This window comes from Streptomyces sp. NPDC101110, from assembly GCF_044759525.1.
Classification (GTDB): domain Bacteria; phylum Actinomycetota; class Actinomycetes; order Streptomycetales; family Streptomycetaceae; genus Streptomyces.
Genome location: NZ_JBIVZM010000019.1, coordinates 1 through 113,312 on the forward strand (window position 1 = coordinate 1; position 113,312 = coordinate 113,312).

103 protein-coding genes and 1 tRNA gene (1 of these 104 running past the window's edge) are annotated in these 113,312 nt (G+C 72.0%); 38 read left to right on the forward strand and 66 right to left on the reverse strand.

Features of this window, described 5'->3' with window-relative positions:
* Positions 1-530: 530 nt before the first annotated feature.
* The gene (gene trpS, locus ACIQU3_RS33565; protein ID WP_403742059.1) at positions 531-1,559 is read left to right on the forward strand and encodes a tryptophan--tRNA ligase; all 1,029 of its coding nucleotides are present in this window, start codon (positions 531-533) and stop codon (positions 1,557-1,559) included.
* A 45-nt stretch (positions 1,560-1,604) separates the two neighbouring features.
* On the opposite strand, the gene proC is transcribed toward trpS, so the two are convergent.
* The 7 genes from proC to ACIQU3_RS33600 all read right to left on the reverse strand — a co-directional run bounded on the left by proC (position 1,605) and on the right by ACIQU3_RS33600 (position 6,610).
* Positions 1,605-2,417: a pyrroline-5-carboxylate reductase gene (proC, locus tag ACIQU3_RS33570; protein WP_403742063.1), complete on the reverse strand. Its 813-nt coding sequence runs from the start codon at positions 2,415-2,417 to the stop codon at positions 1,605-1,607.
* A 104-nt stretch (positions 2,418-2,521) separates the two neighbouring features.
* Positions 2,522-3,304 carry an ABC transporter permease gene (locus ACIQU3_RS33575; RefSeq protein ID WP_403742067.1) on the reverse strand — a complete coding sequence of 261 codons (783 nt, stop codon included), beginning with the start codon at positions 3,302-3,304 and terminating at the stop codon, positions 2,522-2,524.
* Positions 3,301-4,104 (reverse strand): ABC transporter ATP-binding protein, encoded by an 804-nt coding sequence (locus ACIQU3_RS33580; protein WP_403742070.1) that lies wholly within the window; start codon positions 4,102-4,104, stop codon positions 3,301-3,303. Before ACIQU3_RS33580 ends, ACIQU3_RS33575 begins: the two co-directional genes overlap by 4 nt.
* 33 nt (positions 4,105-4,137) lie before the next feature.
* The gene (locus ACIQU3_RS33585) at positions 4,138-4,977 is read right to left on the reverse strand and encodes a class I SAM-dependent methyltransferase (protein ID WP_403742074.1); all 840 of its coding nucleotides are present in this window, start codon (positions 4,975-4,977) and stop codon (positions 4,138-4,140) included.
* Positions 4,978-5,163: 186 nt separating this feature from the next.
* On the reverse strand, positions 5,164-5,730 hold the full coding sequence (locus tag ACIQU3_RS33590; RefSeq protein WP_403929362.1) for an EamA/RhaT family transporter: 567 nt from the start codon (positions 5,728-5,730) through the stop codon (positions 5,164-5,166).
* Between the two features lie 195 nt (positions 5,731-5,925).
* Positions 5,926-6,234: a hypothetical protein gene (locus tag ACIQU3_RS33595; protein WP_403742579.1), complete on the reverse strand. Its 309-nt coding sequence runs from the start codon at positions 6,232-6,234 to the stop codon at positions 5,926-5,928.
* A 55-nt stretch (positions 6,235-6,289) separates the two neighbouring features.
* Positions 6,290-6,610 (reverse strand): SH3 domain-containing protein, encoded by a 321-nt coding sequence (locus ACIQU3_RS33600; protein ID WP_403742080.1) that lies wholly within the window; start codon positions 6,608-6,610, stop codon positions 6,290-6,292.
* Positions 6,611-6,791: 181 nt separating this feature from the next.
* Between ACIQU3_RS33600 and ACIQU3_RS33605 the strand changes: the two genes are divergently transcribed.
* Positions 6,792-8,972: a serine/threonine-protein kinase gene (locus tag ACIQU3_RS33605; protein ID WP_403929364.1), complete on the forward strand. Its 2,181-nt coding sequence runs from the start codon at positions 6,792-6,794 to the stop codon at positions 8,970-8,972.
* A 65-nt stretch (positions 8,973-9,037) separates the two neighbouring features.
* On the opposite strand, the gene ilvD is transcribed toward ACIQU3_RS33605, so the two are convergent.
* The 4 genes from ilvD to ACIQU3_RS33625 all read right to left on the reverse strand — a co-directional run bounded on the left by ilvD (position 9,038) and on the right by ACIQU3_RS33625 (position 13,542).
* Complete coding sequence (gene ilvD, locus ACIQU3_RS33610; RefSeq protein ID WP_403742086.1) at positions 9,038-10,891, reverse strand: dihydroxy-acid dehydratase; 1,854 nt, start codon at positions 10,889-10,891, stop codon at positions 9,038-9,040.
* Between the two features lie 172 nt (positions 10,892-11,063).
* The gene (locus ACIQU3_RS33615; protein WP_403742092.1) at positions 11,064-11,693 is read right to left on the reverse strand and encodes a TetR family transcriptional regulator; all 630 of its coding nucleotides are present in this window, start codon (positions 11,691-11,693) and stop codon (positions 11,064-11,066) included.
* Positions 11,690-12,514: a sugar phosphate isomerase/epimerase gene (locus ACIQU3_RS33620; RefSeq protein ID WP_234850024.1), complete on the reverse strand. Its 825-nt coding sequence runs from the start codon at positions 12,512-12,514 to the stop codon at positions 11,690-11,692. The genes ACIQU3_RS33615 and ACIQU3_RS33620 overlap by 4 nt, the downstream gene beginning before the upstream one ends.
* A gap of 95 nt (positions 12,515-12,609) precedes the next feature.
* Complete coding sequence (locus ACIQU3_RS33625; protein ID WP_403742095.1) at positions 12,610-13,542, reverse strand: Ppx/GppA family phosphatase; 933 nt, start codon at positions 13,540-13,542, stop codon at positions 12,610-12,612.
* An 83-nt stretch (positions 13,543-13,625) separates the two neighbouring features.
* Between ACIQU3_RS33625 and ACIQU3_RS33630 the strand changes: the two genes are divergently transcribed.
* Positions 13,626-14,426: a hypothetical protein gene (locus tag ACIQU3_RS33630; RefSeq protein WP_403742098.1), complete on the forward strand. Its 801-nt coding sequence runs from the start codon at positions 13,626-13,628 to the stop codon at positions 14,424-14,426.
* Between the two features lie 8 nt (positions 14,427-14,434).
* Here the strand turns inward: ACIQU3_RS33630 and ACIQU3_RS33635 are convergent, their stop codons facing one another.
* The gene (locus ACIQU3_RS33635) at positions 14,435-16,171 is read right to left on the reverse strand and encodes a hypothetical protein (RefSeq protein ID WP_403929367.1); all 1,737 of its coding nucleotides are present in this window, start codon (positions 16,169-16,171) and stop codon (positions 14,435-14,437) included.
* Positions 16,172-16,368: 197 nt separating this feature from the next.
* On the opposite strand from ACIQU3_RS33635, the gene radA reads away from it, so the two are divergent.
* Together radA and disA are read left to right on the forward strand one after the other, a co-directional pair.
* Positions 16,369-17,778, forward strand: a complete 1,410-nt coding sequence (gene radA, locus ACIQU3_RS33640) for a DNA repair protein RadA (RefSeq protein WP_403742104.1) — start codon at positions 16,369-16,371, stop codon at positions 17,776-17,778.
* An 80-nt stretch (positions 17,779-17,858) separates the two neighbouring features.
* Positions 17,859-18,983, forward strand: a complete 1,125-nt coding sequence (gene disA / locus ACIQU3_RS33645) for a DNA integrity scanning diadenylate cyclase DisA (protein WP_403742109.1) — start codon at positions 17,859-17,861, stop codon at positions 18,981-18,983.
* A 110-nt stretch (positions 18,984-19,093) separates the two neighbouring features.
* Here disA and ACIQU3_RS33650 read toward each other — a convergent pair whose 3' ends face one another.
* Entirely contained in the window at positions 19,094-19,951 is an 858-nt protein-coding gene (locus ACIQU3_RS33650) for a hypothetical protein (RefSeq protein WP_403929370.1), read from the reverse strand.
* A 634-nt stretch (positions 19,952-20,585) separates the two neighbouring features.
* On the opposite strand from ACIQU3_RS33650, the gene ACIQU3_RS33655 reads away from it, so the two are divergent.
* The 5 genes from ACIQU3_RS33655 to cseC all read left to right on the forward strand — a co-directional run bounded on the left by ACIQU3_RS33655 (position 20,586) and on the right by cseC (position 25,248).
* The gene (locus ACIQU3_RS33655; RefSeq protein WP_403929373.1) at positions 20,586-21,530 is read left to right on the forward strand and encodes an A/G-specific adenine glycosylase; all 945 of its coding nucleotides are present in this window, start codon (positions 20,586-20,588) and stop codon (positions 21,528-21,530) included.
* A 294-nt stretch (positions 21,531-21,824) separates the two neighbouring features.
* Positions 21,825-22,364, forward strand: coding sequence for a SigE family RNA polymerase sigma factor (locus ACIQU3_RS33660; protein WP_030251439.1), 540 nt, complete (start codon positions 21,825-21,827; stop codon positions 22,362-22,364).
* Positions 22,352-23,008 carry a hypothetical protein gene (locus tag ACIQU3_RS33665; protein WP_403742117.1) on the forward strand — a complete coding sequence of 219 codons (657 nt, stop codon included), beginning with the start codon at positions 22,352-22,354 and terminating at the stop codon, positions 23,006-23,008. Before ACIQU3_RS33660 ends, ACIQU3_RS33665 begins: the two co-directional genes overlap by 13 nt.
* Before the next feature lie 168 nt (positions 23,009-23,176).
* Positions 23,177-23,878: a two-component system response regulator CseB gene (gene cseB / locus ACIQU3_RS33670; protein WP_403742119.1), complete on the forward strand. Its 702-nt coding sequence runs from the start codon at positions 23,177-23,179 to the stop codon at positions 23,876-23,878.
* Between the two features lie 14 nt (positions 23,879-23,892).
* Positions 23,893-25,248: a two-component system sensor histidine kinase CseC gene (gene cseC, locus ACIQU3_RS33675; protein WP_403742122.1), complete on the forward strand. Its 1,356-nt coding sequence runs from the start codon at positions 23,893-23,895 to the stop codon at positions 25,246-25,248.
* Positions 25,249-25,264: 16 nt separating this feature from the next.
* Here cseC and ACIQU3_RS33680 read toward each other — a convergent pair whose 3' ends face one another.
* From ACIQU3_RS33680 to ACIQU3_RS33690, 3 genes are all read right to left on the reverse strand, one after another.
* The gene (locus ACIQU3_RS33680) at positions 25,265-25,711 is read right to left on the reverse strand and encodes a VOC family protein (RefSeq protein WP_361873145.1); all 447 of its coding nucleotides are present in this window, start codon (positions 25,709-25,711) and stop codon (positions 25,265-25,267) included.
* Positions 25,712-25,778: 67 nt separating this feature from the next.
* A complete protein-coding gene (locus tag ACIQU3_RS33685) occupies positions 25,779-26,213 on the reverse strand; it encodes a helix-turn-helix transcriptional regulator (RefSeq protein ID WP_403742130.1) in 435 nt (144 codons plus the stop codon).
* 102 nt (positions 26,214-26,315) lie between these two features.
* Positions 26,316-27,899, reverse strand: a complete 1,584-nt coding sequence (locus ACIQU3_RS33690) for an MDR family MFS transporter (protein WP_403929376.1) — start codon at positions 27,897-27,899, stop codon at positions 26,316-26,318.
* Positions 27,900-28,022: 123 nt separating this feature from the next.
* On the opposite strand from ACIQU3_RS33690, the gene ACIQU3_RS33695 reads away from it, so the two are divergent.
* Positions 28,023-28,619 (forward strand): TetR/AcrR family transcriptional regulator, encoded by a 597-nt coding sequence (locus ACIQU3_RS33695; protein WP_403742137.1) that lies wholly within the window; start codon positions 28,023-28,025, stop codon positions 28,617-28,619.
* Between the two features lie 22 nt (positions 28,620-28,641).
* Here the strand turns inward: ACIQU3_RS33695 and ACIQU3_RS33700 are convergent, their stop codons facing one another.
* Positions 28,642-29,340, reverse strand: coding sequence for a M23 family metallopeptidase (locus tag ACIQU3_RS33700; protein ID WP_361113406.1), 699 nt, complete (start codon positions 29,338-29,340; stop codon positions 28,642-28,644).
* Positions 29,341-29,781: 441 nt separating this feature from the next.
* Between ACIQU3_RS33700 and ACIQU3_RS33705 the strand changes: the two genes are divergently transcribed.
* Complete coding sequence (locus tag ACIQU3_RS33705; protein WP_403742140.1) at positions 29,782-30,423, forward strand: HAD family acid phosphatase; 642 nt, start codon at positions 29,782-29,784, stop codon at positions 30,421-30,423.
* Positions 30,424-30,488: 65 nt separating this feature from the next.
* Here the strand turns inward: ACIQU3_RS33705 and ACIQU3_RS33710 are convergent, their stop codons facing one another.
* The gene (locus tag ACIQU3_RS33710) at positions 30,489-33,014 is read right to left on the reverse strand and encodes an ATP-dependent Clp protease ATP-binding subunit (RefSeq protein ID WP_403742143.1); all 2,526 of its coding nucleotides are present in this window, start codon (positions 33,012-33,014) and stop codon (positions 30,489-30,491) included.
* A gap of 430 nt (positions 33,015-33,444) precedes the next feature.
* Between ACIQU3_RS33710 and ACIQU3_RS33715 the strand changes: the two genes are divergently transcribed.
* Positions 33,445-34,176: an SCO3374 family protein gene (locus ACIQU3_RS33715; protein WP_403929379.1), complete on the forward strand. Its 732-nt coding sequence runs from the start codon at positions 33,445-33,447 to the stop codon at positions 34,174-34,176.
* A 9-nt stretch (positions 34,177-34,185) separates the two neighbouring features.
* On the opposite strand, the gene ACIQU3_RS33720 is transcribed toward ACIQU3_RS33715, so the two are convergent.
* The 10 genes from ACIQU3_RS33720 to ACIQU3_RS33765 form a co-directional block, all read right to left on the reverse strand.
* Positions 34,186-34,521 (reverse strand): Lsr2 family protein, encoded by a 336-nt coding sequence (locus ACIQU3_RS33720; RefSeq protein ID WP_403742148.1) that lies wholly within the window; start codon positions 34,519-34,521, stop codon positions 34,186-34,188.
* Between the two features lie 264 nt (positions 34,522-34,785).
* A complete protein-coding gene (locus tag ACIQU3_RS33725) occupies positions 34,786-35,319 on the reverse strand; it encodes an amino-acid N-acetyltransferase (protein ID WP_234850358.1) in 534 nt (177 codons plus the stop codon).
* Between the two features lie 9 nt (positions 35,320-35,328).
* Entirely contained in the window at positions 35,329-35,766 is a 438-nt protein-coding gene (locus tag ACIQU3_RS33730; RefSeq protein ID WP_403742582.1) for a BlaI/MecI/CopY family transcriptional regulator, read from the reverse strand.
* 183 nt (positions 35,767-35,949) lie between these two features.
* The gene (locus ACIQU3_RS33735; protein ID WP_403742151.1) at positions 35,950-36,138 is read right to left on the reverse strand and encodes a hypothetical protein; all 189 of its coding nucleotides are present in this window, start codon (positions 36,136-36,138) and stop codon (positions 35,950-35,952) included.
* Positions 36,139-36,156: 18 nt separating this feature from the next.
* A complete protein-coding gene (locus ACIQU3_RS33740; protein WP_403742153.1) occupies positions 36,157-36,822 on the reverse strand; it encodes a hypothetical protein in 666 nt (221 codons plus the stop codon).
* A 126-nt stretch (positions 36,823-36,948) separates the two neighbouring features.
* Positions 36,949-37,746: a type III pantothenate kinase gene (locus tag ACIQU3_RS33745; protein WP_403742157.1), complete on the reverse strand. Its 798-nt coding sequence runs from the start codon at positions 37,744-37,746 to the stop codon at positions 36,949-36,951.
* A 14-nt stretch (positions 37,747-37,760) separates the two neighbouring features.
* A complete protein-coding gene (nadC, locus tag ACIQU3_RS33750) occupies positions 37,761-38,735 on the reverse strand; it encodes a carboxylating nicotinate-nucleotide diphosphorylase (protein WP_403742160.1) in 975 nt (324 codons plus the stop codon).
* Positions 38,736-38,740: 5 nt separating this feature from the next.
* Positions 38,741-40,450: an L-aspartate oxidase gene (locus ACIQU3_RS33755; protein ID WP_403742165.1), complete on the reverse strand. Its 1,710-nt coding sequence runs from the start codon at positions 40,448-40,450 to the stop codon at positions 38,741-38,743.
* Entirely contained in the window at positions 40,447-41,448 is a 1,002-nt protein-coding gene (gene panC / locus ACIQU3_RS33760; RefSeq protein WP_403929382.1) for a pantoate--beta-alanine ligase, read from the reverse strand. Before panC ends, ACIQU3_RS33755 begins: the two co-directional genes overlap by 4 nt.
* Positions 41,445-42,374 (reverse strand): Rossmann-like and DUF2520 domain-containing protein, encoded by a 930-nt coding sequence (locus ACIQU3_RS33765; protein ID WP_403742173.1) that lies wholly within the window; start codon positions 42,372-42,374, stop codon positions 41,445-41,447. Before ACIQU3_RS33765 ends, panC begins: the two co-directional genes overlap by 4 nt.
* A gap of 247 nt (positions 42,375-42,621) precedes the next feature.
* Here ACIQU3_RS33765 and ACIQU3_RS33770 point away from each other — a divergent pair, with 247 nt between their 5' ends.
* On the forward strand, positions 42,622-43,827 hold the full coding sequence (locus ACIQU3_RS33770) for a threonine aldolase family protein (RefSeq protein WP_403929385.1): 1,206 nt from the start codon (positions 42,622-42,624) through the stop codon (positions 43,825-43,827).
* Here ACIQU3_RS33770 and ACIQU3_RS33775 read toward each other — a convergent pair.
* Positions 43,820-44,020: a hypothetical protein gene (locus ACIQU3_RS33775; RefSeq protein ID WP_403929387.1), complete on the reverse strand. Its 201-nt coding sequence runs from the start codon at positions 44,018-44,020 to the stop codon at positions 43,820-43,822. The genes ACIQU3_RS33770 and ACIQU3_RS33775 overlap by 8 nt on opposite strands.
* 158 nt (positions 44,021-44,178) lie before the next feature.
* Here ACIQU3_RS33775 and ACIQU3_RS33780 point away from each other — a divergent pair, with 158 nt between their 5' ends.
* Positions 44,179-45,285, forward strand: a complete 1,107-nt coding sequence (locus ACIQU3_RS33780) for a DUF5937 family protein (RefSeq protein ID WP_403742181.1) — start codon at positions 44,179-44,181, stop codon at positions 45,283-45,285.
* Between the two features lie 141 nt (positions 45,286-45,426).
* Here ACIQU3_RS33780 and ACIQU3_RS33785 read toward each other — a convergent pair whose 3' ends face one another.
* Together ACIQU3_RS33785 and ACIQU3_RS33790 are read right to left on the reverse strand one after the other, a co-directional pair.
* Positions 45,427-46,095: a response regulator gene (locus ACIQU3_RS33785; protein ID WP_403742184.1), complete on the reverse strand. Its 669-nt coding sequence runs from the start codon at positions 46,093-46,095 to the stop codon at positions 45,427-45,429.
* Positions 46,096-46,228: 133 nt separating this feature from the next.
* On the reverse strand, positions 46,229-47,422 hold the full coding sequence (locus ACIQU3_RS33790) for a sensor histidine kinase (RefSeq protein WP_403929390.1): 1,194 nt from the start codon (positions 47,420-47,422) through the stop codon (positions 46,229-46,231).
* A 118-nt stretch (positions 47,423-47,540) separates the two neighbouring features.
* Here ACIQU3_RS33790 and ACIQU3_RS33795 point away from each other — a divergent pair, with 118 nt between their 5' ends.
* The gene (locus tag ACIQU3_RS33795; RefSeq protein ID WP_403929393.1) at positions 47,541-48,542 is read left to right on the forward strand and encodes an SAM-dependent methyltransferase; all 1,002 of its coding nucleotides are present in this window, start codon (positions 47,541-47,543) and stop codon (positions 48,540-48,542) included.
* Between the two features lie 3 nt (positions 48,543-48,545).
* Here the strand turns inward: ACIQU3_RS33795 and ACIQU3_RS33800 are convergent, their stop codons facing one another.
* Positions 48,546-49,697, reverse strand: a complete 1,152-nt coding sequence (locus tag ACIQU3_RS33800) for an NADH-quinone oxidoreductase subunit D (protein WP_403742194.1) — start codon at positions 49,695-49,697, stop codon at positions 48,546-48,548.
* A gap of 31 nt (positions 49,698-49,728) precedes the next feature.
* Between ACIQU3_RS33800 and ACIQU3_RS33805 the strand changes: the two genes are divergently transcribed.
* Positions 49,729-50,301, forward strand: coding sequence for a PH domain-containing protein (locus tag ACIQU3_RS33805; RefSeq protein WP_403929396.1), 573 nt, complete (start codon positions 49,729-49,731; stop codon positions 50,299-50,301).
* The gene (locus ACIQU3_RS33810) at positions 50,298-51,632 is read left to right on the forward strand and encodes a PH domain-containing protein (protein WP_403742200.1); all 1,335 of its coding nucleotides are present in this window, start codon (positions 50,298-50,300) and stop codon (positions 51,630-51,632) included. The genes ACIQU3_RS33805 and ACIQU3_RS33810 overlap by 4 nt, the downstream gene beginning before the upstream one ends.
* A 213-nt stretch (positions 51,633-51,845) precedes the next feature.
* Here ACIQU3_RS33810 and ACIQU3_RS33815 read toward each other — a convergent pair whose 3' ends face one another.
* Both ACIQU3_RS33815 and ACIQU3_RS33820 read right to left on the reverse strand, forming a co-directional pair.
* Positions 51,846-53,177 carry a hypothetical protein gene (locus ACIQU3_RS33815; protein ID WP_403742203.1) on the reverse strand — a complete coding sequence of 444 codons (1,332 nt, stop codon included), beginning with the start codon at positions 53,175-53,177 and terminating at the stop codon, positions 51,846-51,848.
* 135 nt (positions 53,178-53,312) lie between these two features.
* Positions 53,313-54,431, reverse strand: a complete 1,119-nt coding sequence (locus ACIQU3_RS33820; RefSeq protein WP_403742207.1) for an alpha/beta hydrolase — start codon at positions 54,429-54,431, stop codon at positions 53,313-53,315.
* Positions 54,432-54,664: 233 nt separating this feature from the next.
* On the opposite strand from ACIQU3_RS33820, the gene ACIQU3_RS33825 reads away from it, so the two are divergent.
* The 6 genes from ACIQU3_RS33825 (at position 54,665) to ACIQU3_RS33850 (ending at position 59,719) form a co-directional block, all read left to right on the forward strand.
* Complete coding sequence (locus tag ACIQU3_RS33825) at positions 54,665-56,500, forward strand: phosphatidylglycerol lysyltransferase domain-containing protein (RefSeq protein ID WP_403742210.1); 1,836 nt, start codon at positions 54,665-54,667, stop codon at positions 56,498-56,500.
* 71 nt (positions 56,501-56,571) lie between these two features.
* Positions 56,572-57,462, forward strand: coding sequence for a dihydropteroate synthase (gene folP, locus ACIQU3_RS33830; protein ID WP_403742213.1), 891 nt, complete (start codon positions 56,572-56,574; stop codon positions 57,460-57,462).
* Positions 57,459-57,965: a nuclear transport factor 2 family protein gene (locus ACIQU3_RS33835; protein ID WP_403742218.1), complete on the forward strand. Its 507-nt coding sequence runs from the start codon at positions 57,459-57,461 to the stop codon at positions 57,963-57,965. The genes folP and ACIQU3_RS33835 overlap by 4 nt, the downstream gene beginning before the upstream one ends.
* A 237-nt stretch (positions 57,966-58,202) precedes the next feature.
* On the forward strand, positions 58,203-58,562 hold the full coding sequence (folB, locus tag ACIQU3_RS33840) for a dihydroneopterin aldolase (RefSeq protein WP_403742221.1): 360 nt from the start codon (positions 58,203-58,205) through the stop codon (positions 58,560-58,562).
* Positions 58,559-59,170, forward strand: coding sequence for a 2-amino-4-hydroxy-6-hydroxymethyldihydropteridine diphosphokinase (gene folK / locus ACIQU3_RS33845; RefSeq protein ID WP_403742223.1), 612 nt, complete (start codon positions 58,559-58,561; stop codon positions 59,168-59,170). The genes folB and folK overlap by 4 nt, the downstream gene beginning before the upstream one ends.
* Positions 59,171-59,230: 60 nt before the next feature.
* Entirely contained in the window at positions 59,231-59,719 is a 489-nt protein-coding gene (locus ACIQU3_RS33850) for a DUF3180 domain-containing protein (RefSeq protein ID WP_403742226.1), read from the forward strand.
* Between the two features lie 111 nt (positions 59,720-59,830).
* Here ACIQU3_RS33850 and folE read toward each other — a convergent pair whose 3' ends face one another.
* The 6 genes from folE to dacB all read right to left on the reverse strand — a co-directional run bounded on the left by folE (position 59,831) and on the right by dacB (position 67,456).
* Entirely contained in the window at positions 59,831-60,436 is a 606-nt protein-coding gene (gene folE, locus ACIQU3_RS33855) for a GTP cyclohydrolase I FolE (RefSeq protein WP_234749931.1), read from the reverse strand.
* Between the two features lie 129 nt (positions 60,437-60,565).
* Positions 60,566-62,605: an ATP-dependent zinc metalloprotease FtsH gene (gene ftsH / locus ACIQU3_RS33860; RefSeq protein ID WP_403742585.1), complete on the reverse strand. Its 2,040-nt coding sequence runs from the start codon at positions 62,603-62,605 to the stop codon at positions 60,566-60,568.
* A gap of 186 nt (positions 62,606-62,791) precedes the next feature.
* Positions 62,792-63,352: a hypoxanthine phosphoribosyltransferase gene (gene hpt / locus ACIQU3_RS33865; protein WP_403742588.1), complete on the reverse strand. Its 561-nt coding sequence runs from the start codon at positions 63,350-63,352 to the stop codon at positions 62,792-62,794.
* 61 nt (positions 63,353-63,413) lie between these two features.
* Positions 63,414-64,445 carry a tRNA lysidine(34) synthetase TilS gene (gene tilS, locus ACIQU3_RS33870; protein WP_403742230.1) on the reverse strand — a complete coding sequence of 344 codons (1,032 nt, stop codon included), beginning with the start codon at positions 64,443-64,445 and terminating at the stop codon, positions 63,414-63,416.
* Positions 64,446-64,640: 195 nt separating this feature from the next.
* Complete coding sequence (locus ACIQU3_RS33875; protein ID WP_403742233.1) at positions 64,641-65,780, reverse strand: zinc-dependent metalloprotease; 1,140 nt, start codon at positions 65,778-65,780, stop codon at positions 64,641-64,643.
* A gap of 89 nt (positions 65,781-65,869) precedes the next feature.
* Complete coding sequence (dacB, locus tag ACIQU3_RS33880) at positions 65,870-67,456, reverse strand: D-alanyl-D-alanine carboxypeptidase/D-alanyl-D-alanine-endopeptidase (RefSeq protein ID WP_403929400.1); 1,587 nt, start codon at positions 67,454-67,456, stop codon at positions 65,870-65,872.
* 79 nt (positions 67,457-67,535) lie between these two features.
* Here dacB and ACIQU3_RS33885 point away from each other — a divergent pair, with 79 nt between their 5' ends.
* Together ACIQU3_RS33885 and ACIQU3_RS33890 are read left to right on the forward strand one after the other, a co-directional pair.
* A complete protein-coding gene (locus ACIQU3_RS33885; RefSeq protein WP_007452023.1) occupies positions 67,536-68,027 on the forward strand; it encodes an inorganic diphosphatase in 492 nt (163 codons plus the stop codon).
* Positions 68,028-68,146: 119 nt separating this feature from the next.
* Positions 68,147-69,844: a threonine/serine exporter ThrE family protein gene (locus ACIQU3_RS33890; RefSeq protein ID WP_403742244.1), complete on the forward strand. Its 1,698-nt coding sequence runs from the start codon at positions 68,147-68,149 to the stop codon at positions 69,842-69,844.
* Positions 69,845-69,878: 34 nt separating this feature from the next.
* On the opposite strand, the gene ACIQU3_RS33895 is transcribed toward ACIQU3_RS33890, so the two are convergent.
* Positions 69,879-70,796, reverse strand: a complete 918-nt coding sequence (locus tag ACIQU3_RS33895) for a VTT domain-containing protein (protein ID WP_403742248.1) — start codon at positions 70,794-70,796, stop codon at positions 69,879-69,881.
* Positions 70,797-70,931: 135 nt separating this feature from the next.
* On the opposite strand from ACIQU3_RS33895, the gene ACIQU3_RS33900 reads away from it, so the two are divergent.
* Positions 70,932-71,297, forward strand: a complete 366-nt coding sequence (locus tag ACIQU3_RS33900; RefSeq protein ID WP_234749941.1) for a YbjQ family protein — start codon at positions 70,932-70,934, stop codon at positions 71,295-71,297.
* Positions 71,298-71,344: 47 nt separating this feature from the next.
* On the opposite strand, the gene ACIQU3_RS33905 is transcribed toward ACIQU3_RS33900, so the two are convergent.
* Positions 71,345-72,106 carry a MerR family transcriptional regulator gene (locus ACIQU3_RS33905; RefSeq protein ID WP_403742252.1) on the reverse strand — a complete coding sequence of 254 codons (762 nt, stop codon included), beginning with the start codon at positions 72,104-72,106 and terminating at the stop codon, positions 71,345-71,347.
* 99 nt (positions 72,107-72,205) lie between these two features.
* On the opposite strand from ACIQU3_RS33905, the gene ACIQU3_RS33910 reads away from it, so the two are divergent.
* Positions 72,206-73,492 (forward strand): ion channel protein, encoded by a 1,287-nt coding sequence (locus tag ACIQU3_RS33910; RefSeq protein ID WP_403929403.1) that lies wholly within the window; start codon positions 72,206-72,208, stop codon positions 73,490-73,492.
* Between the two features lie 42 nt (positions 73,493-73,534).
* Positions 73,535-74,941 carry a glutamate decarboxylase gene (locus ACIQU3_RS33915; protein ID WP_403742260.1) on the forward strand — a complete coding sequence of 469 codons (1,407 nt, stop codon included), beginning with the start codon at positions 73,535-73,537 and terminating at the stop codon, positions 74,939-74,941.
* A 161-nt stretch (positions 74,942-75,102) separates the two neighbouring features.
* Here ACIQU3_RS33915 and ACIQU3_RS33920 read toward each other — a convergent pair whose 3' ends face one another.
* The 6 genes from ACIQU3_RS33920 to ACIQU3_RS33945 all read right to left on the reverse strand — a co-directional run bounded on the left by ACIQU3_RS33920 (position 75,103) and on the right by ACIQU3_RS33945 (position 80,578).
* Complete coding sequence (locus ACIQU3_RS33920; protein ID WP_403929406.1) at positions 75,103-75,864, reverse strand: ABC transporter permease; 762 nt, start codon at positions 75,862-75,864, stop codon at positions 75,103-75,105.
* Positions 75,861-76,811, reverse strand: coding sequence for an ATP-binding cassette domain-containing protein (locus tag ACIQU3_RS33925; protein ID WP_403742266.1), 951 nt, complete (start codon positions 76,809-76,811; stop codon positions 75,861-75,863). Before ACIQU3_RS33925 ends, ACIQU3_RS33920 begins: the two co-directional genes overlap by 4 nt.
* 72 nt (positions 76,812-76,883) lie before the next feature.
* Positions 76,884-77,525 carry a PadR family transcriptional regulator gene (locus ACIQU3_RS33930; RefSeq protein ID WP_403929409.1) on the reverse strand — a complete coding sequence of 214 codons (642 nt, stop codon included), beginning with the start codon at positions 77,523-77,525 and terminating at the stop codon, positions 76,884-76,886.
* Positions 77,526-77,535: 10 nt separating this feature from the next.
* Positions 77,536-78,087, reverse strand: a complete 552-nt coding sequence (locus tag ACIQU3_RS33935; protein WP_403742272.1) for a DinB family protein — start codon at positions 78,085-78,087, stop codon at positions 77,536-77,538.
* Between the two features lie 106 nt (positions 78,088-78,193).
* Positions 78,194-79,657 (reverse strand): aldehyde dehydrogenase family protein, encoded by a 1,464-nt coding sequence (locus ACIQU3_RS33940; protein WP_403929412.1) that lies wholly within the window; start codon positions 79,655-79,657, stop codon positions 78,194-78,196.
* Between the two features lie 96 nt (positions 79,658-79,753).
* Complete coding sequence (locus ACIQU3_RS33945; protein WP_403742593.1) at positions 79,754-80,578, reverse strand: helix-turn-helix domain-containing protein; 825 nt, start codon at positions 80,576-80,578, stop codon at positions 79,754-79,756.
* A 343-nt stretch (positions 80,579-80,921) separates the two neighbouring features.
* Between ACIQU3_RS33945 and ACIQU3_RS33950 the strand changes: the two genes are divergently transcribed.
* Positions 80,922-81,434 carry an ATP-binding protein gene (locus ACIQU3_RS33950; protein WP_403742278.1) on the forward strand — a complete coding sequence of 171 codons (513 nt, stop codon included), beginning with the start codon at positions 80,922-80,924 and terminating at the stop codon, positions 81,432-81,434.
* A 91-nt stretch (positions 81,435-81,525) separates the two neighbouring features.
* Here the strand turns inward: ACIQU3_RS33950 and ACIQU3_RS33955 are convergent, their stop codons facing one another.
* The 5 genes from ACIQU3_RS33955 to rpmG all read right to left on the reverse strand — a co-directional run bounded on the left by ACIQU3_RS33955 (position 81,526) and on the right by rpmG (position 84,338).
* Positions 81,526-81,777: a DUF397 domain-containing protein gene (locus ACIQU3_RS33955; RefSeq protein ID WP_403742281.1), complete on the reverse strand. Its 252-nt coding sequence runs from the start codon at positions 81,775-81,777 to the stop codon at positions 81,526-81,528.
* Positions 81,778-82,468: 691 nt separating this feature from the next.
* The gene (gene rpsR / locus ACIQU3_RS33960) at positions 82,469-82,702 is read right to left on the reverse strand and encodes a 30S ribosomal protein S18 (protein WP_403742284.1); all 234 of its coding nucleotides are present in this window, start codon (positions 82,700-82,702) and stop codon (positions 82,469-82,471) included.
* 4 nt (positions 82,703-82,706) lie between these two features.
* A complete protein-coding gene (locus ACIQU3_RS33965) occupies positions 82,707-83,909 on the reverse strand; it encodes a CobW family GTP-binding protein (RefSeq protein WP_403929415.1) in 1,203 nt (400 codons plus the stop codon).
* Between the two features lie 4 nt (positions 83,910-83,913).
* On the reverse strand, positions 83,914-84,171 hold the full coding sequence (locus ACIQU3_RS33970) for a type B 50S ribosomal protein L31 (protein WP_403742290.1): 258 nt from the start codon (positions 84,169-84,171) through the stop codon (positions 83,914-83,916).
* 2 nt (positions 84,172-84,173) lie between these two features.
* A complete protein-coding gene (gene rpmG, locus ACIQU3_RS33975; RefSeq protein ID WP_403742294.1) occupies positions 84,174-84,338 on the reverse strand; it encodes a 50S ribosomal protein L33 in 165 nt (54 codons plus the stop codon).
* 64 nt (positions 84,339-84,402) lie between these two features.
* Here rpmG and rpmB point away from each other — a divergent pair, with 64 nt between their 5' ends.
* From rpmB to ACIQU3_RS33995, 4 genes are all read left to right on the forward strand, one after another.
* Positions 84,403-84,639, forward strand: coding sequence for a 50S ribosomal protein L28 (gene rpmB, locus ACIQU3_RS33980; RefSeq protein ID WP_185012382.1), 237 nt, complete (start codon positions 84,403-84,405; stop codon positions 84,637-84,639).
* Entirely contained in the window at positions 84,639-84,944 is a 306-nt protein-coding gene (gene rpsN / locus ACIQU3_RS33985) for a 30S ribosomal protein S14 (protein ID WP_403742298.1), read from the forward strand. Before rpmB ends, rpsN begins: the two co-directional genes overlap by 1 nt.
* A gap of 114 nt (positions 84,945-85,058) precedes the next feature.
* A complete protein-coding gene (locus ACIQU3_RS33990) occupies positions 85,059-85,580 on the forward strand; it encodes a hypothetical protein (RefSeq protein ID WP_403742301.1) in 522 nt (173 codons plus the stop codon).
* Positions 85,581-85,737: 157 nt separating this feature from the next.
* Positions 85,738-86,265: a DUF4232 domain-containing protein gene (locus ACIQU3_RS33995; RefSeq protein ID WP_403929418.1), complete on the forward strand. Its 528-nt coding sequence runs from the start codon at positions 85,738-85,740 to the stop codon at positions 86,263-86,265.
* 57 nt (positions 86,266-86,322) lie between these two features.
* On the opposite strand, the gene ACIQU3_RS34000 is transcribed toward ACIQU3_RS33995, so the two are convergent.
* Entirely contained in the window at positions 86,323-87,435 is a 1,113-nt protein-coding gene (locus tag ACIQU3_RS34000) for a DUF2786 domain-containing protein (RefSeq protein ID WP_403929421.1), read from the reverse strand.
* A 154-nt stretch (positions 87,436-87,589) separates the two neighbouring features.
* On the opposite strand from ACIQU3_RS34000, the gene ACIQU3_RS34005 reads away from it, so the two are divergent.
* Both ACIQU3_RS34005 and ACIQU3_RS34010 read left to right on the forward strand, forming a co-directional pair.
* Positions 87,590-88,330 carry a Clp protease N-terminal domain-containing protein gene (locus ACIQU3_RS34005; RefSeq protein ID WP_403742309.1) on the forward strand — a complete coding sequence of 247 codons (741 nt, stop codon included), beginning with the start codon at positions 87,590-87,592 and terminating at the stop codon, positions 88,328-88,330.
* Positions 88,331-88,669: 339 nt separating this feature from the next.
* Positions 88,670-90,361, forward strand: a complete 1,692-nt coding sequence (locus ACIQU3_RS34010) for a bifunctional 3'-5' exonuclease/DNA polymerase (RefSeq protein ID WP_403929424.1) — start codon at positions 88,670-88,672, stop codon at positions 90,359-90,361.
* A gap of 56 nt (positions 90,362-90,417) precedes the next feature.
* Here the strand turns inward: ACIQU3_RS34010 and ACIQU3_RS34015 are convergent, their stop codons facing one another.
* Together ACIQU3_RS34015 and ACIQU3_RS34020 are read right to left on the reverse strand one after the other, a co-directional pair.
* Positions 90,418-93,798 carry a BTAD domain-containing putative transcriptional regulator gene (locus tag ACIQU3_RS34015; RefSeq protein ID WP_403929427.1) on the reverse strand — a complete coding sequence of 1,127 codons (3,381 nt, stop codon included), beginning with the start codon at positions 93,796-93,798 and terminating at the stop codon, positions 90,418-90,420.
* 382 nt (positions 93,799-94,180) lie between these two features.
* Positions 94,181-95,074 (reverse strand): glycosyltransferase family 2 protein, encoded by an 894-nt coding sequence (locus tag ACIQU3_RS34020; protein ID WP_403929430.1) that lies wholly within the window; start codon positions 95,072-95,074, stop codon positions 94,181-94,183.
* Positions 95,075-95,303: 229 nt separating this feature from the next.
* Here ACIQU3_RS34020 and ACIQU3_RS34025 point away from each other — a divergent pair, with 229 nt between their 5' ends.
* Positions 95,304-96,179 (forward strand): GyrI-like domain-containing protein, encoded by an 876-nt coding sequence (locus ACIQU3_RS34025; RefSeq protein WP_403929434.1) that lies wholly within the window; start codon positions 95,304-95,306, stop codon positions 96,177-96,179.
* A gap of 139 nt (positions 96,180-96,318) precedes the next feature.
* On the opposite strand, the gene ACIQU3_RS34030 is transcribed toward ACIQU3_RS34025, so the two are convergent.
* Positions 96,319-96,750, reverse strand: coding sequence for a hypothetical protein (locus tag ACIQU3_RS34030; RefSeq protein ID WP_403742323.1), 432 nt, complete (start codon positions 96,748-96,750; stop codon positions 96,319-96,321).
* Between the two features lie 265 nt (positions 96,751-97,015).
* Between ACIQU3_RS34030 and ACIQU3_RS34035 the strand changes: the two genes are divergently transcribed.
* A complete protein-coding gene (locus ACIQU3_RS34035) occupies positions 97,016-98,848 on the forward strand; it encodes a trypsin-like peptidase domain-containing protein (RefSeq protein WP_403742326.1) in 1,833 nt (610 codons plus the stop codon).
* 75 nt (positions 98,849-98,923) lie between these two features.
* On the opposite strand, the gene ACIQU3_RS34040 is transcribed toward ACIQU3_RS34035, so the two are convergent.
* The 9 genes from ACIQU3_RS34040 to ACIQU3_RS34080 all read right to left on the reverse strand — a co-directional run.
* Positions 98,924-100,396 (reverse strand): M1 family metallopeptidase, encoded by a 1,473-nt coding sequence (locus ACIQU3_RS34040; RefSeq protein WP_403929436.1) that lies wholly within the window; start codon positions 100,394-100,396, stop codon positions 98,924-98,926.
* Between the two features lie 203 nt (positions 100,397-100,599).
* Positions 100,600-100,676: transfer RNA gene (locus ACIQU3_RS34045), tRNA-Thr, on the reverse strand.
* Positions 100,677-100,783: 107 nt separating this feature from the next.
* Positions 100,784-102,424 (reverse strand): alpha/beta hydrolase, encoded by a 1,641-nt coding sequence (locus ACIQU3_RS34050; protein WP_403929439.1) that lies wholly within the window; start codon positions 102,422-102,424, stop codon positions 100,784-100,786.
* Positions 102,425-102,651: 227 nt separating this feature from the next.
* Positions 102,652-103,857, reverse strand: a complete 1,206-nt coding sequence (locus ACIQU3_RS34055; protein WP_403929442.1) for a DNA polymerase III subunit delta' — start codon at positions 103,855-103,857, stop codon at positions 102,652-102,654.
* Positions 103,858-104,195: 338 nt separating this feature from the next.
* Entirely contained in the window at positions 104,196-107,543 is a 3,348-nt protein-coding gene (gene tmk / locus ACIQU3_RS34060; RefSeq protein WP_403929445.1) for a dTMP kinase, read from the reverse strand.
* 201 nt (positions 107,544-107,744) lie between these two features.
* Positions 107,745-110,576, reverse strand: a complete 2,832-nt coding sequence (gene topA, locus ACIQU3_RS34065) for a type I DNA topoisomerase (RefSeq protein ID WP_403742344.1) — start codon at positions 110,574-110,576, stop codon at positions 107,745-107,747.
* 246 nt (positions 110,577-110,822) lie between these two features.
* Complete coding sequence (locus ACIQU3_RS34070) at positions 110,823-111,020, reverse strand: hypothetical protein (RefSeq protein WP_403742347.1); 198 nt, start codon at positions 111,018-111,020, stop codon at positions 110,823-110,825.
* Between the two features lie 219 nt (positions 111,021-111,239).
* A complete protein-coding gene (locus ACIQU3_RS34075; protein ID WP_403742349.1) occupies positions 111,240-112,778 on the reverse strand; it encodes a methyltransferase in 1,539 nt (512 codons plus the stop codon).
* Positions 112,779-113,029: 251 nt separating this feature from the next.
* Positions 113,030-113,312, reverse strand: the 3' portion of a protein-coding gene (locus ACIQU3_RS34080) for a small secreted protein (protein WP_403742351.1). The gene runs 302 nt beyond the window's last position; 283 of the gene's 585 nt are visible here — the last part of the coding sequence; its start codon lies off the right edge, out of view — the gene reads right to left on this strand; the stop codon is at positions 113,030-113,032.

Here is a 113,312-nt window from a genome sequence, read left to right on the forward strand (position 1 = left end):
TTTCCCTTTCCGGCGGTTCCGACTCTATCAGATCCTTTCGGGCCTGATCCCCGGTCAGCGGGGTTTGTCTTTGCGGCTGTTGGGCCGTTCCGACGAGTGAGACTTTAGCGGATTCCCCGGCTCCCGAGCGAATCGGGGGCCGCGTCCTTTCGAACGTGGATTCCTCATTCCGTAAATACACATGCCAATGAAGCGACGGCAGACGTACTGCGCATCGATGAATGGTGGGTACTTGCGGAGTGGCCGCCCGGGGACCGACCGGAGTCGGCGCTCACGTCGGGCAACTCGGAGAACACTACGGACGGGGGTAGGACGTGTCAACTCGGGGGCGGACGGCGCTCCCGGGGCGTAGCGTGGGCTGCATGACGACGCGTACGTGCACCCAGCTGTGGTGGGCCGCCTGACGGCGGCCGTCCTTACGTATGCACTCAACGGCCGCCGCTTCGGCGGCCGTTTTCGTTTCTCCCTCCCGGATCCACGGAAGGGGCGGCCGCCCGGGGCGGCGGTCCCGACCAGGAGGTGGAGGAGAGATGACGCGGGTCTTCAGCGGGGTCAAGCCGACGGGGCATCTGACGCTGGGGAACTACCTGGGGGCGATGCGGCGGTGGGCCGCCGTGGACCAGCACGAGGCCGAGGCCTTGTTCTGTGTCGTCGATCTGCACGCGCTGACCGTGGACCACGATCCGGCGCGGGTACGCAGGCTGAGCCGGCAGTCGGCGACGCTGCTGCTGGCGGCCGGGCTGGATCCGGAGCTGTGCACGGTGTTCGTGCAGAGCCACGTGGACGAGCACGCCCGGCTGTCGTACGTGCTGGAGTGCGTGGCCACCGACGGTGAGATGCGGCGGATGATCCAGTACAAGGAGAAGGCCGCGCGGGAGCAGCGGCGGGGCGGGAGTGTGCGGCTGTCGCTGCTGACGTATCCCGTGCTGATGGCGGCGGACATCCTGGCGTACGGGGCCGGCGCGGTGCCGGTCGGGGACGATCAGCGGCAGCACGTGGAGCTCGCGCGGGATCTCGCCGTGCGGTTCAACCAGCGCTACGGCCATACGTTCGTGGTGCCCCGGGCCACGCGGCCGGGCGTGGCGGCGCGGGTGATGAATCTGCAGGACCCGGCGTCGAAGATGGGCAAGAGCGATGACGTCGGGCCGGGGATCGTCTATCTGCTGGACGAGCCGGACGTGGTGCGGAAGAAGGTCATGCGGGCGGTGACCGACAGCGGGCGGGAGGTCGTCTACGACCGGGAGGACCGGCCGGGGCTCGCCAATCTGCTGGAGATCCTCGCCGCGTGCACCGGCGGGGGTCCCGAGGAGCTGGCCGGGGCGTACACGTCGTACGGGGATCTGAAGAAGGACACCGCCGAGGCCGTGGTGGAGGTGCTCCGACCCCTACAGGAAAGGCACAAGGAGTTGTGCGCGGATCCCGCGTATGTGGAAGGGGTGCTGCGGGACGGGGCCGCGCGGGCTCGGGGGATGGCCCGGCCGACGGTGGATGCCGCGTATCGGGCGATCGGGTTGCTGCCGGCCGTGGCGGAGGAGGCCGGGGCCGTGGTGGCGGTGTGAGGTGACGCCGCTGTGGGGGCGGGTGGTGGTCCCGCCCCCGGGTGCTCAGCTGTTGTTTCCGGAGGCCAGGGCGCGGCTGCGGTCGCGTGCGGCTTCGAGGGCGGCGATGAGGGCTGCCCGTACGCCGTGGTTCTCCAGTTCGCGGATGGCGTTGATCGTCGTGCCGGCGGGGGACGTGACGTTCTCGCGGAGCTTGACGGGGTGTTCGCCGCTGTCGCGGAGCATCGTCGCGGCGCCGATGGCGGACTGGACGATGAGGTCGTGGGCCTTGTCGCGGGGCAGGCCGAGGAGGATGCCGGCGTCGGTCATGGCTTCGACCAGGTAGAAGAAGTACGCCGGGCCCGAGCCGGAGAGGGCGGTGCAGGCGTCCTGCTGGGACTCGGGGACGCGGAGTGTCTTGCCGACGGCGCCGAAGATCTCCTCGGTGTGGGCGAGGTGGTCGGCGGTGGCGTGGGTGCCGGCGGAGATGACGGACATGGCCTCGTCGACGAGCGCGGGGGTGTTCGTCATGACGCGGACGACCGGGGTGCCGGGGGCCAGACGCTCCTCGAAGTAGGCCGTGGGGATGCCGGCGGCGCCGCTGATGACCAGGCGGTCGGCGGGGACGTGCGGGGCGAGCTCGTCGAGGAGGGTGCCCATGTCCTGCGGCTTGACCGTGAGGATCAGGGTGTCGGCGGTCTTGGCGGCCTCGGGGTTGGTGACCGGGGTGACGCCGTAGCGGGTGCGGAGCTCCTCGGCTCGTTCCTGGCGGCGGGCGGTGACCAGGAGGTCGGACGGGGTCCAGCCGGCGCGGATCATTCCGCTGAGCAGGGCTTCGCCGATCTTGCCGGTGCCGAGGACTGCGACTTTCTGGGTCATGGCGCGGGGTGCCTCCGAAGGGTGCGTCGTCCGGGGTCCATCCTCGCATCGGGGGGTGGGGGACGGCTCGGGTGTCCGCTGGACGGGATGTCGCGCCGGGGCGACTACGCCGTACGGCGCCTGAGGGTCGCCGCGCCCAGGGTCAGGACCAGGAGGGCGCAGCCGGCGACGATCAGGGCGTCCCGGACGAAGGTGGCGGTCATGTCGGTGTGACGCAGGACCTCGTTCATGCCGTCGACGGCGTAGGACATGGGCAGGACGTCGGAGATGGCTTCGAGGACCGGGTGCATGTTGTCGCGCGGGGTGAACAGGCCGCACAGGAGGAGCTGGGGGAAGATCACCGCCGGCATGAACTGGACCGCCTGGAACTCCGAGGCCGCGAAGGCCGAGACGAAGAGGCCGAGGGCAGTGCCGAGGAGGGCGTCGAGGAGGGCCACCAGGAGGAGGAGCCAGGGGCTGCCGGTGACGTCGAGGCCGAGGAACCAGACGGCGAGGCCCGTGGCCAGGGCGGACTGGATGATCGCGAGGGTGCCGAAGGCGAGGGCGTAGCCGGCGATGAGGTCGCCCTTGCCGAGGGGCATGGCGAGGAGGCGTTCGAGGGTGCCGGAGGTGCGTTCGCGCAGGGTGGCGATGGACGTCACCAGGAACATGGTGATGAGCGGGAAGATGCCGAGGAGGGACGCGCCGATGCTGTCGAAGGTGCGGGGGCTGCCGTCGAAGACGTAGCGCAGCAGGAGCAGCATCACGCAGGGGATGAGGAGCAGCAGCGCGATGGTGCGGGGGTCGTGGGTGAGCTGACGGACGACCCGGGCGGCGGTGGCGGTGGTGCGGGAGGCGTTCAGTGCCCTGGGTGGGGTGGTCGTCCTGGCCGGGGTGGTGGTGGTCATCGGGTCGTCTCCTTCGTGCGGGCTGCTGTCTTCGCCTGGTCCACCAGGTGCAGGAAGGCCTGCTCGACCGTGTCGGCACCGGTGCGGGTGCGCAGGGCGTCGGGGGTGTCTTCGGCCAGGAGTTCGCCGCCGCGCATGAGGAGGAGGCGGTGGCAGCGTTCGGCCTCGTCCATGACGTGGGAGGAGACGATGAGCGTGGCGCCGCGGCTTGTCGCGATGTCCTCGAAGAGGTTCCACAGGTCGCGGCGCAGGACCGGGTCGAGGCCGACGGTGGGTTCGTCGAGGACGAGCAGGTCGGGGGCGCCGAGGAGGGCGACGGCCAGGGAGACGCGGTTGCGCTGGCCGCCGGAGAGGTTGCCGGCGAGGGAGTCGGCGTGGGTGGTGAGGTCGACGTCGGCTATTGCGCGGGTGACGTCTTCGGTGCGGCGCCCGGCGGCGGCCCGGCCGGGGTGCAGGATCGCGGCGAAGTAGTCCAGGTTCTGGCGGACGGTCAGGTCGTCGTAGACCGACGGGGCCTGGGTGACGTAGCCGATGCGGGTGCGCAGGGCGGGGTGTCCGGCGGGCCGGCCGAGGACGTCGAGGGTGCCGGTGACCTTGGCCTGGGTGCCGACGAGGGCGCGCATGAGGGTCGACTTGCCGCACCCGGAGGGGCCGAGGAGGCCGGTGATCCGGCCCCGGGGGATGGTGAAGCCGAGGTTGCGCAGGACGGTGCGGGGACCGCGGACGACGGTGAGGTTCTCGGCGTGCACGGCCGGGCTGTCGGGGCCTGGGCGTGGCGAGCCGGGAGCATTATTCATCATGCGATGAATAATGCTCCCGGGGTGTCGGGGGCGTCAAGCGGCTGGGTGGCGAGCCGGGGTCGGGGCGAGGAGGAGTACGACGTCGTAGACCTCCTCCACGAAGCCGTCCGGGAAGGTGCGCAGGAGGTGCTCGCGCTCCTCGGCCAGGAACGACGCGGTGTGTTCCGGGTCGTGCACGAGGAAGACCGAGTGGCTGCCGATGTTGGCGAGGTGGGTGTCGACCGGGACGCGGCGGCTCCAGCGGACCGTTCGGCGGGTGAAGTCGAGGAGGCCGGTGGGGTCGGCGGCGCGGGCGTCGACGTTGCGTTTCTCGGCGGCGACGTCGATGTCGAAGTGACGCTGGGTGCGGGCGGCGGCCTCGGCGATCCAGGGGACGTCCGTTGCGTCGGTGTTCCACCAGAGGGCGAGGGCACCGGCGGGGCGCAGGACGCGCAGGGCTTCCGGGACGGCGCGGGACGAGTCGGTCCAGTGCCAGGCCTGGGCGTAGGTGACGAGGTCGACGGAGGCGTCGGTGAGGGGGAGGTCGTCTCCCGTGCCGCGGACGATCGGGACGCCGGGGAGGCTGCGGCGGAACTCGGCCGCCATGCCCTCGCCGGGTTCCACGGCGATGACGTGCGCGCCCCGTGCGTGGAGGAGGGCGGTGGCGATGCCGGTGCCGGCGCCGATGTCCGCGACGCGGGTGCCGGCGAGGGGGCGGCCGGTCAGTTCTTCCATCGCGTCGAAGAGGGCCGGGGGGTAGGAGGGGCGGTTGGCCGCGTACTGGGCGGCGGCGGCGTTGAAGGAGTGGGCCCGGGTGGCCCGGGCGGGCTCGGGAGTGGGGGGCAGGGTGGGGCCGGCTCCGGTGGGGTGATCGGCGGAGGGTGGGGTGGTCATACGGCCATGGTGGCCGGGGGTGGGGCGGCGGACGGTGAGATTTCGGTGAGTACTGCGGGAGTTGGGGGCCGCGACGACACACCGCGGGGCTCGACCGGCCCCGGCGCCGCACCCGTAGACCCAACTGGGCGCGCCCGAGGGCCCCGCCCGGTCGTCGGGCACGGGGGCCAGGGCGTGTCGTTTGGATCAGGTCGGCCGAGAGTGACTGCGCCTCTCGGGCGACGCCTGATCCAGACGACCCTGGGCGCGGCGGCGGTTCCTCGGGTTGCCCGAGCGGCGGGTGGTGCGCTTCTCGTACCGCTCGCGGGCCTCTTCGTACTCCTCGCGGTGCAGCTTCTCCCCGGGGGCCTCGGTGAGGGAGCGGAGGAAGTAGGCGAGGAGGGAGCCGACGAAGCCGACGGCCAGGAGACCGCGCAGGGACGCCTGGCGCTCGGGGTCGTGGCGGCCGGTGAAGCCGTCCCAGGTGTGGCGGAAGGCCATCGCGCTGCAGATCGCGAACATCGCGACCATGAGGACCGTGACGAAGCCGCCGATCGCGGCGATCTGCAGGCCCTGGTAGGCGAGGCGGAGCACGAGGCAGGAGGCGGCGGCGGTGGCCAGGGAGCCGACGGCCACGGCGATCCGACGGGGCGTGTAGCCGCGGTCGTGGTTTAGCCAGGTCGTGCCGAAGAAGCGCAGGGGCTCGGGGCGGGGGCCGGGGGTCCCGGCCCTGGAGCCCGCGGCGGCGGCAGGGGTGCTGTCGTCTGCACTCACGGGTCGATTATGACCCCTGCCGGGCCGCGGGCCGGGGGCGGGCCAGGCGCAGCGCGGGGCGACGTAACCCCGCTGCCGGACCAGGCGCAGCGCGGGGCGACGTAACCCCGCTGCCGGGCCAGGCGCAGCGCGGGGCGACGTAACCCCGCTGCCGGACCAGGCCCAGCGCGGGGCGACGTAGCCGTCGCTGGCGGGCTAGGCGCAGCGCGGGGCGACGTAGCCGTCGCTGCCCGTCTTCACGTAGGCGTCCGCGACGAACTGGCCGTTGCTGATGTTGTCCCAGATGTTCGACGTGCCGTACGTGCCGGTGACGGTGGTCCCGGGGGTCTGGCAGTAGATCGGTACCTGGGCGCCCACGGGGAGGTAGCGGACGATGCCGTACGAGGTGCCGGGGCCGCTGCGGACGGCGAGGCTGACGCCGGGCGCGACCGGGTAGTAGCGCACGGCAGCCTCCGCGGTGGCCGCGCCGACCATGAGGAGCGCGCCGGTGAGCCCCGCGAGCATCATGGATCTGCGTTTCAGGGAGGGCATGAGTGGTCCTCGTGCAGTAGCGGTGGCTTCAGGAGCAGCGCGGGCGGACGTAGCCGTCGCTGCCGGTGGCGACGTAGGAGTCCGCGACGTACTCGCCGTCGTCGATGTTGTCCCAGATGTTCGAGGTGCCGTACGGTCCCGCCACCGTGGTGCCGGGCCGCTGGCAGAAGATGGTGACCCTGGCTCCCTCGGGCAGGACGCGGACGATGCCGTAGCCGGTACCGGGGCCGCTGCGGACGTTCAGGCGGACGCCCGGGGCCACGGCGTACGAGCGCAGGGCCGACGCCGCCATGGTGACGGTCTCGCCCTCGCCCGCGCCCTCGAGTTCCTCGACATGGTCGACAGACATGTGTTTCTCCCCCGTTGAACCCCATGGCCGCCATGGGGTGCCGTTGATTCCCCCGAGTCGCACGATGAAACACATGTGCGCGACTCGTGCGTGGAGGCTAGCAAGCCGCCTCTGTCCCGTACGAGTCTTCGACTAGGCTCCGTGCGTCGCGCGCGCGGACGAACAGCACGGGGGTGGTTCCATGGCGCCGCAGCGGAATGCCGGAGCGGGCGTGGAAGCGGAACTTCCCGAACACGCCGGTCACTACCGCCTGGAGTCCCGTCTGGGCTCGGGCGGGATGGGTGTCGTGCACCTGGCCCGGAGCACCTCCGGGATGAAGCTCGCGGTGAAGGTCGTGCACGCCCAGTTCGCCAAGGACCCCGACTTCAGGGGGCGTTTCCGGCAGGAGGTGGCGGCGGCTCGCAGGGTGAGCGGCGCCTTCACGGCACCCGTCGTCGACGCCGACCCGGACAGCGGACGGCCCTGGATGGCGACGCTGTTCATCCCGGGTCCCACCTTGTCCGATCACGTCAAGCGGAACGGCCCCATGGAGCCGGCCCAACTGCGGCGGCTGATGGCGGGGTTGGCGGAGGCGCTGCGGGACATCCATCGCGCCGGGGTCGTCCACCGGGATCTGAAACCGAGCAACGTCCTGCTCGCCGACGACGGACCGAAGGTCATCGACTTCGGCATCTCCCGGCCGGTGGACAGCGAACTGCGCACCGAGACGGGGCGGTTGATCGGCACACCGCCCTTCATGGCGCCCGAGCAGTTCCGGCGCCCGCGCGAGGTGGGTCCGGCCGCCGACGTCTTCGCGCTCGGGTCGGTCATGGTGCACGCGGCCACGGGGCAGGGGCCGTTCGACTCCGACAGCCCGTACATCGTCGCGTACCAGGTGGTGCACGACGAGCCCGATCTGACCGGTGTACCGGACGAGGTGGCGCCGCTGGTACGGCGGTGCCTCGCGAAGGAGCCGGAGGAGCGGCCGACCCCGGACGAGCTGATGCGGGAACTGCGGTCGGTGGCCGCCTCGTACGACACGCAGTCGTTCATACCGGCTCAGCGGAGCTGGGACACCGAAGGGTCGGGACCGCCCACCGGGGGCCCCGCCCGTGCGGCGGAGGCCGACCCTGCGGTGGAAGCCGATCCTGCGGTGAAAGCCGGGCCCGCCGCGGAAGCCGGTCGTGCGGTGGGAGCCGGCCTTGGCCGGAAGCTGCGGCTCGGAAGGCGGGCGGCTCTCGCCGCCGGGGCGTTCGGTCTGGCCGTCGTCGGTGCCCTGGCCTCGCTGCCGTTGCTGGACGGTGACGGCGGCTCACCCCGGCCCGCTTCCCCGCGGACCACGTCCGCCGCGTTCAGCGGGTGGCGGACGACACCGGCGGCCGAGGACAGCGCCCCTCTGTGCTCGCACGGGGCGGGACGCCTGCTCTGTGCCACGTCCGGACTGGTCTTCGCCCTGGATCCGTCCGACGGTCACCTGCTGTGGCGGCACCCCGTCGGCACGGGGCCCCGGAAGGAACCGCCGGTGCTGGCGGGTGGACTCGTGCAGCCCTCGATGGACCCCGGGCGTCGCCTGGAGGCGTTCGATCCCGCCTCGGGCGAGGTGCGCTGGCAGCGGGACGCTCCCGGGGCCGGCAGTGCGGTGTACGCCGGCGGCATGCTCCTGTTCACGGGCACCGACGGGAAGGTCACCGGCGTGGACGGCGCCTCCGGTGACCCGCGGTGGAGCCACCGCATCCCCGGCCATGAGATGCCGTACGTCGCCACGTTCACCGGTGACCCGGCGGCGTACCTCTCCAGCGCGTCGGAGGACGGGAGGAGCACCCGGGTCACCGCCGTCGATCCGGAGACGGGCGACGTGCGGTCGGACGCCCGGCTCGACGGGACGCTGAAGCCCTTCGGCGCGACGGACGGATCGGTGTTCCTGCTGTCCCTGGACGCGGTGCACGGCGATGCGCGGGCCGTGGTCCGCTACACCCCGAAGACGGGGGAGACCCGGCGGGTGCCCCTCGCCGTCCCCCTCCAGCAGGCCCATGGCACGGTGCGCGGAAATACGGCCTACCTCCTGGGGACCGGGGGGACGCTGGTGGCCGTCGATCTCGAGGCGCGTGAGCAGCGGTGGGGTCTGGAGACGGGCATGATGCGGGGGTCCACGCCGGTCGCCGGTGACCGGTACGTGTACGTGACGGCGTCGGACGGACGGCTGCTCGCCGTCGACGCGCGGCGCGGGAAGCTGGCCGGGCAGACGTCCGCCCGGCCGGGCGACCGGTCGGACCGGATCGTGGCCGAGCTGCCCGAGCCCGTGGTCGTGCGCGACCGGGTCTACGGCAGCGCGCCGGACGGGACCGTCTTCGCCGTGAACGCGGACGATCCGGCTGCCTGGTAGCCGGCGGGCATGCGCGAGGGCCGCCCCCGCGGCGGGAGACGGCCCTCGGTGCGGGACGAGAAGGGTCAGCCCAGCTTGGACACGTCCCGGACCGCGCCCTTGTCGGCGCTCGTGGCCATCGCCGCGTAGGCGCGCAGGGCGGCGGAGACCTTGCGGTCACGGTTCTTCGGGGCGTACACGCCGTTCAGGGCCTGCTCGCGGCGGCCCAGTTCGGCGTCGTCCACCAGGAGCTCGATGGTGCGGCCCGGGATGTCGATGCGGATGCGGTCGCCGTCCTCGACCAGGGCGATGGTGCCGCCCGCGGCCGCCTCGGGCGAGGCGTGGCCGATGGACAGGCCGGAGGTGCCGCCGGAGAAGCGGCCGTCCGTGACCAGCGCGCAGGTCTTCCCGAGGCCGCGGCCCTTCAGGTACGAGGTCGGGTAGAGCATTTCCTGCATGCCGGGGCCGCCCTTGGGGCCCTCGTAGCGGATGACGACGACGTCGCCGTCCTTGACCTGCTGGGTGAGGATCTTCTGGACGGCCTCCTCCTGCGACTCACAGACGACGGCCGGGCCCTCGAAGGTCCAGATGGACTCGTCGACGCCGGCCGTCTTCACCACGCAGCCGTCGACGGCCAGGTTGCCCTTGAGGACCGCGAGGCCGCCGTCCTTGGAGTAGGCGTGCTCGGCGGAGCGGATGCAGCCGCCCTCGGCGTCCTCGTCCAGGGCCTCCCAGCGCTCGGACTGGGAGAAGGCCTCGGCGGAGCGGACGCAGCCGGGGGCCGCGTGCCACAGTTCGACGGCCTCGGCGGACGGGGAGCCGCCGCGCACGTCCCAGGTCTTCAGCCAGTCGGCGAGGGACGGGCTGTGCACCGAGTGCACGTCCTCGTTCAGCAGGCCCGCGCGGTGCAGCTCGCCGAGCAGGGCGGGGATGCCGCCGGCGCGGTGCACGTCCTCCATGTAGTACGTGCGGTCCTTGGCCACGTTGGGGGCGACCTTGGCCAGGCAGGGCACACGCCGGGAGACCTCGTTGATCTCGTCCAGGCCGAAGGGCACACCGGCCTCCTGGGCGGCGGCCAGCAGGTGCAGGATCGTGTTGGTGGAGCCGCCCATGGCGATGTCGAGGGCCATGGCGTTCTCGAAGGCCGCGAAGGACGCCACGCTGCGGGGCAGGACCGTCTCGTCGTCCTGCTCGTAGTAGCGGCGGGTGATGTCCATGACGGTGTTCGCCGCGTTGACGTACAGCTGCTTGCGGGCCGTGTGCGTGGCGAGGACCGAGCCGTTGCCCGGCAGGGACAGGCCGATGGCCTCGGTCAGGCAGTTCATCGAGTTGGCGGTGAACATGCCGGAGCAGGAGCCGCAGGTCGGGCAGGCGTTCTCCTCGATGCGGAGGATGTCCTCGTCCGAGATCTTGTCGTTCACCGCGTCGGAGATCGCGTCGACCAGGTCGAGCGTGCGGACGGTGCCGTCGACGAGCGTGGCGCGGCCGGACTCCATCGGGCCGCCGGAGACGAAGACCGTGGGGATGTTCAGCCGCAGGGCGGCGTTGAGCATGCCCGGGGTGATCTTGTCGCAGTTGGAGATGCAGATCAGGGCGTCCGCGCAGTGCGCCTCGACCATGTACTCCACGCTGTCCGCGATCAGGTCGCGGGAGGGCAGCGAGTAGAGCATGCCGCCGTGGCCCATGGCGATGCCGTCGTCGACGGCGATGGTGTTGAACTCGCGCGGGATGCCGCCGGCGGCGACGACCGCCTCGCTGACGATCCGGCCGACCGGCGCCAGGTGCGTGTGCCCGGGGACGAACTCGGTGAAGCTGTTGGCGACCGCGATGATCGGCTTGCGGCCGATGTCCCCGCCCGGTACACCGGAGGCGCGCATAAGGGCGCGGGCGCCCGCCATGTTGCGGCCGTGGGTGACTGTGCGGGACCTCAGCTCGGGCATCGTCGCTCGCTCCTTCAGAGACGTCGTCAGAGAGTTCGGGGATTTCTGACTGCTACCGAGCGTACGCCGGTCATCCAGTGGGCGGGACGATGTGTCCGGAATGCGGGACGCCCGTCTCGGACGACGGCACCCGGACGGCACCCCGACGGCGTCCCGACGGCCTCCACAGGCTTCACGGATCGGTCAGGTGTCCCTGTACGACCGGGGCCAGACGGGCGACGACCTGCTCCGGGTCCGCCGAGGCCAGCGGCTCGATCCTCAGGACGTAGCGCAGGATCGCGGTGCCCACGAGCTGCGCGGCGGCGAGCTCGGCCCGCAGCTCGGCGTCCGGCAGTTCCAGCTGCACGGCGATGCGGCGCAGCACCTGGGTGGCGATGATCCGCCGGAAGACGGCGGCCGCGGTCTCGTTGGTGAGGGCGGAGCGGACGATGGCGAGCAGCGGCGCGCGCGTCGCCGGGTTCTCCCAGATGCCGAAGAAGAAGCGGACCAGGCGCTCCCCCACCCCGTCGAGCGGGCCCTCCTCGATGGCCCGGGGCGCTTGCAGGGCGGGGCCGAAGGACTGGGTGATCGCCGCTTCGAAGACCTGTTCCTTCGTCCCGAAGTAGTGGTGCACGAGCGCCGAGTCGACCCCGGCGGACTTGGCGATGCCGCGCACGGACGTCTTCTCGTAGCCGCGCTCGGAGAACTCGTCGCGTGCGGCGGTCAGGATGCGGTCGCGGGTGTCGGCCGACTCCGTGCGCGGGGGGCGGCCGCGGCGGCGGGCGGCGCCGGACGCGCCGCCGGCCGGGGGCCGGCCGGTCATCGCCGCGGCACCTTCACGGCCGAGGCGAGGTGCAGGCGCGTGAAGGCCAGGGCCTCCGCCAGGTCGGCCTCGCGCTCCGCGCTCGACATCGCACGGCGGGTGTTGACCTCGATGACGACGTGCCCGTCGAAGCCGGTGAGGGCGAGCCGCTCCAGCACCTCGGCGCAGGGCTGGGTGCCGCGGCCCGGCACCAGGTGCTCGTCCTTGGCCGAGCCCCGTCCGTCGGCGAGGTGCACGTGGCCGAGGCGGTCCCCCATGCGGTCGACCATGTCGAGGGCGTCGGAGCGGGCCGTCGCGGTGTGGCTGAGGTCGATCGTGAAGTGCCGGTAGTCGTCCTTGGTGACGTCCCAGTCGGGGGCGTACGCGAGCATCTCGCGGTCGCGGTAGCGCCAGGGGTACATGTTCTCGACGGCGAACCGTACGTCCGTCTCGTTCGCCATGCGCCAGATGCCGGAGACGAAGTCACGGGCGTACTGGCGCTGCCAGCGGAACGGGGGGTGGACGACGACCGTGCTCGCGTCGAGCTTCTCGGCCGCCGCGCGGGCCCGCTGGAGCTTGGTCCACGGGTCGGTGGACCAGACGCGCTGCGTGATGAGCAGACAGGGGGCGTGCACGGCCAGGACCGGGATCTGGTGGTAGTCGCTGAGTCTGCGCAGGGCCTCGATGTCCTGGCTGACCGGGTCGGTCCAGACCATGACCTCGACTCCGTCGTAGCCGAGGCGCGCGGCGATCTCGAAGGCCGTGGCCGTCGACTCCGGGTAGACCGAGGCCGTCGACAGGGCGACCTTCGCGTCCGGGATCTTCACGGCTGGCTCTGCCATGCAGGACAGATTACGGGGTGTGGTCGGGGTGGGGTGGGGGGCCTCTTGGCCGTTGTGGTGTTTGCCATAGCGGCGGGCCCCCTACGCGGATTTCCTCACGCGGACTCCATGTGATCCAGGCGACGCAGGATCACGCCCTCCCGCAACGCCCAGGGGCATATCTCCACACGCTCCACGCCGAAGAGGTCCAGCGCGGCCTCGGCCACCAGGGCGCCTGCCAGGAGCTGCCCGGCCCGGCCCTCCGAGACGCCCGGCAGCTCCGAGCGCTCCCGCTCCGTCATGGCGGCCAGGCGCGGGACCCAGCCCTCCAGGGACTCCCGCTTGAGCTCGCGCTGGACGTAGAGGCCCTCGGCGGAGCGGGCGGCGCCGGCGATGCGGGCCAGCTGCTTGAAGGTCTTCGACGTGGCGACGACGTGGTCGGGGGTGCCGAGGCGACTGAACTCGCCGACCGTACGGGCGATCTCGGTGCGCACGTGGCGGCGCAGGGTGCGGACGTCCTCCGGGTCGGGCGGGTCACCGGGCAGCCAGCCGGCGGTCAGGCGCCCCGCGCCCAGCGGCAGCGAGGCGGCCGCGTCGGGCTCCTCGTCGATGCCGTAGGCGACCTCCAGGGAGCCGCCGCCGATGTCCAGGACCAGCAGCTTGCCGGCCGACCAGCCGAACCAGCGGCGGGCCGCGAGGAAGGTCAGCCGGGCCTCCTCCGAGCCGGTGAGGACCTGGAGCTCGACGCCGGTCTCGGTACGTACGCGTTCGAGCACGTCATCGGCGTTACGGGCCTCCCGTACAGCGGAGGTCGCGAACGGCAGGACCTCTTCGACGCCCTTGTCCTCGGCGGCCTGGAGCGCCTCCTTGATCACCGAGACCAGCCGGTCGACGCCGTGCGGGCCGATCGCGCCGTCGTCGTCGAGGAGCTGGGCGAGGCGCAGTTCCGCCTTGTGCGAGTGCGCGGGCAGCGGGCACGCGCCGGGGTGCGCGTCCACCACGAGCAGATGCACCGTGTTCGATCCCACGTCGAGGACACCGAGTCTCATGTACGGAACGCTACTGCCCACGGGGCCGTCTGCCGTCCTCGGTGGGGGTACAAGGCCCCTGCCCGGGCCCGTACCCTGGACGGGTGCCAAAGACGAAAAAGGCGAAGCGCGACAAATCACCGGCTGTCGTGGACTCCGACGAGAAGGGCCTCGACTTCGCTCGCGCATGGGTGGAGTTTCCTGATCCGGCGGACGACGAGCAGGTCTTCCGCTGCGATCTGACATGGCTGACCTCTCGCTGGAACTGCATCTTCGGCAGCGGCTGCCAGGGCATCCAGGCGGGCCGCGCGGACGACGGGTGCTGCACGTTGGGTGCCCACTTCTCCGACGAGGACGACGAGAAGCGCGTCGCCGGGCATGTGGCCAGGCTCACGCCGGACATCTGGCAGCACCACGCCGAGGGCGCGCGGGGCGGCTGGGTCTCCGAGGACGAGGACGGCGAGCGGCAGACGCGGCCCTACCAGGGCTCGTGCATCTTTCAGAACCGGCCCGGCTTCCCGGGCGGCGCGGGCTGCTCGCTGCACATCCTCGCCCTGAAGGAGGGCCGCGAGCCGCTGGAGACCAAGCCGGACGTGTGCTGGCAGCTGCCGGTGCGGCGGACGTACGAGTGGATCGACCGGCCCGACGACACGCGCGTGCTGCAGGTGTCGATCGGTGAGTACGACCGCCGGGGCTGGGGCCCGGGCGGCCACGACCTGCACTGGTGGTGCACGTCGGCGACCTCGGCGCACGGCGCGGGTGACCCGGTGTACGTCTCCTACCGGCCGGAGCTGATCGAGCTGATGGGCAAGGCCGGCTACGACCGGCTGGTCGAGCTGTGCGAGGAGCGCCTGGCCTCGCAGCTGCCGCTGGTGGCACCGCACCCCGCGGACCCGGTGGCCTGAAGCTCCGCCTACGACGTGACCGGGCTCGGGTCGCCGCTGTCCGAGGGCGGCGGCGCCGAGTCCGCCGGATCGGTCGGGCCGGGATCCGTGGGTGTGGGCGTGGGGTCCGGGCCGGTCGACGGGGGCGGGGTGGTCGGCGTCGGGTCGGGGTCCGGGGCGGTGGTCGTGGGCGTCGGGTCGGGGTGGGTCGGGGCCGGGTCGCCCGGGCCGCCGGGGCGCGGGCCCGGGTCCGGGCCCGGGTCCGCGGGGCTGGGCGCGGTGCCGTAGCCCTCGATGTGGACGACGGCGCCCACCGGTGCGACCGCCACCCGTGCCTTCCAGGGGCCGGCGGGCTCCCGGAGGTGATCGACGTAGACCTTGATCGTCACCGACTCGCCGGGCCGGAGCGTTCCCGAGGACCGGCTGAGGTAGAGCCAGCGGGCCCCGGTGGACGCGGACCAGCGGACCGGGGCCGGGCCGGTGGCGGTCAGGGTGACCAGGGTGGTGTCGCCGCTGTGGTCGGCCGTGACCTCCAGGGCGCTCGCGCGGCCCGCTCCGGCGACGCCGATGACCTCCACGGAGACGTCGGCCTTGCCGTCCTTGCCGAAGCGGGGGCCGGGGCGGGTGCTCGCGTTGCCCGTGTTCTCGTAGCCGCCGCCCGCCACCTCGCCGTCCAGGGCGAACGGGGCGTCCGCCTCACGCGCGGAGGCCGAGCCGCCGTCCTGGCCCTCGCCCACCGGGGTGCCGCGATAGGCGGCCCACAGGGCCAGCACAGGGGCGGCCACCACGGTGGCGACGACGGTCGTGGTGACGGCACGTGCGCGCAGCCGGTCCCTGCGGGCGGCGTGGTCCTTGGGGTCCACCGGGAAGCCGCGCCGGTCGAAGCGGGGCGCGGCGCTCCGCGCGCGCGGGTGGTGGCCCATGGCGACGTGCAGGGCCGCGCGGGGCGCCGGCAGGACGGGCAGTTCGGCGGGCGTCACGCTGGTGCCGGGCCAGCGGCCGGGGATGGCGCGCTCGGCGGTGCGGCGGCAGCGCGGGCAGTCGTCGACATGCCGGACGAGCTCGCGGCGCAGGGCCGTGCCGAGCACCAGCCGGTCGTCGCCGACGAGGTGCGCGACGCTCGGACACGCCCCCGTCTCGACCACGGCGAGAGCCGCGCGCGTGCGTTCCACCTCGCAGGCGGCGGAGGCGAGCAGGTCCCGGGCGGCGGCCGGGGCCATGCCGAGGACGGCGGCGACCTCGTGGGCGGCGAGGTGGTGACGCACGGCCAGTTCGAGCGCCTCACGCTGCTCCGGGGTGGTGCCGGCGGCCTCCGGCCAGGCCAGCAGGGCCAGTTCGCGACGGCGCCGCTCCTGGACCTCCTCGGAGACCGCGGGGGTGGCCGGGCTGTCGGCGCGCCGGCGGTCGGCACGGCCCGCGGCGTGGCTGCTCTGACGTTTCTGCTTGATCTCGGCCAGCTTGCGCAGGCACGCCCAGCGGGCCAGCGCGTAGAGCCAGGCCCTGCGGTCGGCGGATGCCTCGGGGGCCTGCCGGCCGCGGCGTTCGGCGAGCGCGAGGACGTCGCCCAGGGCCGCGGTCGCGGCCTCGTGGTCGCACAGCACCGACAGGCAGTAGGTGAACAGGCCGTCCAGGTAGGGCTCGTAGCTCGCGGGCGGCCGTTGCGCCAGCGTGCGCGCCGCCCCGCGGTCACGCGCTTCCCGGTGCGACCGGTGTGCGCCGGCCGAGCGGGTCGAGCGGGTCGAGATCTCCGGAGTACTGCTCGTCATTCGGCGACCGTAGGGGGCCGGGAGCGGCACCTTCCGGCGGCTTGAGCACATTTAATCCGTACGGGTGAAACGATCCCTCAATCGGGGACCTGCACCGGTCGTTCCACGGCCCGCAAGGCGTGGCGGGCCCGCGGCACGCTGGTGGGCGCCGCCGGCCGGGCTCCGCGATGTCAGTGCCTGCGGCTACGGTTCCGTCCATGGCTGCCCGTACGAAGACCACCAAGGACCGCCCGTCCTACCGCTGCACGGAGTGCGGCTGGCAGACGGCGAAGTGGCTCGGCCGCTGCCCCGAGTGCCAGGCCTGGGGGACGGTCGAGGAGTACGGCGCGCCCGCGGTGCGCACCACGACACCGGGCCGGGTCACCACCTCCGCCCTGCCCATCGGCCAGGTCGACGGACGGCAGGCCACCGCCCGTCCCACCGGCGTGCCCGAGCTGGACCGCGTGCTCGGCGGCGGGCTGGTGCCCGGCGCGGTGGTGCTGGTCGCGGGCGAGCCGGGCGTCGGCAAGTCGACGCTGCTGCTGGACGTGGCGGCCAAGTCGGCGAGCGACGAGCACCGCACGCTGTATGTCACCGGTGAGGAGTCGGCGAGCCAGGTCCGGCTGCGGGCCGACCGCATCGGCGCCATCGACGACCACCTGTACCTGGCGGCCGAGACGGACCTGGCGGCGGTGCTGGGCCACTTGGACGCGGTGAAGCCGTCGCTGCTGATCATGGACTCGGTGCAGACGGTGGCCTCCCCCGAGATCGACGGAGCACCCGGCGGCATGGCCCAGGTGCGGGAGGTCGCGGGCGCCCTCATCCGGGCCTCCAAGGAACGCGGCATGTCCACGCTGCTGGTGGGGCACGTCACCAAGGACGGCGCGATCGCGGGCCCGCGCCTGCTGGAGCACCTGGTGGACGTCGTCCTGCACTTCGAGGGCGACCGGCACGCGCGCCTGCGTCTGGTGCGCGGCGTCAAGAACCGCTACGGCACCACCGACGAGGTCGGCTGCTTCGAGCTGCACGACGAGGGCATCACGGGCCTGGCCGACCCGAGCGGGCTCTTCCTGACCCGCCGGGCCGAACCCGTCCCGGGCACCTGCCTGACCGTCACCCTGGAGGGCCGCCGCCCGCTGGTCGCCGAGGTCCAGGCGCTCACGGTCGACTCGCAGATCCCCTCCCCGCGCCGCACCACCTCGGGCCTGGAGACCTCCCGCGTCTCGATGATGCTGGCCGTGCTGGAACAGCGGGGCCGGATCAGCGCCTTGGGCAAAAGGGACATCTACTCCGCGACGGTCGGCGGGGTGAAGCTCTCGGAGCCGGCCGCCGACCTGGCCGTGGCCCTCGCCCTGGCGAGCGCCGCGAGTGACACACCTCTCCCGAAGAACCTCGTCGCGATCGGCGAAGTGGGTCTCGCGGGCGAGGTGAGACGGGTCACGGGCGTGCAGCGCAGACTGGCGGAGGCCCACCGTCTGGGCTTCACACATGCCCTGGTGCCGGGCGATCCGGGGAAGGTCCCGCCGGGCATGAAGGTCCTGGAAGTCGCGGACATAGGGGACGCCCTGCGGGTCCTTCCCCGCTCCCGTCGCCGAGAGGCCCCACAGGACGAGGAGGGTCGCCGGTAGACTTTGCCCTGGTCTCGCCCGTCCGTGCGAACCGAGCGCGCGACACGGGGGCGCCCAGAACCTGCGACCGGAGGAGTGCAGTGGCAGCCAACGACCGGGCTTCGTCTCCCGGAAAGTCCGGCGGGAGTGCCGGTACCGATGGCCTGATGCGCGCCTCCCTGAGCGCCGTGGCACCCGGCACCGCCTTGCGTGACGGCCTGGAGCGCGTGCTCCGCGGCAACACCGGCGGGCTCATCGTGCTCGGCTCCGACAAGACCGTCGAGACGCTGTGCAGCGGCGGTTTCGTGCTGGACGTCGAGTTCACCGCGACCCGTCTGCGCGAGCTGTGCAAGCTGGACGGCGGCATTGTGCTGTCCTCGGACCTGTCGAAGATCCTGCGCGCCGGCGTGCAGCTGGTGCCCGACCCGACCATTCCCACCGAGGAGACGGGCACCCGGCACCGCACGGCCGACCGCGTCAGCAAGCAGGTCGGCTTCCCGGTGGTCTCCGTCTCCCAGTCGATGCGGCTGATCGCCCTGTACGTCGACGGCCAGCGCCGCGTCCTGGAGGACTCGGCGGCGATCCTGTCCCGCGCCAACCAGGCGCTCGCGACCCTGGAGCGCTACAAGCTCCGCCTCGACGAGGTCGCGGGCACGCTGTCGGCGCTGGAGATCGAGGACCTGGTGACCGTCCGGGACGTCTCGGCGGTCGCCCAGCGCCTGGAGATGGTCCGTCGCATCGCCACGGAGATCGCCGAGTACGTGGTGGAGCTGGGCACGGACGGCCGACTGCTGGCCCTCCAGCTCGACGAGCTGATCGCGGGCGTGGAGCCCGAGCGCGAGCTGGTCGTGCGGGACTACGTCCCCGAACCCACCGCCAAACGCTCCCGCACGGTCGACGAGGCCCTCGCGGAACTCGACGCCCTCACTCATGCGGAGCTCCTCGAACTGTCCACGGTGGCCCGGGCGCTGGGCTACACCGGCGCGCCCGAGACGCTGGACTCGGCGGTGTCCCCGCGCGGGTTCCGCCTGCTCGCCAAGGTGCCCCGGCTGCCCGGAGCGATCATCGACCGCCTGGTCGAGCACTTCGGCGGGCTGCAGAAGCTGCTCGCCGCGAGCGTCGACGATCTGCAGACGGTGGACGGCGTGGGCGAGGCCCGGGCCCGCAGTGTCCGCGAGGGGCTGTCGCGGCTGGCGGAGTCGTCGATCCTGGAGCGGTACGTGTAGCGACGTGCAGGACACCGTGCCGAACGGCTGAGGGCGGTACCCGGAAACGGGTACCGCCCTCGTGCGTGCTCGACAGGCCCGACGGCCAGGGGCCGCTGCCCGCCGCAGCCCTAGTCGGCCGAGAGGACGAACGACGTCTGCACCTTCGCGAATCCCGGGGCCTTGGCTTCCACCAGGTACGTGCCCGCCCGGGCCGAGCCGGCCGGAGGCGTGGCGCACTTGGGAGCGCTCGGCTTGCGGTCCCACTTCACGGTGTAGGTGATGCCGCTGCCGGCGGCGACCCGGTACAGCTGGTGCGCGGCGGCCTTGGGGCAGTCCTCGGAGGCCCAGTAGCCGTCGTCGCTGCTCGCCGGGGCGATGGTGAACACCGCGTTCTTCGGGCCGAGATCGATCTTGCAGTCGCTGCCGGAGACGTTCCGTGCGGTCAGCAGGAACGTGGGCGTCTGCTCGGGGTCGTAGGTGTTGTGCCGGCTGCGCAGGCTGAACTGCACCGCGCTCGCCGTGCAGTTGGGGAGGGTGGAACCGGCGGGCAGGGTGTCGCCCGCGCCCACGCCGCCCGCGGTGGCGCCGCTCCCCGAGCCGCCGTCACCGCCGGCCCCCTCGGAGCCACCCGAGCCGGAACCGTCACCCGACCCGCTTCCCGAGCCGTCCCCGGAGCCGTCGCCCGGGTCGCCGCCGGAGCCGGACGACGAGCCGCCCGAGCCGCCGGAACCGCCGCCGCCCGACTCGTCGCGTCCGCCGGGTGCTTGGCTGATGGCCGGACCCGAACTCGACGGACCGGGCGTGATGGAGGGCGCGGGATTCTTGCCGTTGGCGCCGCTGTCGCCGTCCTTGTCGCCCCCGCCGCCCATCATCACGATCCAGGCGGTCAGCAGCGCCAACACGGCGACCACAGACACCAGTACGACCCTCCGACGCCAGTAGATGGAGGAGGGAAGCGGCCCGACCGGATTGCGCAGTGATCCCACGGCCCAAACCTTACGAGAGATCGGCACGTTCACCGGTCCCACCCGCCGCTACGACCTACAACTTTTCCGGATCATCATCCCGGAGATCGGTCCCCACCCCGGTCTCTCGTCGGATACGGGACGCGGTGATCGCGGGGTGTGACGGTTTCGGTCCGCCGCCTACCCTCCGTGATCACGCGCCGGACACCCCGATGTGGGTACAGCACAGGACCCGGACAGGGACATCGGGCCCGGATTGCCGATGGTCACCGCGCTGTTCACCGCGGACTGCGCCGTGCCCGCCACCACAGCCCCGCACATGCGCGACGATCGGCCCTCCGGGCCTTTGGTCACGGCGCGGTGCGTGCCGGCCCGGACACGGCGCCCGTCCCGTCGTGCGAGACGCCCGCGCGCCAGTGAGCCGGGCCGCACGGCGCGCAATCGGTCCACAACGCCCGGGCGCCGCGCGGTAGTTCGCGGCTCGGCTCCGACGGCACGCCTGGGCGGAGGGGTGGTTGAGGGCGGACGGGGAGGCCGAAGCGGCTCCGTCGCGCGATCGGCCACTCGAACAGACGCCTGCGATCACCGGGCGACCGCCCCGGCGGGGTGGCGGTGTGCCCGATTCGGCGCCTCACCATGGCACCATCGAAGAGCCATGACTGCTCCCACGAAGCCCCAGCACCCCACCGCCGACTCCCCCTCCGACCCCGCCTCCGGCCGGCCGCTCGGAGAGGATCTGCACTCCCCCGTCATCGACTGGTTCGGCGAGAACGCCCGCGACCTGCCGTGGCGGCGTCCCGAGGCCGGGGCGTGGGGGGTGATGGTCAGCGAGTTCATGCTCCAGCAGACGCCGGTGAGCCGTGTCCTGCCCGTCTACGAGCAGTGGCTGGAGCGGTGGCCGCGCCCCGCCGACCTCGCCAAGGAGGCCCCGGGCGAGGCCGTCCGGGCCTGGGGTCGGCTCGGCTACCCCCGCCGTGCGCTGCGGCTGCACGGCGCCGCCGTCGCCATAACGGAACGGCACGGCGGTGACGTACCGGCCGACCACGCCCAGCTGCTGGCGCTGCCCGGGATCGGCGAGTACACGGCCGCGGCCGTCGCCTCCTTCGCCTACGGACAGCGGCACCCGGTGCTGGACACCAACGTGCGCCGGGTGTTCGCCCGCGCGGTCACCGGCGTGCAGTACCCGCCGAACGCCACCACCGCCGCCGAGCGCAAACTGGCCCGCGCGCTGCTGCCCGAGGACGAGCCGACCGCCGCCCGCTGGGCCGCCGCCTCCATGGAGCTGGGCGCGCTGGTGTGCACGGCGAAGAGCGAGTCGTGCCACCGCTGCCCGATCGCCGCGCAGTGCGCGTGGCGGCTGGCGGGCAAGCCGGAGCACGACGGGCCGCCGCGCCGCGGCCAGAGCTACGCCGGCACCGACCGGCAGGTGCGCGGGCGGCTGCTCGCGGTGTTGCGGGAGTCCCACGGCCCCGTTCCGCAGGCGGCTCTGGACCGGGTGTGGCGCGAGCCGGTGCAGCGCGCCCGCGCCCTCGACGGTCTCGTCGCCGACGGTCTGGTGGAGCCGTTGGAGGGCGGTTCGTACCGGCTGCCGCTGGCCTGACGCACAGACACAGCACAGCGCGGGCCGCCGTCCGTCACAGTCCACGGCGCAGACCCAGGGTGGACAAACCGCCCCTAAACCGCCTCAACACCCCCACCGCTTTACCCCGTTCGGATTTCCGTTACACAACCGACGGACAGCCGAGCGCTGGCCGCAGGCTGCTTCGGACAGCGCCGTGACAACGCCTCCGTACCTTCAGATGCGTTCCCGGACGACACGGGACGACGCAAGACCACAGGCAGTACACGGGCGGCGGGGAGCCGGCCCGAACGGGGAAACGGGAGGCGGTTCACCATGGCGCAGGGCGAGGTGCTCGAGTTCGAGGAGTACGTCCGCACCCGGCAGGACGCGCTGCTGCGCAGTGCCCGCCGCCTGGTCCCGGACCCGACGGACGCGCAGGACCTGCTGCAGACGGCGCTGGTACGGACGTACGGCCGCTGGGAGACCATCGAGGACAAGCGGCTGGCCGACGCCTACCTGCGCCGGGTGATGATCAACACCCGTACGGAGTGGTGGCGGGCGCGGAAGCTGGAGGAGGTCCCGACCGAGCAGCTCCCGGACGCCTCGGTCGACGACGCCACCGAGCAGCACGCGGACCGCGCGCTGCTCATGGACATCCTGAAGGTCCTCGCCCCGAAACAGCGCAGTGTCGTGGTGCTGCGACACTGGGAGCAGATGTCCACGGAGGAAACGGCCGCCGCCCTCGGCATGTCGGCCGGAACGGTCAAGAGCACGCTGCACCGGGCGCTCGCCCGGCTCCGCGAGGAGCTGGAGTCCCGCGACCTGGACGCACGCGCGCTGGAGCGTGAGGAGCGGGAGCGGTGCGCGGCCTGACCGGCGAGGGTTCTGCACGGACCCGGGGCACTGTCCAGGCGGTGAGCGCGGCACTGGCCGTGCCCACCGCCCTCGCTCTTTTGGTGTCCGGGTGCGGTGCCAACGGCACCGGCGCCCGTGACGAGGGCCCGGCGCACGCCGACTCGGTGGCGGGCGCCGCCGCCGCGACTCCGTCCACCGCACCGTCGAAGTCGCCCGACACCGTGGACGCGGTCAAGCTCGTCAAGGACGACCCGAAGGTCGCGCCCGAGGTGAAGCGCGAGCTCAAGCCGTGCGTGGCCAACGAGTACCCGGTCGACGTCTCCTACGGCAATCTCACGAAAGGCTCCGCGGACGACGTCGTCGTCAACGTGCTGACGTGCGGTGACGCGGTGGGCGTCGGCAGCTACGTGTACCGCGAGCAGGGCGGCTCGTACGAGAACGTGTTCACGTCGGAGGAGCCGCCGGTCTACGCGGAGATCGACCGCGGCGACCTGGTGGTGACCAAGCAGGTGTACGACAAGGGTGACCCGGTGTCGAGCCCTTCCGGGGAGAACGTGATCACGTACAGATGGACCTCCGGCCACTTCGCCGAGAAGTACCGGACGCACAACGACTACGGGAAGGTCGCCGGCGACAGCGCGACGCCGGTGCCCGCGAGCTGACGCGCGCGCGGGGCCGCGTGACCCGATCGGGGACACTCGGACCGGCCTCCCGGTGAACGCATCGCCGGGCCCGTGCGTCCCAGCAGGAGAACGCACCTTCACCAACCGCATATGTGTGCCCCCACCAGAACGCACCCCCACGGACCACAGAGGACAGAGAGCACCGGGATGGCAGACCAGACCCACGTCCTGTTCGTCGAGGACGACGACGTCATCCGCGAGGCCACGCAGCTCGCCCTGGAACGGGACGGCTTCGTGGTCACCGCCATGCCCGACGGGCTGTCGGGTCTGGAGGCGTTCCGGGCGGACCGCCCCGACATCGCGCTGCTGGACGTCATGGTTCCCGGCCTGGACGGTGTCAGCCTCTGCCGCCGGATCCGTGACGAGTCGACCGTGCCGGTGATCATGCTGTCGGCACGGGCCGACTCCATCGACGTCGTGCTGGGCCTGGAGGCGGGTGCGGACGACTACGTCACCAAGCCGTTCGACGGTGCCGTCCTGGTCGCCCGGATCCGCGCGGTGCTGCGCCGCTTCGGACACGCGGGCGGTGGCCGGACCGAGGAGCCGGACGCCCCGGCGAGCGGCGGAGTACTGGCCTTCGGGGACCTGGAGGTCGACACCGAGGGCATGGAGGTCCGCCGCGCCGGGGAGCCGGTCGCGCTGACGCCGACCGAGATGCGGCTGCTGCTGGAGTTCTCCTCCGCGCCCGGCACGGTGCTCTCCCGGGACAAGCTGCTGGAACGGGTGTGGGACTACGGCTGGGGTGGGGACACCCGGGTCGTCGACGTGCATGTGCAGCGGCTGCGGCAGAAGATCGGCCAGGAACGGATCGAGACGGTCCGCGGCTTCGGCTACAAGTTGAAGGCCTGAGCAGGGGCAGGGATATGAGGGGGCACTTCCGGCGCCTGGTCGCCGCGGGCCTGGAGCGGGCGGGTATCCGCACGGGCCTCAGATGGAAGCTGAGCGCTGCCATCGCCCTGGTGGGCGCGCTGGTGGCGATCGCACTGAGCCTCGTGGTGCACAACGCCGCCCGGGTCTCGATGCTGGACAACGCGCGCGATCTCGCCGACGAGCGGATCATGATCGCCCAGCGCAACTTCGAGCTGTCGGGGCGGATGAACTTCCCCAACACCAAGATCAACGACCCGGATCTGCCGCATGCGCTGCGGGAGCGGGTGGAGGCGGGCCAGCGGGCGACGTACGTGGCGGACCGGCCGGGTGACGTGCCCGACATATGGGCCGCCGTGCCGCTGAAGAACGGGCAGGTGATGTCGCTGCACTCGGGCTTCACCGACCGCAGCTCGGACATCCTCCAGGACCTCGACCAGGCCCTGCTCATCGGGTCCATCGCGGTCGTCCTCGGCGGCAGCGCGCTCGGGGTGCTCATCGGCGGGCACCTCTCGCGGCGGCTGCGCAAGGCGGCGGTCGCGGCGAACCAGCTCGCGGGCGGCGAGACCGACGTGCGGGTGCGGGACGCCATGGGCGGGGTCGTACGCGACGAGACCGACGACCTGGCGAGCGCGGTGGACGCCATGTCGGACACGCTGCGCCAGCGCATCGAGGCCGAGCGGCGGGTCACCGCCGACATCGCGCACGAGCTGCGCACCCCGGTCACCGGCCTGCTCACCGCCGCCGAACTGCTGCCGCCCGGGCGCCCCACCGAACTGGTGCTGGACCGGGCCAAGGCCATGCGCACGCTGGTCGAGGACGTGCTGGAGGTGGCCCGGCTGGACGGGGCCTCGGAGCGGGCGGAGCTGCAGGACATCATGCTGGGCGAGTTCGTCGCCCGGCGGGTGGCGGCCAAGGACCGGGCCGTCGAGGTGCGCGTCGTGCACGAGTCGGAGGTCACCACCGACCCGCGTCGCCTCGAGCGCGTGCTGTTCAACCTCCTGGCCAACGCGGCCCGGCACGGCAAGCCGCCCATCGAGGTCAGCGTCGAGGGCCGGGTCATCCGCGTGCGCGACCACGGCCCGGGCTTCCCCGAGGACCTGCTCGCCGACGGGCCGAGCCGCTTCCGCACCGGCAGCAAGGACCGGGCCGGGCAGGGCCACGGGCTCGGCCTGACCATCGCGGCCGGGCAGGCCCGGGTGCTGGGCGCCCGGCTGACCTTCCGCAACGTCCGCACGCCCGGGACACCGGAGCACCTGCCGGCCGAGGGCGCGGTCGCCGTGCTGTGGCTGCCGGAGCACGCGCCGACCAACACGGGGAGCTACCCGATGCTGCCCGGCTCGGGAGCATAGGGCCGCGGGTCCCGGTTCAGCAGGACCAGTCCTGGTCCATGTCGAGGCCGCCCTCGCGGGGCTGGGTGAACGAGAACCAGTTGCCGGAGTCGTCGCGGAACAGCGCCTCCGTGCCGTACGGACGCTCCTGGGGCTCCTGGAGGAACTCCACGCCCTTGTCCTTGAGCTTCTTGTAGTCGCCGTGGATGTCGTCGGTGGTCAGCACGCCCGCGCCGAGCGCGCCCTTCGTGACGAGCTTCTTGAGCATCTCGGCGGACTCGGGGTCCATCGCGGGCCCGCCGGGCACCATCAGCGTCAGTTCGACGTCGGGCTGGTTGGGCGAGCCGACCGTGAGCCAGCGCATGCCGCCCTCGCCCATGGTCATGTCCGTACGGACCTCGAGGCCCAGCTTCTCCGTGTAGAACTCCTTGGCGCGGTCCTGGTCGAGGACCCAGACGGTCGAGATGGCGAGACCTTTGATCATGGCGTGCTCCTGCTCTGACGCTGCGGCCGGTGATGCCCGTGCCCTGCCACGGTAGGCAGCGGGGGCGTCAGTGCGCTTCTCCGGAATTGCGCTGCTTGCCGGCACCCGGGGCGGGGCGGAAACCGCCGGCCCAGAGCATGGCGTAGCAGCCGGGGATGAGGGCGGCGCCCCGGCCCACGTGCTTCGTGCGGTACTCGCTGGGTGTCTGCCCGGTCCAGGCCTTGAAGCGGGCCGAGAACGTGCCGACGCTGCTGAAGCCGACCAGGTGGCAGATCTCCGTCACCGAGAGGTTCACCGTGCGCAGCAGGTCCTCGGCGCGTTCTATGCGGCGGTGTGTGAGGTACTGGCCGGGGGTCTCGCCGTACACCTCCTTGAAGGCGCGGATGAAGTGGTAGCGCGAGTACCCGGCGTGCGCGGCGACGGTGTCCAGGTCGAGCCCGGGGTCGGCCCAGTCCCGGTCCATCGCGTCCTTGGCCAGCCGGACCTGGCGCGTCTTGTCCATGCGACCGATGGTGGCACGGGGGTCCGACATCGGCTGCGGGCTCCTGGCCGGGCAACGCCAGGCCCCCGGGCGGACACTCCCGGGGGCCTTCGTGCGGTGCGCTCAGACGGTCTCGGCCACGGGCGGCTGTGCCGCCGTGGCGTCCGGCTCGCCGTCCTCCTTCGGTCCCGCGCCCTTCAGGGGCACCTCCTTGACGAAGACGGCCGCCGCCAGCGCGACCACCGCCACCACGGCCCCGAGCAGGAACGCCGAGTGCGTGCCGGCGGACACCGCGTGCTGGTACGCCTCACGGACCAGCGCCGGCAGCTTCTCCAGGCTCTTCGCGTCGAGCTGCGCCGACTGCTCGGTCACCTTGGAGCCCAGCGCCCCGCCCCGCTCGGCCATGACGTCCTGGACGCGGTTGTTGAACAGCGCGCCCATGATCGCGACGCCGAAGGAGGAACCGAGGGTGCGGAAGAGTGTCGTGGACGAGGACGCGACGCCCATGTCCTTCATCTCCACGCTGTTCTGCGCGACCAGCATGGTGATCTGCATCAGGCAGCCCATGCCGAGCCCGACCACGGCCATGAAGACCCCGGACGTCAGACGGGACGTCCCGGTGTCCATCGTGGACAGCAGGTACAGCCCGACGATCATCAGGGCGCTGCCGAGGACCGGGAAGACCTTGTACTTGCCGGTGTTCGTGGTCACCCGCCCGGCGACCATCGAGGTCACGAGCATCGCCCCGAGCATCGGAAGGAGCAGCAGCCCGGAGTTCGTCGCGGACGCGCCCTGCACGGACTGCTGGTACAGCGGCAGGAAGAGCGTGGCGCCGAACATCACGAAGCCCGTGATGAAACCGATGACGGACATCAGCGTGAAGTTGAGGCTGCGGAAGATGTGCAGCGGCACCACCGGCTCCGCGGCCCTGGTCTGCCAGAACACGAACCCGACCAGTGCGGCGACCCCTATGCCGATCAGTTCCATGATCCGCGCGGAGCTCCAGGCGTACTCCGTGCCGCCCCACGTCGTGACGAGCACGATCGCGGTGATGCCCACGGTCAGCAGCGCGGCGCCCAGGTAGTCGATCCGCGCCTTTGAGCGCTTCTTCGGCAGGTGCAGCACGGCGGTGACGGCGACCAGTGCGACCACGCCGAGCGGCAGGTTGATGTAGAAGGCCCAGCGCCAGCCCCAGTTGTCGGTGATCGTGCCGCCGACCAGCGGACCGCCGATCATGGCCAGCGCCATGACACCGGCCATCATGCCCTGGTACTTGCCGCGCTCCCGGGGCGGGATCAGGTCACCGATGATCGCCATGACACCGACCATCAGACCGCCGGCGCCGAGTCCCTGCACCGCGCGGAAGCCGATCAGCTCGCCCATGTTCTGGGCCATGCCGCTGAGCGCGGAGCCGATCAGGAAGATCACGATGGAGGACAGGAACGTGCCCTTGCGGCCGTACATGTCGCCGAGCTTGCCCCACAGCGGGGTGGAGGCCGCGGTCGCGAGGGTGTAGGCGGTGACGACCCAGGAGAGGTGTTCGAGCCCGCCCAGCTCACCGACGATCGTCGGCATCGCCGTGCCGATGATCATGTTGTCGAGCATCGCGAGCATCATCGCGATCATCAGTGCGAGCAGCACGACCCGTACGCTCTTGGGCTGTTTCTCCCTGGCGTCGGCCGCCGGTGTGTCCGTTGTGTCCGTCATCGCTTCCCACTCCCCCAGCTACCGCTACTTACTTGCCGACCGGCTAGTGACTACACTCGGAAGCTAGCCGCGGAACTAGCCGGGCGTCAAGTAAGTTTTATGGAAACCGGGCGGCGTAGGAGGATGGGCGGCACCATGGACGGCACCAGGCAGCGGCGCCGCGGGGACACCCGCCGGCGCATCCAGGACGTGGCCCTCGAGCTCTTCGCCGAGCAGGGCTACGAGAAGACCTCACTGCGCGAGATCGCGGAGCGCCTGGAGGTCACCAAGGCGGCGCTCTACTACCACTTCAAGACGAAGGAAGAGATCCTCGTCAGCATCTTCGAGGACCTCACCCAGCCGATCGAGGACCTGATCGAGTGGGGCCGGCAGCAGCCGCACACCCTCGCGACCAAGCAGGAGATCATCCGCCGCTACGCCGACACACTGGCCGAGGCGACCCCGCTGTTCCGCTTCATGCACGAGAACCAGGCGACGGTCAGGGACCTGCGGATCGGCGAGTCGTTCAAGGAGCGCATCCACAGCCTGCGCGACATCATCGTCGACCCGGACGCCGATCTGGTCGACCAGGTCCGCTGCGCCAGCGCGATCTTCACGCTGCACGCCGGGATGTTCCTGCTCCAGGACATGGGAGACGACCCCGAGGAGAAGAACAAAGCCGTCCTCGAGGTCGCCACGGACCTGGTGACCCAGGCCCACCGGGGGGCCGGGGGCTCCTAGTGGGCCCGGAGGGTCAGGCGGGTCAGACCTTCACGCCCTTGGCGCGCAGGAACTTCACCGGGTCGACCGCGGAACCGTAGTTCGGGGTCGTACGGATCTCGAAGTGCAGGTGCGGACCGCTGGAGTTGCCGGTGTTGCCGGACTTGGCGATCTCCTGGCCGGTCTTGACTATCTGGCCGACGTGCACCTTGACCTTCGACAGGTGGGCGTACTGGGAGTACGTGCCGTTGCCGTGCTTGATGACGATGGCATTGCCGTACGCCGGGCCGTCGCCGGCGCCGTTGCCGCCGGCCTTGACCACGGTGCCGCCGTGGGTGGCGAAGACCTGGGTGCCGCTCGGCACGGCGAAGTCCTGACCGCTGTGCTTGTGCGCCCACATGCCGCCGTTCTGGGCGAAGCTCGCGGAGAGCGTGTACTTCTTCACCGGGTCCACCCAGGAGGGCGCGGCCTTCTTGGCGGCGGCCTTCTTCTGGGCCGCCTTCTTGGCGGCGGCGGCCTTGGCGGCCTTCTCGGCCTTCACGGCCTCGGCCTTGGCGACCTTGGCCTGGGCGGCGGCCTGCGCCTGGACGGCGCCGGCGGCCCCGGACGCGGCCGTGGTGTCGGCGGCGGACGCGACCCCGGCTCCCAGTGCGACCGAGACACCAAGGCCGGCGGCCAGCACGGTCGCACGGGTGCGGAGCTGGGACGTACGGGAAGAACGGGACGTGACGCGCTGGGACATCGAAACCTCGTGGGGAAGGGGGCAGAGAAAACCACCCGGCGCACAACCGCTCGCCGCATGGCCATCCCTTGGTAACCCGAAGCCCGACAAACTCCCAAAAGCGTGATCTACGACGCTAGTTAGTAAATTGGTTCAGTGTTCTACGTCTCTTGACACAGCAGTCATTCGGGACGAATCAGGACACTGGCCAGCACTTCCGCCTCTTCACAGGTAGAAAAGTCCCTTTTCTCCTGGCCCGTCATCCACTATTCCAGCTAGTAACGGACATATCGCCTGTGCGGCATGTCACCGGGGGCGCTCTTCGGCCATTCCGAAAATGTGGCGCACACCTCTAGGCGCCTACCGCCCGGTAACCCTACGGTTCCCTTCGCGCCACCCTCGCGCACAAGCATGCACACGACATGTTGGCAGCGTCACGGACGTGAGAGGACCCCCCACGACATGCAGACCCGACGCCCCTGGTTGCGCCGCGCATCAGTGACCGCCGTCTCCGCGGCGGCCCTCGTGGCGATGGCCGCACCGGCCGACGCCGCGACCGCCGCCCGGGCCACCACCCCAGCCACAGCCACCGCCACGGCCACCTCCGCGGACGTCGACTACGGCACCTGGCAGAAGGACTGCCAGACCGTGATGGACCAGGCGCTGCCCTATCTGAAACAGCGGATAGCGGCCACGAAGCCGGGCGAGAAGCAGGCCATCGTCTTCGACATCGACAACACGACGCTGGAGACGGACTTCGGTTTCAGCTATCCCCAGCCGGCGAACAAGCCGGTCCTGGAAGCCGCCAGATACGCACAGGAACGCGGCGTCGCGCTGTTCTTCGTGACGGCGCGGCCGGACATCATCGCCTCGTTCACCCAGTACAACCTGAAGCAGACCGGCTACCAGGTCTCCGGCCTCTACGTCCGCAACTTCATCGACCTCTTCAAGAACGTCGCCGACTACAAGACGGCCCAGCGCGTCGACATCGAACGCAAGGGCTACACGATCATCGCGAACATCGGCAACAGCGCCACCGACCTGTCGGGCGGCCACGCGGAGAAGACCTTCAAGCTGCCGGACTACGACGGGCAGCTGTCGTAGGGCGCGGACATGCGGAAGGGGCCGGTGCCTTTCGGCACCGGCCCCTTCTCGTCAGGCCGTGACGCTTACGCGTCCTTGCTCAGGTTCGGACCCGTGCCACCGGCCGCCTGCTCGATCGGCGGGACGTCCGGCAGGGCCGCCTTCTCCTCGCCGCGGAAGGTGAAGGTCTTGGTCTCGCCCTCGCCCTCCGTGTCGACGACCACGATGTGACCGGGGCGCAGCTCGCCGAAGAGGATCTTCTCCGACAGCGAGTCCTCGATCTCGCGCTGGATGGTGCGACGCAGCGGACGCGCACCCAGCACCGGGTCGTAGCCCTTCTTGGACAGCAGCTCCTTGGCGGACTGGGAGAGTTCGATGCCCATGTCCCGGTCCTTCAGGCGCTCGTCCACCTTGCCGATCATCAGGTCGACGATCTTGAGGATGTCGTCCTGGCTGAGCTGCGGGAAGACGACCACGTCGTCGACGCGGTTGAGGAACTCGGGCCGGAAGTGCTGCTTGAGCTCGTCCGAGACCTTGTTCTTCATGCGCTCGTAGTTGGACTTCGTGTCGCCCTGGGCCGCGAAGCCCAGGTTGAAGCCCTTGGAGATGTCCCGGGTGCCGAGGTTGGTCGTCATGATGATGACCGTGTTCTTGAAGTCCACGACCCGGCCCTGGGAGTCGGTCAGGCGACCGTCCTCCAGGATCTGCAGCAGCGAGTTGAAGATGTCCGGGTGGGCCTTCTCGACCTCGTCGAAGAGGACGACCGAGAACGGCTTGCGGCGGACCTTCTCGGTCAGCTGGCCACCCTCCTCGTAACCCACGTAGCCGGGGGGCGAACCGAAGAGGCGCGAGACCGTGTGCTTCTCGCTGAACTCCGACATGTCGAGGGAGATCAGCGCGTCCTCGTCGCCGAAGAGGAATTCGGCGAGCGCCTTGGACAGCTCGGTCTTACCGACACCGGACGGGCCGGCGAAGATGAACGAGCCACCGGGGCGCTTGGGGTCCTTCAGACCGGCACGCGTACGGCGGATCGCCTTCGACAGCGCCTTGACGGCGTCGTTCTGGCCGATGACCCGCTTGTGGAGCTCCTCCTCCATGCGCAGCAGGCGGGAGGACTCCTCCTCGGTGAGCTTGAAGACCGGGATGCCGGTGGCGGTCGCGAGGACCTCGGCGATCAGCTCGCCGTCGACCTCGGCGACGACGTCCATGTCGCCGGCCTTCCACTCCTTCTCCCGCTTGGCCTTGGCGGCGAGGAGCTGCTTCTCCTTGTCGCGCAGGGAGGCGGCCTTCTCGAAGTCCTGCGAGTCGATCGCGGACTCCTTGTCGCGGCGGACGCCGGCGATCTTCTCGTCGAACTCGCGCAGGTCCGGCGGGGCGGTCATCCGGCGGATGCGCATCCGGGAACCGGCCTCGTCGATCAGGTCGATCGCCTTGTCCGGCAGGAAGCGGTCCGAGATGTACCGGTCGGCCAGGGTGGCGGCCTGGACCAGCGCCTCGTCGGTGATGGAGACGCGGTGGTGCGCCTCGTACCGGTCACGCAGACCCTTGAGGATCTCGATCGTGTGCGGCAGGGACGGCTCCGCGACCTGGATGGGCTGGAAGCGGCGCTCCAGGGCCGCGTCCTTCTCCAGGTGCTTGCGGTACTCGTCCAGCGTGGTGGCACCGATGGTCTGCAGCTCACCGCGGGCCAGCATCGGCTTCAGGATCGAAGCGGCGTCGATGGCGCCCTCGGCGGCACCCGCACCGACCAGCGTGTGCAGCTCGTCGATGAACAGGATGATGTCGCCGCGGGTGCGGATCTCCTTGAGCACCTTCTTCAGGCGCTCCTCGAAGTCACCGCGGTAGCGGGAGCCGGCGACCAGGGCGCCGAGGTCCAGGGTGTAGAGGTGCTTGTCCTTGAGGGTCTCGGGCACCTCGCCCTTGACGATGGCCTGGGCGAGGCCCTCGACGACGGCGGTCTTGCCGACGCCGGGCTCACCGATCAGCACCGGGTTGTTCTTCGTACGGCGGGACAGCACCTGCATGACCCGCTCGATCTCCTTCTCGCGCCCGATGACCGGGTCGAGCTTGGACTCACGAGCGGCCTGGGTGAGGTTCCGGCCGAACTGGTCGAGGACCAGGGACGTGGAGGGGGTGCCCTCGGCAGGACCGCCGGCGGTGGCGGTCTCCTTGCCCTGGTAACCGGAGAGCAGCTGGATGACCTGCTGCCGCACACGGTTCAGATCTGCGCCCAGCTTCACGAGGACCTGGGCGGCGACGCCCTCGCCCTCGCGGATCAGGCCGAGCAGGATGTGCTCCGTGCCGATGTAGTTGTGGCCCAGCTGAAGGGCCTCGCGGAGCGACAGCTCCAGGACCTTCTTGGCACGGGGGGTGAAGGGGATGTGGCCGGACGGGGCCTGCTGGCCCTGGCCGATGATCTCCTCCACCTGCTGGCGGACCGCCTCGAGCGAAATCCCGAGGCTCTCAAGGGCCTTGGCGGCGACACCTTCACCCTCGTGGATCAGGCCCAGGAGGATGTGCTCAGTGCCGATGTAGTTGTGGTTGAGCATCCGGGCTTCTTCCTGAGCCAGGACGACAACCCGCCGCGCGCGGTCGGTGAACCTCTCGAACATCGTTAATCGCTCCTCAGAGCGGTCAGGCAGTGGGGGGAACTTCCCCTCCCTGTCCTTCCGCAGCTTAGTCCCGCAAGCGGGGACCGCTCATTCCAACTGCCGACACCGTCCTTGGCCTCCTGACCCCGAACGCCGACATCTGCTCCAACCCGATGGTGCGAGACGATGTTCCCGCAGGCCAGGCAGATACCCCACTCGCCAGTACGCCGATGGCGAACGTGAGACGTCCTTTCCTGCGTGTCGCCCCCTCCCACTAGGGATGTCTTACCCGCAGGGACCAGAAGACCATGCCGAGTGCCCTGTTTCCCTCCGCTACGGGCGAACAACCTTGCGCCTCCCCACGCCACTCAGGCACCCCCTTTTCGACACTCTGAGCATCTGCGGCGCGACCCACCGTAACCAGCACGGCCTTTCGGCTGTTGCACGTGGCATGTTCGGCGCCCCTCAGCCCGTGACCGCATCCTCGTCCCCGCTCGTTCCGCTCCCCCGGCGGCCGCTCGCCCCGGCCGGGGCGAGCGGTCAGGTCCGGCGGTGGTACGAGAACGAACTGGGGTGGCCGACGGTGCCCGGCGATCCGCTGCGCCTGGTGGTGGGGGTGCGCTACGACGTCCTGGACGTACCCGCCGAGGCGGGGCACGCGGCGCTGCGGCACGCGGCGCCGGGCTCTCCCGTCGCCCTGCGCGGCGACCGGATGCTGCTCTGGGTGGCCGCGGGCAGCGCGGAGGAGCTTCCAGGGCTGCTGGAGTGGCTGGAGTGGGGGGATCTGCCGCTGGATTTCGCCCCGATCGGCGCGGGCGGCCTCATGGAGGCGCCGTCACCCCCGGGGCCTCACGGGGAGAGGGCGGTGACGTCACCCCCGGGGCCTCATGGAGGGAGGGCGGTGCCGTCGTCGTGCGCGTCGCACGCTGCGGAGCCCTGCGGGGCCGGGTTTCCGCCTGCTGCGCGGGGCCGGTTCGGTTCCCAGGGGGCCGCTGTGTGGCTGCGGCCCCCCGAGCCGGGGTGCGAGGTCGAGGCCTCGCTGCCGACGCTGTCGGCGCCGGGGGGCGCTGGGGACGCCCCCGATCTCGTGCGGCTGGTGAGCGCGGTGGCCACGCGGTGCCACCGGATCCGGCTGCGGCGCGCGGGCGCCCAGCCGCCGGCCGTGCGTACGCAGGGTCGGTAGTGCCGCTGTTCAGCCGTTGGCCTTCTCGTAAGCCTCGCGGATGGTCGCGGGAACACGGCCGCGGTCGTTGACCTCGTAGCCGTTCTCCTTCGCCCAGGCGCGGATCGCCGCGGTGTCCTGGCTGCCGCTCGACGTGGCGCGCGCCTTTCCGCGCCCGCCCGAAGCACGGCCTCCGGTACGACGACCGCCCTTCACGTAAGGCTCGAGAAGGCCACGGAGCTTGTCCGCATTGGAAGTGGTGAGATCGATCTCGTACGTCTTGCCGTCCAGCGCGAACGTCACGGTCTCGTCCGCCTCGCCACCGTCGAGGTCGTCGACAAGAAGGACCTGAACCTTCTGTGCCACCGGATTTCCTTTCATCGATATCTTCAGGGCCGGGGTGTGCCGGCGTCCGCCGTATCGCCGTCCCCTGTTATATGCAGTACTGCAGTACCTCGGAAAGCAAACCGCTTTTGCCGGAAAAACACAAACCCCCGGCAGAGACCGGCAGCCCGTGCTCGGTCCGGAAACGTGCGCGTTTCGGACATAGGGAACCGGGGCAGGGAGGCCCGGCGGAATATGCCTTGACGAACCGGACGTGCCCACTTGCGGCCGACCGGCATCCGGCGATCACAGATGCAAGAGCATCCGGCTGTTGCCCAAGGTGTTCGGTTTCACTCGTTCGAGTCCGAGGAACTCCGCGACACCCTCGTCATAGGAACGCAGCAGCTCCGCGTAGACATCGGTGTCGACGGGTGTCTCACCGATCTCCACGAAGCCGTGCTTGGTGAAGAAGTCGACTTCGAAGGTCAGACAGAAAACCCGGCGAACGCCGAGCCAGCGGGCGGTCTGCAGCAACTTCTCCAGGACACGGTGTCCGACACCCGCGCCCTTCAGGCCGGGCTTCACCGCGAGAGTCCGGACTTCCGCGAGGTCTTCCCACATCACGTGCAGCGCACCGCAGCCGACGACCTCGGCGTTGTCGTCACGTTCCGCGACCCAGAACTCCTGGATGTCCTCGTAAAGCGTCACCGTCGCTTTGTCGAGCAGGATGCGGCCGCGCACGTAGGCGTCAAGGAGGCCGCGCACGGCCGGGACATCGCTGGTGCGGGCCCGCCGGACGGTGATGGCTTTTGCGGCGGCTTCGGGGCTCTTCGCGGACATGACGGGACGCTATCGCCCGCCCCGGTCCCGAGCGGAGGCGGGGTTCTCCGGAGCGGCTTCCCCGGGTTCCGGCCGTTCGGGCCGTTCCGCGGATTCCGACGGTTCGGTCGGTTCCTGGGTTTCCGGACCCTGCACGATCCGTACGGCATCACTGAGTGACTGCCGCTGTTCCTCGCTCATCATGCCGAAGAAGGCGACGAGAGCGGCGGCGGGGTTGTCGCTCTGCGACCAGGCGTCGTTCATCAGGGCGGCCGCGTAGGCGGCGCGGGTGGAGACCGCCTCATATCGATAGGCACGGCCTTCCGCCTCGCGGCGCACCCAGCCCTTCTGATGGAGATTGTCCAAAACGGTCATCACGGTGGTGTACGCGATGGACCGCTCCTTCTGAAGATCTTCCAGGACTTCCCGAACGGTCACCGGGCGGTTCCACTTCCACACCCGCGACATGACCGCGTCTTCGAGTTCTCCCAATGGGCGAGGCACAGCTCAGAACAATAGTGGGAGATCCCGGTAATGGCGTGGCGGACGTGCGCTTCACGGCGAACGTGAACAAAAAGGGCGTACGGCTCGGGGATGCGGGCGCCGCGGGATGCGGGTCCGCCGAGTCGTACGCCCTTGGAAGGGGTGGGGTCAGGCCTCGGCCTTCGGGGATGTCACGCCGGACTGGCGGGCGCCCTCCACGCGCGCGAGGGCGGCGTCCACGGCCGCGTCCTCCTTGGCCTTGTTGGCGCCGCCCTGGGTCTTCACGATCACCCGGATCACGCCGATGAAGAAGACGGCCATGACGACCGGGGGCAGCAGCGCGGAGACGTAGTCCATGGCTCCAGGGTAGCCACGTCAGCCCGCGGCGAGCTGCTGGGGGCCCGCGGGCGGGGGCGGGGCCGGCTTGCGGCGCGGGAAGACCTCGCCCGGGGTGGGGATCGGGCGGGAGGGCTTGGGAGTGCCCGGGGCGGGCGCCGGAGCGGGGGCGGGCTTGGGAGGCGCCGGCTTGCGTGCGGGCTTCTTCTCGGGCTGCTTCTCCGGGCCGTCGGCGGCGTCACCGGCCGCGGTGCGGCGGCCGCCGGGGATCGCCAGGAGGCGGGTGCGGGTGCGCGAGCCGGGCACCACGGCCGCGGCGGCGGGCGCGGTGGCCGCGGGGGCGGGTGCGCAGCGGTCCAGGAGGGCCGCCGCGGCGGGATTGCCGCGCAGCGCGCGCAGGGCGGCGAGGTCGTCGGGGACGGGGCCGTAACCGGCACCCAGGGCCTCGTCCAGGAGTGCGAGGTACCCGGCGGCGGTGCCGGGGAGGGCGGCGCGGTACCGGCCCAGGTCGGCCACGAGGAAGGCACGCAGCCTGGCCCCCTCCCGCAGCGCCTCGTCGAGCGACTCTGCGAGACGGAGACAGTCCTGGACGTCTTCGGCCGAGGCGGGGGTGGGGTGGAGGGCAAGGGCGAGAGCGCGGCGGAGCACACGCAGCTCCTCCACACCGAACGCCATGCCGCCGCGGGATCCGTAGGGCGTGGGCATGCGGCGACGATACGCGCTAATCAGACAAATCTCGCATAGGGGACGGGTGTGGCGCGGGGGACCACTCGTCCCGCCTAGGGCGGGGGCGGGGGTGGCGGGCTTCGCCCACCCCCGCCCGCCGACCGCTCACATGCGTGACACGTTCCGCTCGTACACCAGCCGCAGTCCGATCAGCGTCAGCCACGGTTCGTGCTCGTCGATCACCGACGACTCGCCCAGGACCATCGGCGCGAGGCCGCCCGTCGCGATGACGGTGACGTCGTCGGGGTCCTCCGCCAGCTCGCGGGCCATGCGGTTGACGACGCCGTCGACCTGGCCGGCGAAGCCGTAGATGACGCCCGACTGCATCGCCTCGACCGTGTTCTTGCCGATGACGCTGCGGGGCCGGGCCACCTCGATCTTGCGCAGCTGGGCGCCGCGGACGCCCAGGGCCTCCACCGAGATCTCGATGCCGGGCGAGATGACCCCGCCGACGTACTCCCCTCGCGCGCTGACCGCGTCGAACGTCGTCGCCGTGCCGAAGTCGACGACGATGGCGGGGCCGCCGTACAGCTCGACCGCGGCGACCGCGTTGATGATGCGGTCGGCGCCGACCTCCTTGGGGTTGTCCATGAGGATGGGCACGCCCGTCTTGACGCCCGGTTCGACGAGGATCGCGGGCACGTCGCCGTAGTAGCGGCGGGTCACCTCGCGCAGTTCGTGCAGGACGGAGGGGACGGTCGCGCAGATGGCGATGCCGTCGATGCCGTCGCCCAGCTCGTCGCCGAGGAGCGGGTGCATGCCCATCAGGCCCTGGAGGAGGACCGCCAGTTCGTCGGCGGTGCGGCGCGCGTCCGTGGAGATGCGCCAGTGTTCGACGATCTCCTCGCCGTCGAACAGGCCGAGGACGGTGTGGGTGTTTCCTACGTCGATCGTCAGCAGCATGGCCCGTACCGCCCCTACTCCGCCGGCCGCAGGTCCAGGCCGATGTCCAGGATCGGCGAGGAGTGGGTGAGGGCTCCGACGGCGAGGTAGTCGACGCCGGTGTCGGCGTACGCCTTGGCGTTGTCGAGGGTGAGGCGGCCGGAGGCCTCCAGGGCGGCGCGGCCCTGGACGATGCCGACGGCCTCCGCGCACTCGGCCGGAGTGAAGTTGTCCAGGAGGATCAGGTCGGCGCCGGCCTCCAGGACCTCGCGGAGCTGGTCCAGGGTGTCGACCTCGACCTCGATGGGGACGTCGGGGAAGCGTTCGCGGACCGCCTGGAAGGCCTGGGCGACGCCGCCCGCGGCGACCACGTGGTTGTCCTTGACCAGGGCCGCGTCCGACAGGGACATGCGGTGGTTGACGCCGCCGCCGCAGCGGACCGCGTACTTCTCCAGGGAGCGCAGGCCCGGGGTGGTCTTGCGGGTGTCGCGGACCCTTGCCCGGGTGCCGTCGAGGACGTCCGCCCACGCGCGTGTGGCCGTCGCGATGCCCGACAGGCGGCACAGGATGTTCAGGGCGCTGCGCTCGGCCGTGAGGAGGTCGCGGGTGCGGGTGGTGACGGAGAGCAGCTTCTGGCCCGCCTCGACGCGGTCGCCGTCCTCGGCGTGGCGCTCGATCTCGAGCTCCTCCTCGCAGACGACCGAGATGACCGCCTCGGCGACGCGCAGGCCGGACACGGTGCCCGCCTCGCGTGCGGTGAAGTCGGCCGTGGCCACCGCGTCCTCGGGGATGGTCGCCACCGTCGTCACGTCCACGCCGTGGGCCAGGTCCTCCTGGAGGGCCACGTTGGCGATGTCCTCGACCTCGACGGGGTCGAGGCCGGCGTCGGCCAGGAGCTGGGCGAGTGCGGGGTCCAGGCCGCACTCCAGGTATGCCTCGTCGTCCGCGCCGCAGGCGCAGCCGTCTCCGCAGCCTCCGGAGGAGGCGAGGGGAAGGTCGGGGGTGCTCACGTCGGTCACTGCTCCTGGGGGGCCTGGGTGGGGAGGGTCGGAGGGAAGTGTGTGGTGTCGGTGGTGCGCACGGCCAGCGTGCGGTCCGGATTCAGGGTGACGACGATGTGGCGCCGCCAGGTGGTGTCGTCGCGCTCGGGGCGGTCCTCGCGCCAGTGGCAGCCCCGGGTCTCCTCACGCAGCAGGGCGGCGGCGACCAGGACGCGGGCCACGCACAGCAGGTTCGTGGCCTCCCAGGTGTCGACGCCGGCCTCGGCCGTCTTGCCGTTCTCGGCGAGGGCCTCCCGGGCGTCGGTGTGCAGGCGCTGGAGCTGGTCGGCGGCCTTGGCGAGGGAGCCGGCCGAGCGCAGGACGCCCGCCCCGCCCGTCATGATCCGCTGGATGGCGAAACGGGCTTCCGGGGACTGCAGGGGGTGCTCGGGGATCTCCGGGTGCGGGACCGGCTGGGGCACGCGCGCGTGCAGGCCGTTCGCCACGATGTCGTCCGCGAGGCGCTCGGCGTAGACGAGGCCTTCGAGCAGGGAGTTGGAAGCCAGCCGGTTGGCTCCGTGCACACCGGTGCAGGCGACCTCGCCGCACGCGTACAGGCCGGGGACGGTCGTGCGGCCGTGGGAGTCGGTGCGGACGCCGCCGGAGGCGTAGTGGGCGGCGGGGGCGACCGGGACGGGGTCGGTGACCGGGTCGATGCCGTGGGCGCGGCAGGCGGCCAGGATCGTCGGGAAACGGTGCTCCCACATCTGCGCGCCGAAATGCCGGCCGTCGAGGTACACGTGCTCGGCGTCCTGCTCCAGCATGCGGCGCAGGATGCCCTTGGCGACGATGTCGCGGGGGGCGAGTTCGGCGAGTTCGTGCTGTCCGACCATGAAGCGCACGCCGTCGGCGTCGATCAGGTGCGCGCCCTCGCCGCGCACGGCCTCGGAGACCAGGGGCTGCTGACCCTCCGCGTCCGGGCCGAGGAACAGCACGGTCGGGTGGAACTGGACGAACTCCAGGTCGCTGACCTCCGCGCCGGCCCGCAGCGCGAGCGCCACCCCGTCGCCCGTCGACACCGACGGGTTGGTGGTCGCGGAGAAGACCTGGCCCATGCCGCCGGTCGCGAGGACCACTGCGGGGGCGTGGACGGCCCCCACACCGTCGTGCTGGCCCTCCCCCATGACGTGCAGGGTCACGCCGGCGGTGCGGCCCTCCTCGTCCGTGAGGAGGTCCAGGACGAGCGCGTTCTCGATGGTGCGCATGCCTCGCGCGCGCACCGCCTCGACCAGGGCACGGGAGATCTCGGCGCCGGTGGCGTCACCGCCGGCGTGGGCGATGCGCCGGCGGTGGTGGCCGCCCTCGCGGGTGAGCTCCAGCCCGCCCTCGGCGGACTCGTCGAACCGGGCGCCGGTCTCGATGAGGCGGCGTACGGCGCCGGGGCCCTCGGTGACCAGGAGCCGGACCGCGTCCTCGTCGCAGAGGCCGACGCCCGCGACCAGGGTGTCGTCGAGGTGCTGCTCGGGGGTGTCTCCGTCGCCGAGGGCCGCGGCGATGCCGCCCTGGGCCCAGCGGGTGGAACCGTCGTCGAGACGGGCCTTGGTGACGACGACCGTGTGCAGGCCGGCCGCCTCGCAGCGCAGGGCCGCGGTCAGGCCGGCGACACCGGAGCCGACGACGACCACGTCCGCGGAGATGGACCAGCCGGGGGCGGGCGCGTGCAGACGTATGCCTGTGGTGGTCACGAGGCGGCTCCGAAGCGTGTGAAGGTGAGCGGGACGTTGTCGATCAGCCGGGTCGCCCCGACCCGGGCGGCGACGGCGAGGATCGCGTCGCCCGTGAAGTCGTCCCCGATCTCGGTGAAGTCGGACGGGTCCACCAGGGCGAGGTAGTCCAGCACGAGCGGTGGCTCGAGGCGGGCGGCCTCGTCCAGGACCTGGCGGGCGGCGGCGCGGACGGCCGACGGTCCGCCCGGGACGGCCGTCGCCACGGCGTGCGCGTCCGCCGCCGCACGGGACTCCCCTATGGCGCTGAGCGCCTCGGCACGCGCGCGCGTGGCGGGCACTTCGCGGGCCCGGGCCCGCAGCGCCTCCTGCGCGGCGTGCCGGTCCTGGCCCGCGAACAGCGCCCCGGACAGGGCGAGGGCGGTGCGCCGCTCGGCGGCCGACAGGTAGCGGTTGCGGCTGGACAGGGCCAGGCCGTCCTCCTCGCGGACGGTGGGCACGCCGACGATCTCCACGCCGAAGTTCAGGTCCCGCACCATGCGGCGGATCAGGGCCAGCTGCTGGGCGTCCTTCTGGCCGTACAGGGCGACGTCGGGCCGGGTGAGGTGCAGCAGCTTGGCGACGACGGTGAGCATGCCGTCGAAGTGGCCGGGGCGGGACGAGCCCTCCAGGCGCTCGCCCATGGGGCCCGCGGTGATGCGGACCTGCGGTTCGCCGCCCGGGTACACCTCGTCGACGGCGGGGGCGAAGACGACGTCCGCGCCCGAATCCCCGGCGAGCGCGAGGTCGGCGTCCAGGGTGCGCGGGTAGCGGTCGAGGTCCTCGCCCTGGCCGAACTGCAGCGGGTTGACGAAGACGGTGACGACGACCTCGCCGTCCGGGCCGGCGAGGCCGCGCGCGGCGCGGATGAGGGTGGCGTGGCCCTCGTGCAGGGCGCCCATGGTCATCACCACGGCACGGCGGCCCGCACGCGCGCGTGCGTGCAGGTCGGCGGCGGTGCGCAGCAGGGTGGTGGTCATCGGGCGTCCCCTTCGGTGCCGTCGGTCCCGTGGGCGAGTACCCCGAGGAGGTCCTCGGCGAGTTCCGGCTTCAGCAGGCCGTGGGCCAGGGCCCGGTCGGCGGTCGCCCGGGCCATCGCCAGGTAGCCGTCGACGGCCTGGGGGGCGTGCCGGCGCAGCTCGGTGACGTGGGCGGCGACCGTGCCCGCGTCGCCGCGCGCGACCGGGCCGGTGAGGGCCGCGTCGCCGGAGCGCAGGGCGTTGTCCAGGGCGGCGCCGAGCAGCGGGCCGAGCATCCGGTCGGGGGCCGCGACACCGGCCGCGCTCAGCAGTTCCATGGACTGGGCGACCAGTGTGACCAGGTGGTTGGCGCCCAGGGCGAGCGCCGCGTGGTAGAGCGGCCGGCTCTCCTCGGCGATCCACTCCGGCTCGCCGCCCATCTCGATGACGAGAGCCTCGGCGGCCAGGCGCAGCTCCTCGGGGGCGGTGACGCCGAAGGAGCAGCCGGCCAGCCGCTGGACGTCGACGGGTGTGCCCGTGAAGGTCATCGCGGGGTGCAGGGCGAGCGGCAGGGCACCCGCGCGCAGGGCGGGGTCCAGGACCCGCGCGCCGTACCGCCCGGAGGTGTGGACGAGGAGCTGCCCGGGCCGGACGGATCCGGTGTCGGCGAGCCCGGTGACGAGGTCGGGCAGGGCGTCGTCGGGGACGGTCAGCAGCACCAGGTCGGCCCGCTTCAGGACTTCGGCGGGCGGCATCACCGGCACGTCCGGCAGCAGGTGCGCGGCGCGGCGCCGGGAGGCGTCCGAGACCGCGGAGACGGCGACCGGGCGGTGCCCGGCGAGCTCCAGGGACGCGGCGAGCGCGGGACCCACACGGCCGGCGCCGACGACGCCGACGGTGAGCCGCGCGGGGCGGTCCTTGGGGTCTGGCTGTGGGGTTGTGTTCACTCGACGGCGGCCTTCCCGTTCCAGTCCGCTCCGGGTACCGGACGATTTCTCGTCATGTTAACGCGATCGGTTCGAGGGGCGTTCGGCTGTCCACAGGCTGTGCATGCCCGAGCGGCATTCCCGGAAGGGGGTTCGGCCATGCGGACGGCCGCGCGCGGGTCATGGAAACGCGGGTGTCACCCCGCACGCGCGTGGGTCATGGAAATGCGGATGCCATGCCGCACGCGCGCGGGGCAGGATCCGGGGCATGACCGATTCGGCGGAACGCGACGACCGGGTGACGGACGACCAGGTGACCCGGGTGACGGACGAGGACCGGGGCGCAGGGCTGCGCGCGAGGCGGCTGGCCGTCCATCGCACCGCCCGGCGCGTGCTCGCCCGGTTCGGCTTCCACCAGACCCTCCGGGAGCGGCTGGCGGTGCTGGAGGAGGCGGCCGCCGTCCACGACCTCGACCAGCTGTCCGACCTGTACGGCGGCGGTGTCGTCGAGGCGCTGGAGACCAAGGTCGCCGGGCTGCTCGGCACCGAGGCCGCCGCGTTCTTCCCGACGGGCACGATGGCCCAGCAGGTGGCGCTGCGCTGCTGGGCGGGCCGCACCGGGAATCCGACCGTCGCCCTGCACGCGCTGAGCCATCCCGAGGTGCACGAACGCAACGCGTTCAGCGAGGTCGGCGGGCTGCGCCCGGTGCGGCTGACGAGCGAGCCGCGGATGCCGTCCGCCGCCGAGGTGCGTGACTTCGAGGAGCCCTTCGGGGCGCTGATGCTCGAACTGCCGCTCAGGGACGCCGGTTTCGTGCTGCCCACCTGGGAGGAGCTCACCGGGGTCGTCGAGGCCGCGCGGGAACGGGACGCGGTGGTGCACTTCGACGGGGCCCGCCTGTGGGAGTCCACCGTCCACCTCGGCCGCCCCCTGGCGGAGATCGCGGGCCTGGCCGACAGCGTCTACGTGTCGTTCTACAAGTCACTGGAGGGCTTCGGCGGTGCGGCGCTCGCGGGCCCCGCGGAGCTCGTCGAGGAGGCGAAGACCTGGCGGCACCGGTACGGCGGGATGGTGTTCCAGCAGTTCCCGACCGTGCTGTCGGCGCTGGTCGGCCTCGAGCGGCAGCTGCCCCGGCTGCCGGAGTACGTGGCCCACGCGCGCGTGGTGGCCGCCGCCCTGCGCGAGGGGTTCGCCGCGGCCGGTCTGCCATGGGCGCGCGTGCACCCGGAGGTGCCGCACACCCACGACTTCCAGGTGTGGCTGCCGTACGAGCCGGACGTCGTCGCCGAGGCCGCTGTCCGGACGGCCGAGGAGACCGGGGCCGTCCTGTTCGGCGGCGGCTGGGAACGGGGCGGGCCCGGTATCGCCCTCACGGAGGTGCATGTGCGGGCCGCCGGGCTGGGGTGGAGCGCCGAGGACGTGAAGACGGCGGTCGCGGAGTTCGTGGCACGGTTGCCGGACCAGGTCAGGTAGAGCGCCGCCACCGGCTCAGGGCGTCCCGGAGCCAGGGCCGGGCCGGACGGCCCGCGAGGACCGCGCGAAGCCGCCGCTCGTCGCGCCGATCCCTCAACACCCGCCGGTCGTGGGTGCCCGGGGCCGGCGGGGCGGGCTCGCCGAGGGACCGGGCGCGGTAGGTGTCGAGGAGGTACTGCTGCGTGACGCTCATGCTGAATCGCCTCTGCCGGACGGGGTGATGGAGGTCCGAAGGCTCCGCGGCTGCCCCGGTGGGTCCAGCGTGCGCCCGGGCCGGGTACGGCGTCGCGTCGATTGACGAGGGCCGTCAATCGACGGGGCGTTGTCGGTGGCCGGGTGCACCATGAGGGCATGAGCGTGCACATCGACATCGGGGGGCTGCGGCCCGAGGCGGTCGCGGTCGTGCCGTCGCCCCTGGCCGAGCTCGGCATGGCGCTGCACGCGCTGTCCGAACCGGCGCACCACCCGGGCCTGCAGGGCTGGGTGACGTCCGTGACGGCCCGGCTCGACCCGCATCTGGCCGACCGGATGTGCGAGGCGGACTTCCTGTGGCGGACGACGTTCTCGGATCTGTTCCTGCCCTGGGCGGGCCTGCCGGACCGGCACACGCTCCCGGGCGCGACCCTCGCCGAGGAACTGGACCAGCTCGACAAGCTGTCCGACGAGCAGTTCGTGGACACGGCGCTGGAGTTCACCTGTTCCCCGGGCTACGGCGAGTGCGGGCCCACGGCGCTGTCCGACCCGCAGACGCGCCGCCGCACACTGGAGCTGGCCGCCGCGCGCGGACCGCGGCAACTGAACTTCGGCGAGCGGCTGCTGGCCGATCCGCCCCGCATCCGGGCCTGGCTGCGGCAGTTCCTCCGGGACTGTGAGGAGGCGTTCTTCACGGACGTCTGGTCCCGGTTGCACCACCAACTCGCGGCGGACGCCCGGCACAAGACTGACCTGCTGCGGCGCAAGGGCCTGGCCGAGGGACTGGCCGCGGTGTCCCCGGCGGTCACGCTCGACGCGGCAGCCGGCCGGATCACCGTCGACAAGCTGGGCGACGGCCGTACGGCCACGGGCGACGGCGGCCTGGTGCTCGTCCCGACGAGTCTCGGCTGGCCGCATCTGATGGTCCTGCACCGGTACGGCTGGCAGCCGGTGCTGCTCTACCCGGTCGGCTCACCGGAGCTCGCCGCGCCGCAGGCGCTGGAGCAGCTGGCCCTGCGGATGACCGCGCTGTCCCATCCGGTGCGGATGCGTATGAGCCGGCATCTGGCCCGCAGCGCGCACACCACGAGCGAGCTGGCGCAGTCGCTCGGCATGACGGCCCCGGAGATATCCCGGCACCTGGCCGTGCTGAAGAAGGCCGGCCTGATCACCACCCGCCGCCGCGGCCGCTACGTGCTGCACCAGCTGGACGTGACGGTGGTGGCCCGGCTCGGCAGCGAGTTCCTGGAAGGGATCCTCCGGTAGCCGGCCCGGTCCTCGGGCAACCGTCCCGCACCGACGGATCGGCGCCGACAGATCTGCGTCAGCGCATCGGCGACGATGGGCCGGTGCCTTGCGGATCGGCGACAGGGGGCCGGTGCCCGTCGGCGGCGGATTGCCCGCGGATCAGCCGTGTCCGCCCGCCCGCACCAGCCCGGTCTCGTAGGCCAGCACCACGACCTGCACCCGGTCCCGGAGCCCCAGCTTGGTCAGGATGCGGCCCACGTGTGTCTTCACGGTCGCCTCCGACAGCACCAGCCGTGCCGCGATCTCGCCGTTGGACAGCCCCTGCGCGACCAGCACCATGACCTCGCGCTCACGGTCGGTGAGCCGCTCCAGCTCCTTGTGCTGGGGCTGCTTGGTGCCCGGCAGCATCGGTGCGAAGCGGTCCAGCAGACGGCGGGTGGTGGAGGGCGCGACGACCGCGTCCCCGCTGTGCACGGCCCTGATCGCGGTCAGGAGCTCGGCCGGCGGCACATCCTTCAGCATGAAGCCGGAGGCGCCCGCCTTCAGCCCGGAGAAGGCGTACTCGTCGAGGTCGAAGGTGGTCAGGATCAGCACCTTCGGCGGGTCGGTGTCGGCGCAGATCCGGCGGGTCGTCTCCACCCCGTCGAGCTTGGGCATGCGGACGTCCATCAGCACCACGTCGACCTCGGTCGTCCGCAGTTCCCGGAGGGCCTCGACGCCGTCCCCCGCCTCCGCCACGACCTCCATGTCGGGCTGGGCGGCGAGCACCATCCGGAACCCGGTCCGCAGCAGCACCTGGTCGTCGACGAGCATCACGCGGATCGTCATCGGGCCTCTTCCATGTCGGGGTCGCCACAGGGGGCGTTACAGGTCATTGCAGCTGATTGCAGGTGATTGCAGGTTGCACGTGGTCGCAGGTCATCGCAGGTCTTTACAGGTGTCAGCGAACGGCGCGGCCACGTCAGTGCGCGGGCTTGAGCGGCAGCAGGGCGCTGATGCGGAATCCTCCGCCCGGGCGCGGGCCCGCGTCCAGGGTGCCGCCGACCATACCGACCCGCTCGCGCATGCCGATCAGACCGTGGCCCTGCCCGTCGAACCCGCCCTCCTCGTACAGCTCGTGCGGGGCGCCCTTGCCGTCGTCCTCGACGAGCAGGCCGAGACCGTCGTCGAAGTAGACCAGGCGCACGCTCGCTCCCGCGTGGGGCCCGCCGTGCTTGCGGGTGTTGGTGAGCGCCTCCTGCACGATGCGGTAGGCGGTGAGCTCGACACCGCTGGGCAGCGGGCGGGGCGTGCCCTCGACCTTGAAATCGACGGGCAGTCCGGAGGTGCGGCACTGCTCGACGAGGTCCTCGATCTGCTGCACATCGGGCTGCGGCACGTACTCGCCGGCCTCCTGGTGCTCGCCGGTGCGCAGCACGCCGAGCAGGCGGCGCATCTCGGCGAGGGCCTGGCGCCCGGTGGAGGAGATGGTCTCCAGGGCCTTCTTCGCCTGGTCGGGCGCGGCTTCGAGGACGTAGGCGGCGCCGTCGGCCTGGACCACCATCACCGAGACGTTGTGCGCGACGACGTCGTGCAATTCCCTTGCGATCCGGGCCCGTTCGGCGGCGACGGCCACCTTGGACTGTGCCTCGCGCTCCTTCTCCAGGCGGGCGGCCCGCTCCTCCAGCTGCGCGAAGTAGGCGCGACGGGTGCGGATGGAGTCGCCGAGCACCCAGGCGAGGGCGAAGGGGACGGTCTGCAGGACCGCCAGGGCGATGTCGCCCGCGACGCCCGTCTGCTCGTTCGACCAGCGCAACTGCGCGAGAGGGGCCGCGCACAGACCGGCGACGAGCGCGAAGCGTGAGGCCCAGCGGGCACCCTCCACCGCGACCGTGTAGACGATCACCAGCATGGCGAAGTCGGCGGGCAGGATCGCGACGTCGGTGATCAGCTGCGCCACGCCGACCGCGCAGGCCAGCAGCAGCATCTTCTCCGGCATCCGGCGGCGCAGCGCGACCACGAGGCTCAGCAGCAGTGTGATCGGGCCGACGGCGGCCCACGGGCCGATCCGCTCACCGGCCGCCCCGCCCAGCACCGAAATCCCGAGGAGGACCACGGCCCAGAAGCCGTCGACCCACATCGGGTGCCTGCGGAGGAAGTCATAGAGGCGCTGCACGTAACCCAGCGTAGGGAAGCGCGATAGGTGCAGGGGTCAACCGGAGGGCCGATCCGCACCGGGCGCGCGTACTCCGCAAGGTGGAGTTGCGTTCGTTGTGTGCGCATAGCCTGGCCCGGTGACGGCACGGACGAGCGACGAGTGGCAGGGGTGGCGCGGGTGGCGAGCCGCGGCGCAGCACGCCCTGTACGCGCCGGGGGGCTTCTACCGGCGCGCGGAGGGGCCGGCCGGGCATTTCCGGACGTCCGTGCACGCGTCGCCGCTGTTCGCCGGTGCGGTGGCACGGCTGCTGTGCCGGGTCGACGAGGCGCTGGGGCGGCCCGGGACGCTGGACTTCGTCGACATGGCGGCCGGGCGGGGTGAGCTGACGAGCGGGGTGCTGGCCGCGCTGCCCGCCGAGGTGGCGGCGCGCACGCGCGCGTACGCCGTCGAGATCGCCGAGCGGCCCGCGGGACTCGATCACCGGATCGAGTGGCGGGCCGCGCCCCCGGAGGGGACGGCCGGGCTGCTGTTCGCCAACGAATGGCTGGACAACGTGCCCGTGGAGGTCGCCGAGGTGGACGCCGCCGGTGTCGTCCGGCTGGTCATGGTCCGGCAGGACGGGACCGAGCGGCTCGGGGAGCCGGTGACGGGGGCGTCGGCGCGGTGGCTGGAGCGGTGGTGGCCGCTGCCCGGTGAGGAAGGGCTGCGCGCCGAGATCGGCCTGCCCCGGGACGAGGCCTGGGCCGGGGCGGTCGCGACGCTCCGGCGGGGCCTCGCCGTGGCCGTGGACTACGCGCACACGGCGGGCGCCCGGCCGCCGTTCGGGACACTCACGGGGTTCCGGGAGGGCAGGGAGACCACACCCGTCCCGGACGGCTCCTGCGACATCACGGCCCATGTCGCCCTGGACGCGTGCGCGCTGCCCGGCGGCCGCGTGCTCCCCCAGCGCGAGGCGCTGCACGCCCTGGACGTGACCGGCGCACGCCCCCCGCTCACGCTGGCCTCCACCGACCCTGCCGCGTACGTACGTGCCCTCACGAGCGCCGGGGAGGCCGCCGAGCTCACCGCGCCGGGCGGCCTGGGCGACTTCGGCTGGCTGGTCCAGCCGGTCGGGATCACGGACCCCTTCCAGGCGTGAGCCCTACTTGTCGATGTCCCCGACCACGAAGAACATCGACCCCAGGATCGCCACCATGTCCGCCACCAGCGTCCCCGGAAGCAGCTCCGTCAGCGCCTGGATGTTGTTGTACGACGCCGAGCGCAGCTTCAGCCGGTAAGGGGTCTTCTCGCCCTTGCTGACGAGGTAGTAGCCATTGATGCCGAGGGGGTTCTCGGTCCACGCGTACGTGTGGCCCTCGGGTGCCTTCAGGACCTTCGGGAGCCGCTGGTTGACCGGCCCGGGCGGCAGCTCGGCGAGCCGGTCCAGGCAGGCGTCGGCCAGGTCCAGCGCGTTGTGCGTCTGCTCCAGGAGGCACTCGAAGCGGGCGAGGCAGTCGCCCTCCTGCCGGGTGACCACCTTCAGGGTGTCCTGGAGGTCGCCGTAGGCGAGGTACGGCTCGTCCCGGCGCAGGTCGAAGTCGACGCCCGAGGCTCGGCCGATCGGCCCGCTGACCCCGTACGCGTGCACGGCCTCCGGGGTGAGGACGCCGACGTCCCTCGTGCGGCCGCGGAAGATTTCGTTGCCGAGGACCAGGTCGTCGAAGCGGTCCATGCGGGAGCGCACGTCGGCGACGGCAGTGCGCGCGCGGGTGGTCCACCCGGCCGGCAGGTCCTCCTTGAGGCCGCCCACGCGGTTGAACATGTAGTGCATCCGCCCGCCGGAGATCTCCTCCATGACGTGCTGGAGTTCCTCGCGCTCGTTGAACGCGTAGAAGATCGGGGTGATCCCGCCGAGCTCCAGCGGGTACGAGCCGAGGAACATCAGGTGGTTGAGCACCCGGTTCAGCTCGGCGAGCAGCGTGCGCAGCCACACCGCGCGCTCGGGCACCTCCATGCCGAGCATCCGCTCCACGGCGAGGACCACGCCCAGCTCGTTGGAGAACGCCGACAGCCAGTCGTGGCGGTTGGCGAGCATGATGATCTGGCGGTAGTCGCGCGCCTCGAACAGCTTCTCCGCGCCGCGGTGCATGTAGCCGATCACCGGCTCGGCGTGCGTGATGCGCTCGCCGTCCAGGACGAGCTTCAGCCGCAGCACGCCATGGGTGGAAGGGTGCTGCGGCCCGATGTTGAGCACCATGTCGGTGCTCTCCGCGGCGCCGCCGATTCCGACCATGGTCTCCGTCGTAGGAGTCATGGACACAGTCTCTCCTACGTACGCTGGCCCCATGGATACGGGGAGTCCGCAGAACGCGGGGCCGGTGGGGCCGCAGGGCACGGTCGAGGCCGCCGGGGGTGAGCCGGTGGGTTCGCAGGGCACGGGCGAGGCCGCCGCAGGTGAGCCGGTGTGGATCGCGCTGCCGCCCGGCCTGCTGAGGATGCGCCGGCTGCTGCTGGTCGTCTGGCTCGGGCTGATCGCCCTGGCGGCCGGGCTGCTGCCGGGGCTGCTGGCCGGTCCAGCCTGGGCCGCCTTCGCCCTGGCGCCGCTGGCGCTGATGGCCTGGGGGTGGGTGATGACCGAGCGCAACTGGCGTTCCTGGCGGTACGCCGAGCGGGCCGACGACCTGCTGATCAGCCGGGGCGTGCTGTGGCGCGAGGAGACGGTCGTGCCGTACGGGCGGATGCAGCTCGTCGAGGTCACCTCAGGACCCGTCGAGCGGCACTTCGGGCTGGCCAGCGTGCAGTTGCACACGGCCGCCGCGGCGACCGACGCGACCATCCCGGGGCTGGACCCGGCCGAGGCGGAACGGCTGCGCGACCGGCTCACCGAGCTGGGCGAAGCCCGGTCGGCGGGGCTGTGACGGCGCCCGGGGCCGCGGAGGTCCCCGAGGCGACCGACGGGATCACCGAGCGGCGGCTGCACCCCGTCACCCCTCTGCGCCGCGCCTGGGCCCCGGTCGCCGTGCTCATCGGCTGGGCCGTGCACGACCCCGACGGGGCACAGCGCCATCTGACCCGGCTGACGACGACCACGCTGCTGATCGGTCTCGCCGTGCTCGTCCCGGCCGCCGCCCTCTACGGCTTCTGCTCCTGGTGGTTCACCCACTTCGCGGTGACCGGGACCGAACTGCGCATCCGTACCGGGCTCGTCTTCCGGCGCACCGCCCACATCCGGCTGGAGCGGATCCAGGCCATCGACGTCACCCAGCCGCTGCTGGCCCGGGTCGCGGGCGTGGCCAAGCTCAGACTCGACGTCATAGGCACCGACAAGAAGGACGAACTGGCCTTCCTCGGCGCGGACGAGGCACGGACGCTGCGGGCCGAACTGCTCGCCCGGGCGGCCGGTTTCGCGCCCGAGACCGCGCCGGAGGTCGGGGAGGCCCCGGTCCGGCAGTTGCTGCGGGTGCCACCCGGGGTCCTCGCCCTGGCGCTGGTACTGACGGGCGCGACCTGGGGATCGCTGGCCGCCGCGCTGGTCGTGCCACCGGTGCTGTGGCTGGTCACCCACAGCCTGTGGACGGTGCTCGCGGTCGCCCTGCCGCTGCTGGGCGCGGCGGGCGCGAGCAGCGCGGGGCGGTTCGTCGCCGAGTACGACTGGACGGTGGGCGAGTCGCCCGACGGGCTGCGCATCGACCACGGGCTGCTGGACCGGGCCCACGAGACGGTGCCGCCGGGGCGCGTGCAGACCGTGCGGATCGTGGAACCGCTGCTGTGGCGGCGGCGCGGCTGGGTGCGGGTGGAGCTGGACGTGGCGGGCTCGTCCAACTCCGTGCTGGTGCCGGTCGCTCCGCGCGCCATCGCCGAGGAGGTCGTCACAAGGGTGCTGCCGGGGGCGAGCGTGCCGGGGCCCGATGCCCTGTCACCGGCGCCACGCCGCGCACGCTGGTGTGTGCCGCTGTGGTGGCGCGGATACGGACTCGCCGTCACGGACGCGGTGTTCGCGGCCCGGTCCGGGCTGCTGCAGCGGAGCCTGGCGCTGGTGCCGCACGCCAAGGTGCAGAGCGTGCGGATGACGCAGGGGCCGTGGGAGCGGGCCCGGGGCGTCGCCGACGTGTGTGTGGACACGGGCGCGAACAAGACCGTGCGGGCGCGGCTGCGGGACGCCGGCGAGGCGCGCGAGCTGCTGGCGGCACAGGCGGAACGGTCCCGAACGGGCCGCAGGGCCGCACGGCCGGACCGCTGGATGGCGTGATCCACCGAGCACAAGGGCCTTTGACCACCGCGCACAGGGACCCATGACCGGCCCCGGAAGACGGGCCGCGCCCGGCGCAGGGCCCCACGGCCGGGCCCGCGGCACGGCCTGACCCGCCGAGCGCGGGGACCCACGCGGGGCCGCTGGGGTCCGGCCGCCGTGACGGCGAAGGGCCCCCGGCCGCGGCCGGGGGCCCTTCGTCGTAGTCGGGCTTCAGGACACCGCGCTGCGCAGCCCCTGTACGTCGATCTGTTCCGTCTCATCGTGCGCGGTCAGGTCGATGACCTGGCCGATGCCGCGCGACTCCTCGTCGGCGGGCTTGTAGCGGGCCTCGGTCTCGGCCTTGTGCAGGGCGAGTGCCTCCTGGCCGACGACATCGGCGAGGTCCTCGTTCTGCACGGCCTCCAGGGCCGCCGGGGACGTGCCGGCCTTCGTACCGAAGAAGTCGAACCCGCCCCCGGCCTGCGGACGCCGCACCGGCGACTGCGGCGGGACGGCCACGGCCGTCGGCACGGTGAAGTGCCCGGAACGCCGGTCCGCGGGCTGCTCGGCCCGCGCGGGCTCCGCAAGGCGGCCGGTCTCCCCGGCCGGCACGGCACTCTCGCCGTCCGCCACGGCCGCCTCCGCACGCGCCGCAGCCGTCTCCGCACCTGCCGCAGCCTTCTCCGCACCCGGCACGGCCGTCCCGGCGCCCGGCACGGATGTCTCGGCGGTCGTGCGCTCATGGTCGTCGGCCGTCCCGGAGTGCTCCTCCGCCTCGCCCTCCGACGCCCGCTCCGACTGCTCCTGCTCCTGCTCGGACTCCACGTCCAGCACGGGCTCGGCGTCCCCCGCGTCCTGCGCGTCCTCGTCCTTCGGCACGCCGTCGCCGTCACCGTCGCCGCCGCCGTCCGGGTCGGGAACCGTCTCGCCGTCCAACCGGGCGAGTGCCACCGCGGCCCGCAGGAACAGGCGGGACCCCTCGGGGGAGAACACGGCGGGAACCCCGGGCTCCTCCTCGACGGTGAGGGCGGCGGGAGCCTCGTCCGGCTCCGCCGGGGCCTTCGCCGCTTCCGACGCCCCCGCCGGCAGGGCGGCCCGCACCGGGGCGGTCGCCTCGATCTCGAGCACCCGGCGTTCCTCCAGGACGCTCGCGCGCTCGCTCTCCGACGTGGCGTACCGGCGCAGCAGCGCGGCGTGCTCGTTGCGCAGGCCGGCCAGTTCCGTGCGCTTGGCGCGCAGCCGCTGCTCCAGTTTCGCGCGCAGCTCGCGCGACTCCTCGAGGTCGGCCTCCAGTTCGGCGACCCGCTCCTCGAAGCGCCACTCGTCGCTCGCACGCGCGCGCGTGAGGTCGGCGACGCGCTTGCCCGCCTGGGTGTCCCAACGACGCAGCACGACCGCGCCGATGACCGCCGTCGCCGCGGCGGCCGCGGCCAGACCGCGGAGCACCATCGGCTCCGTGAACACCCAGGGCCCCAGGGCGCAGACGAGGGAGACGCCTGCGATCGCCGACGGGGGCAGCATCCTGTGCAGGGGCGGGGAATGGCGGTGACGTCCACGTGGCATGGCCAGAAACTTACCGCGCGTAGGCGAATCATGGTGACCCACCCCGCAAAAACAAAGCCACACCGAAACGTTCACACCACATCAGAACTCGGGGACAACCGGAATCGACCGCTCACCCAATTCCCAAGATCATTTTCAGAGGCCGTTCAGCCGCCCGCTCATCCACTCCAGCGCCGCCGGAATCTCACGCCGCCAGGTGTTGAAGTTGTGCCCGCCGCTTTCGAGGATGATCGACGAGATCCGCGTCCGCCCGGTGTCCTTCACCCGCTCGATGAACCGCAGCGTGTCCTTGTAGTCCTTCTCCCCCACCTTGCTGCTGCCGACCAGCAGGGACGTGTCGGGAGCGGGCCTGTGCGCGAGGTACCACAGCAGGTCCGCGTCATTCCGCAGCACCTTGTCCCCCTGGAACAGATCACCTGTCGTGGCGTCGATCGGCGCCTTGAAGTACGGCGACAGGCCCGCCCCGGCGGCGTACACATCGGGATGGTGCAGGGCGATCTTCAACGCGCAGTATCCGCCCGTCGAGTTGCCGATGATGCCCAGACCGCCCGGCTTTTCGGCCACCCTGTAGTGCGTGCGCAACGCGTCGGGGAGATCTCTCGCGAAGAACGACTCCGTCTGCGGACCGCCCGGGATGTCGACGCACTCGGTGTCCCGGGGCGGCGCCACCGTCGGCCGCATCATCACGAGGATCATCGGCTTCGCCCGGCCCGCCCGCGCCAGTTCCAGCGCCGTACGCGGATAGTGGAGCTTCTCGACCAGCGCCGACGCCGTACCCGGATAGCCCGTCAGCACGACGGCCGTGGGAAACCGGTGGGTGCGGTACCGCGGCTGGAAGTACTCCGGCGGCAGATAGACGTAGGCGGGCGAGGCGATGTGCGTCGTACGGCCCATGATGTCGACCTGCTGGATCCGGCCGCCGTCCTGCGGCGGCGCACCGGCCGACCCCGGCACCGGGCGCGAGCCGACCACCTCCAACGGGCCCCCGCCGGCCGGGTGGTCGACGACGACGCCCTGGTCCTTCTCCTGCCCGAACAGGTCCGCCCAGCTCGCGTAGAACCCGAAGGACTGGTTGGCGGCTAGGCCCACCGCGGCGAACAGCGCCAGCTGGGTGCCCAGCAGCAGGACGACACGCCCGCAGACGGCACGCCGGCTCCGCCGTGCCAGCCGCGGCCACAGCCAGACCGTGCCGGCGAACAGCAGCACGGCGGACAGCACCGCCGGCACCAGCACGTTGTTGCTCGTCAGACCCATGGGTTGATTACCTGTTCGCGCTCTCCGTCCCGGACCGCCCCGCGTGCACACCTTCGCAAGGGCTTGTCCCGGACTTTCCCGGACCTTTGATACGGCTTTGACGTGGGGAGTGAACCTCTCTCCCCGAGACACCGTCCTAGAGGGCGCAATGTCGCCGGATGCCCGAATCGGCACCGGATCCAAGGTCTCTCGCAGAACTACGGGATGCGATGTCTGTCAGGACAGATGAGGAAATGTCGGGTGGGGTTCCGCGCCGCGGCAGTGGCACGGCCCGCCCGGGCCTGATGAGCCGGATACCGCGCGGGCCACGCCCCGAGGCCGTCCCGGTCCTCGTCGGCAGAGCCTGCGCCCTGGTGGGCGTCCTGGACATCGCCGCGGGCGTCTTCCCCCGGTTCCGGCACAGCAGGATGCACGCCATCGCCGAGGTCCTGCCCGGCGCGCTCGGCCCGTTCGCGGCCGCCCTGTCCCTCAGCACGGGTGTGCTGTTGCTGCTGCTCGCCCACGGCCTCAAGCGCTCCAAGCGCCGGGCCTGGCGGGCCGCGGTGGCGCTCCTGCCGGCCGGGGCCGTCGCCCAGTTCACCTACCGGCACTCGCTCGTCGGCGTGCTGATCTCCCTGGCGCTGCTGGCCCCCCTGCTGCGCCACCGCGACCAGTTCAACGCCCTGCCCGACCCGCGCAGCCGCTGGAAGGCCCTCGCCAACTTCGTGCTCATGAGCGCCGGTTCGCTCGCGCTCGGACTGCTCGTCGTCAACGTCCACAGCGGACGCATCGTCGGCGACCCCAGCCTCGCCGATCGCATCACCCACGTCATCTACGGCCTGTTCGGCTTCGAAGGCCCGGTCGACTACCGGGGCGACACCTCCTGGACCGTCGCCTTCTCGCTCGGCGCCCTCGGGCTGCTCACCGCCGTCACCACCATCTACCTGGCCTTCCGCCCGGAGCACCCGGCCGCACGGCTCACCGAGGAGGACGAGGCCCGACTGCGCGTCCTCCTGGACAGGCACGGGCGCCGCGACTCCCTCGGCCACTTCGCGCTGCGACGCGACAAGGCCGTCGTCTTCTCCCCCAGCGGCAAGGCGGCGGTGACCTACCGCGTCGTCTCCGGCGTGATGCTCGCCAGCGGAGACCCGATCGGCGACGTCGAGGCCTGGCCCGGCGCCATCGAACGCTTCATGGACGAGGCCAGGGCCCACTCCTGGACGCCCGCCGTCATGGGCTGCTCCGAGACCGGCGGCGAGGTGTGGACCCGCGAGACGGGTCTCGACGCCCTCGAACTGGGCGACGAGGCGGTGGTGGACGTCGCGGATTTCTCCCTCGCCGGCCGCGCGATGCGCAACGTGCGCCAGATGGTCAAGCGCATCGAGCGCGCCGGTTACGAAACCCGGGTCCGACGTGTCCGTGATCTCGGCGAGGCCGAACTGGAGCGCATCCGCCGCGCCTCCGACGACTGGCGGGGCACCGACACCGAACGCGGCTTCTCCATGGCCCTCGGCCGCATCGGCGACCCCTCCGACGGCGACTGCCTCATCGCCACCGCCCACAAACAGGACGACCACCCGGGCCCCTACGGCGACCTCAAGGCGATCCTGCACTTCGTCCCCTGGGGCACCGACGGCGCCTCCCTCGACCTGATGCGCCGCGACCGCGCGGCCGACCCCGGCATGAACGAACTGCTCATCGTGGCCGCCCTCCAGGCCGCACCCCGCTTCGGCATCGCGCGGGTCTCCCTCAACTTCGCCATGTTCCGCGCGGCCCTGGCCCGCGGCGAGAAGATCGGCGCCGGCCCGGTGCTGCGTGCCTGGCGCGGACTGCTGGTCTTCCTCTCCCGCTGGTTCCAGATCGAGTCCCTCTACAAGTTCAACGCCAAGTTCCGGCCGCGCTGGGAGCCGCGCTTCGTCGTCTACCGCGCCTCGGCCGACCTGCCCCGCATCGGGTTCGCCGCCATGCAGGCCGAAGGCTTCGTCAACCTCGCCCTGCCCCTGCCGCGCTTCCTGCGCCGCCGCCGCACGGCCGCCCCGCGCCCCTGCGCCCACGGCACCACGGCCGAACGCGACGTCCGGGCGGCGTGACCCCGCCCCGACCGGGGCCGTCGCCCGGGCCGCAGCGCCGGGTGGGCCCCGCCGGGGCCTACGCTGAACATATGAACAACCAGAGCGGACGCGGGCGCGTGGCGGGCCTACCGGAACGGGACCGCTGCGCGGTCATGGGAGTCGTGAACGTCACCCCCGACTCCTTCTCCGACGGCGGCCGCTTCTTCGACACCACGGCCGCCGTCAAACGCGGTCTCGGGCTGGTCACCGAGGGCGCGGACCTGATCGACGTCGGCGGCGAGTCCACCCGCCCCGGCGCCACCCGGGTCGACGAGGACGAGGAACTGAGGCGCGTCATCCCCGTCGTCCGCGGCCTGGCCTCCGAGGGCGTCACGGTCTCCGTCGACACCATGCGCGCCTCCGTCGCCGAACGGGCCCTGGCGGCCGGCGCCGCCCTCGTCAACGACGTCAGCGGCGGCCTCGCCGACCCCCGCATGATCCCGGCCGTCGCCGACGCCGGCGCCCCCTTCGTGGTCATGCACTGGCGCGGCTTCCTCCAGGGCGGCAACGTCAGAGGCGAGTACGCCGACGTCGTCACGGAGGTCGTCGACGAACTGCACGCGCGCGTGGAGGCCGTCCTGGCCGGTGGCATCGCCCCCGACCGTGTCATCGTCGACCCCGGCCTCGGGTTCTCCAAGGACGCCGAGCACGACCTGGCCCTCCTCGCGAGCCTCGACCGCGTCCTCGACCTCGGCCACCCGCTGCTCGTCGCCGCCTCCCGCAAACGCTTCCTCGGCCGGGTCCTCGCCGGCCCCGACGGCCCCCCACCGCCCGCACGCGAACGGGACGCGGCCACCGCCGCCGTCTCCGCGCTCGCGGCGCACGCCGGCGCGTGGGCGGTCCGCGTCCACGAGGTGCGCGCCACGGCCGACGCCGTCCGCGTCGCCCGCGCCATCGCGAGGGCCCGCACGGCCGGAACCAGCGCAGAAGGAGCCCGGTGAGCGCCCCGCACACCGACGTCGAACAGGTCGAGGCCGCGAACACCGCCTTCTACGAGGCACTCGAGCAGGGCGACTTCGAGGAACTGGCGTCGCTCTGGCTGACCCCCTCCGACCTGGGCGTCGACGAGACCTACCACGACCCGGCCGACACCGGCGTGGTCTCCTGCGTCCACCCCGGCTGGCCCGTGCTCACCGGCCGCGGGGAGGTCCTCAGGTCGTATGCGCTGATCATGGCGAACACCGACTACATCCAGTTCTTCCTGACCGACGTGCACGTCTCGGTCACCGGCGACACCGCTCTGGTGAACTGCACGGAGAACATCCTCAGCGGCGGCCCCGCCCCCGAGGGCGCCGGAGAGGAGCTCGGCCCGCTCGTCGGGCAGCTCGTGGTCGCCACCAATGTGTTCCGGCGCACGCCCCAGGGGTGGAAACTCTGGTCGCACCACGCTTCCCCCGTGCTGGCCGAAACGGACGAGGACGAGCAGGACGACTCCCCGGCCTGAGTGGGTACGCGCCAGGAAGTGGTTGGAATCACCTACGCCCGGGTAGGGGCGGCTACCAACCTGTGCACCTACGGGTTCCCCAGGGGAAACGCTGGATGAATCCTGCCGGGCCCGGCAGCCGGCCCCCGCCCCGTGGCCCGGGCCCGTCCGCGCTCGCAGGTAGATTCGACCGAGGCCGGTGTGCCGACCGCACACGGCACCGACCGGCCCTGACCGACGATTGCAGGAGTGATTCGCGTGGATCGTGTCGCGCTGCGCGGCCTCAAGGCCCGCGGGCACCACGGTGTGTTCCCCGAGGAACGCGAGGAGGGCCAGACCTTCATCGTGGACCTCGTCCTCGGCCTGGACACCCGGCCGGCCGCGGCCGACGACGACCTGGCGAAGACCGTGCACTACGGCATCGTGGCGGAGGAGGTCGTGGCCGTCGTCCAGGGCGAGCCCGTCGACCTCATCGAGACGCTCGCCGAGCGCATCGCCCAGGTCTGTCTGCAGCACGAGGGCGTACAGGAGGTCGAGGTGTGCGTGCACAAGCCGAGCGCCCCGATCACCGTCCCCTTCGACGACGTGACCGTCACCATCACCCGGAGCCGAGTATGACCGCGCCCTTCATCAAGGGTCCGACCGACCCGACCGTACAGCCGGTGCCCGCCTCCGTCGTCGAGAAGGTCGACGCCGCCGACACGACCCTGTCCAACCCGAAACGGGCCGTGGTCGCCCTCGGCTCCAACCTCGGCAACCGGCTGGAGACCCTCCAGGGAGCCATCGACGCCCTGGAGGACACGCCGGGCGTCCGCGTCAAGGGTGTCTCCCCCGTCTACGAGACGGAGCCCTGGGGCGTGGACCCCGGCAGCCAGCCCGCCTACTTCAACGCCGTCGTGGTCCTCAAGACCACCCTCCCGCCGTCCTCGCTCCTGGAGCGCGCGCACGCGGTCGAGGAGGCCTTCCACCGCGTGCGGGACGAGCACTGGGGCCCCCGCACACTCGACGTCGACATCGTCTCCTACGCCGATGTCGTCTCCGACGACCCGCAGCTCACCCTTCCCCACCCCCGCGCCCACGAGCGCGCCTTCGTCCTGGCCCCCTGGCACGACCTGGACCCCGAGGCCCAGCTGCCCGGCCGCGGCCCCGTCGCCGGTCTCCTCGACGTCGTCACCCGTGACGGGGTGGCGCCCCGCGAGGACCTGGAACTCCGGCTGCCCGAGTAGCCGTTAAGGTCAAGACGGCCGCGAACCGGGCCGGAGAGCCGGGGGAACCGAAGGGACACCGTGAGAGAGCTGCGTATCCGGGTGCTGGCCGGCGTGTTCGTCGTGGCCGGAGTCCTGTCCTGGGCGGGCGCCCGCCTGTGGAACTCGGTCGGAACACTCCCGAGCGTCCCGCTGGCCGCCCCCATCGTCCTGGCCGTGATCGCCGTGGTCCTGCTGGCCACGGCGCTCTCGATCCGCGCCCGGCTCAAGGCCCAGCGCGAGCGCCGCCCCGAGGCGAAGGGCGTCGACCCCCTCATGGCCGCCCGCGCTGTGGTCTTCGGCCACGCCAGCGCCCTGGTCGCCGCCCTCGTCGCCGGCATGTACGGCGGCACCGGCGTCTTCCTCCTGGAATCCCTCGACATCCCCGCCCGCCGCGACCAGGCCATCTACGCCGGCTTCTCCGTCCTCGCGGGCATCGGCGTCATAGCGGCCGCCATCTTCCTGGAGCGCGTCTGCAAACTCCCGGAAGACGACGAGAACGACGGCACGGGCGTGGCACCGACGGTCTGACCACCGCCGCGGCTCACCGGGGCCGGCGGGCGAGATGCCCGTCGCCGAGGAAGCCGTGGGCAGGCGCCCGCAGGCGCTCGCAGGCGCCCGCCCACGGCGTTCACCGTCGGACTAGCGCGCCATGATCAGGCTCATGGCCTCGTTACGGGTCGCCGAATCACGAAGCTGACCCCGGACCGCCGAGGTGATCGTCTTCGCACCCGGCTTGCGGACCCCACGCATCGACATGCACATGTGCTCGCACTCGACGACGACGATCACGCCCCGCGGCTCCAGGATCTGCATCAAGGAGTCGGCGATCTGCGTGGTGAGCCGCTCCTGCACCTGCGGGCGCCGGGCATAGACGTCCACGAGCCGAGCCAGCTTCGACAAGCCGGTGATCTTGCCTTCGACGGACGGGATGTAACCGACGTGCGCCACCCCTACGAACGGCACGAGGTGATGTTCGCAGGAGCTCAGCACCTCGATGTCCTTCACCAGGACCATCTCGTCGTGCCCCAGGTCGAACGTCGTCGTCAGTACGTCCTCGGGCTGCTGCCACAGCCCCGCGAATATCTCCTTGTACGCCCGGGCCACGCGCGCCGGTGTCTCTCGGAGGCCTTCGCGGTCCGGGTCCTCGCCGACCGCGATCAGAAGTTCGCGTACGGCGTTCTCGGCGCGCTTCTCGTCGAACTCGCCGATCTGGCCATCGCCGTCCAGCGCCACGGGGTCGGTCATCTGGTGCCTCGTTCCTGTGTCCATCACGGGGCGGCCTGCGGAAATGGCGAAAAGCCGCGCCCCCCAGGCTAAAACCTGGGGAGCGCGGCATCCATTCCGGGGGCCGTGGGCCGGCCGGGAGAGCTCAGGTCAGCTCTCGGGGCGGTCCTCCGGGGTCCGCTCGGGCGCCGGGGCGGGCTCCGCCGCGGTGCTCTTCACGGTGGAAATGGCCGGCGTCGCGCCGTTGGCGCCGTTCGTCAGGGCCAGCTCCTTGGGGGAGAGGACCGGCGGACGGGTCGACGGCGTGCGGCGGGAGGAGCCGGTCCAGGCGGGCCTGGGCGGACGCTTGACGATCGGGGCGAAGATCTCGGCGATCTCCTCCTTGCCCAGCGTCTCCTTCTCCAGCAGCTGCAGCACGAGGTTGTCGAGGACGTCGCGGTTCTCGACGAGGATCTCCCACGCCTCGTTGTGCGCCGTCTCGATGAGCTTCTTGACCTCTTCGTCCACGAGCGCGGCGACCTCTTCCGAGTAGTCGCGCTGGTGGGACATCTCACGGCCGAGGAACGGCTCGGTGTTGTCGCCACCGAACTTGATCGCGCCGAGACGCTCGGTCATGCCGTACTGCGTGACCATCGCGCGGGCCAGGCCCGTGGCCTTCTCGATGTCGTTGGCGGCACCCGTGGTCGGGTCGTGGAAGACGAGCTCCTCGGCCGCGCGGCCGCCCAGCATGTAGGCCAGCTGGTCCAGCATCTCGTTGCGCGTGGTCGAGTACTTGTCCTCGTCCGGCAGCACCATCGTGTAGCCGAGGGCGCGGCCTCTCGACAGGATCGTGATCTTGTGGACGGGATCGGAGTTGGGCGAGGCCGCCGCGACCAGGGCGTGTCCGCCCTCGTGGTACGCGGTGATCTTCTTCTCCTTGTCCGACATGATCCGGGTCCGCTTCTGCGGGCCCGCGACCACACGGTCGATCGCCTCGTCCAGCATGTGGTTGTCGATCAGCTTCTGGTCGCTGCGGGCCGTCAGCAGGGCGGCCTCGTTCAGCACGTTGGCCAGATCGGCACCCGTCATGCCGGGCGTGCGGCGGGCGACGGCCGACAGGTCGACGTCGGGCGCCACCGGCTTGCCCTTCTGGTGGACCTTGAGGATCTCCAGGCGGCCCTGCATGTCCGGGCGGTCGACGGCGATCTGCCGGTCGAAGCGGCCGGGGCGCAGCAGCGCCGGGTCGAGGATGTCGGGCCGGTTCGTCGCGGCGATGAGGATCACGCCGCCCTTGACGTCGAAGCCGTCCATCTCGACGAGGAGCTGGTTCAGGGTCTGCTCGCGCTCGTCGTGACCGCCGCCGAGGCCGGCGCCGCGGTGGCGGCCGACCGCGTCGATCTCGTCGACGAAGACGATCGCCGGGGCGTTCGCCTTGGCCTGCTCGAACAGGTCACGGACCCGGGAGGCACCGACACCGACGAACATCTCGACGAAGTCGGAACCGGAGATCGAGTAGAACGGGACGCCGGCCTCGCCCGCGACGGCGCGCGCGAGCAGGGTCTTGCCGGTGCCGGGAGGCCCGTAGAGCAGGACGCCCTTGGGGATCTTGGCACCGACGGCCTGGAACTTGGCCGGCTCCTGGAGGAACTCCTTGATCTCGTGGAGCTCCTCGACGGCCTCGTCGGATCCGGCGACGTCGGAGAAGGTGGTCTTGGGAGTGTCCTTGGTGATGAGCTTGGCCTTGGACTTCCCGAAGTTCATGACCCGGGAGCCGCCGCCCTGCATCTGGTTCATCAGGAACAGGAACACGACCACGATCAGCACGAAGGGCAGCAGGGAGAGCAGGATGCCGACGAACGGGTTCTGCTTGGACGGCGAGACCGTGTAGCCGTCCGGGATCTGCTTGTCCTGGTACTTGTTCTGCAGGGTGTTGGCGATGTCCACGCCCTGGTCGCCGATGTAGCTCGCCTGGATCTTCGAGCTGCCCTCGACCTTCACGCCGTCCTTGAGCGTGGCCTTGATGATCTGCTCGTCACCGGTGGTGAGCTTGGCCGACTCCACCTTGTTCTGGTTGATCGCCTGGACGACCTGGCCGGTGTCCACCGTCTTGTAGCCGCCGGACGAGCCGACGACCTGCATCAAAACGACCACGGCGAGGACGGCCAGCACGATCCACATGACCGGCCCACGGAAGTATCGCTTCACGTCCATCCATACGGAGCGGTGCCGCCCCGTCCCTCCTGCCATAGTGAGTTTGATAAAGACTGTTCTTCGGACGGTACCCCAGCATTGTCACCTGAAGCCGCGTGGGACGGCTGGCGATCCGCCTACGCCTGCTCCAACGGCGGGATGCCCGCTGGGGTTCCCGATCACCGGCACGGCACTCCGGCCGGGTTCTCAGCCGCCGTACACGTGAGGCGCGAGCGTACCGACGAACGGGAGGTTCCGGTACTTCTCGGCATAGTCGAGTCCGTATCCCACGACGAATTCGTTGGGGATGTCGAAGCCGACCCATTCCACGTCGATGGCGACCTTCGCGGCCTCGGGCTTGCGCAGCAGCGTGCACACCTTGAGGGAGGCGGGCTCGCGCGAGCCGAGGTTGGAGAGCAGCCAGGACAGGGTCAGGCCGGAGTCGATGATGTCCTCGACGATCAGGACGTGCCTGCCCTTGATGTCGGTGTCGAGGTCCTTGAGGATCCGCACCACACCGGAGGACTGGGTGCCCGCCCCGTACGAGGATACGGCCATCCAGTCCATGGTGACGGGGGTGGACAGCGCCCGCGCGAGGTCGGCCATGACCATGACCGCGCCCTTGAGGACTCCGACGATCAACAGGTCCTTGCCCTCGTACTCCGCGTCGATCTTCGCGGCCAGCTCGGCCAGCTTCGCGTCGATCTCTTCCTTGGTGATGAGCACCTTCTCGAGGTCGGCACCCATGTCTTTCGCGTCCACCCGCATCACTTTCGGTCGTCCCACCGGCCGAGCGGCCCCTCCGCCGGCTGCGGGGAGGGGTCGTGCTTCAGCCTTGCCGAATCACCAGTCTGCCACCCTGCCGCCGGGCCACGACCTTGCCGGGGAGGTTGATGGCTCCCTGACCGCGCCAGCCGGTGATCAGCCGGTCGACTTCCTCGATGTGGCGGGCGAACAGCGAGCCGGCGGGCGCACCGGCCGCGATGGCGGCCCGGCGCAGGACACGGCGGCGTACGGCGGGCGGCAGCGCGTAGAGCTTGGCGCACTCCAGCTGTCCGGTGGCGTCGCGGACGGTGGCCTCGGCCTGGCCGGCCCAGGAGTCGAGGGCGTCGGCGTCGTCGCGGGAGAGCCGGGCCGTCCGGGCGAGGGCTTCGACGACGCCTTTGCCGAGGGCCTTTTCCAGGGCGGGCAGGCCCTCGTGGCGCAGCCGGGAGCGGGTGTAGGCAGGGTCGGCGTTGTGCGGGTCGTCCCAGACGGGCAGCGACTGGACCATGCAGGCCTTGCGGGCGGTCTGCCGGTCGAGTTCCAGGAAGGGGCGCCGGTAGCGGCCGCCGGCCCCCGAGACCGCGGCCATTCCGGACAGGGAGCGGATGCCGGAGCCCCGGGCGAGACCGAGGAGGACGGTTTCGGCCTGGTCGTCGCGGGTGTGGCCGAGCAGGACGGCGGCGGCGCCGTGGCGTTCGGCGGCGGTGTCGAGCGCGGCGTAGCGGGCGTCGCGGGCGGCAGCCTCGGGTCCGCCGGCGCGGCCGACGGTGACGGCGACGGAGTCGACGGGGTCGAGGCCCAGTTCGCGCAGGCGCTGGACGACTTCCGCGGCGCGGGCGTCGGAGCCGGTCTGGAGGCCGTGGTCGACGGTGACGCCGCCGGCTCTGACGCCGAGCCTCGGGGCTTCGAAGGCGAGGGCTGAGGCGAGGGCCATCGAGTCGGCGCCGCCGGAGCATGCCACGAGCACGAGCGGCGGCGGCTCGTGCGGGAGGGCGTGCGGGACCGCGGCGGGGGCGCGGTGGTGTTCGGTGAGGAGGTCGTGGAGGACGCGGCGTACTGCCAGGCGTATCGCCGCGACCGCAGGATGGGGACCCATGTCCGGTTCCCTTCATGAAGTTTTCGGGGGGTGAGCCCGAGTGCCGGTCACGCAGAGTGTATAGATGGTGACAGAACCGGGCCGTTCCCCGAGCATTGCACGCCTACCCCTGCCTCACGGTCCCTCGGACGGGTGATTGGAGGGGCGTTCGCCTGCCGTCGGCCGGTTTCCTCGCACGACCTTCCCGCGTGTTCACTACTCGGCCCGTCGATGCACCCGCGCGACCCAGTCCGCCGGTTTGGCGATCTCCGACTTGGTGGGGAGCGTGTTGGGCGAGGTCCACACGCGGTTGAAGCCGTCCATGCCGACCTCGTCGACGACGGCCCGCACGAAGCGTTCGCCGTCCCGGTACTGGCGCAGCTTGGCGTCCAGGCCGAGCAGCTTGCGCAGGGCGAGGTCGAGGCGGGATGCGCCCTTGGCGCGGCGCTGCTGGAACTTCTCGCGGATCTCCCCGACGGACGGCACGACGGACGGGCCGACGCCGTCCATCACGTAGTCGGCGTGGCCCTCCAGCAGGGACATCACGGCGGTGAGGCGGCCGAGGATCTCGCGCTGGGCGGGGGTCTGGACGATCTCGACGAGGGAGCGGCCGCCGTCGTCCTCCTCCGCCTCGGGGCGGCCCCCGGCGAGGGACTGGGCGGCTTCCCGGACGCGCTCCAGGACGGTCATGGGGTCGACGTCGGTCTCCTGGAGGAACGACTGGATTTCACCCTCGAGGTGGTCCCGCAGCCAGGGCACGGCGGTGAACTGGGTGCGGTGCGTCTCCTCGTGCAGGCAGACCCAGAGCCTGAAGTCGTGGGGCTCGACGTCGAGTTCGCGCTCCACGTGGACGATGTTCGGGGCGACCAGCAGCAGCCTGCCGCCGCCCGGCGCGTCGGAGGAGCCGCCGGAGGGGAGGTCGCCCGCGGCGGGGGCGAAGGTCTCGTACTGGCCGAGGACGCGGGAGGCCAGGAAGGACAGCAGCATGCCGAGTTCGACGCCGGTGACCTTGCCGCCGACGGCGCTCATGACCGCGCCGCCGGGGCTGGTGCCGCGCCGTTCCTGCATCTTGTCGAGCAGGGGTCGCAGGATCTCCCGGAACCCGGCGACGTTCGCCCGGATCCAGCCCGGGCGGTCGACGACGAGGACGGGGGTGTCGTGCCCCTCCTCGGTGCCCAGCCGGGTGAATCCGCGGACGTGTTCCTCCGAGGCCTTGGCATGCCGGCGCAGCTCCGCGACGACGGCCCGGGCCTCGTCGCGACTGACCTCGGGGCCCGGCCTCACGAGCCGGGTCGCGGTCGCCACCGCGAGGTTCCAGTCGACCATGCCGGTTGAAGCACCACCGATGCTCGTCATGCGTCAACCGTACGTGAGGGCCGCCTGCTGGGGCAGGGCGGCGACGGCCGGGCACCGGTTCGCCCCGGCCGCGGGCGGGTCACCGTCCGTCACCTGCAGCCGCACGCCGCCAGGGTGGTGGCGACCCGGTCCAGCGCCTTCTGGGACACCGTCGGACTGCCGGGGTCCGTGCCGGAGGCCATGAACGCGAACGCCAGCAGGCGGCCGTCCTGGTCGACCAGGGTGCCGGCGAGGGCGTGGACGCCCGAGAGGGTGCCGGTCTTGGCGCGGACGACGCCGGCCGCCCCGTCCGTGTAGCGGCTGGTCAGGGTGCCGGTGAAACCGGCGACGGGCAGGCCGGTGAGGGCGGGGCGGAACTCGGGATGGGCGGGGTCGGCAGCCTTGGCGAGCAGCGCGGTGAGGAGGTCGGGGGTCAGCCGGTCGGCGCGGTTCAGGCCGCTGCCGTCCTTGAAGGCGGCGCCCTTGACGGGGAGGCCGAGCTCGCGGAGCCGGGAGCCGATGGCCTTGCCGGCCCCGGCGAAGTCGGCCCGTTCGCCCGTGGCGATCGCCGTCTGGCGGGCGAGGGCCTCGGCGATGTCGTTGTCGCTGTTGGTCAGCATGCGCTCGACGAGGGCGGAGAGCGGCGGGGAGGAGACGGCCGCGAGGGTCTCGGCGCGGGACGTGGCCTTGGACGGACCGGGGCTCGTGGTCTTGACGCCGTGCGACTTCAGCAGGTCCCCGAACCGGCGGGCGGCGTCGGCCGCCGGTTCCTTCACGCGCTCGACCGGGCCGCTCGCCGAATCGTCCGTGCGGCCTTCGTCGGCCATCAGGGGGCTGACGAGGGCGAGGTTGGGGTTGTCTCCGATCGGGTGTTTTTCGTCGCCTGCGTAGAGGGTCGTGTCGTAAGAGAGGGTCACCTCGCGCACGCCCCGGTCGGCGAGCGCGGCGGCCGTCCGGGCGGCCAGGGCGCGCAGGCTCGCCGAGCCCCCGGTCTTCTCCCGGGCGGTGAGCGTGGGGTCACCGCCCCCGACCAGGACGACTTCCTTGGTGTCGGGTTCCAGGGCGGCGCGGGTGGTGAGGCGGTGGTCGGGGCCCATCGCGGACAGCGCGGCGACGGCCGTGGCGATCTTCGTCGTGGAGGCCGGGGTGAGGGCCGTGCCCGCGCCGGAGCCGAACAGGCGCCGTCCGGTGGTCACGTCCAGGACCGCCCCGGCGGGCCGCGGGCCGAGGGCCGGGTCCTTGAGCAGGGGGCGCAGGGCGTCCGCGAGCACCTTGCCGTCCGGCGCGGACTTGACGGTGCTGACGCCGCCGAGGCCGGTCAGCACGGGTCCGGCGCTGGGGGCGGGCCGGGGCCGGCCGGGCGCGCCGGGGGCGCTGCCGTGATCTGTGCCACCCGCGCGGCCCAGGGCCACTGCCCGGTCCCGCTCGGCCGTACGCTGACCCGTGGAGTCCCAGGGACCGGCGGCGGTCACCACACCGGCCGCCAGTGCGAGTCCGGCGGTGGCGGCGCCCGCGGTGTACTGCCAGGTCTTCGGCGGCATCACATGCGTGAGCTGCGGTTTCCCGGCTCGGACGAGCCGCGCGAGCCGTGGTTCGGCAGCCGCCGCGGCCCGGGCCAGGCGCGGTCGTACGGCTTCCGCGAGCCGCACCACGTGCGGTTTCGCGGCTCGCCAAGGCCTCAGCTCTGGCACGACCACCAGCCCCTTTCGCGATCACACACCTGCGTGAGGGACACTTAACCACCAGAACTATGTGTTGATCATGGAGGAGCCACCGGTGGAGTTCGACGTCACGATCGAGATTCCGAAGGGTTCGCGCAACAAGTACGAGGTGGACCACGAGACCGGTCGTATCCGCCTGGACCGGCGACTCTTCACCTCGACCGCCTACCCGACCGACTACGGCTTCGTCGAGAACACCCTCGGCGAGGACGGCGACCCGCTGGACGCGCTGGTCATCCTCGACGAGCCGACGTTCCCGGGCTGCCTGATCCGCTGCCGCGCGATCGGCATGTTCCGCATGACGGACGAGGCCGGCGGCGACGACAAGCTGCTGTGCGTGCCGTCGACGGACCCGCGCGTGGAGCACCTGCGGGACATTCACCACGTGTCGGAGTTCGACCGCCTGGAGATCCAGCACTTCTTCGAGGTCTACAAGGACCTGGAGCCCGGCAAGTCGGTCGAGGGCGCGGACTGGGTGGGCCGCACCGACGCCGAGGCCGAGATCGAGCGGTCCTACAAGCGTTTCAAGGACCAGGGCGGTCACTGACCTCCTCTCCTGGTGCTCACGGGCCGCACGCCTGCGTGTGCGGCCCGTTGGTCCGTCTGTGCGCATACTGAGGCTGTGGGGGGTACGAGGCTGACGTGTCGTACAGGGAGCGCCAGGCAGTGACGGACGCGGAGGACCGCAAACCGAAGTCGGACGAGGTGAGGAGCGCGTTCCTGCCTCCGGCCGGGACCGGCGTCGACGGCGACATGTCGACGACGTCGGAGTTCGCGATCCCCGATGGACTGGCTCTGCACAGAGCGGCCGGCGCGGAGTCCGAGACGACGTCCGAGTTCGCCGTGCCGCAGGGGCTGGACGTCCACGCGGCGCCCCCGGCGGAGCAGGAGGGGTCGGCGTTCACCACGCCGAGCACGTACAGCTCGAAGCAGGCCCCGACGGCCTTCACGCCGCCGACCGGGATTCCCGTGGTCAGTCTGACCAAGGACGTGCCCTGGCAGGACCGGATGCGCACGATGCTGCGCATGCCGGTGGCGGAGCGGCCCGCGCCGGAGATCAGCCATCGCGGCACCGACGAGAGCGGGCCCGCGGTGCCCCGCGTGCTCGACCTGACGCTGCGCATCGGCGAGTTGCTGCTGGCGGGCGGTGAGGGCGCCGAGGACGTGGAGGCGGCGATGTTCGCCGTGTGCCGCTCGTACGGCCTGGACCGGTGCGAGCCCAACGTCACCTTCACGCTGCTCGCGATCTCCTACCAGCCGTCCCTGGTCGACGACCCGGTCACGGCGTCGCGGACCGTGCGGCGCCGGGGCACGGACTACACGCGGCTGGCGGCCGTGTACCAGCTGGTGGACGACCTCAGCGACGACGAGACGGCGGTCTCCCTGGAGGAGGCCTACCGGCGGCTGGCGGAGATCCGCCGTAACCGGCACCCCTACCCCGGCTGGGCGCTGACCGGGGCGAGCGGGCTGCTGGCAGGTGCGGCCTCGGTGCTGGTGGGCGGCGATCTGATCGTGTTCGTGGCCGCCGCGCTGGGCGCGATGCTCGGTGACCGGCTGGCGTGGCTGTGCGCGGGGCGCGGGCTGCCGGAGTTCTATCAGTTCACGGTGGCCGCGATGCCGCCAGCCGCGATCGGGGTGGCGCTGACGCTCGGCCACGTGGACGTGAAGGCCTCCGCGGTCATCACCGGTGGGCTGTTCGCGCTGCTGCCCGGGCGGGCGCTGGTGGCCGGGGTGCAGGACGGTCTGACGGGCTTCTACATCACCGCGTCCGCGCGGCTGCTGGAGGTCCTGTACTTCTTCGTGGGCATCGTCGCCGGTGTGCTGCTGGTGCTGTACTTCGGCGTGCAGCTGGGGGCGCGGCTGAACCCCGACCAGGCGCTCGGGGCGTCTGACGACCCGGTGATGATGATCGGCGCGTCGATGCTGCTGTCACTGGCCTTCGCGGTGCTGCTCCAGCAGGAGCGATCCACCGTGCTGTGGGTGACGCTGAACGGCGGCGTCGCGTGGGTCGTGTACGGCGCGATGCACCTCGTGGGGGACATCTCCCCGGTGGCGTCCACGGCGGCGGCCGCGGGACTGGTGGGACTGTTCGGGCAGTTGCTGTCCCGGTACCAGTTCGCCTCCGCCCTGCCCTACACGACCGCGGCGATCGGGCCCCTGCTGCCGGGTTCCGCGACGTACTTCGGGCTGCTGGCGATCGCGCAGAGCGAGGTCGACGAGGGGCTGGTGTCGCTGTCGAAGGCGGTGGCGCTCGCCATGGCCATCGCCATCGGGGTGAACCTCGGGTCCGAGATCTCCCGGATGTTCCTGCGGATCGGGTCGGCGGAGAAGCGGCGGGCCGCCAAGCGCACCAGGGGCTTCTAGCGGTTGCCGGCGGCGGCCCCGCGGGGAGGCCGGTTCAGTAGCCGTTGTTGTAGGGCCCCTGCTGCGTGCCGTAGGGCTGCTGCGGCGTGCCGTACGGCTGCTGCTGGTTGCCGTAGGGCTGCTGCGGCTGTCGGCCGTAGCCCGGGTCCTGCGGGTACTGGCCGTAGTACTGCTGGTCGTTGTAGCCGTTCTGGTTGCCGTACGGGGGCTGCTGCTGCGGCTGGTGGTGGGGCGGCTGGTCGTCCGGGGTGATGCGGCGCAGCTGGGTCGTCGCGTCGTCCATCGCGGGGGGCTGCTGCCCGTGCCGCTGCTCGGGGGCCTCGGCCGCGGCGCGCTTCTTCTTGGAGCGGTCGCGCAGGTACTCGATGATGATCGGGACGATGGAGAGCAGGACGATCAGGATGAGGATCGACTCGACGTTCTTCTTGATGAAGCCGATCTGGCCGAGCCAGTAACCCGCGAGGGTGACGCCGGTGCCCCAGGCGACGCCCCCGATGACGTTGTACGTGAGGAACGTGCGGTACTTCATGCGGCCGGCGCCGGCCACGATGGGTGCGAAGGTGCGCACGATGGGGACGAAGCGGGCCAGGACGATCGCCTTGGGGCCGTACTTCTCCATGAACTCGTGGGCCTTGTCCAGGTTCTCCTGCTTGAAGAGCCTGGAGTTGGGACGGTTGAAGAGCTTCGGGCCCAGGAACTTGCCGATCATGTAGCCCACTTGGTCACCGAGGACGGCGGCGAGCACGATCAGGGCGCAGACCAGCCACAGCGGCTGCGTGATGTAGGTTCCCTCGGCCACGAAGAGACCGGCCGTGAACAGCAGGGAGTCGCCGGGCAGGAAGGCGAAGAGACCGGACTCCGCGAAGACGATGAGCAGGATGCCGGGCAGGCTGAACGTCGAGATCAGGTAGTCCGGGCTGAGCCACTCGGGGCCGAGCGCAAGCGTGGTCACGGGGATGTGGCTCCTGCTGCTGTGGGGTACGGGCGGAGGCTGGCTGCCTCAAAGTATCAACGCAGCCGTCATGGCCCAGGTTCCATGGGCGTACTCAGGATGCACTGTGCGCGGTCCCGGTCAAAGCTGTGAACCATGGGCATCGACGAATACGGCGGCGGACAGGGCCCGGAGCCCGAGGTTCTCGTCGTCACCACGAACGACGTACCCGGCTACCACGTGCGGGAGGTGATCGGCGAGGTCTTCGGCCTGACCGTGCGTTCCCGGCACGTGGGGAGCCAGATCGGCGCCGGGCTGAAGTCGATGGTGGGCGGCGAGCTGCGCGGGCTCACCAAGACGCTGGTGCAGACCCGCAACCAGGCCATGGAGCGGCTCGTCGAGCAGGCGCGCTCGCGGGGCGCCAACGGCATCCTGGCCTTCCGCTTCGACGTGACGGAGGCGGCGGACGTCGGCACCGAGGTGTGCGCGTACGGCACGGCGGTGGTCCTGACCCGGGAGTGAGGCACTCCCGCACTCCCGGGCACTCCCGGGCACTCCCGGACCGGTGTTCAGGCGTTGTGACGTGCCGCGTTCGCGACGATCGCGTCCCTGAGGTGCTCTGCGAGGCCCGGGCGCAGCGCCTCGTAGAACGCCTTGAACCGCTCGTCGGAGACGTATGTCTCGCCTAGGCAGCGGTGGATCTCGTAGGAGCACTCGTAGAACCACGTGCAGATGTGCTGCCGGTGCTCCTCCGCCAGGGTCATGGCCGCCTCGCCGGTGGGCGGCTCGTCCGCCGACATCAGGGCGCCGTAGCGCTCGCCCCAGTCGGCGGCCTCGGCCTGGATGCGCTTCCAGTCCTCCTTGGTGTAGCTCGCGGTGCGGCGCTGCGAGTCGGCGTACTCGTCGGTGTCGCCCCAGCGCTGCTCGACCTCTTCGGCGTACTGCTCCGGGTCGTTGTCCCCGAAGACCTCGAACCTCTCCTCGGGCGTGAGGTTGAGTCCCATCGTGCGTGCCTCCATGGCGTGCTCCACGGCCGCCGCCATCTTCCGCAGCTTCTCGATCCGGGCGGTCAGCAGTTCGTGCTGGCGGCGCAGGTGCGCGCGCGGGTCCGCTTCGGGGTCGTCGAGCAGCGCGGCGACCTCCTCGAGCGGGAAGCCGAGCTCCCGGTAGAACAGGATCTGCTGCAGCCGGTCGAGGTCGGCGTCGCTGTAGCGCCGGTGGCCCGCGTGGCTGCGTTCGCTCGGGGCGAGCAGCCCGATGGCGTCGTAGTGGTGCAGCGTGCGCACCGTGACACCGGCGAAGCCCGCGACCTGTCCCACCGAATAGCTCACTTCCGCTCCCTTCTTTCGCGCTCCACGGTCGGGCCTCACGTCACGTGAGGTGCAAGCGTGTTTCCCGTTTGTCCTCTTTGAGACGTTTATGGTGTGCGCGTGGTCCAGGATTCCGCGCAGCAGGCGCCCTCCGTCACCCCCGCGACTCCCGCCCGCACGCTCTTGCCGACGATCCTGCCCGCTCTTGCCGTGGGGATCATGTCCAGCCTGGTCCTGGTGGGGGTCGAGGTCGCCGCCGAGGAGCTCCAGGACGTGCTCTGGGGGCCGCTGCCCGCCGCGCTGGGGCTCGGCAGGTACTCCGTCGCATGGATGTTCGTGATGCTCTTCGCCACGGGGGTCGCGGTCGGGCTCGTGGTGTGGAAGGCGCCGGGGCACGCGGGCCCGGATCCGGCGACCGTCGGCCTCGACGCCCCCGTACTGCCGCCCGTCGTGCTGCCGGGGCTGGTGCTGGTGACCGCGCTGATGCTGGCCGGCGGGCCCAGCCTCGGCCCCGAGAACCCCCTCATCACCGTGAACGTCGCCCTGGCCGCGTGGCTGGGTGCCCGGCTCGTGCCGCGGGCGCCCGGCCGGGTCTGGCCGGCCCTCGCCGAGGCGGCGACGATCGGCGCCCTGTTCGGCACGCCGGTCGCGGCGGCCCTGGTGATCTCCGAGGCGCTGGCCGTGCGGGAGACCCGGGGACTGCTCTGGGACAACGTCTTCGCCCCGCTGACCGCCGGCACGGCCGGTGCCCTGACCGCCACCCTCATCGACCATCCGAGCTTCGACCTGGACCTGCCCCCCTTCGGCCGGCCGGGCTGGAGCGACCTGCTGGCGGCGATCGTGGTCGCGGTGGTGGCCGCGCTGCTCGGCATGGCCGCCGTGCGGGCCTTCCCCTACGTCCACGGCGCCTTCCGCCGGCTGCGCCACCCGATGCTGATGCTGCCGGCGGGCGGTCTCGTGCTGGGCGCCCTCGCCGCTCTGGGCGGCCAGCTGACGCTGTTCAAGGGGCTCGACGAGATCGCCGAGCTCGCACAGGACCCCGACAGCCGGTCGGCCGGGGAGTACGCCCTGCTGACGGTCGTGAAGCTGGCCGCGCTGCTGGTCGCGGCGTCCTGCGGCTTCCGAGGCGGGCGCATCTTCCCGGCCGTGTTCGTCGGCACCGCCCTCGGCCTGGGCGCCCACGCCCTGGTGTCCGGGGTGCACCCCTCGATCGGCGTCTCGGCCGCCGTGCTCGGCGTGCTGCTGGCCATCACCCGGCAGGGCTGGATCAGCCTGTTCGTCGCCGCGGTGCTGGTCGCCTCGCCGGGGATCATCGCCGTGCTCTGCATCGCCTCACTGCCGGCCTGGCTGCTGGTGACGGGCCGGCCGCAGATGCAGTTGCGCGCGGACGGCACCGCCGTCCGCTGACCCCCTCCCCGCTCCCTTTCGAACCCATCCGTGGAGGCACCCGTGCCGTTCAGCGAAGGCACCCCCCGCAGCGGCGACAGCCGCCTGTCCGTCAACCCCTTCTACGGCCCGGCCAACCCGCTCGGCGACATGGCCGAGGCCCCGCCCACGCACCGCCTCCCGGACCAGCCGATGGCCCCGGCGACCGCCCACCAGCTGGTGCGTGACGAGCTGATGCTCGACGGCAACGCCCGGCTGAACCTCGCCACGTTCGTCACCACCTGGATGGAGCCCGAGGCCGGCTTGCTGATGGCGGAGTGCCGGGACAAGAACATGATCGACAAGGACGAGTACCCGCGCACCGCCGAGCTGGAGCGGCGCTGCGTGGCGATGCTCGCCGACCTGTGGAACGCACCCGACCCGGCGAGTGCCGTGGGGTGTTCGACGACCGGGTCGAGCGAGGCGTGCATGCTCGCCGGGATGGCACTGAAGCGGCGGTGGGCGAAGCGCAACGCCGACCGTTACCCCGAGGCCCGGCCCAACCTGGTGATGGGCGTGAACGTACAGGTCTGCTGGGAGAAGTTCTGCAACTTCTGGGAGGTGGAGGCCCGGCTGGTGCCCATGGAGGGCGAGCGTTTCCACCTCGACCCGCAGGCCGCCGCCGAGCTGTGCGACGAGAACACCATCGGCGTCGTCGGCATCCTGGGCTCGACCTTCGACGGGTCCTACGAGCCGATCGCCGAGCTGTGCGCGGCCCTCGACGCACTGCGGGAACGGACCGGGCTGGACGTCCCGGTCCATGTGGACGGCGCGTCCGGGGCCATGGTCGCGCCGTTCCTCGACGAGGACCTGGTCTGGGACTTCCGGCTGCCGAGGGTGGCGTCGATCAACACCTCGGGGCACAAGTACGGGCTGGTCTACCCGGGTGTCGGCTGGGCGCTGTGGCGGGACGCGGCGGCCCTGCCGGAGGAGCTGGTGTTCCGGGTGAACTACCTGGGCGGCGACATGCCGACGTTCGCGCTCAACTTCTCCCGTCCGGGCGCGCAGGTCGTCGCGCAGTACTACACGTTCCTGCGGCTGGGGAGGCAGGGCTACCGGGCCGTGCAGCAGGCAGCCCGGGACGTGGCCACGGGGCTGGCCGGGCGCATCGGGGCGCTCGGTGACTTCCGGCTGCTGACCCGGGGCGACGAGCTGCCGGTGTTCGCCTTCACGACGGCGCCGGACGTGACGGCGTACGACGTCTTCGACGTCTCCCGGCGGCTGCGCGAGCACGGCTGGCTGGTGCCCGCGTACACCTTCCCGGCGAACCGGGAGGACCTGTCGGTGCTGCGGGTGGTGTGCCGCAACGGCTTCTCCGCCGACCTCGCCGATCTGCTCGCGCAGGACCTGGAGCGGCTGCTGCCGGATCTGCGCCGGCAGCCGCGCCCGCTGACCGAGGACAGGGGCGCGGCGACCAGCTTCCACCATTAGGGCCTGTCGCTTGGCTCGTGCCGGCGTCGCGGGGCGGCCGAGAGGCGCAGTCGCTCTCGGCCGACCTGATGCAAACGACCGGCCCTGGCGCCGGGCCGGGCGACGTTCTGCGCGACGGGGCGAACGTCGCCTGCCGCGGTACTGGACCGGGGCCGCGGGGGTCAGCGGCTGAGACGTCCGAACCGCCGTACCGCCAGCGGGAAGAACACCGCCAGCAGGGCCAGGGGCCAGGCGATCGCGGTCCAGGCGTGCCCGGACTCCGTGCCGGGCACGCCGAACAGGTCCCGGACGGCCGTGGCCGTGTGGGACATGGGGTTCCACTCGACGACCGTGCCCAGCCAGCCGGGCATGGAGCCGGGCGTGGCCAGTGCGTTGGAGAGGAAGCCGACCGGCCAGACCAGGATCTGCACGGCCTGGACCATCTCCGGCTTCCCCGCCACCAGGGCCAGGTGGATGCCGATCCAGAGCATCGCGAACCGGAACAGGAGCAGCAGTCCCACAGCCCCGAGCAGGGCCGCCGGGCCGCCCCCGGGCCGCCAGCCGAGCGCGGCGCCCACGCCGATCAGCACGACCAGGGCCATCGCCGACTGGAGCATGTCGGCGGCCGAACGGCCCACCAGGACCGCCCCGTTGGCCATGGGCATCGAGCGGAAACGGTCGATCACGCCCTTGTTGAGGTCCTGGGTGACGGCGAGCATCGTGCCCTCCAGGCCGAAGGCCATGGTGAGCGCGAGCATGCCGGGGACCAGGTAGTCGCGGTACTCACCGCTCACCCCGCGGCCGCCGCCGACGAGGTAGCCGAACATCAGCAGCAGCATCACCGGGAAGACCAGGTTGACGGCCAGCTGGACCGGCTGCCGCCCCCAGCGGGCGAGCTCCCGGCGGGTCATGGTCCAGGAGTCGGTCAGGGCGTGGGCGCTCACGCGGCCTCCTTCACTCGGTGGTCGTCCCCGGTGAGGTGCAGGAACACCTCGTCCAGCGTCGGGCGGCGCAGGGCCACGTCCTCCGCCTCGATCCCGGCGTCCCGCAGGGCCCGCACGACCCCGGAGAGCGCCTCCATGCGGTCGGTGACCGGGGCGCTCAGCAGCCGGCGGTCGACGTCGACGCTGATCCCGTTCAGGGGCAGCAGGGCGACGGCGGCCCCCAGTTCACCGGCGTCGCGCAGGACCACGTCGATGCGGTCGCCGCCGGTGCGCGCCTTCAGCTCGTCCGCCGTGCCCTCGGCGACGACCCGGCCGGCGTCGACGACGGAGATGCGGTCGGCGAGCTGGTCGGCCTCCTCCAGGTACTGGGTGGTGAGCAGGACCGTCGTCCCGCCGCCGACCAGGGAGCGGACGGAGGACCACACCTCGGCACGGCCGCGCGGGTCCAGGCCGGTGGTGGGCTCGTCGAGGAACAGCACCTCCGGCTCGGTGATCAGGGAAGCGGCCAGGTCCAGGCGGCGCCGCATGCCGCCGCTGTACTGCCGGACCGCCTTGCGGCCGGTGTCGGCCAGGCCGAAACGCTCCAGGAGTTCGTCCGCACGCGCCCGTGCCCCCCGCGCGCCCAGGTGGTGCAGCCGGCCGAACAGCTCCAGGTTCTGCCGGCCGCCGAGTTCCTCGTCGAGCGCGGCGTGCTGACCGAGCAGGCCGATGCGCAGCCGCACGGCGTAGGCGTCACGCACCACGTCGTGCCCGGCCACCTCGACCCGGCCGGCGTCGGGCCGCAGCAGGGTGGACAGGACCCTCACCAGGGTGGTCTTGCCCGCGCCGTTCGGGCCGAGCACTCCGTGCACCGTGCCGCGCGCGACCGTGAGGTCGAGCCCGTCCAGTGCCTTCTTGTCGCCGTACGTCTTCTGAGCGCCTTCGACGGTGATCGCCGGTTCGGCCACTGGGTCTCCCTCGCTAGTCAAACTTGACTACACCCTCAAGCTAAACCCGGACCCGCCATTCGTCAAACTTGATTAGTTGGCGTCCCCGGGATGCCGCTCCCCCGTCGCGTACGGGTTCTCCGCGTCCTTGGCCAGGACGCCGACGAACGGGTCGCCCTCGTCGGCGAAGGTGTAAGCGCCGCCCTCGATGCGCCCGATGAGACCGCGGGTCCACTCGGCCTCGGAGTCGGCCGTGTGGACCCACATGTTCATGATCTCGCCGATGTGCCCGAGCTGTCCGGGCCCCTCCTCGGGCACGTAGTGCTCCAGGACGGCGGCCCGCCACTGCTCGATCCGCAAGGTCCGCTCCTTCAGCAGCGCGACCGCCTCGGCCCGCGGCAGGTCGACGACGAAGCCGACGGCGGCCGTCTTCATGTCCCCGCGCTGGTCATAGGTGACCAGCGCCTCCCGCAGCAGCCGGAAGTACTCCTCGGTGCCCTGCCCGGTGACCTCGTACTCCGTGCGCGGCGGACCGCCGGCCGTGGACGGGGCGATCTCGTGCGCGTGCAGCAGCCCCTGCTTCGCCATCTGCTTCAGCGCGTGGTAGATCGAGCCGGGCTTGGCCGTGGACCACTCGTGCGCGCCCCAGTACTCCAGGTCGTTGCGCACCTGGTAGCCGTGGGCCCGGCCGTGCATACGGACCGCGCCGAGCACGAGGAGGCGGATCGTTGACATGCGGCCAAGGCTATGCCTCGGCCACCGCCCGCTGTTCCTCGGCCACCAGCTCGAAGGCCGTCCTGCCGTCCAGGGACTCGCGGATGATGTCGGCGTGACCGGCGTGCCGGGCCGTCTCCCGGATGAGGTGGAGGCAGAGCCAGCGGTGCGAGACCCGGCCGTCCGGCGGGAACCAGGGCTGGGCCGGCAGCGCGAAGGTGTCGTCGAGGCTCGGCACAGAGCGGATGTACGCCTCCGTCTCGGCGGCGACCTTGTCCCAGTAAGCCAGTTGCGACGCGACGGTCTCGCCGTCGACCAGCCGGAAGCACTCGTGCCAGTTGCTCTGGTCCCGCACCACCGCCGGCGGCTCCCCCTTGGCCAGGGAGATCCACATCTGCTCGACCTCGGCCACGTGCTTGATCAGCCCGGCGAGGGACAGCTCACTGACACTGGGACGCGAGCTCGCCTGCTCGTCCGTCAGCCCGAGCACCGCACGGCGCACACCGCCCCGCTGCTCGGCGATGAAGGCCAGAAGCGCTCCGCGCTCGTCGCCGTGAGCCTCCGCCGGAACGTGAGTGACCATGACCGCCGCCTTCCACCAGTCCGGGGGCCTCTCCCCCTGACACCTCAAAGCTACGGACCCTTGCGGTCAGGTGCTGTCCGCAAGGGCACGGGCGCGGTGAACGACGCTAGAACGGGAACCCGCTCCGGCCGTGCTGCACGGAGATCCACTTGGTCGTGGTGAAGGAGTCGAGCATCGTGTCGCCGTTGAGCCGGCCGATGCCCGAGTGCTTCTCGCCGCCGAACGGGACGATCGGCTCGTCGTGCACGGTGCCGTCGTTCACGTGGAACATCCCCGTGTCGATCTGCTTGGCGAAGGCGACACCCCGCTCCACGTTCCCGGTGTGGACGGCACCGCTCAGGCCGTAGGGCGTGTCGTTGACGAGGCGTACGGCCTCCTCCTCACCGTCGAACGGCACGAGGAAGGCCACCGGTCCGAAGACCTCCTGCCGCAGCAGCGCCGAGTCGGCGGGGAGGCCCGTCAGCACCGACGGCTCGACGAGGTTGTCGGTCCGGCCGCCGCGCACCAGGGCCGTGGCGCCCTCGGCGAGGGCCTGCTCGACGACGCCGGAGACGGCGTCCGCCTGCGAGGAGTTGATGACCGGGCCGATGACCGTCTCCGGGTCGCGCGGGTCGCCCGTCTTGAGGGTCTTCACCTTGGCGACGAACTTCTCGGTGAACTCGTCCGCGACCGACCGGTCCACGAGGACCCGGTTGGCGGCCATGCAGACCTGCCCCTGGTGGACGTACCGGCTGAAGACGGCCGCGTCCACGGCGTAGTCGATGTCGGCGTCGTCGAGGACCACCAGCGCGCTGTTGCCGCCCAGTTCGAGGACGGAGCGCTTGAACAGCCGGGCGCAGACGGTCGCCACGTGCCGGCCCACCGCGTCGGAACCGGTGAAGGAGATGACCTTGGGGACCGGGTGCTCGATGAAGGCGTCGCCGATCTCCGCGATGTCCGTGATGACGACGTTCAGCAGACCGCCGGGCAGCCCCGCGTCCTCGAAGAGCTTCGCGACCAGGGAACCGCCGACGATGGGGGTGTTCTGGTGCGGCTTGAGCACCACGGCGTTGCCCAGCGCCAGCGCCGGGGCGACGGACTTGATCGACAGCAGGAAGGGGAAGTTGAAGGGGCTGATCACGCCCACCACACCGACCGGCACGCGGTAGACGCGGTTCTCCTTGCCGTCCACCGGCGAGGGGATGATCCGCCCCTCGGGGGCGAGCGCCAGATGGACCGCCTCGCGCAGGAACTCCTTGGCGAGGTGCAGCTCGAAGGCGGCCTTCAGGCGGGTGCCGCCGAGTTCGGCGATGATGGCCTCGGAGATCTCCGCCTCGCGCTCCTCGATCAGGCGCAGCGCCTTCTCGAAAACCGCCCGGCGGGCGTAGGGGTTGGTCGCGGCCCACTGCTTCTGGGCGCGGGCGGCGGCCCGGTACGCCTGATCGACCTCGTCGGCCGTGGCTATGGTGATCGACGCGAGTTTCTCGTCGTCGTACGGGTTGAAGTCGATGATGTCCCAGGAACCGGTGCCCGGGCGCCACTCACCGTCGATGTACTGCTGTGCAAGGTCGGTGAAGCAGGACGACGACAATGTGATCCCTCGATCCCTAAGCAGACCCCTGATCGCGCCTTCACGATCTGATCACACGTCATCGTACTGATGTTTAAGGCGAGTTGAAGGGTTGCTTCAGGAGAGCTGGAGGAGGCCCCGCAGAAGGTCCCGGCTCTCCGAAGGCCCGGGGCTGTCGCTCTGGAGCTCCTTGAGCGCCTTTTCGTACTGGGCGACGTCCTCGGCCTTGTCCAGGTACAGCGCGCTGGTGAGCTGCTCCAGGTAGACCACGTCCGACAGGTCGGACTCCGGGAAGCTGAGGATCGTGAACGCGCCGCTCTCGCCGGAGTGACCGCCGAGACTGAACGGCACCACCTGGAGCCGCACATTGGGCCGCTCCGAGATCTCGATGAGGTGCTGGAGCTGGCCCCGCATCACCTGGCGGTCCCCGTAGGGGCGGCGCAGGGCGGCCTCGTCCAGGATGATGTGGAAGTCGGGCGCCCGCTCGTCGACCAGGTACTTCTGCCGCTCCAGGCGCAGCGCCACGCGGCGCTCGACGTCGGCCTCGCTGGCTCCTTGCATGCCGCGTCGCACCACCGCGTGCGCGTACGCCTCGGTCTGCAGCAGACCGTGCACGAACTGCACCTCGTACGCCCGGATCAGCGAGGCGGCACCCTCCAGGCCGACATAGGTCGGGAACCAGCTCGGCAGCACGTCCGAGTAACTGTGCCACCAGCCGGCGACGTTGGCCTCTTTGGCCAGTGACAGCAGGGAGGCGCGCTCCTGCTCGTCCGTGATGCCGTACAGGGTCAGCAGGTCCTCGACGTCTCGGGTCTTGAAGCTCACCCGGCCCAGCTCCATCCGGCTGATCTTCGACTCGGAGGCGCGGATCGAATAACCCGCCGCCTCGCGCGTGATGCCCCGCGCCTCACGCAGTCGCCTGAGTTGTGATCCGAGCAGCATGCGCCGCACCACCGATCCCGGCTCTCCCGCGCTCACGTTCGCCAGCCTCCCCAACGTCTTCAGGGGCCGCAGTCTGCCACTAAAACACTCCGAGCAGTACTCGTCCGGTTACGGAAACGGAATCGAGACGATCGGCGCTCGTGCGCGGAAGCAAGAAGAAGGCAAATGAACGGCCGGAGAGCGACGCGAAGATGACGGAAAAATTGGCCAACAAGCGGTACGGGACATCTCATTCCGGTCACGTGCACGTGCATCTGCCCTTGCATCTGCTGTACGCATCCGAAACCATGGTCCCGCACCACCGCCGCATCGCACCGACCGCGAATTCCCGGGAGTGCCTCGCATGGGGACGAATGGATCGACCATGCTCGAGCCGTTACGGCAGGGCCTTCCGCCGCTGGACCCCGCGGCCGTGTCCGACGCCGCCTCCTGCGCCCTTCCCGCCCGCTACGAAGCGGTGCGCGAGGCACGGCAGTTCACCCGCAGAACCCTCGACCAGTGGGACATGGGCGAGCGGTTCGACGACGTCTGCCTGGTGGTCTCGGAACTCGTCACCAACGCACTGCGGCACGGACTTCCGGCGAGCGGCGCGTGCGGCGACCGCGAGCCCCCGGTGCGCCTGCACCTGATGCGGTGGACCGAGCGGCTGGTGTGCGCTGTGCGCGACCCCAGTCACGACAGCCCGGTCGCCCGGGAGACCGACGACTTCTCGGCCGAGTCGGGCCGCGGGCTGTTCCTCGTCGACTCCTTCAGCGACAGCTGGGGCTGGCACCCGCTCGCGGGCGCGCTCAGCGGCAAGGTGGTCTGGGCGCTATTCCGGCTGCCGCCGGCCGGTACACGGCCGAAGGGGGAATGAGAAGACCGCGGCGCATTCTCGCGCCGCGGTTCTACGCGCGTCACCGCGCCCAACGCGCATATCGCCCGGACTCCGCCGGGACGCCGGACCGTCAGCCGCCGACCAGATGGTCGAACTCGCCGTCCTTGACGCCGAGCAGCATGGCCTCGATCTCCGCGCGGGTGTAGACCAGTGCGGGGCCGTCCGGGAAGCGCGAGTTGCGCACGGCCACATCACCGCCCGGCAATCGGGCGAACTCCACGCACGAGCCCTGCGAGTTGCTGTGCCGGCTCTTCTGCCAGGCCACACCGCGCAGCCCGGCGGCCGCCATCCCGTTGTGCACGTCGTACACGTCGTGGTCCACAGGTCGCTCCCCGGTGGTGCACTGGCTGGTGTGGCCATTGGTGCAGTGGTCAACTGACCCGGATCATAGCCCTGTTCATGTGCAGATGCATGGGCAGATGCACGTGCACGCGGGGTGGTCCCGCGGTTACAGCGTTGACGTCCGCTTTACCGAAGCCCCTCGTCTGTCTGACGGCTCTCCCTCGTCTCTCGTTCCCCGTGGCCTGCGGCGAAGTCGGCAGGGTCGGGGAGGTCCGGTGGAGGCGGAACATCCGCTCGACGGCGGAATGCGGCGGCCGCGCGGGCGCCGCACCCGGGAAGCGGGAGCTGAGACGCACGGTCCTGCGAAGGGCGTTCGACTGGCCGACCAGTATCCGGAAGACGGCTGTGGCCTGCGGGGATGGCGAGAAATGGGCCGGTCGCAGGAGGCCGGGGTCGTCCTCGCGGCCGGGGTCCTGCTCGGACCATCGCAGGACCCGCGCTCGGCCAACGGCACCGCCGACCCCACGCACCACCGTGCGCGTACCGCGCCGCCCGGCGCCCCGGGACGGCTCGCGGAATCACGGCCGCGCGGCCGCTCCGATCGTCCACGGCCCGGTCCCGGCACCCCGCCACGCGCCCCGCCACCGGACGGCCGGCGGCGGCCCGGCGGCGGCACCGGCGGAAGGCCCCCACCCGCCGAGCGTGGGGAACCTCACCCGGTCCGCACGGGCTCAGCGCGCGGTGTACGGCAGGAGCGCCATCTCGCGCGCGTTCTTGATCGCCTTGGCCAGCTGCCGCTGCTGCTGGGACGACACCCGGGTGACACGGCGACTGCGGATCTTGCCGCGGTCGGAGATGAACTTCCGCAGCAGGTCGGTGTCCTTGTAGTCGATGTACGTGATCCCCGCCTGATCCAGGGGGTTGGGCCGGTTCTTGGCGGGCCTGCGGTCGGGCTTGCGGGGCATGGGGTCAGACCTCCAGAAGGGTGTCGAAGGTGTGCGGCAGCCGTTGCCAGGCGTCGGGGCCCGCCGCGTACTCGGCGTCGGTCAGCACGCAGGACTCCAGCAGCCGCTCCAGGCCCTCCCGGTCGAGGCCGGGCGAGGTGAAGACCAGGTGCTGGCCGCGGTCCCCGTGCTCGGGGTGCCAGTCCAGCGCGGCGGCGGCACGGCGCACCGGCGGGACCATCTCCCAGGCCGCGTCCGGCAGGGAGGCCAGCCAGGGGCCCGCTCCCTCCACGCACAGGGCGCCGCCCGCCGCGTCCCAGTGGAACAGCGTGTCGGTCTTGTCGGCGAGCCAGAACCGGCCCCGGCTGCGGGCGGCCGCGCAGGTCAGGTCCTCCAGCGCGGCGTACAGCCGCTCCGGGTGGAAGGGGCGGCGCCGCTGCCACACCAGCGTGGAGACGCCGTGCGCGTCGGCCTCGGCGGGGAGCAGCGCGCAGGCCGGGTGCTGGGCGGCGGCGGCCGCCTCGACGTCGAAGCCGGCCAGGGCGGCCTCGGCCAGCGGGGAGAGCGGGCCTCTGCGCGGGGCCGGCATGGTCAGGCCGTCGCCGGCCCGGTCCTCGGGGGCACCCTCCCCGAGCGGGGCCCGGCGGGCCGTCGGGTGCAGCTGCGCGAGCAGCTCGCGGTCCTCGTCGTCGGCCTCCGGGGAGTCGGCGACCGCGAGGACGGGGGCGTACTCCAGCTGGCGCGCGAAGGTGTCGGCGATCGTGCGCTGGTCGGTGGCGGCGGCCGCGAGACCGGCGTCGGCGAGGTCGTCGCCGTTGCCGAGGCAGGGCAGGACCAGGGCCGGGTCGACGGCGGTGATCACGCCGGTGACGGTGAGCCCGCCCGCCGTGACGACCTCGGCCATGGCCTTGGGCTCGACGGAGTCCCACAGCTCGACGACGGCCAGCCGGGTGACCCCGGCGTCCCGCAGCCGCTCCAGCTCCGGCACCAGGTCCTCGCGCAGGGCGCAGCACGCGCAGTCGTTGACGAGCGGCGCCTCCCCCGCGTCGAGGACACCGGAGGCGTCCCTGATGGTCCGTACGACCGTGCCGGCGGCGGCCGTCGCCAGGTCGTGGTGGAGGGCGACGCTGCCGGGGACGTCGGCGAGCAGCCGTGCGACGGCCGCCCGGCGCGCGTCGGCGTGCAGCCCGCCGACGATCACGACGGGGAGAGCGGGAGGGACAGCCACGGGGTCAGCCCTTCTTTCCGTACCGGCGCTCGAAGCGCTCCACGCGCCCGGCGGTGTCCAGGACGCGGGCCGTGCCGGTGTAGAAGGGGTGGCTCACGTCGGAGATCTCGACGTCGACGACCGGGTAGGTGTTGCCGTCCTCCCACTCGACGGTCTTCTCGCCCGCCGTGGCGGAGAGGGTCGAGCGGGTGAGGAAGGCGTAGCTCGCGGCCCGGTCGCGGAAGACGACGGGGCCGTACTCCGGGTGGATTCCCTGTCGCATGGTCAGCGCTCCTCTCGGAAGTCGACGTGGCGGCCGGCGACCGGATCGAACTTGCGCAGGATCATGCGGTCCGGGTCGTTGCGGCGGTTCTTGCGGGTCACGTAGGTGAAGCCGGTCCCGGCGGTGGACCGGAGCTTGATGACCGGCCGGAGTTCGTTGCGTGCCATGCCGCTATGATACTGAAAATGAAATCCATTTCCACTTCCTGAGCAGAGAGGTACGTCACCACCCATGTCCGCGCACTGCATGCTGACCGGCACCCGGCCGGGCTTCGGCAACCGCATCTCCCACTCCCACCGGCGCACGTCACGCCGGTTCGACCCCAACATCCAGTCCAAGCGCTACTGGCTGCCGAGCGAGGGCCGGCATGTCCGGCTCCGGCTCAGCACCAAGGGGATCAAGACCGTCGACACGATCGGCATCGAGGCGGCCGTCGCACGGATCCGCGCCCGGGGAGTGAGGGTCTGATGGCGAAGAAGAGCAAGATCGCGAAGAACGACAGGCGGCAGGAGGTCGTCGCGCGCTACGCCGCCCGGCGGGCCGAGCTGAAGGAGATCATCCGGCGGCCGTCCTCGACCGAGGCCGAACGGCTCGCCGCCCGGGCGGAGCTGCACAGGCAGCCGCGTGACGCGAGCGCCACACGCGTGCGCAACCGTGACCAGGTGGACGGCCGGCCGCGCGGCTACTTCCGGGCGTTCGGGCTGTCCCGGGTGGGTCTGCGGGAGCAGGCGCACGCGGGGTATCTGCCCGGGGTGCGCAAGTCGTCCTGGTGAGAGGCGTTTGTGAAGCCTCTTGACGGGCCCTGGTAGCTTGCTGCGGTCGTTCCGGCCAGGAGGCCGGCCGGTGCCGTCCGGGCCGGTCGGCCGGCTACAGCTTGGGGGCTTGCAGTGACTTCGGTGATCTTCTCGCGCCGTTCCGGCGCCGTGCGCGCCGCGGCGGCGGCCGCGGGGCTGGCGGGCGTGCTCGTGCTGAGCGCGTGCAGCAGTGACGGCGACTCGGGTGACGACTCCGCCGCCGGCCCGACCCCGTCGTCCTCGGCGTCCGCCGGCGAGGACGGCGGCACCGGGGCGGGTTCCGGCTCCGGGGAGTCGGCCGGTGGCGCACTGGCGGGAAGCTGGCTTGCGACGACCGACGGCAAGGCCGTGGCCCTAGTGATCACCGGCAAGCAGGCCGCGCTGTTCGGCACCGGCGGCAGCGTGTGCAGTGGCACCGCGGGCGAGGAGTCCGGGATGCGGATGATCCGCCTGAAGTGCACGGACGGCTCCAAGGACCGGGCGACCGGCATGGTCGACTCGGTGAACGGCAGCAGCCTGAAGGTCACCTGGGAGGGCGGCCTCGGTACGGAGACCTACACGAAGGCCGAGGGCGGAAAGCTGCCGACGGGCCTGCCGACGGCGAGCCTCGGCTGACACCGGCATAGTGGGGACGGGCCGCGGATCGCCTGAGGGCACCGCGGCCCGCCCGGCGTTCGGGGGAATCGGAGGGGGCGCGTGGGCGGGCCGTGTGCGCGTGCGTGATGATCCAGGGGCCCGATGCCGCTTTCGTTCGACACGTCCAGAGGACCTCATGCGCACCTACCCCCTCACCCTGGCCGCCGCCCTCGCCGCGACGGTCCTGCTGACCGGCTGCAGCGACGACACGTCCGGCGGCGACGACGTCAAGAACGCGGACCGGCCCGGCGACTCGGCCTGCGCGCTCGGCGACATGGGCGTCGAGGTCGGCGCCGCCGCCGCCCCGGCCGCGGGGGACACCGGAACGGTCACCGTCACGCTCACCAACAAGGGCGAGCAGTGCACGCTGAAGGGCTTCCCCGGCGTGGACCTGCTGGCCGACGGCAAGACGACATCCGTCGTCCCGGACGAGGGCGCGAAGGCCCAGTCGCTGACCCTCGCGAAGGGCGGCACGACGTCCTTCACCCTCACCTACGTCCGGGGGGAGGCGGGCTCCGCAGAGAGTCTCGACGTGCACAAGGCGTCCTTCACCCTGCCCGGCGACACCAGGACGGCCCACGAGCTGAAGTGGTCGTACGGAGAGGTCGCGTGGGCGTCGGACGATAAGCCCTCGGTGAGCGGCTTCGAGACCTCGGGCGACTGAGCGGCAGGGCATGACGGCACGGTCGGCGCCGAGGGCGCAGGCGGTGCCGACGGCGGCTCAGCGCAGCGGCGGCCGGTGCCGGACCTGGGCCCGGTCGGCCGCCTGCGCCCCCTGCGTCCAGCCCGCCGCGTCCCGCACCCCGCGCAGCCGGGTCGTGGTCGTCTCCGGGAACATCCGGTCCAGCCGCCCTGCGACGGCGACCTCGCGGGAGGCGAGGACCGGAAGCAGGTCGTCGGTCACCTGGGCCTCTGCGGCTGCCGCCAGCCGGGTGCCTGTGCGGTGGGCGTAGGCCGCGAGGAACGACTGCCGGAACGTCTTGGTGCGCTTGCGGCCACCGGCCCTCTGTGCGGCCTCCGCCTTGGTCATCGCGGTCGTGGCCTGTACCAGGAGTGAGGTGTAGAGGAGTTCGACCGCCTCCAGGTCGGCCTCGAAGCCGACGACGGTGGAGAAGCCGAGGGGTTCGTTCCACACGGCGCGGCAGTGGTTGGCGCCGGCGACTGCGTCCAGCAGCACCGCCTTGGCCTGCTCGTACGGCGGCTCGACCCCGATCCGGCAGGCCCCGGGGGTGTCCGGCGAGGGTGCCTGCGCCGCGAGCAGCGCCTCGTCGACGCTGTGCCGGGCCATCAGCTCCTGCGCCTTGGCGCTGAGCGCCTCCGCCTCCTCCGGGAACCCGGTCGCCTCGGCCTTGGCCAGCAGGGCGCGGATGCGGGTGAGCATGCGCGACTCGGGTCTCGCCCGGCCGGGTTCCGCTCCGGGCGCCTCGTCGAGGGGCTCCAGGGCCGGCAGTCGCACCAGCAGGCGGTACAGCTCCAGCACGGCCGTGACGTGCGAGAAGCGGTCGGTGCGGGGCGGGGCGGCGGCGGGAAGCTCCGCGAACTGCGCGTCCCAGCGGCGGCCCCGGGGCACGTCGTCGGGTGCCTGGGCGCGGATCAGCGCGGCCACGAGGAGTACGTGCGCGTCGTGCAGCTCGCGCCGCACGATCCGTACGACGTCGGCCGGCTGCCAGCCGCGCCGCCAGGCCGCTGCCACGAACTCCTTTCCACGCCGGTCGAGTTCGGCGTCCGCCGCCGGGTCGGATGCGAGCAGGGACGCGCCGGTGTCGAGGGCCCTCTCGCCGGTCTCATAGAGGGCCGCTGCGAACGCGCGGTCGACGGTGCTGGACGTACTCACGGGCCGATGGTGCCACGCGGGAGCGACCGGCCAGGAACCTCCGCCACCTCAAGGGAATGTCAACTCGCTGTTGACATCCGATCGGATCCCTCTGCCCCCCCGCAGGTGTCAACTCGCGGTTGACACTCTGGGGGGCGCAACCTACGGTTGACACATGACGAACCCCGAGACCACGTCATCCATCCGTCTCGACGACCTCATCGCGGCCATCAAGAAGGTCCACGCGGAGCCGCTCGACCAGCTCCAGGACGCGGTGATCGCCGCGGATCACCTGGGCGACGTAGCCGACCACTTGATCGGCCACTTCGTCGACCAGGCCCGGCGCTCCGGTGCGTCCTGGACCGACATCGGCAAGAGCATGGGCGTCACCCGGCAGGCCGCCCAGAAGCGGTTCGTGCCGAAGGAGTCGGCCGACCTCGACCCCGGCCAGGGCTTCAACCGGTACACGCCCCGGGCCCGCAGCGTGGTCATGGCGGCGCACAACGCCTCCAAGGCCGCGCACAACGCCGAGGGCCTGCCCGAGCATCTCGTCCTCGGACTGCTGGCCGAACCGGAGGGACTCGCCGCGAAGGCGATCACCGAACAGGGCGTCTCCCTCGACGCCGTGCGCGAGGCGGCCACGGCGGCACTCCCGCCGGCCGTCGACGACGCCCCGGAACTCGTGCCCTACGGCCAGGCCGCCAAGAAGGTCCTGGAGCTCACCTTCCGCGAGGCCCTGCGCCTCGGCCACAACTACATCGGCACCGAGCACGTCCTGCTCGCTCTGCTGGAGCACGAGAACGGCCAGGGCGTCCTCAGCGGCCTGGGCATCGACAAGGGGCACACCGAGCGGTACGTCGCCGGGGCGCTGAAGAAGTTTACGCAGACGCAGAAGACCGAAGCGGGCGAATCCTGAGGGGCGCCGGCGACTGTGCGGGCGAATCCTGAGGGCGCCGGCGACTGTGCGGGCGAATCCTGACGGCGGCGGCGAACCTGCCGGATCCCGAGCGCCGTCGGCGGCCCGCCGAACGGATCCAGACCGGCGTCGGCGAACCTGCCGACCGGATCCGGGCGGGCGTCGGCGAACCTGCCGACCGGATCCAGGCGGGCGTCGGCGGACCTGCCGACCGGATCCAGACCGGCGTCGGCGAACCTGCCGTCGGGTGAAGCCTGACCGTCCTCCGTGAACGTGCCGGACGATCCTGGGCGGTGTCGGGTCGGGGGCATTGTCAGACCCCCCTGGCAGACTCGCAGCATGGCCGACCGGTGGGCGCTCGCACCGGCCGAGGACGGTGGCGTGGACGTCGCCCCCCTCGGCCCGGACGGGCTGCCCTCCGGCCCGGTGTGGCGGGAGCCCGGTCCCGCCGAGGCCGTGCGGAGCCGTCCCGGCGTCACGCGGTGGGTGTGGCAGTCCACCGCCGAGGTCTACCCGCGTCTGCTCGCCACGGGGGTGCGAGTCGAGCGGTGCTACGACATCGAGGCCGCCGAGACACTCCTCCTCGGCCACGAGGGGCGGTACGGGGAACCACGCTCGGCCGGGGCCGCCCTGGCCCGGCTGCGCGGCGGCCCCGTACCGCCCGATCCGCCGCAGCGGTCGGCAGAACCGGGCGCCCAGTCCTCCCTGTTCGAGCCGCAGGGCGTCCACCTGCCCCTGTCCGACCTCCTCGCGGTCTACGCCGAGCAGCAGCGGCGGCACACGAGCGCCGAGCACCCCGACCGCATGCGGCTGCTGACGGCCGCCGAGTCGGCGGGCATGCTGGTGGCGGCCGAGATGAACCGGGCCGGACTGCCCTGGAGCACCGAGGTGCACCGGGCGCTGCTGCAGGACCTGCTGGGCGAGCGGTACGCGGGCGGCGGCGAGCCGCGCCGGCTGGCCGAACTGGCCGAGGAGGTGTCCACCGCGTTCGGCCACCGGGTCCGCCCCGACCTGCCCGCCGAGGTGGTCAAAGCCTTCGCGCGGGCCGGCATCAAGGTCTCCTCGACCCGCAAGTGGGAGATCGAGACGATCGACCATCCGGCGGTGAAACCACTGCTGGAGTACAAGAAGCTGTACCGCATCTGGGTCGCCCACGGCTGGTCCTGGCTCCAGGACTGGGTCCGCGAGGGCCGCTTCAGACCCGAGTTCCTCGCGGGCGGCACGGTGACCGGTCGCTGGGTGACCAACGGCGGGGGCGGGCTGCAGATCCCCAAGGTGATCCGGCGGGCCGTGGTCGCCGACCCCGGCTGGCGGCTCGTCGTCGCCGACGCGGACCAGATGGAGCCGCGCGTCCTCGCCGCGATCTCCCGCGACCCCGGCCTGATGGAGGTGGCGGGGCGGGAGACCGACCTGTACCAGTCCGTCTCCGACCGCGCCTTCTCCGGCGACCGCGGCCAGGCCAAGCTCGCCGTGCTCGGCGCGGTGTACGGGCAGACCTCCGGGGACGGCCTGAAGAACCTCGCCGCGCTCAGACGCCGTTTCCCCAGAGCCGTGGCGTACGTCGACGACGCGGCCCGGGCCGGTGAGGAGGGCCGGCTCGTGCGGACCTGGCTCGGCCGGACCTGCCCGCCGGCGGCCCGGGGGACGGACGACGCGACCGAGGAGGCCGGCATCCCGCCGGGCGATGCGGACCAGCCCGACGACAGCGTCGCGTGGGTGCCGGGCTACGCCTCCACCAACGCCCGCGCCCGCGGCCGCTTCGCCCGCAACTTCGTCGTCCAGGGCAGCGCCGCCGACTGGGCGTTGCTGCTGCTCGCCGCGCTGCGCCGGACCTGCGCGGAGCTGGCGGCCGAACTGGTCTTCTTCCAGCACGACGAGGTGATCGTGCACTGCCCCGAGGAGGAGGCGGAGACGGTCGTGGCGGCCATCCGCGAGGCGGCGGCCCTGGCCGGGCGGCTGACCTTCGGGGAGACGCCGGTGCGGTTCCCGTTCACGACGGCGGTGGTGGAGTGCTACGCGGACGCCAAGTGATCAGCCGCCACGTGATCAGCAGCCAATCAGCAGCCACGTGATCAGCCACCAAGTGATCAGCCGCAGGACGCCAGGAGCTCGCGCAGTTCCGTGACCACCGCCCACTCGTCCGTCCCCTCCAGCGCGGCGAGCGCCGAGCCCCACTCCTCGCGCGCCTCGCCGACCTCCCCCCGCTCCCGCAGCAGCAGCCCGTGCTGGTGGCGGGCGAGACCGGCGGTGCAGCGGTCGTCGCGGGCGTCGGCCCGGCCGAGCAGCTCGGCGCACTCGCTGGCGGCCCGCCGGCTACGGCCCAGCAGGCGCAGGGCCCGGACGAGGCCGAGCCGGGTCCGGGACTCGCCGTACCAGTCGCCGTGCCCGCCGAGGATGCGCAGGCTCTCCTCGAAGTGCGGGACGGCGGCGGCCGGCTGCCCCAGCCGCAGATGGGCGTACCCGATGTTGCAGTGCGCGGCGTGCCGCACGATCACGGCGCCGATCTCCTCCCCGAGAGCGAGCGAACGCCGGTGCTGCTCGATGGCGGCCCGGGGGTCGGTGGGCTCGACGAGGTTGCCGAGGTGGCTGTGGGTGATGGCTTCGCCGTAGGGGTCGTTCAGCCGCCGGGCGTACTCCAGACTCCGTGTCAGCGCCTCGCCCGCCTCGGTGCGCCGGCCCAGCCCGTCCAGCAGCAGGCCCCGGTTGTTCAGGCAGCGGCGGATCCAGGAGGTGTGGTCCAGCCGCCGCCAGAGGGTGAGCGCCCGGTCGTTGAGGGCGAGGGCCTCGCTGTGCCGGCCGGTCAGGAAGTGCAGCCCGCCGAGGTCGGCCAGGGCGTACGCTTCCGCCGCCGTGTCTCCGAGCCGCCGGGCGACCCGGAGGCCGGCCTGCCCGAGCACCTCCATCTCGGCGATGCGGCCCCGGCGGTGCGCGTACGGGGAGATCAGCCGGACGAGCGTGGAGACCAGGCCCGCGCGCCGCTGCGAGGCTGCGTCCGCGTACCGCTCGACCAGGGCGACGACGTTCTCCAGCTCGCCGTCTCCCCAGGCGAAGGCCTCCTCGGGGCCGGCGAAGGGAGTGACCGTGGCGACCCGGGCCGCATGACCGCCGGGCTGACTCGCGGTGGGCCGGAGGCGGTCGTCCCGGTCGAGGCCGGGTTCCACGATCGCGGCGAGGACGCGCTCGGCGACGGCGGCGTACCAGTGCAGCGCCGTGTCGGCGAGGTCCACGGCGCCGGCGGTGTGGACGGCCCCGTGCTCCGCGGCCCGCTCACGGGCGAAGTCGCGCACCAGGCCGTGCGGCGCGTAGCGGCCGTACGTCGTCTCCTCCAGCAGGGCCACGTCGAGGAGACGGTCCAGGGCGTCCTCGGTGCGGGGTTCGCCGATGCCGGTGAGACGGGCGAGAAGAGGGGCGCCGTACGTGGGCAGGTCGAGCGCGCCGATGGCACGCAGGGTGCGAGCCGCGTCCCGGTCGGCCTCGCGCTCGGAGCCCGCGAGCGCGTCGTACGCGACGGCGAGCGAACGGCCGACGCTCAGGTCGTCGTACTCCAGGTGACGCAACCGCCCCTCGGCGGCGGCGAGCTGACCGGCGAGCGTCTCGGGGGTCAGGGCCCGGCGGGCGGCGAGCCGCGCGGCGACGACCCGCAGCGCCAGGGGGAGCCGGCCGGTGAGCTCGACGAGGAGCCGGGCGGCGTCCGTGCCGTCCAGGCCCTCCCGGCCCGAGGCGCTGCGCAGGAGTTCGGCGCTCTCCTCGTCCGACAGCGGGGCGAGCGGGAAGCGGGCCGCGCCGTCGAGGGCGGTCAGCGGCGACCGGCTGGTGACGATCACCGCGCATCCGGCGCCGCCCGGCAGCAGCGGCCGTACCTGTGCGGCGCTCACGGCGTCGTCCAGCACGAGCAGCGTGCGGACCGGTGCGAGCAGTGACCGCAGCAACGCTGCTGCGGCATCCGGTTGTTCGGGGATGCGGCAGGGCTCGACACCGAGGTCGCGCAGCAGGGCGGTGAGTGCCTGACCAGGGGTGAGAGGTGCCCTGCCCGGGGTGGCGCCGTGCAGGTCGAGATGGATCTGCCCATCGGGGAAACGTTCCGCCAGCCGGTGGCCGACGTACAGGGCGAGCGCGCTCTTGCCGACACCGGCCATTCCGCTGATGACGGCGACGGGGTGGGGGGCGGGTGCGGTGAGCACGCGGTGCAGGGAGTCGCGGACGGCGTTGCGACCGATGAAACGGATCGGGGGCGGCGGGAGCTGGGCGGGCGCGGGCAACGGCACCGGCATACCGGCTTCGCTGTGCGAGGGCCTGCCGACCGGACGGGTCGGAGCCGGGCCGGCAGGACCGATGGGCGCACCGCCGGCCGGACCAATGGGCGCACCGCCGGCCGGACCAATGGGCGCACCGCCGGCCGGACCGATGGGCGCACCGTCGGCCGGACCGATGGGCGCACCGTCGGCCGGACCGATGGGCGCACCGCGGGCCGGGCCGGTGGGCGCACCGGCGACCGGACCGATGGGCGCACCGCGGGCCGGGCCGGTGGGCGCACCGCGGGCCGGGCCGATGGGCACGGGCGCACCACCGGCCGGACCGATGGGCGGGGCCGGAGCCGGGTCGGCCGGACCGATGGGCGTGCCGTCGGCCGGACCAGTGGGCGCGCCGTCGGCCGGACGGGGCGGGGGCCTTTCGCGGTCACCCGGCTCGTCCCCCGCGCCGGCCTCCCCCAGGGCCCCCCGCAGCACCTCGACGTGCGCTTCCCGCACCCCCGCCCCCGGTTCGATGCCGAGTTGACCGACGAGGCGGGCGCGCAGGTCCCGGTGGACGGCCAGGGCCTCGGCCGGGCGGCCGGTGCGGTGCAGGGCGAGCATCAGCTGGCGGTGGTACACCTCGCGCAGCGGATACACGCCGGTCAGCGCCGCCAGCTCCGGCACCAGTTCCTGCAACCGCGTGCCGCCCAGGGCCAGTTCGGCGTCGTAGCGCCACTCCAGGAGCAGCAGCCGGGCCTCGCACAGCCGCTGCGCGAAGGCGTACCCGCCGACCTCGGGCGGCAGCCCGGCGAGGGGCGCGTCCCGCCACAGCGCGAGCGCGGCGGCGCACTCGTGCACGACCCGCTCCCAGGCCCGGCCTGCGTGCGCGGCGCGTGCGGCGGCGACGTGGCCGTCGAAGACGTGCACGTCCAGCTCGCCCTCGTCGAGCCGCAGCACGTACCCGGACGGCACGGTGCGCAGCCGTCCGGGATCGTCGAGCAGCCGCCGCAGCCGGGCGATGTGGTTGTGCAGGGAGGCCTGCGCGGAAACGGGCGGCGCCTCACTCCACAGCGCGTCCTTGAGCGCCTCCACGGAGACGACCCGCCCGGCGTCGAGGAGCAGCACGGCCAGCAGCGCACGGGACTTGGGGCTCGCGACGGCCCTGGCCTCCCACCGGTCGCCGCCTCGGATGTCGTCGAACAGCACCGGCGGCCCCAACAGCCCGAACCGCATCATGCGCCACTACCCCCCGTGCACCGCCTTGACGAGTTTCCGCCCCCGGACGGCGCGTTCCCGCCATCCGGCTCTCACCTGCTGCGCCGGATCAGCGGATGTACTGGCCATCCTTGATCTTGGTTCGGCGACTTCCGGCCAATCGCCGGATGGCGCAACGGCGAAGCGTTGGCCATATGTTAGCGATCCGTTGGCAAAGCCTGATGTGATCACTACATCGGATCTGGCCCGGCGGCGCGCGCGTCTGGACGCGCAACTCGGGGGAGTGTCGCCGCCGCGGCCGGGTCCGGGTCCCGGTCGGCGGAGGTGAACGGCCGGGACCCTCTCCATCTCCCCGCGCGGCCCGGACTCCACGGCCCGCCGCACGGCAAGGCGCCCGTGCCTCTCAGATGACGGGCGGGCGCCCCAGCCGGGTGAGCCGCCACACCGTCCGCCATCGCATGGGGCGCCGCTCCCCCGCCGGCTCCCGTACGCCTTCCACGAAACCGCCGAACCATGCGCGCAACCCGGCACCCGACCGGTTCCGGGCGAGGGTGAGCAGCACCCAGACGCCCAGGTGGACGGGGACGAGCGGGAGCGGCAGCCGGCGACGGGCCAGCCATACGCGGTTGCGGGCGTTCACCCGGTAGTAGATGGCGTGCCGAGCGGGCGAGGTCCTGGGATGCCGGAGCAGCAACTCCGGCGCGTACAGGATCCGCCACCCTCCATCCGCGGCGCGCCAGGCGAGGTCGGTCTCCTCGTGCGCGAAGAAGAACCCGGCGGGCCAGTCGCCGATCTGGTCGAGCATCGTCATCCGCAGGGCGTGCCCGCCGCCGAGGAAGCCGGTGACGTAACCGCCCCGGCGGGGGTCGGAGTTGCCGATCCGGGGGATGTGCCGCTGCTGCGTCTCGCCGAGCTCGTCGACGATCCGGAAGCCGACGATGCCGAGCCGCCCGTCGGCGGCGTACAGGTCCCGCACGCGGCGCAGCACGTCGGGGTCGACGAGCAGACCGTCGTCGTCCAGATCCACCACGACGTCGATGTCGCCGAACTCCCGCAGTTGCTCCAGTGCCGCGTTGCGCCCACCGGGGCAGCCGAGGTTCTCGTCGAGTTCGACGGTGGTGACCTCGCCGGGCAGCGACAGCCGTCCGGCGAAGTCGGGCAGGGGGCATCCGTTGCCCACGACGACGATCCGCTCGGGCGGCACGTCCTGCTTGGCCACGGACTCCAGCAAGGCGTCCACCTCGTCGGGCCGGTTGCCCATCGTCACGACGGCGACGGCGATCCTGGGTGCCCCCACGTCCTCACCTCATCCGGTCGGCAACTGACTGATTGACGGGCGATGCTAGCCGTTCACGGTAGGGACACCGTGAGGACGGCCGCCGGACGGCGGTTCCCTAAGTTCTTCGACTGCTCCTTTCCGCTCCTGGTTCGGTGCGGTCGGCACCCGACCGGAACGGGCACAGGATGTCGGGTGCGGCAGGGCACGCGCTGCCTAGCGTGAGGGCACGAAAGGAAGGAGACCGGACGTGCTGGACCGGCTCAACCAGGCGATGGACCGGATCGAACGGGACCTCGGCCACACCGTCGACGTGGCGGATCTGGCGCGCACGGCGTGCACCTCGGAGTACCACCTGCGCCGGATGTTCTCCGCCCTGGCCGGCATGCCGCTGTCGGAGTACATCCGCCGGCGGCGGCTGACGGTCGCGGGCGCGGAGGTGCTGTCGGGGGACGCGACGCTCCTGGAGATCGCGCTCCGCCACGGTTACGGCTCGGGCGAGGCGTTCGCGCGGGCGTTTCGAGCGATGCACGGCGTGGGCCCGGGCGAGGCCCGTCGCACCGGCGCCGCGCTCGTCTCCCAGCCCCGGTTGACCTTCCGCCTCACCGTCGAAGGGAGCAGCAGCATGCAGTACCGCGTCCTGGACCGCCCGGCCTTCACCGTCACGGGCTTCAAGACCCGGATCCCCCTGATCCACTCCGGCCCGAACCAGGCGATCATCGACTTCGTCCGTGGCCTCGACAAGGCCGCCGTGGGCCGGTTGGAGAAACAGTCCGGCCAGGAGCCGCAAGGCATCGTCGCCGTGTGCGACGACGTCGATCCGAGCCGCGCGGAGGGCACGGAACTCGACTACTATCACGCGGTGATCACCCCGGCACCGGCACCGGCACCCGAGGGCACCACCGTCCTCCCGGTCCCGCCGGGCACCTGGGCGGTCTTCACCACCTCGGGGCCCGCCCCTCAGGCCATCCAGCAGCTCTGGCACGACGTGTACACCGAGTGGTTCCCGTCCAACCCCTACCGCACCCGCCCCGGTCCGGAGATCCTGCGCACCCGCCTGTCTCCGTCCGGCACGGAGGCGGACGCCGAACTGTGGCTCCCGATCGAACGGGAACCCAGCCACTGAACAGGCAGTACCCCGGGCCGGCTTCCGGTCGGCCCGGGGTACTGCGGGCCGGCTTCCGGTCGGCCCGGGTCTGGTCGGTCAGGCTTCCGGCCGGCGCGGGCCGGTCAGGCCCTTGGGTTGTGCGGCCCGCGCGGGCCGGTCAGGCCCTTGGGTTGTGCGAGGGCTCATCCACGGCCCCGCGCCGCCGCAGGCGCAGCAGTATCCCGCCCGCCGCCATCGTCCCCACGGCGCCCGACGCGATGCCGAGCGCCAGGCCCCCGCCGAAGCCCGGCCCGCCGCCCGATGCCGGGCCCTCGTCCGGAGTCGCGACCTGGACCTCCCCACGGAGGACGATCGAGGGGTAGTCGCACACGAAGTCGCGGTCCTTCTCCGTCACGCAGTCGGCGTCCTTGTGGCGCAGCGTGAATGTCACGGGATACGTGCCGGGCTTCACGTTCTCTCTGATCCGGCCCGCGCCCACCCAGGCTCCCTTGGTGTCACCGAGGGTGGTCTCGTCGGTCAGCGCCGGGCTGGAGACCTCCACCGACGTCGGGTGCGGATTGCCGGGGCGCTCCTTGACCGTGAGTTCCACCGTCTCGCCGGGTCCTGCCGAACCGCTGACGGAAACGTACCCGCCTCCAGGAAAAGGGAGCCGGTCAGCGCGGGCCGTCGTGGCCTGCCCGATCAGGATCAGAGGTACGGCAACCACAGCGAGTCCGACATATCCGTATGCGCGTGTGAGTTGGGCCATATTCGCCTTTTCCTACATGAAACAGACCTATGATCGCGGCTGACCTTGACGCGCTCACGCCAGGCTGGCAAGACACGCGTCTCCTTTGATGACGGGGATATCGACCATGACGTTGCGTAGAGCTCTGGGTGCCGTGGCGGGGGCCGCGGCACTCATTCTGCTGCCGGGGCTTCCGGCATACGCAGACCAGAGCGATCCACCTCCCTCGGGGAACCCGACCCCGAGCGCCCCGGCGGAACAGCCCTCCGTACCGCCGTCCCCGCTCCCGGCAAGCGGGGACGACGACGCGCGCGGGTTCACGCCGGCCGACGCCGACAGCTACTGGACCCCGGAGCGCATGCGGGCCGCGAAGCCCGTCCAGGAGCAGGAGGCCAAGCAGTTTCCCGCTCCCACCAGGATGCTCCGCTCCCCCAGCAAGCCGTTCGAGGGGCTGCCCATCGTCGGCACCTTCTTCTGGAACGACGGCACCGACACCGGCCGCTTCTGCGGCGGCACGGTCGTCAAGAGCCCCGGCAAGAACATCGTGATGAGCGCCGGTCACTGCTTCGACGACCAGGACGCGCGCAAGAACCTCACGTTCGTCCCGCAGTACGACGACGGCAAGAAGCCGCACGGCGCCTTCACCGTCAAGCCCGGACGTATCTACGTCGACAAGCGATACCTCGCCAAGGGGCCGGACGCCGCGGCCGACCTCGACTTCAACTTCCTGCAGCTCGAACCGCGCGGTGGCAAGAACGTCGAGGACGTCGTCGGCGGTGCCGAGTTGATGATCGACGCCGGGTACGCCCACGACCCGGTTCGCCTCATCGGCTACCCGGCCAACCAGAAGCGCCCGCTGGACTGCACGGACAAGACCGTCCGCTACAACAGCACCGACCCGAAGATCCCGGGCAGTTTCCTGCGCATCGCATGCGACAAGTACTCCGGCGGTGCGTCCGGCGGCCCGTTCCTCGTCAAGCGGGGCGGCGGCTGGGGGATCATCGGCGTCATCGGCGGCTGGAAGACCGGCGGTGACAAGGACGACATCTCCTACAGCTCCTACCTCGACGCTGACGCCAAGGCGCTGTACGACGACGCGGTCAACAACCGTCAGCCGGCCGGCCGTGGTGTCCTGGGCAAGGCCGAGACCTGGCAGCACGCGGAGGTCATCGCCGGGGGCTACTTCACCGACGGCAATCCCGGAACATGGGACTACTCCGACCTGATCGTGCGCTGGTCCGACGGCGAAGTGACCTTGTACCGCGGTGCCGGTGAGGACGCCGACAACTTCGACAAGGAGATTCGCCTCATCGGGCCCAACGGCACCTGGAAGCACGCCGAGACCATCGCGGCGGGCGACTTCACCGGCGCCGACACGGACGACCTGATCGTCCGCTGGACCGACGGCGAACTGACGCTCTACCCCGACGTCGACGAGAAGGGATTCCACGGCGAAGTTCAGCTGCAGAGGCCCAACGCCACCTGGAAGCACGCCGTTTCCATCACCGGTGGCCGCTACACGACCGGCAACAAGTGGACCGACGACCTCCTGGTCCGCTGGAGCGACGGTGAAGTCACCCTGTACACCGACGTCAACCGCGACGGCTTCCACGGCGAGAAGAAGCTTGCTGCGCCCAACGGCACCTGGAAGCACGCCTCGTCGATCACGTCGGGCGACTTCACCGGCAACGACCAGCACGACCTCATGGTGCGCTGGACGGATGGCGAACTGACCCTCTACAAGGATCTCGACCAGAACGGCTTCCACGGTGAGATCCAGGTGAAGAAGCCCAACCGGCTCTGGACCCACGCCACCCTCCTGGGCGCCGGCGACTACACGGAGAACCGCCACCCGGACGACTTCCTGGTGCGGTGGTCCGACGGTGAGGTTTCCATGTACCCGGACGCCGACGAGTCCGGCCTGAACCGCGAGATCACACTGGTGTACCCGCCCGCCTGAGGTCTTCCTCCGGACAGGAGGAGGGCTCTTGTCTCCCCTGGGTGGGAGAAGAGCCCTCCTCCCGTCGGGCGGCCCTCATGGCGTCCGGGGCGGCTTCCGCTTTCCGAAGAGCCAGGCGTCGAAGAGTTTCGTCAGGTTCTTCCCAGACTTGCCCTCGCACAGGGCGATGAACTGTCCGGTGTCGGCGTTGCCGTGCCGGTGCTGCCGGGTCCAGGTGCGGAGGATGTCGAAGAAGGTCTCGTCACCGACGGCCTCACGCACCTTGTGCACGACCATGGCGCCGCGCCCGTATACGGGCGGGTCGGAAACGCGCTCCGCGCTGGGAGGGTCGGCCGGAGGGAAGGCCCAGATTCCCTCGCTCTCGGCATCCGAGCCGTCGTAGAAGTCCTCGAAGATTTCGTCGGTGTTCCTGCCGCCCTGCTGCTCCTCCCAGAGCCATTCCGCGTAGGTGGCCATACCCTCGTTGAGCCAGATGTCCTTCCACTTGCGCACGGTGACGGAGTTGCCGAACCACTGATGCGCCAACTCGTGGACGAGCAGACCCTCGTCCGGCGCCTCATCGAAGTAGGGCTTGGTCTGGGTCTCCAGGGCATAGCCGAGCTCGGGCAGGTGGTCGACCACGGCGCCGGTGGAGGAGAAGGGGTAGGGGCCGAAGCGTTCGCTCGCCCAGCCGACGATCTCGGGCACCAGATCCTTGACGTCCGCGGCGTTCTCGGACTCGTCGGGGTCGATGGCGACGTACACGGGCAGCTCGTCGTCGGCCGAGCCCTCGTCGACCTCGAAGTAGCCGACGGAGACATGAGCGAGGTAGCTGGCCATGGGCTCTGTGGTGCGCCAGTGCCGGGTCACCGTCTCACCCTTGTCCTCTTCCCTGGTCAGTTCGCCGTTGCTGACCACGTCGTAGGGGGTGCCGTCCTCGTCCTTGGGAACGGTGACCGTGATGTCGTACGTGGCCTTGTCCGAGGGGTGGTGGTTCCCCGGGAACCAGGTCATGGAACCGGCGGGCTGGCCGAGGGCGGTCGAGCCGTCATCGGTCTCTATCCAGCCTTCCAGGCTTCCGTCGTCGTTCTCGATCGTGCGGGGAGCGCCGTCGTAGGTGATGACCGTCTTGAAGATGTCGCCTTCCCGGACCGGCTTCGCCGGCACCATCAGCAACTCGTCCTTCTCACGCCGATACCGGGCCTTCGCGCCCTGCACCGTGGCCAGGCGTACCCGCAGCCCTGACAGGTCGAGGTTGAAGCGGCTCAGGTCCTGGGTGGCGCGCGCCGTGATGACAGCCGTGCCCTTCAGACGGTTGGTCTCGGGCACGTAGTCCAGGGTCAGTCCGTAATGCGTCACGTCGTAGCCGCCGTTGCCGAGGGCGGGAAACAGCCGGTCGCCGACCCCCGCCGCGCCGGGCTTCGAGGCCGCGGCGGCACCGCCTCCCGGCGCGGAGCCGGTGCATGAGGTCGTCAAGGCCAGGAGGAGTGCTGCAGCCGGAACCCAGCCGGACAGCCGGACCGGGACCGTCTGCCGACGCCGACGGTCGTTCGCTCTATGAGGGCTCATCTCGTGTCTCCAGCCGATCGCGGGGCGCGAGACGTCAGAGACCCTGCGGTGCCTCGTGGTTGCCTCATGGCTGGTAAAAACACATCGACGCGCCATCCGGCGGCATGGCCACGGACATGATCAATGTTGGTTTCCCGCTGCAATGGAGGGAGCCCCGAGCAACACAAAAGGCCAGGTCACGGGCAATGTGACCTGGCCTTCACTGGAGCCGCCTTCGGGATTCGAACCCGAGACCTACGCATTACGAGTGCGTTGCTCTGGCCATCTGAGCTAAGGCGGCGCGCCGTCCGCACTATGGTGCGATCAGCAACGACGGTAAGTCTACACAGTTTCCGAGGGTGCTCCGTACCAGCCCCGGTGGTGGGCCCCACGGGGCCGGGAACAGGGCTATGAGCAGCGCTTTCCGTCCGTGGGCGGGGTGCCGCGCACCAGGTAGGCGTTGATCGTCCGGTCGATGCAGGAGCTGCCGCGGCCGTAGGCGGTGTGGCCGTCGCCCTCGTAGGTGAGCAGGCGCGCCGAGGAGAGCTGGCCGGCCAGGGCCCGCGCCCAGCGGTAGGGGGTGGCCGGGTCCCGGGTCGTGCCGACCACGACGATGGGCGCCGCACCCTCCGCCTCGATGCGGTGCGGCTCACCCGTGGCCTGCACCGGCCAATAGGCGCAGTTCAGGGCCGCCCACGCGAGCCCCTCACCGAAGACCGGCGAGGCCTTGCGGAACTCGGGCAGGGCGCTGCGCACCTGTTCGGGGGTGTCGAAGGCGGCCGGCAGGTCCAGGCAGTTCACCGCCGCGTTGGCGAACATCAGATTGCTGTAGGCGCCGTCGGCGTCCCGCTCGTAGTAGCCGTCCGACAGGACGAGGAGTCCGGAGCCGTCGTTCTCCTTCATCGCGGACGTCAGCGCCTCGCGCAGCTGTTCCCAGGCACCCTCGTCGTACATGGCCGCGATCACACCCGTCGTGGCGAGCGACTCGGTGAGCGTCCGGCCGTCGGCGTCACCGGTGGGGACGGGCCGCGCGTCCAGCTTTTCGAAGAACGCCTTGAGGTTCTGGCCCACCCGCTCGGGCGAGGTGCCCCTGCCGCCCAGCGGGCAGTCGGCCTGCCGTACGCAGTCCTCCGCGAACGACCGGAACGCCGTCTCGAAGCCAGCCGTCTGTTCCAGGTTCAGCCGCCGGGCCGGCAGCGACGGGTCCATCGCGCCGTCCAGCACCAGCCGGCCCGCCCGGTCCGGGAACAGCCCGGCGTACGTCGCCCCGAGGAACGTGCCGTACGAGGCACCGACGTAGTTCAGCTTCTCGTCGCCGAGCGCGGCCCGCACGACGTCCATGTCCCGGGCCGCCTCCACGGTGGACACATGGCGCAGCAGCCGGGGCGCGTCCGCGCCGCAGCCCTCGGCGAACGTCCGGTACGCCGCGACCAGCCCGTCCGTCTCCCGCCCGTCGTCGGGTGTGGCGTCCGTGCGCGTGTACCTGTCCATCCGCGGCCCGTCCAGGCACTCCACGGGCTCACTGCCGGCCACACCGCGCGGATCGACCGCCACCACGTCGTAGCGGGCACGCACCTCGGCCGGGTAGCCGACGCCCGCGTACGCCTGCACGTAGCCGACAGCCGAGCCGCCGGGGCCGCCCGGGTTCACCAGCAGCGAGCCCAGCCGCTTGCCCGGGCCGGTGGCCTTCTTGCGGGTGAGGGCGAGCCGGATGTCGCCGGCGGAGGGCTCGGCGTAGTCGAGCGGTGCCTTGAGGGTGGCGCACTCGAAGCCGGAGACACCGCACTTGCGCCACGCCGGCTTCTGCCCGTAGTACGTCGCGAGTGCCGCGGGCGTGGCCTGGGGCAGCGCGGCCAGTGCCGCCTCCTGCGCGGCGGAGGCGGCGGACGTCGTCGCGCTCCCGGAAGAGCAGGCGGAGACGAGCAGCGCCGCCGTGGCGACGAGACCGGCGGCGGTCTTGGCCCGGTCGCGTGGCCTGCGTCGGGGATTCCGGGAGCCGGATACGGAGGTGGAGGCGGAGGCGGAGCGGAGGGTGCGCCGTGTGTCCATTCAGCGAGCGTAACTCTGGGCGACGGTTCGGGTGCCAAGCGTGCGCATCGCGCCTCGTACGAGTTACGGCGTCAACCGCGTGTCCGCGTCGGGTGCCGACGCGGGTGCCCGCCGCGGATGTCCGGCGCGTGTGCCCGCCCGGCGGCCCGCGTGTGCCCACCCGGCCTGCCAGCGTGCGCCCACCCGGCCTGCCCGCGTGTGCCCGCCGTGTGTGTTCTGCCGGTTCCTCAGCCCGCTCTGAGCGCCATCGTCATCGCCTCCACCGCCAGCAGCGGCGCCACGTTGCGGTCGAGGGCGTCGCGGCAGGACGCGATCGCCTCGATACGGCGGAGTGTGGACTCCGGGGAGCTGCCGCGGGCGAGGCGCTCCAGGGCGTCCTCGGCGTCCGCGTTGGCGATGGCCACGCGCGAGCCGAGCTGGAGGGCGAGTACGTCGCGGTAGAAGGCCGTGAGGTCGGTCAGGGCGAGGTCGAGGCTGTCACGCTGCGTGCGGGTTCTGCGGCGCTTCTGCTTGTCCTCGAGGTCCTTCATCACGCCCGCGGTGCCGCGCGGCATGCGGCCGCCCTGGGCGGCGCCGAGAGCGGCCTTCAGCTCCTCGGTCTCCTTGGCGTCGGTCTCCTCCGCGAGCTGCTTGGCGTCCTCGGCAGCCGCGTCGACGAGCTCCTGGGCGGCCCTCAGCGCGCCGCCGATCTCCTCGACGCGCAGCGGCAGCCTGAGCACGGCGGCCCGGCGTTCACGCGCGGCCGGGTCGGTGGCGAGGCGGCGGGCCCGGTCGACATGGCCCTGGGTCGCGCGGGCCGCCGCGGCGGCGACGTCGGGCTCGATGCCCTCGCGGCGTACCAGCATGTCGGCGACGGCGTCGACCCTCGGCGTGCTCAGGTTCAGGTGGCGGCAGCGGGAGCGGATGGTCGGCAGGACGTCCTCGATGGAGGGGGCGCACAGCAGCCAGACCGTGCGCGGAGCGGGCTCCTCCACTGCTTTGAGAACGGCGTTGGCCGACTTCTCGTTCAGCCGCTCGGCGTCCTCGACGAGGATGATCTGCCAGCGGCCGTTCGCCGGCGAGGTGAACGACTTGCGGACCGTGTCGCGCATGTCGTCGGCAAGGATCTGCGTACCGACGGCGGCGACGGTGGTGACGTCGGCGTGCGTGCCGACGAGGGCCGTGTGACATCCGTCGCAGAAGCCGCAGCCGGGGGAGCCGCCGAGGGCCCGGTCGGGGCTGACGCACTGGAGCGCCGCGGCGAACGCGCGCGCCGCCTGGTTCCGCCCCGCCCCGGGCGGGCCCGTGAACAGCCACGCGTGCGTCATCTTCGACGCCTCGGGCGGCGGGGCGGCGGTGGCGGCCGCGGTGACCAGCGCGTCGGCGTCCCGAGCGGCGGCGGCCAGCTGCTCGCTCACCCTCTCCTGCCCGACGAGGTCGTCCCACACGGTCATGGGTCACGCCGCCCTTCCGTCACGTTCCGCGTTGCCAGATCCATTGTGGGGGCGACCACTGACAACGCCTGCCGTGACAACGCCTGCCGCCCCATCCGGTGCCCGGTACCCGGCCGGTCCGGCCGGTCACCTCGCGGTCTTCCCCCGGGCCCCCGAACCGGCCGGCCCCCTCGGGTCCGGCTACAGCTCCCAGCACCGTCCGGCCCCCTCGGGTCCGGTCCGGCCTCGGCTCCCGCACCGATCAACCTCTTAGTGCTCCGGCTCCCGGGCTCCCGCGACCGCCCGCCGGGGTTTCAGCACCCCGGCGGGTCGGAAGCCACACCGGCCCGCCGGAGGCGTCAGCGCCCCCGGCCGCCCCTCCCGCGGCGACCGCGGCCCTGGTCAGGCTCGTCGTCGTGCGGTCCGAGCAGTTCGTCCGCGAGCGAGGGCAGATCGTCCAGCGGCGTCTCCTCGGCCCAGTCGGACCGGCGGCGGCGCGGCGTCCCCTCATCGTCGATCTGGGGCATCTCCCGCGTACGGTCCTCGGTGCCGTCGGGCCGGGCGGCCGGGGCGTCCTCCCGGAAGTAGCCGGGCGGCACCCGGTCCGCCGGGTCGTCCCCGCGCACCGGCGGGAGCACGGCCGTCTCCTCGGCGTCCCCCGGCCGGACCGGGGGCAGCACGGCCGTCTCCTCGGCGTCCCCCGACCGGACGGGAGGCAGCACCGCCGTCTCGTCGGCCGCGCCGGGGGCGTCCCGGTCGGGCACCTTCGGCAGCACCTCGGTCTCGTCGACGGGGCGAGGCGAGAACGGCGGAAGGGCGTTGGTCTCCTGCCCGGCCACCGGCGGAACCGGCGGCTTCGGCAGCTCGGCCGTCACCTCGGCCTCGGACTCACCGGAGGTCCGGCCGCCGTCCGAGCGCTGCTCCTCCTCACGCACCGGGCGCAGCACGGTCGTGTCCTCACCGGCACCACCCGGTGTCACCACCGGCGTGGGCACGGTCGCCGCGTCCTGACCTGCCGCGGAACCCGCCGCGCTCTTGGGAGCGGAGCTCTGCGGGGCGGAGCTCTGCGGGGCGGAGCTCTTCGGCCCGGCCTCGGCCGCCGCGGCTGCCGCCTCCGCGAGCCGCCGGGCCTCTTCGGCCCGCAGCAGGGCCGCCTCGGCCTTGCGCTGCTTCTCCTGGCGGAGCGCCTCGGCCTCGGCACGCAGGCGGGCCTCCTCCTCGGCCTGCTTGCGGCGCCGCTCCTCCTCCGCCTTGCGGCGGGCTTCCTCCTCGGCGCGGGCCTTCTCCTCCGCGAGCAGCCGGGCCCGCTCCTCCTCGGCCTTCCGGCGCGCTTCCTCGGCCCGGCGTCGGGCCTCCTCGGCCTGCCGTTCGGCCTCGCGGCGCTGCGCCTCCTCCAGCTCGCGGCGCTTGCGCTCCTCCTCCTCGGCGCGCAGCTTGGCGAGCTGCTCCTGGCGCTCGCGCTCCAGGCGCTCCTCCTCGGCCTTGCGGGCGGCCTCCTCCTCGGCCTTGCGGCGGGCCTCCTCCTCGGCCTTCTTCCGTGCCTCCTCCTGGGCCTTGATCTCGGCCTCGGAGAGCGGCAGCACCTGGTCGAGGCGGTGCCGGATGACGGTCGTGACGGCCTCGGGCTCCTGGCCGGCGTCCACCACCAGGTACCGCCCGGCATCGGCCGCCGCCAGTGTCAGGAAACCGGCCCGCACACGCGCGTGGAACTCGGCGGGCTCCGACTCCAGCCGGTCCGGCGCCTCGGTGAACCGCTCGCGCGCGGTCTCCGGCGCGACATCCAGCAGCACGGTCAGATGCGGCACCAGCCCGTTCGTCGCCCAGCGGTTGATCCGGGCGATCTCGGTGGGCGAGAGGTCACGGCCGGCGCCCTGGTAGGCGACGGACGAGTCGATGTACCGGTCGGAGATGACGACCGCGCCGCGCTCCAGGGCGGGCCGTACGACGGTGTCGATGTGCTCGGCCCGGTCGGCCGCGTACAGCAGCGCCTCCGCGCGGTGCGACAGGCCGGCGCTCGACACGTCCAGCAGGATCGACCGCAGCCGCTTGCCCACCGGCGTGGCCCCCGGCTCGCGCGTCAGCACGACCTCGTGGCCCTTGGCCCGGATCCACTCGGCGAGCGCCTCGGCCTGCGTGGACTTCCCGGCTCCGTCTCCGCCCTCCAGGGCGATGAAGAAGCCGGTGGCGGAGGCTCCCTGCGCCGGGTCGTCACCGCCGAGCAGCGCGTCCTTCAGGTCCTGTCGCAGCGGCACACCGGAACGGTCGTCGACCTTGGCCAGCACCAGCGCGGCCACGGGCAGCAGCAGGGCGCCGGTCAGCATGAGCGTGAAGGCCGCGCCGCCGTGCGCGAAGACGAACTTGCCGCTCTCCAGCCGGTGCGGCCCGATCGCCGCCGCCACCACGGGGGCGATCACCGCGCCGAGCGCCACGCAGACCCGGACGACCGCGTGCAGGTGTTCCGTCGTGCGGGAGCGCCGGTTCTCCTCGGTCTCCTGGTCGAGCAGGGTGTGCCCGATGTTGGCGGACAGGCCCGCGCCGGCACCGGCCAGCGCGAGGATCAGCAGCACGGTGGTGACGTCCGGGACCAGCCCGGCGGCCAGCAGGGCGACACCGGTGAAGGCGATCGTCAGCGCGAGCAGCCGGCGGCGCGACAGCGCGGGCACGAGGGCGGGCGCCGTACGGATGCCGACGACCACGCCGCCGGTCAGCGCGGCCACGCACAGGCCGTAGAGCACGGGGCCGCCGCCCAGGTCCTTGGCGTGCAGCACGGCCACGGCGACGGCGGCCGACACCGCCGCCGCGACGGCCGCGCAGGACAGGACCAGCAGCGGCATCGCACCGGTGCGGCCCTTGTCGGCGCCGGTGGTGGTCTTCGGGCGGCGCAGCCCCTCGAGCGGCGACCGCGCGCGCGGGGTGCGCGTGCCGGAAGGCAGCTCCAGGAAGGTCAGCACGGACAGGGACGCGGCGAACAGGCCTGCGGCCACGTAGGAAGCGAGGGCCGCCTGGTGCTGGCCGAACCAGTCGATGCCGGCGCCGAGCAGGTTGTTGAACAGGGCCGCGACGACCAGCGCGACGGCCGCGAGGGGGATCGCCGCGAAGCCGGTGCGCAGCGACAGCCGGCGCAGGGCGTCCATGTGGTCGGGCAGCGGCCGGACCGTCGCGCCCTCCGGCGGCGGGGCGGGGAGCAGCGCGGGAGCCGCGCTCTCGCGGCACACCGTCCAGAACCGCTCGGCGACACCGATCACGAAGGCCGTGACCAGGAGGACCGCCAGCGCGTTCTCCGGCGTCCAGTCGATCCACAGGGGCGCGACGATGAGCAGCGCCGCGCGCAGTCCGTCGGCGCCGACCATGGTCCAGCGGCGGTCGAGCGGGCCGTCCTTCGAGGTGAGCGCGGAGAGCGGGCCGAGCAGCACGGCGCCGAACAGCAGCGTCGCGAGGATGCGCACCCCGAAAACGGTCGCCACTGCGAACGCCACGCCCCGGTAACCACCTCCGAACGAGGCCTCCGCGACGGCCGCCTGGACCGCCAGCAGGACCAGCACGAGAAGGGCGAGGGTGTCCCCCACACCACCCACGAGCTGTGCGCTCCACAACCGCTTCAGCTGCGGTCGTCGCAGCAGGGCGCGGACGGCACGCTCGCGGGAGTCCGCGACCAGGGCGGCGTCGGGGGCGGGCTGAGGGGCCGTTGGGTGGTCGGCTCGCGTCATGCGTTCAGCCTATCGGGAGCCACCGACACCCCGGAGGGCGCGGGCTGGCATGCGCACGCCCCGACACCGAAGTGTTGCCGGGGCGTTCGCTTTCCGAACCCTGGGCGAAGAACCGGACGCCACGGTCCGGTTTACGGACAGAGCCCGAACGGCCGCGACCCTCCGTGAACTTGGAGGTGCCGCAGCCGTTCGGCGGGTCGCTCAGTCCTCCGCGGACTTGGTGGCGGTCGCCGTCTTGGCGGCCGTCTTCTTCGCGGTGGTGGTCTTCTTCGCCGTCGTCTTCTTCGCGGTCGTGGTCTTCTTCGCCGCGGTCTTCTTGGCCGTCGTCTTCTTCGCCGGCGCCTTCTTGGCCGCCTTCTTCGCGGTCTTCTTCGCCGGGCCCTTGGCACGCTTCTCGGCGAGCAGCTCGTAGCCGCGCTCCGGGGTGATCTCCTCGACACTGTCGCCGGAGCGCAGGGTCGCGTTGGTCTCCCCGTCGGTGACATACGGGCCGAAGCGGCCGTCCTTGACCACGACCGGCTTCTCGCTCACCGGGTCGGTGCCCAGTTCCTTCAGCGGCGGTTTGGCGGCCGCCCGGCCACGCTGCTTGGGCTGGGCGTAGATCGCCAGCGCCTCCTCCAGCGTGATCGTGAAGAGCTGTTCCTCGGCCTGGAGCGAGCGCGAGTCCGTGCCCTTCTTCAGGTAGGGGCCGTAGCGGCCGTTCTGCGCGGTGATCTCCTGGCCCTCGGCGTCGGCGCCGACGACACGCGGCAGCGACATCAGCCTCAGGGCGTCGTCGAGTGTCACCGTGTCCAGGGACATCGTCTTGAACAGGGACGCCGTGCGCGGCTTGACCGCGTTCTTGCCCGTCTTCGGGGTGCCCTCGGGGAGGACCTCCGTCACGTACGGGCCGTAGCGGCCGTCCTTGGCGACGATCGTGTGGCCGGTGGCCGGGTCCGTGCCCAGCTCGTAGTCGCCGCTGGGCTTGGCGAGCAGCTCCTCCGCGAGGTCGACGGTCAGCTCGTCGGGCGCCAGGTCGGCGGGGATGTCGGCGCGCTGGTGCTGCTCGGTGTCCTTCTCGCCGCGCTCGATGTACGGCCCGTAGCGGCCGACCCGCAGCACGATGTCGTTGGCCACCGGGAACGACGACACCTCGCGCGCGTCGATCGCGCCCAGGTCGGTCACCAGTTCCTTGAGGCCGCCGAGGTGGTCCCCGTCGCCGTTGCCCGCGTCGGCCGCGGAGCCGCTGTCGGCCCCTGTCTCGCCGAAGTAGAACCGCTTCAGCCACGGCACGGACTGCGCCTCGCCGCGGGCGATGCGGTCGAGGTCGTCCTCCATCTTGGCGGTGAAGTCGTAGTCGACGAGCCGCCCGAAGTGCTTCTCCAGGAGGTTGACCACGGCGAAGGACAGGAAGGACGGCACGAGGGCCGTGCCCTTCTTGAACACGTAGCCGCGGTCGAGGATCGTGCCGATGATCGAGGCGTACGTCGACGGGCGGCCGATCTCGCGCTCTTCCAGCTCCTTGACCAGGGAGGCCTCGGTGTAGCGGGCCGGGGGCTTGGTGGCGTGCCCGTCGACCGTGATCTCCTCGGCGCTCAGGGCGTCGCCCTCGGAGACCTGGGGCAGCCGGCGCTCGCGGTCGTCCAGCTCGGCGTTCGGGTCGTCGGCTCCCTCGACGTAGGCCTTGAGGAAGCCGTGGAAGGTGATCGTCTTGCCGGACGCGCTGAACTCGACGTCCCGGCCGTCGGAGGCGGTGCCGCCGATCTTCACCGTGACGCTGTTGCCGGTGGCGTCCTTCATCTGGGAGGCGACGGTCCGCTTCCAGATCAGCTCGTACAGCTTGAACTGGTCACCGGTCAGTCCGGTCTCGGCGGGAGTGCGGAAACGATCACCCGAGGGGCGGATCGCCTCGTGGGCCTCCTGCGCGTTCTTGACCTTCCCGGCGTACGTCCTCGGCTGCGGCGGCAGGTAGTCGGCGCCGTACAGCTGCGTGACCTGGGCGCGGGCGGCGGAGACCGCCGTGTCGCTCAGGGTCGTGGAGTCCGTACGCATGTAGGTGATGTAGCCGTTCTCGTACAGCTTCTGCGCGACCTGCATGGTGGCCTTCGCGCCGAAGCCGAGCTTGCGGCTGGCCTCCTGCTGCAGCGTCGTCGTACGGAACGGGGCGTACGGCGAGCGGCGGTACGGCTTGGACTCGACGGAGCGGACGGCGAACCGCGTCTGCTCCAGGGCGGCGGCCAGGGCGCGGGCGTTCGCCTCGTCGAGGTGGAGGGTGTTCGCGCTCTTCAGTTGTCCCAGGGAGTCGAAGTCGCGGCCCTGCGCGATCCGCCTGCCGTCGACGGTCTGCAGGCGCGCGACCAGCGACGACGGGTCCGACGGGTCTCCGGCGCGGCCGGTCGCGAAGGTGCCGGTCAGGTCCCAGTACTCAGCCGAACGAAAGGCGATGCGCTCGCGTTCCCGCTCCACCACGAGCCGGGTGGCGACGGACTGGACGCGGCCCGCGGACAGCCGCGGCATGACCTTCTTCCACAGGACCGGCGAGACCTCGTAGCCGTAGAGGCGGTCGAGGATGCGGCGGGTCTCCTGGGCGTCGACGAGCTTCTGGTTGAGCTGGCGCGGGTTGGCGACGGCGGCCTGGATCGCGGCCTTGGTGATCTCGTGGAAGACCATCCGCTTGACCGGGACCTTGGGCTTCAGCACTTCCTGGAGGTGCCAGGCGATGGCCTCGCCCTCGCGGTCCTCATCGGTGGCGAGGAAGAGTTCGTCGGACTCCTTCAGCAGGTCCTTGAGCTTCTTGACCTGCGCCTTCTTGTCGGCGTTGACCACATAGATCGGCTGGAAGTCGTGTTCGACGTCCACACCGAGGCGGCGGACCTCGCCGGTGTACTTCTCGGGCACCTCGGCGGCGCCGTTGGGAAGGTCGCGGATGTGCCCGACGCTCGCCTCGACGATGTAGCCGGGGCCGAGATAGCCCTTGATCGTCTTCGCCTTGGCAGGCGACTCGACGATGACGAGTCGGCGGCCGCCCTTCGCGGTCTCGCTGGTCGGGGACAACTTCGCTCTTCTCTCCGGTCGACGCTGGGGCCTCCCCGGAGTCGCTTACCGGGGCTGGGTACGTGGTGACGCTGCGGAGTGTGACGGTACATCCCGCCCCCGTGTCAAACGGGAAAAGCCCGCAACGGCCACTCGAACGGTAACCCGACTACCACCAATCCTGCCGCCCGGAGTACCGGGAGCGGGAGGCGTCCTGTGCGGAGCGCTACCCCCCGGTTACCGGCAGGCGCGCCGCCGGAGCGGGCCTCAGAGGCGGGTGAAGCACCATGCCGCGCTCGCCAGGGCGAGCACCGCGACAACGCTCGCGAGGGTCGCCGACGCGACCGGTCTCACACCCTGGGCGACGGGCAGGTGCCGGCGCGCGCGTGTCACGGTCCAGGCCAGCAGGGCGCCTCCGAACAGGGAGAACACCGCTCCCGTGAAGATCGCCGGTGCACTCTCCATGATCGCCGTGCCTCTTTCCCCCGGTCCGCGCATCCCTGGCGAGGGGAGGCTGGCACGCGCGGGCGGCGGGCAGGCGAACCCGAGGTGAACGCCGGGGCGACACGGCGGTGGATCAAGGCCTTCCGGTTCCTGTGACCTCTTTCGGCCGAGGTGTTCAAATCGACTCGAATTTTGTCGCCGAGTCGCCTCGACGGCCCCGGCCGCCCCTCGGCGGGCCGCTCAGGAGACCGGTTCCAGGAACCCCTGCTCGACCAGCAGCCGGATCTGGGCCGGTGTGCGGTCGCGCAGCAGCACCGGGTCCTCGCCGATCAGCTGGGCGATGGCGTCGAGGATCCGGCCCGCGCTCATCGTGCCGTCGCAGACGCCGGCGAAGCCCGCGCCGACCGTGTCCACCCGGGTCGCCCGGCGCATGCCGCGGTTCTGCCGCAGCACGACGTGCTCGGGGTCCTCGGCGCCGGGCAGCCCGACCTGCTCCTGCACGATCTCGGCGGCGAGCCGGAAGTACCCTTCGAGCAGCGCGGCGTCGTCATGACCGCGCAGGTGGTCGAGCCGGTCGAAGTGAGCCCGGATCGTGTCGCCGAGCGGCTGCTCGACCGGGTGCGGCCACTCCTCCACCGTGAGCGAGGGCACGGCTGCGCCCGTCTTGCGCAGGGTGATCCAGCCAAAGCCGACGGCCTTCACCTTGCGCGCCTCGAACTCGTCGAGCCATGCGTCGTACCGCGCCTGGTACTCCGCCGCATCGCCCTGGTGGTCACCCGCGTCCCGCAGCCACAGCTCGGCGTACTGATTGACGTCCTGCACCTCGCGCTGCACGATCCACGCGTCGCAGCCCCGGGGCACCCATGACCTGAGCCTGTCCTGCCAGTCCTCCCCTTCCACGTGCTGCCAGTTGGCGAGGAACTGCGCGAACCCGCCCTCGTTGAGCCGTTCCCCTGCCTCCTGAACGAGCGTGCGGCACAGATCGTCCCCGCCCATCCCGCCGTCGCGGTAGGTGAGCCGGGCGCCGGGCGAGATCACGAAGGGCGGGTTGGAGACGATCAGGTCGTACGTCTCGTCGCCCCGGACCGGTGCGAAGAGGGAGCCCTCGCGCAGGTCGGCTGCGGCGGTGCCGGACAGCGCCAGCGTGAGGGCGGTGATGTGCAGGGCGCGCGGGTTCAGGTCGGTGGCCACCACGCGCGTGGCGTGCTGTGCGGCGTGCAGGGCCTGGATGCCGGAACCGGTTCCCAGGTCGAGCGCGGCGGCGACCGGCGTACGGACGGTGATGCCGGCGAGGGTCGTGGAGGCGCCGCCGACTCCGAGGACGACCCCTTCCTCACGCCGGCCGATACCGCCGGCGCCACCCACCGCGCAGCCGAGGTCCGACACGATGAACCAGTCCTCGCCACCGGGCCCGCCGTAGGGCCGGACGTCGACCGTGGCGGTGAGCTCCTGCCCGCCGGTCCGGGCCAGCCAGCCGCTCTCCAGGCAGGCGTCCACCGGCAGGACCTCCGCCACGCGCGCGTGCTGCACGGGCTGCTGGAGCAGGAACAGCCGGACGAGCATCTCCAGCGGCGTGTCCCCGCGGGTCGCCCGGAGTGCGGGCACGGTCTCGCTCCGGGCCAGCGCCGCGTAGGCGGGGGCCCCGAGCAGTTCGAGCAGTCCGTCGGCGGTGAAGGAGGCTGCGAGCAGGGCGTCCCGGAGCCGGGCGGCGACATCGGGGCGGTCGGAGGCGGGCAGCGGGGGCAGGGGTGACTGACTGGCGTTACTCACGCCCCCCATTGTGGCCGCCGGGGCGAAGGTCGCACGTGCCCGTGCGGGGTCGAACCGCCACTGCCGCCCGGTTCCCGGTCCTCGGCTCCACTGCCGCGGCAGGCGACGCTTGCCCGTGGAGGAGCCGCGTCCGGTGCGTGCTCTCCGTGTGCCGGCCCGACGCCCTCGTACGGGACGTACTCGGGCTCGTGGCCGGTGCGGCGAGCGGGCGTGCCGGCGTCGCGGCGGGGCGAGCGTCGCCTGACGCGGTACCAGCGGTACTAGGAGGCTCCGGCCGGCGCCGTGGCCGCCTTGCAGCTGGACTGCTGGGCCATCGCCTGGCCGACCTCGCCCTCCTCCAGGTTCCTGAGGGCGTCGTTCCCACTCTGGCTCAGCTTGTCCAGCTCGGTGGCGATGTCCTTCAGACCGTCGGCGAACTTGCCCTGGTCCTTGGTGTCGAGCTCGTCGACCTGCTTCTTCAGCGACGCGTACGAGGCGGAGATCGCGTTGAGCTCCTTGACCGCGTCCTTCTGCTTCTTCTCGCCGTTCTCGACGTCGGGCGCC

Coding starts and splice junctions, on each gene's coding strand:
- trpS (WP_403742059.1), top strand. CDS start 531: ATGACGCGGGTCTTCAGCGGGGTCAAGCCGACGGGGCATCTGACGCTG.
- proC (WP_403742063.1), bottom strand. CDS start 2,417: ATGACCCAGAAAGTCGCAGTCCTCGGCACCGGCAAGATCGGCGAAGCC.
- ACIQU3_RS33575 (WP_403742067.1), bottom strand. CDS start 3,304: ATGACCACCACCACCCCGGCCAGGACGACCACCCCACCCAGGGCACTG.
- ACIQU3_RS33580 (WP_403742070.1), bottom strand. CDS start 4,104: ATGATGAATAATGCTCCCGGCTCGCCACGCCCAGGCCCCGACAGCCCG.
- ACIQU3_RS33585 (WP_403742074.1), bottom strand. CDS start 4,977: ATGACCACCCCACCCTCCGCCGATCACCCCACCGGAGCCGGCCCCACC.
- ACIQU3_RS33595 (WP_403742579.1), bottom strand. CDS start 6,234: ATGCTCGCGGGGCTCACCGGCGCGCTCCTCATGGTCGGCGCGGCCACC.
- ACIQU3_RS33600 (WP_403742080.1), bottom strand. CDS start 6,610: ATGTCTGTCGACCATGTCGAGGAACTCGAGGGCGCGGGCGAGGGCGAG.
- ACIQU3_RS33605 (WP_403929364.1), top strand. CDS start 6,792: ATGGCGCCGCAGCGGAATGCCGGAGCGGGCGTGGAAGCGGAACTTCCC.
- ilvD (WP_403742086.1), bottom strand. CDS start 10,891: ATGCCCGAGCTGAGGTCCCGCACAGTCACCCACGGCCGCAACATGGCG.
- ACIQU3_RS33615 (WP_403742092.1), bottom strand. CDS start 11,693: ATGACCGGCCGGCCCCCGGCCGGCGGCGCGTCCGGCGCCGCCCGCCGC.
- ACIQU3_RS33620 (WP_234850024.1), bottom strand. CDS start 12,514: ATGGCAGAGCCAGCCGTGAAGATCCCGGACGCGAAGGTCGCCCTGTCG.
- ACIQU3_RS33625 (WP_403742095.1), bottom strand. CDS start 13,542: ATGAGACTCGGTGTCCTCGACGTGGGATCGAACACGGTGCATCTGCTC.
- ACIQU3_RS33635 (WP_403929367.1), bottom strand. CDS start 16,171: ATGACGAGCAGTACTCCGGAGATCTCGACCCGCTCGACCCGCTCGGCC.
- radA (WP_403742104.1), top strand. CDS start 16,369: ATGGCTGCCCGTACGAAGACCACCAAGGACCGCCCGTCCTACCGCTGC.
- ACIQU3_RS33655 (WP_403929373.1), top strand. CDS start 20,586: ATGACTGCTCCCACGAAGCCCCAGCACCCCACCGCCGACTCCCCCTCC.
- ACIQU3_RS33660 (WP_030251439.1), top strand. CDS start 21,825: ATGGCGCAGGGCGAGGTGCTCGAGTTCGAGGAGTACGTCCGCACCCGG.
- cseB (WP_403742119.1), top strand. CDS start 23,177: ATGGCAGACCAGACCCACGTCCTGTTCGTCGAGGACGACGACGTCATC.
- cseC (WP_403742122.1), top strand. CDS start 23,893: ATGAGGGGGCACTTCCGGCGCCTGGTCGCCGCGGGCCTGGAGCGGGCG.
- ACIQU3_RS33680 (WP_361873145.1), bottom strand. CDS start 25,711: ATGATCAAAGGTCTCGCCATCTCGACCGTCTGGGTCCTCGACCAGGAC.
- ACIQU3_RS33685 (WP_403742130.1), bottom strand. CDS start 26,213: ATGGACAAGACGCGCCAGGTCCGGCTGGCCAAGGACGCGATGGACCGG.
- ACIQU3_RS33690 (WP_403929376.1), bottom strand. CDS start 27,899: ATGACGGACACAACGGACACACCGGCGGCCGACGCCAGGGAGAAACAG.
- ACIQU3_RS33695 (WP_403742137.1), top strand. CDS start 28,023: ATGGGCGGCACCATGGACGGCACCAGGCAGCGGCGCCGCGGGGACACC.
- ACIQU3_RS33700 (WP_361113406.1), bottom strand. CDS start 29,340: ATGTCCCAGCGCGTCACGTCCCGTTCTTCCCGTACGTCCCAGCTCCGC.
- ACIQU3_RS33705 (WP_403742140.1), top strand. CDS start 29,782: ATGCAGACCCGACGCCCCTGGTTGCGCCGCGCATCAGTGACCGCCGTC.
- ACIQU3_RS33710 (WP_403742143.1), bottom strand. CDS start 33,014: ATGTTCGAGAGGTTCACCGACCGCGCGCGGCGGGTTGTCGTCCTGGCT.
- ACIQU3_RS33715 (WP_403929379.1), top strand. CDS start 33,445: ATGTTCGGCGCCCCTCAGCCCGTGACCGCATCCTCGTCCCCGCTCGTT.
- ACIQU3_RS33725 (WP_234850358.1), bottom strand. CDS start 35,319: ATGTCCGCGAAGAGCCCCGAAGCCGCCGCAAAAGCCATCACCGTCCGG.
- ACIQU3_RS33730 (WP_403742582.1), bottom strand. CDS start 35,766: ATGTCGCGGGTGTGGAAGTGGAACCGCCCGGTGACCGTTCGGGAAGTC.
- ACIQU3_RS33735 (WP_403742151.1), bottom strand. CDS start 36,138: ATGGACTACGTCTCCGCGCTGCTGCCCCCGGTCGTCATGGCCGTCTTC.
- ACIQU3_RS33740 (WP_403742153.1), bottom strand. CDS start 36,822: ATGCCCACGCCCTACGGATCCCGCGGCGGCATGGCGTTCGGTGTGGAG.
- ACIQU3_RS33745 (WP_403742157.1), bottom strand. CDS start 37,746: ATGCTGCTGACGATCGACGTAGGAAACACCCACACCGTCCTCGGCCTG.
- panC (WP_403929382.1), bottom strand. CDS start 41,448: ATGACCACCACCCTGCTGCGCACCGCCGCCGACCTGCACGCACGCGCG.
- ACIQU3_RS33770 (WP_403929385.1), top strand. CDS start 42,622: ATGACCGATTCGGCGGAACGCGACGACCGGGTGACGGACGACCAGGTG.
- ACIQU3_RS33775 (WP_403929387.1), bottom strand. CDS start 44,020: ATGAGCGTCACGCAGCAGTACCTCCTCGACACCTACCGCGCCCGGTCC.
- ACIQU3_RS33780 (WP_403742181.1), top strand. CDS start 44,179: ATGAGCGTGCACATCGACATCGGGGGGCTGCGGCCCGAGGCGGTCGCG.
- ACIQU3_RS33785 (WP_403742184.1), bottom strand. CDS start 46,095: ATGACGATCCGCGTGATGCTCGTCGACGACCAGGTGCTGCTGCGGACC.
- ACIQU3_RS33800 (WP_403742194.1), bottom strand. CDS start 49,697: ATGACTCCTACGACGGAGACCATGGTCGGAATCGGCGGCGCCGCGGAG.
- ACIQU3_RS33805 (WP_403929396.1), top strand. CDS start 49,729: ATGGATACGGGGAGTCCGCAGAACGCGGGGCCGGTGGGGCCGCAGGGC.
- ACIQU3_RS33815 (WP_403742203.1), bottom strand. CDS start 53,177: ATGCCACGTGGACGTCACCGCCATTCCCCGCCCCTGCACAGGATGCTG.
- ACIQU3_RS33820 (WP_403742207.1), bottom strand. CDS start 54,431: ATGGGTCTGACGAGCAACAACGTGCTGGTGCCGGCGGTGCTGTCCGCC.
- ACIQU3_RS33825 (WP_403742210.1), top strand. CDS start 54,665: ATGTCGGGTGGGGTTCCGCGCCGCGGCAGTGGCACGGCCCGCCCGGGC.
- folP (WP_403742213.1), top strand. CDS start 56,572: ATGAACAACCAGAGCGGACGCGGGCGCGTGGCGGGCCTACCGGAACGG.
- folK (WP_403742223.1), top strand. CDS start 58,559: ATGACCGCGCCCTTCATCAAGGGTCCGACCGACCCGACCGTACAGCCG.
- folE (WP_234749931.1), bottom strand. CDS start 60,436: ATGACCGACCCCGTGGCGCTGGACGGCGATGGCCAGATCGGCGAGTTC.
- ftsH (WP_403742585.1), bottom strand. CDS start 62,605: ATGGACGTGAAGCGATACTTCCGTGGGCCGGTCATGTGGATCGTGCTG.
- hpt (WP_403742588.1), bottom strand. CDS start 63,352: ATGCGGGTGGACGCGAAAGACATGGGTGCCGACCTCGAGAAGGTGCTC.
- tilS (WP_403742230.1), bottom strand. CDS start 64,445: ATGGGTCCCCATCCTGCGGTCGCGGCGATACGCCTGGCAGTACGCCGC.
- ACIQU3_RS33875 (WP_403742233.1), bottom strand. CDS start 65,780: ATGACGAGCATCGGTGGTGCTTCAACCGGCATGGTCGACTGGAACCTC.
- ACIQU3_RS33900 (WP_234749941.1), top strand. CDS start 70,932: ATGGGCATCGACGAATACGGCGGCGGACAGGGCCCGGAGCCCGAGGTT.
- ACIQU3_RS33930 (WP_403929409.1), bottom strand. CDS start 77,525: ATGTCAACGATCCGCCTCCTCGTGCTCGGCGCGGTCCGTATGCACGGC.
- ACIQU3_RS33935 (WP_403742272.1), bottom strand. CDS start 78,087: ATGGTCACTCACGTTCCGGCGGAGGCTCACGGCGACGAGCGCGGAGCG.
- ACIQU3_RS33945 (WP_403742593.1), bottom strand. CDS start 80,578: ATGCTGCTCGGATCACAACTCAGGCGACTGCGTGAGGCGCGGGGCATC.
- ACIQU3_RS33950 (WP_403742278.1), top strand. CDS start 80,922: ATGGGGACGAATGGATCGACCATGCTCGAGCCGTTACGGCAGGGCCTT.
- rpsR (WP_403742284.1), bottom strand. CDS start 82,702: ATGCCCCGCAAGCCCGACCGCAGGCCCGCCAAGAACCGGCCCAACCCC.
- ACIQU3_RS33970 (WP_403742290.1), bottom strand. CDS start 84,171: ATGCGACAGGGAATCCACCCGGAGTACGGCCCCGTCGTCTTCCGCGAC.
- rpmG (WP_403742294.1), bottom strand. CDS start 84,338: ATGGCACGCAACGAACTCCGGCCGGTCATCAAGCTCCGGTCCACCGCC.
- rpmB (WP_185012382.1), top strand. CDS start 84,403: ATGTCCGCGCACTGCATGCTGACCGGCACCCGGCCGGGCTTCGGCAAC.
- rpsN (WP_403742298.1), top strand. CDS start 84,639: ATGGCGAAGAAGAGCAAGATCGCGAAGAACGACAGGCGGCAGGAGGTC.
- ACIQU3_RS33995 (WP_403929418.1), top strand. CDS start 85,738: ATGCGCACCTACCCCCTCACCCTGGCCGCCGCCCTCGCCGCGACGGTC.
- ACIQU3_RS34005 (WP_403742309.1), top strand. CDS start 87,590: ATGACGAACCCCGAGACCACGTCATCCATCCGTCTCGACGACCTCATC.
- ACIQU3_RS34010 (WP_403929424.1), top strand. CDS start 88,670: ATGGCCGACCGGTGGGCGCTCGCACCGGCCGAGGACGGTGGCGTGGAC.
- ACIQU3_RS34015 (WP_403929427.1), bottom strand. CDS start 93,798: ATGATGCGGTTCGGGCTGTTGGGGCCGCCGGTGCTGTTCGACGACATC.
- ACIQU3_RS34035 (WP_403742326.1), top strand. CDS start 97,016: ATGACGTTGCGTAGAGCTCTGGGTGCCGTGGCGGGGGCCGCGGCACTC.
- ACIQU3_RS34040 (WP_403929436.1), bottom strand. CDS start 100,396: ATGAGCCCTCATAGAGCGAACGACCGTCGGCGTCGGCAGACGGTCCCG.
- ACIQU3_RS34050 (WP_403929439.1), bottom strand. CDS start 102,424: ATGGACACACGGCGCACCCTCCGCTCCGCCTCCGCCTCCACCTCCGTA.
- ACIQU3_RS34055 (WP_403929442.1), bottom strand. CDS start 103,857: ATGACCGTGTGGGACGACCTCGTCGGGCAGGAGAGGGTGAGCGAGCAG.
- tmk (WP_403929445.1), bottom strand. CDS start 107,543: ATGACGCGAGCCGACCACCCAACGGCCCCTCAGCCCGCCCCCGACGCC.
- ACIQU3_RS34070 (WP_403742347.1), bottom strand. CDS start 111,020: ATGGAGAGTGCACCGGCGATCTTCACGGGAGCGGTGTTCTCCCTGTTC.
- ACIQU3_RS34075 (WP_403742349.1), bottom strand. CDS start 112,778: ATGGGGGGCGTGAGTAACGCCAGTCAGTCACCCCTGCCCCCGCTGCCC.